The sequence below is a fragment of the Paenibacillus baimaensis genome, from assembly GCF_025567575.1.
The window spans coordinates 115,344-230,686 of sequence record NZ_JAOQIO010000107.1; the positions used below are offsets into that span (position 1 = coordinate 115,344).

Sequence of the window (115,343 nt, forward strand, 5' to 3'; positions counted from 1 at the left end):
GCGATTGGACCCACGCAGGTGAATAATAGGACAACGTCGATAACAACGAGGTTGCTATAAGCAGAAGTGCACACGATACGAGCAATATATTACGGTAAGGCAATTTACTAATAAAACGTCCCCCGAATACGCTGCTGACGACAACACCCAGCATCATCGGAGTCAGCACTTGTCCAGCACTGGAAGCCGAGCCTTGATAAACGCCCTGAATGAACAGAGGAATATAAGAAGCGGCAGACATCAGAATCGCTCCATAGAACAAACTGGCTCCCATACTCGCTGTAAACAATTTATTGCGGAACAATTTAAGCGGTACGACGGGATCAGATACTTGGGTCTCGATCCAGAGAAATAACGCCAGCAGAATGACAAAACCGCAGAATAAGCTATAGCTCTGCAGAGAGTTCCAGGCGAACTCCTTGCCTCCAAGCTCTAACCCGAACATCAGACACAACACGGAAGCAGCAAAAGTAATCGTCCCCCACCAGTCGATCTTTTGATTCGGATTATTAGGCAGTGTCGCGTGATAAAATAAAGTGATCAGCAAAAGAGAGACTACACCAAGCGGCAAGTTAATGAAAAATATCCATTTCCAATTCACATAATCCGTAAAATAAGCACCAGCCAGCGGCCCCAACACACTCGAAATACCAAAAACGGCGCCGAACAAGCCCTGCATTTTACCCCGTTTCTCAGGAGGAAACAGATCAAATACGATAGTGAATGTAATCGGCAGCAGAGCGCCACCGCCTATGCCCTGAATCGCTCGATAAACGATCAATTGGAACATACTCGTTGAAGTCCCGCATAAGGCAGAGCCGATCATGAACACGACCAAGCCAAGCAGGAAAAATTTCTTGCGCCCATACATATCGGACAATTTACCGAAAATCGGCATCGATACGACATTGGCAATCAAATATGCGGAGAATACCCACACAAACTTGTCCAAGCCACCAAACTCACCGACAATCGTTGGCATCGCCGTGGAGACGATCGTTTGGTCTAGTGAAGCCAGGAGCAATCCCAGCATTAATCCGACGATCGTCAGACGGACGTTAGATTTTTTGTTAACCATCATTTCACCCTCATTTTTGCTTTTGTACTTACGTTAATTATTATATTCAAATTTGAGTAATTAACAAGTGATTAATCAAAAATTAACAAGGAATATCGGCTCATTTTTTAGAAATTCCCTTATTTAGGTTTGCTCCTCGCTGCCATGTGTCATATAATGTCTATATTGAGAAATTGTATTTATATTATTGGGTAAATCGATAAAATTTATCTATTTTTCAAATCGGTTTGTATACCCACCTAAGGCACAACTTTTTAGAGAGGAGGGTCTGATCAAGTGAATTTGAACCAACTCGAAACGTTAATTACGATTTCCAAAACCATGAGCTTCCGCAAGGCGGGCGAGTTGCTCAATCTCACACAGCCAGCTGTATCCGCCCAGATTAAAAGTCTGGAGGATGAGTTCAAGACCGTACTTATTGACCGTAACCAGCCAGTAACCCTGACCGATAGCGGACGAATATTTCTCGAACATGCAGAATTAATTTTGCATACGGTTGAGGATATGAAGGAACGATTGAACGATTTGAACCATACGCCGCAAGGCCATATCCATCTGGGGACAACTACCTCCATTGCCATTCAGATTTTACCGCGTGTGCTGTCCTATTTTCAAAATCAATTTCCATTGATCAAAACGACGATACACTCGATGACAACCTCACAAATCATGCATAGCGTCGAAAATGGTACCATTGATATTGGCATTACGTACTTATTTGAAAAACAGCCTTCACTCGAAAGCTCGGTGCTGTACTACGATACTTTCGAATTGGTCGTATCACCTAATCATCCGCTCAGCCGCTACGCTCACGTACCTATAGAGAGGCTGCATGACATTTCGTTAATTATGCTTTCGCCTGAAACAGCAGGCCGCAGGTTTGTCGATCAAATTTTCAAGCAGCTTAACATCACCCCGCAAATCGTTATGGAACTGTCCAGCAGCGAAGAGGTAAAACGAATGGTCGAGTTGAATTTAGGAGCTGCGATTATTTCGAAGATGTCGATTGCTAACGAGCTTCGTTTGGGTACCCTAAAGATGGTTAAAGTTCATGAGCTCGAAATCAGCCACCCTGTCGGCGTTATATATAAATCCGGACGCTATTTAAGCTCGGCGCTGCATCAATTCTTACTGGATTTAAAAGGCATGCAAGAAATACAATTTATCGGATCGGAGTGAATTTAAATGAAATTCGATTTACACACACACCATGAACGCTGCGGCCATGCCGTGGGCACCATACGCGATTATGTCGAGGCGGGTATTCGTCACGGACTATCGGTAATCGGGATCTCTGACCATTCTCCCTATTTCGGGAGTACGAAGGAACGGGAACAGCCCGGTATAGCAATGGGCAAAAGCGAGTTCGCGATCTATATTGATGAAGTGTTGAAGCTCAAGCAGGAATACAGCGGTAAAATCGATGTGCTGCTGGGCGTGGAATCCGATTTTTTCCCTGAGCATGCAGAGCTGTATCGGCAAATATATGAGCAATACCCTTTTGACTACATTATCGGCTCCGTTCATTTGTCCGGGGGTACAAGTATTTTCAACAAAACCCGTTTCCAGGGACTAACCGATGCTCAGCTCGTTGAACAAAAAGACATTTATTACGGTCTGATTGAACAATCGGCTCGCAGCGGTATTTTTCAAATTCTTGGGCATATTGATGCGATGCGCGCTTACTTTGTTCCTTTCTCGGCGGTACCGACCGATTCCGTGGATCGTACCCTCCAGATCATTGGCGAGAACGATGTCGCAATCGAGATCAACACCTCCGGCAAAACCAAAGCCTGCGGCGGCTGGTATCCGGTTGATGAGGTTCTTGAACGGGCGCTTCATTACGGAGTCAGAGTTACCTTCGGATCGGATGCCCATGTGCCTGAGCGTGTAGGCGATGACTGGGACGAGGTCAGCAAGCGTTTGAAGGAGATCGGCTTTAAAGAATGGGTGTATTTCAAACAAAAGGAACGTCAAATCGTCCCTTTGTAAGTTCATATGAGGAAGATGTAAACCAGTCCGCATGGCGGGCTGGTTTCTTTGTTTGCTGTTAAAAGAAAATAAAAGATTAGACTGAAAATTATCAAGACCTAAACTTAAGAAAATCAAATAACATAAAGGGCTTCACATATTATGTATGACTAATATGTGGAGCCCTTTATGTTAAATTATCGTAACGAAAAAGGTGGCGATAGCGACGGCGATCTGATTCCTTGAAGCATTCAACTAACGTTCGCCGTTAGTTTACAACCGACCCCTTAATTAAGTTATTATCCTAAAATCTTTCCTTAGGTTTATCCCCAATTAAGCCCAACAAAAACATTTGAGAAAAAGCGTATCCTTTATACGTTTTCGATACACATGAAGGAATTGTCAGCTCAAGGTCCAAGTAGGTAGTTAGTATCCGCTGTGTGAATTCTTTTTGATTCGTTAAGGAATATTCCTGCAATTGTTTTGCAAACTCCTTGTTAACGTGTTCTCTCCCCCCAAGCGCTTCTTGCAATTGGTACCCTGCCCGATATAGTTCAGCAGCTACATCTTCATCGGCTTGCTGATGTTCAGCTATATAAGACAAAATCCAGTCACGCACTAAGGATGAGGTATCTTTATTATTTTCCTTAGCTATTTGTTGGAAACTCTCTTTTATGTCTTTTGAAATACGTATTTGTAAATTCGTATCCATTTAGTTGATACCTCCTTAATTTGAATAAGTAAATTGTAAGCTATTTGTAATGACAATGTCAATACTACGTCGTTACATAAAATAAAAAGTAACTTGCTTCATATGTTTAGATCATCCTCAATTCTGCCTGTTACTTTAATATACAAAACCAGGGAGCTGCCATGCGGCAAGCTCCTCCACTATCGTTCTGTGTTAGTCTAGAATTTTCACCAACTGAACTGTTCCACTCTGCCATAGCTCAGTGTATTCTTTTTCGATTTTAAATCCATGCTTTTCATAGAATTGAACAGTTTGCTGATATAATGGCTTCGAACTTGGCGGCACCGTTAAAACAACACTTTTATTAAAGCCCATCTTCTTTACGTGTTCAAACAAATGCAATAACAGTTTGGAACCGATACCCTTGCGATGGTATCTCGGATCAGTACCCATTAATGAGATAGAAATTGATCCTTCTGAACTAGTAAAGACTAAAAAAGATGTAACTTGTCCATCACTCTCAGCGCACAGTAAATCTTGAAACATTAAATCTTTACATGTGTCTTCAGCAACGTCTTCTGTAAACCAAATACCAGTCAATGAATTTATTAATTGATTGATCTTTTGTGTAATGGGGTCACCAAATCTATTAGGTATCTCATAAAGATTTATTGAAAGGTCCATCTTTTACGATCCCCTCTTCTCACATACCAAGAATCGATTCATTGCGTTAAACTGCCCGTAGTTGAATAATTGTAGCTGAATCTTTTTAATTTATCAAAAAGCTCTGGAGACATTTCCGGAGCTTGTTTTATTGCATAAAGCTAGTACTTATGTTGTGTTTGTGAAGAAAAACGGATCATCTAAGTTTTTGGGATTTCGACAACTTATTATGAGGGAGAACAGATACCTGGCTAAAAAAAAATGAACATACTTAGGAATAAGTTGCTTCCTAAGTACGTCCATTGCACTATCGTTCGCCGTTAGCGTAACTGGCATAAGCCCTCTCATTATCCTACATATCGGTCTCTAGATGTCCTTGATGGATGCCGCTTGCGAAATTCTTTCGCGAATGGCTTCTTCAGTTCGTGGGACAAGAAAATCTACCATCATTTCCGCGTTTGCTTGCACTTCCTCGATGAAAGGACGGAAACTTTTATTATATTCTTGGAACGCAAGTTCAAAATTCCCATGGTTTTTTTGGAAAGCATCAGCCAAGGCTGCCGCCCCATCTATTGCCAGTGATCCACCCATGCCAGCAGCCGGAGAGGCGCAGTATCCAGCATCACCGACTAGCGCTACCCTGCCTTTTGTCCACGACGGCATTTTCATTTGACACAGCTTGTCAAAGTAAAAAGTTTTCGAGTTTTTCACTTCTTCCAGCAATTCCGGCGTTCGCCAGCCTAGTCCGGAAAATTGATTCAAAATTATATTCCTCTGCTGTTCTTCGTTTCGGTAGTCGTAAGGAATTTCCTTCTCCGAAGAAAAGCAGAGGACGATATCGGTTTTATTATTGTAGGTGTTCAGCATGACCGCCTTGCCCGGCTCATTGTACATCTGTGTCGTATTCTCCCGGATCAACAACTTATCCACGATCGTGATAGAGAAATAAGTTTTAAGAAAATGCGAAAAATCCGTCTCCTCGCCGAACCACAATTTTCTGACGACCGAATGAATACCATCACAGCCGAATAGCAGGTCATACGAGCGCTTTTGTCCCCCTTTAAAAGTTACCTCGACGCCATTACTTTCTTCCTTCAACGATGTTATGCTGTCGCCGAAAATAAACTCGACATCATCTTTGACAGCTTCGAACATGATATTCAACAATACATCTCGCTCGATTTCATATTCATCTTCTACGAGCTCCTCGCGGAATTCCAATCTTTCAGTGACATCATCGGAATTTTTGTATTCCATCAATCCCATGAATATTTTGTTCGACTGGATTTGATCGAGCAGCCCCATGCGTTTCACAATGTCGACGGTATTTTCGCGGATATTTACAGGCGTGCCGCCTTTTTTTAGACCATTGGCGATCTCAACAACGGTAACATTGTAGCCCAGTTTCTTCATCCAGTAGGCTGTTGAGAGTCCGGCGAAACTTGCCCCGCTAACTAGGATATCTTTTCTCATATATTCGTTCCTCCCATGATCCACAATATTTTTATTAACATTGAAACAGTATAAGATAGTTTTATAAACTGAATATAAATAGCTCGTGCAGAGCCGGAGCGGCTGTTGTTAATAGATAATAAAGTATTTATACGAAAAATTATTACTTCTACACTTTAAAGTAGCACAGTTTAAAAAACTAAAAAATTCTCTAGCGGTTAGTATATGGTATATTATGGATTAGGCTAGTGCTTCTGTGAGTTGGATTTGCTGCTCCAGATTCTCAATTTCTTTTCCAAGTAGTGAAAGTGATCCAAATGCTGCTTGATCATCTGACGATGGTGTAATCGAAGGCGTCCATTTAAAGCCTCGATTAACTGAGGGACTTTGTTCTTCAATTGGGTCTTGACCATCTTACGAACGTCTTCGGCTTCTAACACTTCACCGTTGACAATGGACTCTAATAAAGCCCGCCCTGATACACCGAATACGTCGGATACGAATGTTGTCAATTTGATATTCGCATCCTGTAGGATCTTGTGTGTACGATTTCTCTCCTGTGTGCCCATGTTGCATGAGTTTCCGACGATAACGGGTCAAGTCGCGCAAGTCACGAATTTCTTCTTCGGGAACAAAGCTTCCTTCGATGAGTCCGCATCAATGCAACTGAGCGATCCACACGGCATCCTTGACGTCGATTTTCTTTCCCGGCATATCCTTGATCTTTGCGGGGTTGGCCAGGGTGAGTCGACAAGTATCCTCGAGGATGCTCCATATCGGTTTCCAGTACACGCCAGTGCTTTCCATGGTGACTTCGACACACTCACGCTCGCTCAACCAGTCTTGCAGCTGAAGTAATTCTGTTGTAGTGGTGCCGAATGTCTTTACTTCCGGTTTCGGTTTCTTATCCAAGGAACCTTTCAATATACAAGCCACAACTGTTTCTTGATGAACATCAAGACCAGCGCATGTTTCTAAGATAGCATCCATAGATGTGTCACAACCTTTGCGTGTAGTTCGCAGATCATGCAACCTGTAATCAGGAAATTTTTTTATACGCGTGCTCAAGGCAACAATCGGCGATCCTCGAGGTTGCAATTGGCAAGATTAGACTTCGGGTTCAAACACCAATATACTTTCGACCTCTGATCTGCTTACTTTCATTACTGCAAAAGTATTGTGAAATTGCAGCCCCATTTTCATCCATGGTGGTGGCCGTAAGGCCATGTTAGATTAGACTGAAAATATAGTATTAGACTAGGAAAATAAAGTTGTAGATTGAGAAAATAATAGTATTAGACTGGGAACGGCATTAAGCTATACCAGCTGATAGCTTGTCAACATTTCCAGCAAGACTAAATAAATTCATATGGCATGTGATATATAGACATGCCAAATAACCTTCCAACCTAGAAGTTGATGGAAGGTTATACCAATTCGGGACAATCATACAATGCGAAAAGGTTGTTGGCTTTTCAGGTTGCGTACACCCAATGGACCATTTTATTACCGCAAGCTACCAGGGCTACTTTATGTATTATGTGGCTTTCCTTCAGCCTCTTTTTCGTTCGTAAATTCCCTTCAATTTTGTGTTTCGGGAACGAATCAACCCGCATTGAACCGACATAATTAATGCATTCCGACGCTGGCGAGCCCCACGCTTTGTAATTACGATTCTGGGTTGCTGTAAACTTGCCGGATAAAAAGACGCTAGGATCAATTCCATCCACCTCGAATGTGGATAAAAATGATTGTATCTTATTCTCGGTTCTCCATGTCTACTTTTTTCAAAGGCTTAGTAGTCTTAGTACGACTATGAGAGGTTGATAGATATGTTTAAAGGCAGTAAATGGATGAATGGACGGCGCTTTATAAAAGCGTAAGCAGGGAACTGGGTTGGTATAAGATTTCTGATAGGCCACTCTTGAGGATAGTCTTTTTTCTGTTAAATATTGGAATTATATGTCGATAGATGATATATTTTAGGGAAAAAATGTATAGGAGGATTCTACCAGTATGTTGAAGCGCATTTTTTCGTCATTAACTGTTTTGAGTTTGTTAGTTACTTTGATTTTGCCAACTGGATCACATGCAGAAAAAGATCCAATTAAAGTCTTCATTGATGGAATTATGATTAATTTTGATGAAAATCCAATTATTGAAGATGGAACGACACTTGTTCAATTTAGACCGATATTTGAGAGGCTTGGATTAAAAATTGGGTGGGATAGTATATCACAGACAGTTACAGGAAGTAAATCCGATATAAGCATACAGTTGGTAATCGGTAGTGATGTAGCAAAAGTTAATGGTAAAGAAATAATCTTATCGGCCGCCCCAAGAATAATACAGGGGAATACTCTGATTCCCTTAAGGTTTATTGGTGAATCAATTGGTGCTGGAGTTACATGGAGTTCAAAGTATAATACCATAGATATTTTTTTAGACCCTGTATTAAACTTGCATAATGCATCATTTTCCAATGATACCGATAGAGTTAGGAAATTATTAAGTAGTGGTGTTTCTGTTGAAATAATGAAGGGTTATAGAACACCGTTAATGAGTGCCGTATCGGCGGATGCTGTTGATACTGTGAAGTTATTAATCGCTTCTGGAGCAAACGTTAATGCAAAAATTGACGAAGAGTTAGTGAAAAATTTCCTAACGGTTACTTGGAATCCTTTAGGTTTGTCAAAGAAAAATGCTGAAATCACAAAGATATTATTGAACGCTGGTGCAGACCCTAATATTTCCTTGAGAGATGGACAAACAGTTTTACTGGATGCTTGTGGAGATCCAGTTGAAGGTTCAGATGGTCATCCTGATGTTATAAAACTACTGCTAGATGCAGGTGCACAAGTAAATGTGCATGATAATAGAGGTTGGACGCCACTTTTAAGGGCTTCATATTATGGTCATTGGGAAGTAGTGAAAGAATTGCTGGATGCTGGTGCCGATCCTCATTCACAAACCGTTGCTGTTAATGATGACTTAAAGAAGGCACAGGCAGCATTAAGTAATTATGTTACTGGTAATAACAGTGGAAAGCAATTGCAATCGACGTTCGCTTCAAAAGCAGAGCTTCAGGATTATTTGGACAAAACTTACAATAGTCAGTCGCCATTAAAAACAGCAGCAACTAATATTAAATTTAAAATCGACATTTACGATAATACTAAATTAGGATACGATTATTTAGTTTCATTTGGTTATAATCTAGCCTTATTAGATATAGCACTTGTCGAAGTCGAAAATAAAAGTGCCAACGGAAAAGAAATCGCAAATCAAACAAGAAAACAAATAAAAGAATTCATTGAAAAAATGGCTAGAGATATTATTTCTAGAGCACCCGATAAAAAGTTTAAAGGTGAAACAAATAATAGTGGGTATAAATATAAATATATACAAGTTGATTGGCAGATCAATGTAGAAAATATATGGGCTAATTATGATTTTAAACAAGGAATCCCTTCGATTGCTGCAAGGTATGATTCTCCATTCACGCACTATGACGAGACAGTTCTTTCAACATTTAGATGGGCACCACCAATACGATAAAAGGGTCTGTAACATAAAATGTGTAACCTCTTAAGTCGGAGAAAAATGGAATACTACAACGACGCCTAATAATAGACAAAATACCCCTTACTCCGCTGAAATCGTGGAATAAGGGGTATTTGCCATTGCTATTGAATCTGCGTATGATGAGTCACTTCATATTGAGGCTGCTGGGTTGTCGACCTGGAGTTTCCTCTCACCCATCTAACCAGTAAATAAATAATCGGTGTGCCTACAATAGACATCATGATCTTGACGCCGAACTCCGTACCTGTAGCCGCCACCATGTCGGGAATCGGCATAATTCCGATAAACCCAATCACGAAAAACACCGAAGTATCGAGCAGCTGACACGTAATCGTCGCCACATTGCTGCGCAGCCAAAGATGCTTACCATTGGTTTTCTCTCTCAAACGAGTGAATAGATACACATCAATATTTTGGCTGATCGAATAGGCCACTAAGGATGCAAGCACAATTCTTGGAACACCGCCCAGAATCGTTGCCAGCTCGGCCTGATTTTCGAAAAACACTGCCGAAGGCATATGAATGACGAGTGTGAACGCTCCAACCATGCAGGCATTCATAAACAACCCGATCCAGATCGCCTGCCGCGCAACCTTTCTCCCCCATATTTCCGATATGGTATCGGCAATAATAAACGTAATCGGGTAGAAGAAAATACCGGCTGTGACATCGGCAAAGCCGACATCGACAATTTTAATCGCCACAATGTTGGCAATCATCAACGACGAAATAAAAACTGCCATCAATAAAATCAGCTTTTTTGTCGTCCCATCTATCGGCAGATAAGGGATTGCCCCTCCTTTTGATAGATCACTTGCTGTACGACTTGATTTGTTCATGCGCTTACCTCCATAGTTTTGTTTATAGACAGGATGGTCGCGAACTGTCTTGGTACACTATACAATAAACCTTTCATTTGAACAATCTTAAATATCGATCAAACCCTAATCCCCAGCTTTATCTTGGTGCCCGCCTACCCATAAGCAAGGCCAACAGGAATCCGTACATAGCGTGGCCCACAAGCCAGACCGTGATCGCGCTCACATCATAAATGGCTGGTGTTTTGGAAGATAACATGGTAGTCAGATACAGCACAGCACCGACGATTACGCTCCACAGAACAAAGGTTTGCACAATTCGCTTGGCATAGTCTTTAAGTCGAATGAGTTTGTAAAAAACGAGAGCTGCAACGGCCGAAATGATCATATGTATAGAAAATTCAGTCGCTTCAGTCAAGGTCAAATCTCGCAGTACAGGTACATAATCCACATTCAGCAAAAGTGTATATACCCTTATTTTCCATTCGAATTCCACGATTCTAAAAAAAATTCCAATGAATAAACCGGCTCCAATGCCAGCCCAAATCGCTCTTTGCATAATAACTTCCTCCCCCTGCCTTATGAATATATTTTACCGCGTAGAGGGCTGTGATAGCAAAATTAGTACTTTCCAGTATTTACACATGCCAGAATCCTGCCAAATGAACTTTTCCCTCCGAATAGAGTTAGTACAACTTCACTTAAGAGGGGAAGAACAGCATGAAAAAATCAGCTTCGTACATAGCGCTTGGACTTGTTGTTTTTGTGGGAGGACTCGGTTCAGGAATTTCGTTGGCTTCTGGGAAAATACAGCAGGTAACCGCCGATTTGTCCCCATTTTATTGGAAGGCGGGAGATACCCGTTATTCAGCGCAGGATGGATATAACGATGGGACTGAGCAGCTTCCGGGAAGCATGAACTATAAAGGCACCACCTACATCCCTATCCGCCTGGCAGCCGAAACGCTTGGGTACGAGGTGGGATGGGACGACTCCTCGAAAACAGCCACCTTCATCGATCCGGCTCAAAGCGATGATCCTGGTCTGGACCTGCCTGCGCCATCCCAGACGGATTATGCGCCTAATACGGCGCTGCTCAAATCCTCTTCCGTCATGCTGGAGAAAGCAGATAAAAATGCAGCCGTTGTGCAGACGATACCAGCGAGTGCCAAAGTAACCGTCACGGCGGAGGTCAATCGGGAATGGCTCGCGATTACCGTTAACGGCCGACAAGGCTATGTATCTGCCGCAGCGACGGATTATCGATTCAAGACGGACCGGCCCGCATGGGAGCAAAAGGCCGATGCGGTGATTGCCACTGGCTTAAAGTATATGGGCACACCTTATCAGTTCGGCGCATCCCCCAAGCAGACAGCTACGTTCGATTGTTCGTCATTCACACGGTATGTCTTTGGTGAAAACGGCGTGACACTTCCACGGGTTTCCAGGGAGCAAAGCCAGATTGGACAAGATGTAGATATAACCAAAATTCGCAAAGGCGATCTGATTTTTTTCACGACACCACAACGAAAAAATGAATCAGGACTCCAGCGGATCGGACATGTAGCCATCTATCTCGGAGACAATAAAGTTCTGCATACGTACCGGGTAGGTATTGGCGTCATTGTGACGGATCTGGACGATACATGGAAGGGACGCATCATTTCGGCTAAGAGAGTCGTAACTTGAACACCGAGACTTATTCGTTTAAACTGCTCCTCGAGGCGGTTTACATGAATAAGTCTTTTTATTTATATTGATTTTAATTTAAGAATTGTTATCATATAGTAGAATGATCTTCATTAATTTAACATAAGAGGTGATTTTATTTGACTACAGACCATAACCATCTAACGACCAGCTGGGGCGCCCCGGTCGGAGACAATCAGCATTCAATGACAGCCGGGTCACGCGGTCCCACACTCATTCAAGACGTACACCTTTTGGAAAAATTGGCTCATTTTAATCGAGAACGCGTTCCTGAGCGTGTTGTTCATGCCAAAGGTGCCGGTGCACATGGATATTTCGAAGTAACTCACGACTTGTCCTCCTATACCAAGCTGAACTTTTTATCAGAAGTCGGCAAGCGCACACCGATGTTCATTCGTTTCTCTACGGTTGCCGGCGAGCTGGGTTCTGCTGATACGGTTCGTGATCCACGTGGGTTTGCCGTTAAGTTCTACACCGAAGAAGGAAATTATGATCTGGTTGGCAACAATACGCCGGTATTTTTTATTCGAGACGCCATTAAATTTCCTGACTTTATACATACACAAAAGCGCCATCCGCAAACACATTTGAAAAACCCTGATGCGGTGTGGGACTTCTGGTCTCTTTCTCCGGAATCGTTGCATCAGGTGACCATTCTTATGTCCGATCGGGGTATTCCAGCCACGCTTAGACATATGCATGGTTTTGGCAGCCATACCTTCAAATGGGTGAATGCCGAAGGGCAGGCCGTATGGGTGAAATACCACTTCAAAACGGAACAGGGCATCAAGAATCTTGATGTCAATCTTGCTGCCAAGCTTGCCGGTGATAATCCCGATTATCATACCGCGGATTTATTTAACGCCATTGAACAGGGCGATTTCCCGGCTTGGAAGCTGTATGTACAAATAATGCCGCTGGCGGATGCCGATACGTACCGTTATGATCCGTTTGATGTGACGAAGGTATGGTCGCAAAAGGACTATCCCCTGATCGAAGTTGGCCGAATGGTATTGGATCGCAATCCAGAAAACTATTTTGCCGAGGTTGAGCAAGCTACGTTCTCACCTGGCTCTTTTGTTCCAGGAGTTGAAGCTTCACCGGATAAAATGCTGCAGGGTCGCCTGTTCGCCTATGCAGATGCTCATCGTTATCGAGTTGGTACGAACCATAATACTTTGCCGATCAACCGTCCCCACACAGAAGTGAATCATTATCAGCGTGATGGTCAAATGACTTCTACCAGCAATGGCGGTAAATCCGTGTACTACGAACCGAACAGCTATGGCGGTCCGAAGGAATCTGCGGAAGCCAAACCCACTGCTTTCGCGGTATCCGGTCTTGCGAACAGTGTAGCTTATGACCATGATGATCACTATACACAAGCGGGCGACTTATACCGTCTTTTGAGTGATGAAGAGCGTATACGATTGGTTAACAATATTGTTGGCGCCATGAAGCCTGTTGATAACAATGAAATAAAATTGCGCCAGATCGGGCACTTCTATAAGGCTGACCCCGAATATGGGGAACGTGTCGCAGCAGGGCTGGGCTTAACCATTGAGTAAGTAGACCATCTGCAATTATCCATATATTTGAATTTGAATAACAAGAGAGGCCTCCCTTAAAAATCAAGGGTAAGCCTCTTTTTTATTTAACGAGATATTTAACCATAGGAATTGTTCAGAAATTGTCCAGAAGGCTTTGATATACTAGGGACACGTCCAACAAGGAGCATCGTCGACTCCTATAATGTCAGATGATGCAGTCCAGTTAAATCGAAATAGGAGTGAATGTGGATGAAACTATCTTTAAGTGAGGCCAGGTCCGTGAACAAGATTGAGATATCCAGGAAAAGCATCAGTACCTATTGTGTCAAGATTCACGGAGTCCCTGTAAATCGAACTCATGAGGAGGAAATTAGTTATACTTGGAGCAGTAAGCAAGAAGCATTAATATGTGCAAGAGGCATCGGCAAAATGTTCAATCTACCTTCAGAGCTTATCCTCATTGACTCGGGTATTTAATAACGCCATACAGCAGCAAACAGGACCTAAGCTCATACCGCCTCAGGTCCTTTTTTGCCATTTATTCATCAACCGTTCTAATTATCTGCTTTGCAACTGATACCCTACGGCTCGCTTCCAGCCTGCAACTGCCGCCTCGCGTTTCACTTCATCCATACCCGGCTCGTATGCTCGGTCAAAGCCCTTGAGCTGCTCCAGCTCGGATACATCCTGCCACACGCCAACCGCAAGGCCTGCGAGAAATGCAGCTCCGAGCGCAGTGGTTTCTATCACCTTGGGACGTGTTACCGTCACGCCAAGCAAATCAGCCTGAAACTGCATCAAAAACTCATTGCGGACTGCACCGCCGTCCACACGTAGCTCGCGCAGATGTATGCCTGACTCAGCTTCCATAATCTGCAGCACATCCTGACTCTGGAAGGCAATCGATTCCAGTGCAGCCCTCACGATATGTGCTCTCTTCGAAGCACGCGTAAGCCCCGTTATCATTCCTCTTGCATCCGGCTCCCAATAAGGCGTACCAAGACCTGTGAATGCCGGCACAAAATATACGCCTTCCGTATGCTCTACAGATAACGCAATTGCCTCTGTCTCAGCAGCATCACCGATAATACCCAATCCATCACGCAGCCATTGGATAACCGTACCGGCATTAAAGACGCTGCCTTCGAGCGCGTAATAAACCTTGCCGTTCAGCTTCCAGGCGATTGTTGTAATCAAGCCGTTTAAGGACATAACGGGCTTCTCGCCGGTTTGCTTCAACACGAAACAGCCCGTACCATAGGTGTTCTTGGCCATGCCTTCAACAAAGCAGCCCTGTCCGAATAAAGCTGCCTGTTGATCTCCTGCCGCTCCGGCAATCGGAATACTGAAGCCATCGCCCAGAAGCTGCGTGTGCCCATATACTTCACTCGAGGACCTCACCTCCGGAAGCATCGCAAGCGGAATATTTAAATCTCTTAGGATGTCCTCATCCCACTGCACCGTATGAATATTCAGCAGCATCGTTCGCGAAGCGTTCGAGACGTCCGTCACATGCTGACGCCCTTCGGTCAGCTTCCAGATCAGCCACGAATCGATCGTGCCGAACAGGGCATCGCCACGCTCCGCTTTTTCACGAATATCCGCATTTGAATCCAGCAGCCACTTGAGCTTGGTACCGGAGAAATAGGCATCCAGCAGCAATCCCGTTTTACTGCGAATGGTTGGTTCCCAGCCTTTAAGTTTAAGCTCATCGCACATTGCACTTGTTCTGCGGCATTGCCATACGATGGCCCTATGAAGCGGCTTGCCTGTTATACGATCCCAAACAACCGTTGTTTCACGTTGATTCGTAATTCCTATCGCTGCAATATCTTCGATTGAAAGCGATCTCACTGACTCGCGAAGAACCTTAAGCTGTACTTGCCATATCTCTTCAGCGTCGTGCTCAACCCAACCGGATTGCGGAAAATATTGGGTAAATTCCTGTTGAGCTGTGCTGACTATCACACCCTGAGGATCAAATACAATCGCTCGACAGCTTGTTGTCCCTTGGTCAATTGCAACGACATAACGCGGTTTTGTCATCGTGTCTCTCCCCCATTTCAACCCTATTCACGCGCATATTAGTTTTCAAGAAGCAATCTACCACATCCCGTTTTTAACTGTCAACCTTAAGTTATGCCACGTTACTACCAGGCGACAATTGCAATCCCATTATTGATTAATCACCCGTCTCATGATATGATGACGGTAATATTCACACAAAAGACAAGTTAATAAGTGGTCAGAGACTAAGAGTGGACCGATACAACCTTTGGGGAGCCGTTTGGCATTTACCTCAGGGGGTGTGGCGGTCTTTTTTGTTGCTTTTTTCGCCAAAAATACTGTTATTGCGAAGGATGGGGTAGCTATGAGCTTGAATTTTTCCGGGGAGCAACGGTCCGCATTTCTGAAAGCATTGGGAACCGAGACATTGGATATTCTTGTTATCGGAGGTGGTATTACGGGAGCAGGAATTGCATTGGACGCCCGAACACGCGGGATGTCCACAGGACTTATTGAAATGCAGGATTATGCCGCAGGCACCTCCAGTCGTTCAACCAAGCTGATCCATGGCGGATTGCGTTACTTAAAGCAGCTTGAATTCAAGCTGGTCGCCGAGGTCGGTAAAGAAAGGGCTATCGTATACGAGAATGCGCCTCATGTCACAACACCTGAATGGATGCTGCTGCCGATTATCGAGGGCGGAACCTATGGGAAGCTGGCTACCTCTGTTGGCCTGCTCGTGTATGATTTTCTAGCGGGTGTTACCAAACAGGAGCGCCGGGTTATGCTCTCTCTCGACGCTACACTCAAGAAAGAACCTTTGCTGCGCAAGGATAAGCTGAAGGGCGGCGGCTACTATGTGGAATACCGTACCGATGATGCGAGACTGACGATTGAAGTCATGAAGGAAGCTGTACGGCGTGGAGTCAAAGCGGTCAATTATGCCAAAGCGAATGAGCTGCTTTACGATAATGGACGTTTGATCGGCGTGCGTGTTCAGGATCAGCTGAGTGGGGAAATCGTCGATATCAAAGCCAAAAAAATCGTGAATGCGGCTGGTCCTTGGGTGGACACGATTCGCGATATCGATGGTTCCAAGCAGGGCAAAAGATTGCATCTCACCAAAGGTGTCCATCTTGTTTTTGATCAGTCCCGCTTCCCGTTGAATCAGGCAATCTACTTCGACACACCGGACGGCCGAATGGTGTTCGCTATTCCCAGAGAAGGCAAAACCTATATCGGTACAACAGATACCAATTACACAGGGGATATCGTGCATCCCAGAATGACGATTGAAGACCGCGATTACATTATCCGCGCGGCCAACTTCATGTTCCCTACGCTCAATCTGACTCCTGCCGACATGGAATCCAGCTGGTCGGGATTGCGACCGCTCATTCACGAGGATGGCAAATCACCATCCGAGCTGTCGCGTAAGGATGAAATATTCATCGCTCCATCGGGTTTAATTACGATAGCAGGCGGCAAGCTGACAGGATATCGTAAAATGGCCGAGCGAATCGTTAATCTCGTTGCTACTCAATTACAAACAGAGGAAGGCCGCAGCACTTTCCCGGTTTGTACAACTGCAAGCATCGTGCTGTCCGGTGGTGACACTGGTGGTTCGCGCGGCTACAGCCAATTTGTTCAAGACAAGATTGCCTACGGAAAAAGTATCGGGCTTACAGGTGCTGCTGCTGACGTATTAGTCCGTCGCTACGGCTCCAATGTTGATCGGGTATTCGAACTATACAAGCTGCATGACAAGGAAGCCGAGCAATATGCCATTCCAGGCGAATGGTTCGCATCTCTTCTGTATAGCATTGAAGCCGAGATGGTGGCGACACCTCACGACTTTTTCATTCGCCGGACAGGTGCATTGTATTTCAACATTGAGGCCCTACAGCGCTGGAAGCAGCCTGTTACAGCTTATATGGCAGAACGATTTGGCTGGAGTGCATCCGAAACGGATACGCATGTTGAAACCTTGGAGCGTCACATCCGCGACGCCGTAGTTCCGTTGAGTGCTGAATCGAAGTAAACAGGGAGACATTATCGGTATTCACGCTCCATATGCGGTAATTTGAACTCGGGTTCAATAATGGCTCCAAATTTCTTTATGGGAGGTAGTGACAGCGACAGCTCCTGCCTGCAGGGCCAGCTCTACCTCCTCTACCGTACGAATCAAGCCACCAGCAAGTATAGGGATGCTGAGCTTTGCATGCATCTCTGCGATAATATGAGGCATGACGCCTGGCAGTACCTCAATAAAATCCGGTTGGTTTTTCTCTGTAATTTTATAGATCGTCTCAAGAGCCGTAGTATCCAGCAGAAAATGCCGCTGAATGGCAAGAACCTTGTGCTTTTTGGCGGTTACAACGGCTGAGCTTTTCGTCGAAATGATACCTGCCGGCTTCAGGGTCTGACATAAAAACTCAATTGCATACTCATCATTTTTCAATCCATGGATCAAATCGGCATGAATGAGCAGCTTCTTCCCATTACTACGGGCAAGCTGTGATACGCTTTGCAGTTGGGAAACATGGCTATCCAGCAGTACCAAATATTGAAATGGGCTTTTGATCAGCAGCTCCAAATCTCTCATTTTCCGGACGGCTGGAAGTACCCTCTGCCCCATGAAGTTCATAATAACACAGCTCCTTCATCATTCCTTCATTCATCCCAGCTTCACTGTAGCCTCGTACTACGTAAGCCTACGCACCCTATAATACTTGGAAATTCGCATTTCAACAACCTCTATGCTGCAAACCTGATCAAATCCCCAAATCAAACTACCATCTGTATATATTTCTATAAAATATGTTAAGATTGATAAGTTGTTTATGCATATAAATACTAAAAATAAAAAGGGAAGTGGTTGGAATTAAACGTTCTGCACGTTCAGGCTCATCTCTGTCCATTCGAATAAAATTGATACTCATATCGTTGTTAATTACCACCCTCACTTTTATAACCGTTGGTTACCATGAAATGAGAGCGATTGCAACTATCTTCCAAGGAGAAGCACTTGAAAAAGCAAAATCTGACTTGAATACCAGCTATGAGCTTATTGACAGGATGTATCCCGGGCCTTGGACTATTAAGGATCAACAACTGTTTAAAGGTGCTCAGTTAATAAACGGAAATACGGAGATCGTTGATTTAATTGGCAAGCTGACCAATGGAGATACGGCCACCCTCTTTCTGGGAGACACCCGTGTCACGACTAATGTTTTTAACGGAGAAAAGCGAGCTGTTGGCACTCAAGCATCAGCCATTGTTGTTGAAAAGGTATTGAAGGCAGGTGAGTATTATATCGGTACAGCTAACGTTGCAGGCCATACCTATCAGGCTGCCTACATGCCAATTAAGGATGAGAAAGGTGTCATTCTCGGCATGTGGTACGTAGGAGCACCCGATGCGAGTGAGCGAATCCAAGACTTGATCCAAACACGCACTTATGAGCTTCAACTTATCGCCATCATTGTCATTATCGCATCGATCATTCTCAATTTTGTATTGATTCGTCCTATTCTGCGCCGAATTGGAATTGCATCAAGAACACTTCAGCAAATCGCCGACAAAGATCTCACCCAGAATGATTTGAAAATAACGTCCCAGGATGAGAGCGGCAGACTAATGCAATCCGTCAATGGAATGGTACATAACCTACGTTCGATTTTGAGCCAGATTAATGATACCGCGGTTCAGTTGGCGGCTGCATCAGAGCAATTGCATGCGGGTGCTGAACAAAGCTCACAAGCTGCTGAACATATTGCAGTAGCCGCGCAGCGAGGAACGACAGGAGCTGAGCAGCAATTGAACAGTATCTATGAAGCATCAAACGCGATGAGTCAGTTCTCCACAAGTTTTCAGCAATTTACAGTAAACAGTGAAGAAGTTTCCAATCTGGCTGACAGCGCCTATCGTGCTTCTAACGAAGGTGTAGTTGCCGTAACTGCTCTTCTCGCTCAAATGGATGCAATAAGCAGCACTGTTCAAGAAACATCCGGTTTTATCAAAAGCCTCGGAGACCGCTCACAAGAAATCGAAGCCATAGTCACGATCATAACCACGATCGCCAACCAAACCAATTTACTTTCCCTAAATGCCGGAATCGAGGCTGCTCATGCAGGTGATATGGGTAAAGGCTTTGCCGTAGTCGCCAGTGAAGTACGAAAGCTTGCTGAACAATCCGGCAATTCCGCACAGCAGATTAAACAGCTTATCGATGAAATTCAGCTGGACATGGAGCGTGCCACTTCATCCATGCAGCAGGGCACCAGCAAAGTGGCAGAGGGAATGACGAAAACACTGCTGGCAAATAAAGCTTTCGATGTCATTCAGCAATCCGTATCGAATGTCAAAGTGAAGGTGCAAGAAGTAGCTTCCGATATCGGGCAGATGTCTGCTGGAAGCCAACAAATCGAGCAATCCATCGATACAATTCATTATACTGCACAGGAAGGCGCCAGTGTCAATCTGGAAACCTCATCTGCCAGTGAACAGCAGCTGGCATCGTTAGAAGAAATCACCGCATCCTCCCGGTCCTTGGCGGTACTGGCAGAGGAGCTGCATAGCGTCCTCGGTAAATTTAAGCTTCAGTAATCTCCAGAGCTTAGGGATAGGAGGCAGTTACTACTATGTAAAAAAACTATCACTGTACCCTCAACAGGGGTGGTTGTGATAGTTTTTTTAAAACGATCTCACTTCTTCTTACTTTTTCTCCCAAATAGCAAAGGAAATGCAAATTTCTTGGCTCCATCCTTTGTTTTTCCTTCCCGGTCAAAATGCAGGGTCGCATTCATTTCCCCGCCTAATATAATGAGAATACTCGATAAATACAACCATGTCAGCAGCACGATGATCCCGCCGATACTTCCATAGGTTTTCGTATAATTGCCAAAATTATTTACATAAAACGAAAACAAAATTGAAGTAACGACCCAACCGAGCGTAGCAAATACAGCTCCCGGAATGACCTCACGAAAGCGAAGCCGGAGATTAGGCGTATACTTATAGAGCAGCACAAAAGCACATACCATAGTAATCAGTGGAATCACGTATTGAGCAATTCCCCACAGCACTTCAAAATTACCAGGTAATTGCGTAACTCGATAAATGGTCTCACCGATGACTTTACCGAAAATCAGCAGGATCATACTTAGAAAAATCAATACCGCCAAAATTATTGTGAAAATAAACGATATGCCTCTTGCCTTCCAGAAAGGGCGATTCTCCTCAACATCGTAAGCCTTGTTTAATGCTTTGACTACAGCATTGATCCCATTGGAGGCCGACCACAAAGTTGCCAATAGACCAATGGAGAGCAGGGAGCCGTTGCGTGATTTCTGAAGCTCTGTGAATACATCCACAATCATCTGATCGGAAAGCTGCGGCAGCACGCTGCTTACATTTTTAATTGCATCGCTTACGCTAATATCCGAGTAGCTAAGGACGGCAAATACGAAAATAAGGAACGGAAAAAACGAAAGAATTAAATAATAGGTCAGCTGCGCTCCCATGGCAGGAACGTCGTCATCTTCAAATCGGCCGTATAAGCTTTGCGCAAAACTCATCAATGAAAAATGCTTTTTCCTAACGCCGGGCCCTTCGGAGGATTGTGGCAATTGGGAATGCTGTGTCCATTCGACAGGTGCTCGATTTTTTTTTGCAGGATCTACGGCTTTTGCCATACAACAGCCCTCCCCATCGTGATTGTTCCTCTTTCTTACCCCATTCAAGAGGAAATTGACACAGCCTGCAGGGATAAATTAGGTTTTGTATGCACTCAACTTATTATAGAAGCTTTACGAAACGTTAACATGAAAACGGTCTCTTTTTCATTGCTGGTAAAGGTAATGTCTCCTTCATTATTCAGCATGATCTGTTTGCATATGGCCAAGCCAAGACCTGTACCATTTTCCTTATCGGTCACAAACGGATTGAATATGGTGCTATACAGCTCCTCAGGTACTCGTGGCCCATTATTAGCTACTTGAATATAAGTGTTAAAGCTGTCCTCGACGATAGAGATGCTCATTTTTTTGTCGCTTCTCAGCTCGGATAAGGCGTCAATCCCGTTGTTTAATACATTGGAGAGCACTTGCTGAATCCCCATTTTTTGAACATAAAGCATCGCTCCCGGTGGAATGTCCAGCAACAGGTCAACATTTTCATTAATGAGTCGTGGATTTAACAGCGATAAAATATGATCAAGCACCTGCCTTACAGAAATATGTACCATTTCCTCATCCATGATCGGCTTTCTGGAAAAACTGAGAAATCCGGTCACCTGCATCAATATTTGATCGCATTCATCCTCAATAAAACCGAGGTAGCTGTCGGCCCGTTCATAGTTATTTTCATTAATATTATGTCGCAATAATTTCAAAAAGCCTTTGATCGAGGTCATGGGGTTACGAATTTCATGCGCCATACTAGCGGCCATCTTGCCTAACAACGAAATTCGGTCATCATGCTGCAGGTTGATCGCGGACGAGTTGTCCTGATCTGGTGACAAATCACTTTTCCAGTATTTAACAAAAATAAAAGATTCCAAATCATCAATTCTTGAATTCATTTGTTTATAGGCTGCCAATGTTAAGCTACTGTCCTCAACTTCATGCAATGTCTGCCGCCATAGCAGTACCGCCCAGAAAATGAAGGCGACGCCCTCTTCCTGCTTTTCAAATACAAGGAAGCCCTCCATCAAGCTACGCTGAAATGGATGGAAATCGGCAGCAATATGGTATTCAGTTATATAGTTGAAACCTGCTTCCCCAAGACTGTACAAGTAAGTCGCATCATAATGGTCTGGAAAACGTTTACTAAACAGCTTTGACCAATAGGAAATATAAGCATGCTTCATGCTTCGAACATCAGTTAAGAAATTAGGTTTATCCATGAAATTAACCTTCCTGTTTATCAAGATGTTGAAGAACTTATACGTAAAAAAACTGCCCGAGAGGACAGTTCTGTTTGTGTTCTGGAGGAAATAAACAGGCCTTGGTTATAGTCCCCAATATTATTGCTATATATTAGATTTTATCACATATTGGAAATGAAGAGTTACTTTATTTATCCTGATACGATCATAATATTAGCATAAGGAATGGTATCGCCTGTTCGGATTACTGCACGCGACTCCACGCAAATATCCTTGAATTGCTGGTGGGATACGATTCGAAAAGCTACGTCCGGCAGAGCTTCAGTCAGCTCACGATAGCGTTCAGGACTTGCCTTTCTCATCTCCTCCGTGACAATAACCGAATCAATCAAAAATTCACCATAGATGGCTCGGACCGTGTCCAATACAGTCGGAATCCCATCTGTCAAAGCCAGATCAAGCCGTTCGATCCCCATGGGTACCGGAAAACCACGATCACAGATGGTCAATAGATCGGTATGGCCTGTCTCAGCCAAAATACGATTCAAAGTCGGATTTAAAATACCTCCTCGTTTCATTCCGTTCCCTGCCTCTCTGTCAATGCCCGGTCCCGCTGCTCGGACGTAATTTGCTCTCTAATTGATGGGACAGGTCGCTTCAGATAAAAGGTAGCCCCTCTATCCGCTTCAAGTTCTGCTGATCCTGCTCCGGTAACACCAACCAGCTCCCAGCCCTGACGCCCCAGTACGTGCAGCTCATTAAAATCATTCGCCCGACAGTACTCCCACTTCGTCTTTATCAAATCTATTGCCCCTATTCTTATTGGGATAGTGCATCGTTAATATTACTTTATCAGCACGATTATTTTTCGTCAATAAAAAACACTGTGCGAAACCTTGATTTTCCAGCTGTATGTTATTGGTTAATCATAGCTACGCCCTGTGGAGCCTCAATGCATTGCAAATGACGGTTACAGAGCTGAGCGCCATAGCCGTACAGGCCATCCACGGCGCAAGATAGCCCATGATCGCAATCGGAATTGCCAGTACATTATATAATAGCGAAAAGGCCAGATTTTGACGAATGATTCTTATTGTTCTTTGACTGATGACAAGAGCACGGACAACTCCGCTTACATCATGCTTCAGAAGCACGATATCTGCAGCCGCTTTGGAAATGTCCGTTCCATTGGCGACTGCGATTCCGATATCTGCTGCGCTCAAGGCAGGTGCATCATTAACCCCATCGCCCACCATTGCCACTCGATGACCCTGTTCTCGCAAGCTTTGTACCAGATTCGCTTTATGCTCAGGCAGCATTCCCGCGTATACCTGACTGATTCCCGCTTGTTTGGCTGCATAATGTGCTGTTGATGCTCGATCGCCCGTCACCATTCTAACGTCTAATCCCATTGAAGTCAGCTGCTTGATCGCTTTGCGAGCAGTCGGTTTAACCGGGTCACTAAGTGCTATAGCCCCGACCCATCGCCCGTCTACCGCAATCCATATGACTGTGAACCCCTGCCGCTCCCATTGATCAGCCAGACCGGACTGTGGATGTCTCCGATTCTCTTGACTAGCCATTCCTACCTGCGGGAGGCCTGCTATGCCTTCAGCTTCCAGCCATTGACGTGTGCCTAACCATACGGCTCTGTCTTCTACCAATGCACGAATTCCACAACCTGGTATCGACTTGAAATTCTCACATTGAGGAAATGTGATTCCTCTGCGCAACGCCTCTTCCACAACAGCCCTGCCTAAGGGATGCTCGGAATGCTGCTCCGCACCCGCTGCCATACGCAGCATGAATGACTCGTTAGCGGCAGATCTGTCTTCCATAGACAGATAAGTGCTCCGGCTACGAGCATGCGCAGAACGTTTCTCAAACGGCAGAACACGAGCAGAACCGGGCCGGGTTAAGACATCAGCAGCCCACACATTGGTAACCCTGGGGTTCCCCCCTGTAATCGTCCCTGTTTTATCCAGCAAAATCACATTGGCTTGTGGCAATATTTCCATCATTTTACCCTCTTTAATTACGATACCGGACTGTGTCGCCCTGCTGGAGCCTACCAGAATCGAAATCGGTGTTGCCAAGCCAAGAGCACAAGGACAAGCTATCAGCAGAACGGCTATCGCCTTTTCCAAAGCACCTCCAAGCTGACCTGGCTCAAGCGCCATATACCAGGTAATAAATGCTGCTGCAGCTAATACCATAATAATCGGCACGAATATACTGGAAATTTGATCTGCCATTCTTTGAATGGGTGCTTTTGTGCTCTGCGCTTCCTCTACAAGTTTAATGATTCGCGCCAAAGTCGAATGCTTTCCTACTTCAGTCGTTCTGATACTCAGCATACCGTTACCATTTAACGTGCCAGCAGTAACCCGATCCCCAACAGCTTTGTCAACCGGCATACTTTCCCCTGTAAGCATCGATTCATTGACGTTCGAGTAACCTTCTATAACCTGACCATCTACTGGCAGACTTTCTCCTGGCCGGACGACAACAATGTCATTGATCACAACCTGGGACACAGGGATCCGCTGTTCTTGGCCTTCTCTCATGACGGAAGCCATCTCCGGCCTGAGACGGTGAAGCTGGTGTATGCCGCTTAGTGCTTGCCGCTTGGCCAAAGCTTCCAGCCATTTGCCCAACCAAACAATCGTAATAATCATCGCACTGGCATCAAAATATAACGGGACATGGCCTCCATGACCTCCGGTCATCACATTGCCATGACCAATCGTCGATACACCATGAAACAACAAATAATGGCTGTATATATAAGCAGCCGAGGTACTGATTACAATCAACACATCCATGTTGACACTGCCGCTTTTTATAGAACGATAAGCTCCCGTATAGAACGGAAGTCCGAGTATGAACTGAATCGGTGTCGCCAAAGCCAGCTGGAACCAAGGATGCAGCAGCAGCTCGGGTACCCAGACTGAGGCCGTCCACTCATGGTGTGCAGCCATTGCCCATAGAAAGGGAAGCGTAAGCAGCAGGGACATCCCGAACATCATTCCGCTGCTGATGCCGCTCGTTCGAGCATCGGCCCCGTTGTTCCCGTCTGAATGACGTTCCTTCGCTGTAAACCCCAGCTGTTCAATCCTCGTTTCAATTCGTTCTACACTGATTCGATCCGGGATGATGACGACAGAGGCGCGACTCAGGGCTACATTCACATGAATTTGTTCGATTCCATCCATTTTGGCTACTACTTTCTCGATCCTTGCCCCGCAAGCTGCACAGGTCATTCCGTCTACATCCAGCGTCACATGCTGAAGCTCAATGTGCCTGCTCATGGCTTCACCCCATTCTCCCCGAAATCGATGCTCATACCGTTGTTTCAATATATGGACTGGCCGCGAGGTTCATGCCAGGAGAACAACAAAAAATCCTTTATCCGGATTGTACAGGTAGTGACCAGCCCCTGTCATATCCGGGTAAAGGATTTATGAATTCCAGTGATTCGTCTTATGACTTTTGCAAGTCAACAGGAGCATCCGCATATTTCTTACGTCCCCACACAGCGGATAAGAAGAAACTTATGACGAGTACGATCGCACCGAATGCATAAGGAAGATTGAGATGAATCTCGTATAAGGTTCCGGCGACAGCAGGTCCGAAGATGTTGCCCAAGCTCATATAAGCATTGTTCATACCTGCCACATACCCTTGCTCTTCACCTGCCATTTTGGATAACAGCGTATTGATCGCCGGCCGCATGATGGAAGTTAAAGTGAAGAACAGCATTGTCACGATCAGGACGAACCAGAAGTTGCCTGACAGCAGCATCAGTACAAGACAGGCCGCCGATAACACGAACGTAACATGAATTAACAATTTCTCACCGAACAGTTGAATTAATTTACCGATCAGCAGAGCTTGCACCAAAGCACCGATTAAAGCGCCTATCGTAATCAGGATCGCGATATCCCTGACCGTATATCCATATTTGGCATCAACGAACAAAGGAAATATCGCTTCAAAATTAGCCAAACCAAAGGTCAATGCAAAAATTAACAACAGCAATATAAAGTAAGGCGCCTTAAAGGAAAGCACAAACTGCTTAAAAATACTTTCTCGCTTAACCCTAACCTGTCGCGTAGCTAGCTGCTTCTCTTTGGAAAGCGACTCCGGCAGGAAAATTAAGGAACCAATCAAGGCTAAGGCCGCAACTCCGGCAGATACGTAAAAGGGTGCCCGAATCCCAAATTCGGCAAGAAAACCTCCGATACCAGGACCGATTACAAAACCGAGCGACATGGCAGCTCCGAGAAGCCCCAAACCCTTACCTCTCTTCTCCACACTCGTTACATCGGCAATATAAGCCATCATGGAAGGAATCATGGCTGCCGCTCCGACACCGCCAATAAGTCTAGACAGGTACAGCAGCCATATTTGATCAGCCATAGCAAACACCAGATTCGATATCGTGAATAATCCCATACCGGTGACGATCATTATCTTGCGTCCGTATTTATCAGACCATTCCCCAGCAATTGGGGAAAATATAAATTGGGTCAAACCAAAGGCCGCTATCATATAGCCTGCAGCCTGACCACCAGCATTAAACGCCTTCAGGTATTCAGGCAATACAGGTATGATCAAGCCGATCCCGAGCATGGCGATAAAAATATTTATCATTAAAAAAACGAGCGGCATGGTTTTATTTTCAACTGCATTCATGGTTAAATCTCCTTTTTCTTATTTCGGTTTGAATGGCATAAGCCTGGTTGCAAATACTGCTGAAACCTTTCGAGAATCTCCTCATTGCTCAGCGGATCATGCTTCTCTCCCCATTTAAACAGCAGAGCTGTATACAGCTCGGTAATAAGAAATGCAGTAAACTCCACATCGCTCGGCTCCATGGCGCCCGTTTCCATCAGCTTGATAATAAGCTCCTTGAGCTGATCAAAAGCAGTGTTCTCGATCCGTGTAAGACCTTCCTTGACCTCATGCGTCTGAAACGCTTCCGCCTCCTGCTTGAGCTTGCAAAACAAGGGATGCTGCTGCTGGTAGCCAGACAGGTTACATATATAATGGTGCAGTGATTCAATGTTCAGACCGTACTTATTTATCGCTTCCTCAGCAAACCTGGCGAACTGCTTGAGCTCATCGTCTACGATACAAGTGAACACCTCTTCTTTAGTTTTGAAGGAAAGATAAAAGGTTCCCTTACCCATATTGGCGTATTTGGCTATATGATCGAGTGTTGTAGCCTTGTAGCCAAAGTTCTGGAATGCCTCACGGGCCGCTCTAATAATTTGCTCACGTCTTCCGCTCCTATCCATATATCTATCCTTTCCGAGTCTCATAAAGCTTTTCTGAATAGTTGACTACATCATTTTTTTGGTCAAGATTTATTGTAACCAAACCCGGGCCTGCATGCAACCTTAAGCCTCAAACATCCAGCAGTATGCTAAAACAGCAAAAAAGAGGCAGCCGCAGCTGCACTCTCGGTTATCGTTCAATTATGATTTTTGCAATGAGGCCATAAGACCCAAGGATCCTTGCTCCTCTTCAGCCGGTATCAGCCCGTCCTCTACCAATACCCGGAGGAAGGCATTGGCGACCATCGGGTCGAACTGTGTTCCACTATGTCTGCGCAGCTCCTCGGCAGCAGTCTCCATTGAAAGCTTTTGCCGGTAGGAACGATTGGTTGTCATCGCATCAAACGCGTCGCTCGCTGCCAAAATTCTGGCTCCAAACGGAATTTGATCACCCTTCAAGCCATGCGGATATCCCCGTCCATCCATGCGTTCATGATGATGCCTGACCATTGCTGTCGCACCGATTTCCTGTAATCTTTTAATATCCTTAATAATTTGGTAGCCATCCTCGGCATGCTTCTTCATTACATCATATTCTTCCTCTGTCAACCGGCTTTCCTTTTGCAAAATCGTTTCCGGAGTTCCAATCTTACCTATATCATGAATGAGTCCCGCCAAATGAACGGCTTCTATCTCCCGTGAGGACATGCCCAGCTCGGTAGCAATCTTTTTGGCATAATTGGCGACATTGTTGGAATGAAAGGCTGTATAGGGATCACGAGCATCAATGCTTTTGGAAAATGACAAAATCGTGTTCATAAACAACTCTTCAAATTCCATCTTTTGCACAAAATTACGCTGTGATACAACTGTAACTCTACGAATCAGCATAGAGATCAGCAGCAGGGCAGCAGCACCAATTACAGGAATCCAGCCTGTTTCGCTAAAGTACAGCCATATTCCCATTACAGCGGCAGCAAAAGTCGACACCAGGTATACGTTGGCTACATACAAAGCAACGATAACGACAGGAACCGCATATAAACCCAATAGCAATGGAGAAGAGTAATACATATGCAGCCAGACAGCAGCGCCTATAGATAGCACCATCAGTATCCAGAGTGACACTGTCGTCTTTTTACCGAGAGAAACCGGACAAAAATGATCGTTTCCTGTCAGGAGCACGTTGCGGACTTCCGTTTCAGTATCAAGACCCTGTAGTCCAAGCCCGTTCATCGACAGCTTATGCAAATTCAAGTCATTTTTCAATATACTCGCCTCCCATCGTTTCAATTATCCGCTTATGTAGGAATATTGACCTATGTATCTTTACCGTACACCTGTTTATGAAGCCTTGTCAATGCTCAATTTTGTGAATAAAAATAGCTCCCGGCACCCACTCGGGTGGATTCGGAAGCTATGCATGCATTAAAAATTGACACAGACTTTCATGAGCCCTTTTTTTCCAATTGCGAATTTAGCAAATCAAGACTTGATGCAATCTTATCAAGCTCGTCTGTATCAAGATCGCTAAGCACGGTATGAAAAAATTGTTCATGATAAAATTCAACCTTGTTCTTAATTTCTTCCATTTTCTCGGTCCTTTGGATCCAAATCACTCTGCGATCGGTCTTATCCCGTACTCTTTGAATCCATTCATCCCGTTCCAAACGGTCAATGATACCCGATACCGTACTGTATGAAAGCTGAACCGCTTCTGTAATTTGCCCAATGGTTTTCGGTTCCTTATAAATTTGACCTATGATTATACCCTGTGGCTTGGTCAGATTGAGCTCTTTCATGAATTTTTCAAGTGTTGCATTATATAAACGGGTCAGCTTGTGAATAGATTTGGAAATATGCATGGCTTGATTCATAGACAAAGCCCCCATTCTGGCATCATTTGTTGATAATTGTTCAAACTATATCATATTATTCGAATGTCGCCAAGAAGAGGGCCCGCTATTTCATCCAGCAGCTTCTTTCTACGATATCTATTACTGTGTCAAAGATGATAACAAACGTCTAGCTTCACCTATTGGCGTTGTAATCGTTTCATAGATTTTCAATTTAAGCGGTGATTCCATCTGATCAGAGCTGCCGTTAGTGAAGTAAATATTCTGGTTACCACTCATGATCCGGTCCGGGCCACTGAGCAATAAGGTTTTGAAGGCAATGCGTTCACCAGCAGGATTATCCAACTCAATTAGCAGCTTGGGATTGCTTTCTTCCGTCACGACATTATCTGTGGTGTTAATATCCATTAATGTCTTGAGTTTGTACGTATAATTATAATCTTTGGTGGAAGCATTTTGCGAAATAACCATCGATAAGGCCCATGAGTTCAACTTCACATTATAAGGATATAAATTTAACTCTGTATCGTTAGGCACTGTTTTCTGCACAGCTACATTCAATTGTGCAATCGAAGCCTTAAAGCCCGATTCACCCTGTAGCTCCTGCAGCTTGAAGTTAAAACTCTCTGCTTCCTCGGAAATCGGCATTGTGAAAGCATAGGCAACTGATACTCCCATACCCGGCAATACTTCTTTTATAGTGCTTGGCAGCACGTTCCCGGTATAGGCAGTTCCTGAACTATTCACCAGCTCGGTTCCAAGCGCAGGAATTGGCAATGGGCTATCACTATTGTTCATGTACTTCAAATTGGCAACGACTGTTTTATAGCTTTGTCCTTCGTTCTCATACCAATCTGCGCGTACCAAGGAGACAGCTAGCTTGGGATTCACGGCTTGACTAACGGCATCAATCGTTATTGGCGTGCCCATTTGATAAGCTGGCAAGCTGACTACATTCGCATCCTCAGTTGGCAGATGGAAGCCAATTCGTCCGGTATAATAGGATTGCGGTGTCGTTTGACCCTGCTTCAGAAAGCTTTCAGGTGTTAGTACATAGAAAGCCTCCGGCTTTATTCCGGCATCTGTTGAAATAGTGTAATACAGATATTGGCTTTCTCTAGGATTCACGCTGATCGGTTTTTGCTCGACGCGCTTACCAACAAACGATTGCCCGCTTACTTTGCCGCTCAAAGTAAAATCAGGCACGGTTTCTGTAAAGCTGCTCGAATTATTTACCTTTAGCTGAACCACATAGGTCGGTTTTTGCTCCGTAAATTGCGTCGACAGGCTTACCGCTGAATACGTAAGTGATGAAGTGATTTCAGGTAACGTGAAGGATTGTCCCCAGCTCAATAGCGAAGCATCATCAATAACAGCATCGCTGCCTTTCCAGACAATCGATCCGATACCTGCATCAGCAAGTACGGTCTCCTGCTTGGGGTATACATTCATATTGACATCTACCCATATCAGATCTGTCAAAGAAATCTCGTTTTTCGCATCAATCTCAGTCATATAGCTAAGCTCGACATTGCTTTGTGGTGAGATCGATTTGGCATTGGCTGCACTCGGCTGAAGCGTATAAGAAGTACCGTCGGCTGCCTTGGCGCGCAATTCAAAATCAGGAATACGTACAATTGCTCCGGAGCTATTTGACAGTTTAATGACGGAACCGATTCTCCAGCCTCCAGCGGTCTTTTCCAAAAGCACATTTTTCACTTGAGCCTGCGTCATATCTGTAATACTATAAGTCGGTGACGCGACCACAGTAGGCACAGGCACAGCTGCGTCCGCGAATGCAGGAGAGACAGCTAGCACAACCGACGAGGCAATCATCACCGTAGAGACGGCCTGTTTCCAATATAATTTCATTGTAAATCCTCCCAAAATCTGATTTAAGCTTTAATCTTTAAGCCTTCAATACGCCATCTTTTTCCAAGCTGATTGTAGCCGGAGGCTTAACCTCCGCTTCAGCAGGGGCAGGAGCAGCCTTCCGCTTGCTGGTCAGGAAGAACACAACCGGTATACACAAGAATGCTGGAATCGCAGATATATAGAACGTATCGGCAATACCTCGAACCAGAGCTTCCTTCTGGATCATCCCTGCAAGGTTCATAGCTGCAACCCCACTTGCAGTGGTCGTATCCACGCCCCATTGATAAATAGCTCCTGTCATTGCTGAGATCACATTGCTCGCTGCCAACGAATCTACAGGGACGCTTTCGGAAATATGCTGGTAGTGAACGAGTTGACGACTGCTCATGATGGAAGTAAACAAAGCAATACCCATCGATCCTGCTACTTGCCTAACAACATTGGATAGTGGAGACGCATTGCCGACTTGGCTGGTCGGAATGGACATCATACCCGCAGACGTTAAAGGCATCATCACAAGTCCAATACCAATAGCACGTATCGTCAAGACAACATTAAGCCAATGATTTGGCGTATCGGCCGTCAGCATATGAAGCTCCATCGTCGTAAAGCCAAGAGTGGCCAGTCCAACTATTCCAACGGGAATGATGCCAAACTTGTCTGTGAGTTTACCGCTGATCGGCATCATAAAGGCCATAGCAATGGACTGAGGCATCATGAGAAGCCCTGTATCCATGGCAGACATGGACTGTATATTTTGCAAGTAAAGAGGAGTCAGAAAGGTGCCTCCGAGCATTCCCATCATGACGAGACTACCGGCAATGGTACTCATCGTAAATTGCGGGTTTTTAAATATTTTCAGATCCAATAATGGATTCTTACTGCCGAGTTCAACCCAAATCAACAGCAGCAGACTGAAGAAGGATACAAATAGCAGGCTAACAATAAATAGCGATGTCCAGCCTTCGGACTGTCCTTTGGATAATGCGAGCATCAGGGTTCCAAAAAACAGAATGGAGAGCACTGCGCCAGCCGTATCGAACTTTATATCCAATTTTCTTGGTGAATCTTTTAGCAAAATTTTGCCCATAATAAAAGCGAACAACCCGATTGGTATGTTAACCAAGAACAACCAACGCCAGCTGTAATACTGGATCATATATCCACCAACGGTCGGTCCGAGCGCGGGTGCTACCATCGCCGCGACGCCCCATAATCCAATAGCTGTTCCTACTTTTTCTCGTGGAAATGTCGTGTAAATGATCGACATGCCGACTGGCATAATAAAGCCACCGGCAAGCCCTTGAATGATACGGAACATGATCAGGGTGGAATCGCTCCAGGCGATTCCACACAGAACAGAACCAATGGTAAAGCCAAGCACCGAGTAAATAAATACATTTTTGTTGCCGAACCGTGCTCCCAGAAAACCACTCATTGGAATAACTACAGCTGCAGCCAGCATGTAGCCGGTAATAACCCATTGAACGGTTGGCACATCAGAGCCGAATACGGCAACGAATTTCAGCAGTGCAACATTCATCAAGCTGCTGTTCAGAACGGAAACAAAGGTACCGAGCACGATGGCAAAGAGTCCAAACCACATGCTGCTGTCACTTTTGGAATCCGCCGATAATGTCGAAGCGTCAGCCATAATACTGCACCACCTATTCCACTTTCAATTTAGCGCCGTCAACGATGCTATCGCTGGGAGTCACTGCGATTTGCTGCTGCGCTTGCAGATTGGCATTCGCTTCTATATAGACCCAATCCTGATTTTTTTCTGTTGTCTTGACTTCGATCTTGTGAGCCGTTCCGTTGTCTACCTTGATGACATACTCTTTGTCATCCTTCTTGATGATCGACGATTTAGGAGCCTCAAGGCGAGCTTTGGCTGCATCCTTCAGATGCACCTCAGCGACAGTTCCGGCAAACAGCAGACCATCCTTATTGTCCACAGTAACTTTAACCGGGAACGTATTGCTGTTGGCATTGGAAACCGGGCTTACAAAGGAAATCGTACCCGGGAATGTTTTATCCGGTATATTAACCGCCTTCACGTCAACCGCAGTTCCTGCTTTGATGGAGCCAATTTGTGTGTCTGTTACACTTAGCTCTACCTGAACCTGATTCATATCCACAACAGAGAACAATGCAACACCCGGCTGCGCCATTTCGCCAGGCTGTATGCTGCGCTTGATGACAATGCCATCCGTTGGTGACGTAATGGTTGCATTGTTGACAGAATTACTCGCTAACTGAACAGCAGCGTTCAAACGATCCAGATCAGCTTGCAGGGCCATGATCGTGTTGCTTGTGGCTCCCGCCTGTGTCAACTCAAGCTTGGCTCTGGCAGCATCGACCTGTGCAGCCGCGGCCTGACTTGAGGCCTGAGCCTGCTCATAGCCTGTTCTGGCCTTCTCGTACTCCAGCTTTCCGCGATCGACGTCCTCTTTCGTTACGGCTGAAGAGCTGTCAAACTGATTGCGAAGCCTGTTGTACGTGTTCGTTGCCAGTTCAAAGCCTGCTTTGGCCTGCTCGACTGCTGCGACGGTCTGCCCTTGGGCCGCTTCAGCCGCGCGGACGGAGCTTTCAGCTGCTTTAATTTCTTGGGATCGTGCACCTGACTGCGTATCGGCAAGCTTGGCATTGGAAGCTACCACTCCCGATTCTGCCTGCTTCAGCTGCTGAACGAGATCATCGGTCTCAAGCTGTACCAGCACATCACCCTTTTTCACTGCAGCACCTTCATTTACATTTACAGTGGATACTTTTCCTGAGATTTTGCTGACAATTTTCACTTCTTGATCCGGATTAATTTTACCGCTCCAGCCGGAGTCTGTGAGTTGACCCAGCTTCATTACTTTGACGGGTGCTTCAGCTCCTGCACCATTAGCCTGGCCTCCTGTGACAGAAGAACCACAACCGGACAATGCGCTCACCAGTGCAAGCGACAGTACCGCCGGAACCCAAATTTGATGCCTTGTTTTCATCGTTTTGCTCCCCTTTATCAGTTAACCTTAATTATGGTTGCGTTCATTAATTTTTAACTCTGATCTTGATCACACTGCTAAGTCCCGGCGATAGTTCAAAGCCTTGTTGATTATCAATGGAAATTTTAATAGGAACTCGCTGCGTCACTTTTGTAAAATTACCACTTGTATTTGACGCAGGCAGCAGTGAAAAGGTAGATGCTGTTGCTTTGCTGATCTCTTGAACCTTTCCTGTCAAGGTCAAGCCCTTGAAGGTATCCACTGTGATTTCTACCGGTTGACCTACTTGAAGTCGATGAATTTCCGTCTCTTCGATGTTGGCAGATACATAAAGCTGACTTTGATCGACGACCATTGCCACCGTTTGGCCTGGAGAAGCAATCTCGCCTGTTTTGATTAATGATTTAATAACTGTTCCCTTAATCGGTGATCTTAACGTAGCCTGCTCCAAATTACTGATACTCAGGTTATTGCTATCCTGCTGACCGATAATTTGATCTGCCAGTACATGATCTCCTTCGTTCACCTGCATGGAAAGAACCTTTCCTGTTACCCGCGGCATCACCTTATAAATATCACCAGCAAGCCTTGCATCCTCAGATGATACAAAGTTTTGACCCTGATACCAGAACATACCACCAATACCACCACCGGCGATCACCAGTACCGTCAAAATAACAATTAACACCGCTTTTCGCTTCATGTTTCTCCTCAATCCTCTTTCCATCTCTAAAATGTCTGTATCCATTACATTATTTCGTATACGAAATAAATGAACATAAATAAAGGCCTAGCTCTTTTCTTCTTCAAGATTGTGCAAAAGATGAGTATACAGCTTATCTAAAATTTGTAGCTCCTCGGCAGGTATTCCCTGAAGCATTTTTTTAAAAAGCTCATTCTTTATTTGCTGACTTGCTATGCTGGCTTCAACGCCTTGCGGACTAATTTCCAGATACACGCTGCGGCGATCGCCTTCATCCCGATATCTTAGAATTAATCCCTTTTCTTCCAGCTTATCGCACAATAACGTAAGTCCTCCGGGTGTCATACATAATCTCTCAGCGAGGTCGGATACTCTTTGAATACCCTCTTTGCGAAGCATATGCAGCATATTCGCCTGAGGCAAGCTCAAATTCAGCGGACTCGGACTGACTGTGTTCCATTCAGATACAACTTTTTTATGAAGCTGCCGATGCAGACGCTCGATCTTCTCCATATCAAAATAATCAATCAAGGACGTTCACTCCTTTTACCAAACAAAATCATTTCCCCTTTAACATTTTCACGTCTTAATCATTATAACAAAAATATTTAGCACACGAAATAATATATCAGAAAAACAGATGTTTTTAAAACTCCAAAAATAGCCAATTAATCGCAAATATCGTAAAAGATCACGACTATCATCTGCTTTACTCTTCCGCATGAAGCCACACGTTATCATGTGGCTTGTAATCCGCATTATTACACGGCTTCTTGTGGCTCATTCTTATTGTCAGTGCCTTTACGATCCGACAGCTGCACCTTGCCTACAAACAGGCTTAGAATGGCACCCAGAATGACGAATACGAGACCAAACATAAACACCGTATGCAAGGAATCCACCAAGGCTGTTTTTAAAATCGGTACAATCTGAGCGGTTAACGCCTGCGGCATCTGGCTGAGCGCCTCAGGATTGAGCAGCACCGAATATAGTGATTGCGGGTCCGAACTGATTTTGGCAATCATATCGCTAATCAATGTGCTGCCTTGCTGTGGAATTTGCTTCAACACCGGAACGAGATTAACAGTCAGCAGATTACTGGAATGATGGTTCATAATCGCTCCTAGTATGGTCATCCCAAATGTACCACCAATTTGCCGGAAAAATTGACTTGAGGAGGTGACCACGCCAAGCTCTGACTTAGGAAAGCTTTCCTGCAAAGCTAATGTAAGCAGCGGCATTACCAGCCCCATGCCAAGACCTATAACCATCATAAAGCTGGAGGCCGTCAGCTTCGAGGTTGTCATGCTGAGTGTGGTCAGCAAAATAAATCCGACAGCCATAATGACCATCCCAATACCCATCTGCGTTCGTACACCGATCTTCTGAACCATCTGCCCGCCGAGAACACTCGCCGCAATCATCGTGATCATCATTGGCGTCATCACGGTACCGGACGCTGCCGGACTAATCCCGACAATTCCCTGCATGAACAACGGTACAAACATGATCGCACCGAACATGCCGACACTCATCAGAAAACCGACCCCGTTAATGATCGTGAACGTTTTATTGCGGAATAACGAGACAGGCAGTATGGCCTCCTTCGCTTTCGATTCGATGACAACAAAGCTAACCAAAGAAACGACCGCAAGTACAATCAATCCAATGACCTGCCAGGAAACCCAGGCAAAATTTTTCCCGCCGAACGTTAATGCCAGCAGCAAGCTTACGACACCCACAATCATCGTGGTCATACCAGCAATATCGAATTGAACCTTGTCTTTTCTTTGAAACTTGGGAAGGGCAATTGCAATCAATACAATAGCCAATACGCCAACAGGTAAATTGATATAAAACACCCAACGCCAGCTGGCAGCATCAACAATCCAGCCGCCGACCTGCGGACCAATAATGGAAGAAAGCCCAAACAAAGCACCGAATACCCCTTGCCATTTGGCACGCTGCTTACCTGTGAAAATATCACCTATAATAATCATCGCCATCGGCATCATGATCCCGCCGCCGATGCCCTGCAAGCCGCGGAACAAAATGAGCTCGGTCATATTTTGCGACAATCCGCACAGGGCGGATGCTATGATGAAAATGCTCAAGCCGGTTACATAAACAACTCTGCGACCCATCAAATCGGCCAGCTTCCCGGCAATCGGAACAATAACCGTAGACGTCAGCATATAGGCTGTCGTCAACCATGTCATCAAACCAAGTCCACCCAAATCACCAACAATTCTTGGCATCGCGGTTCCGACTATCGTTCCATCCAATGCACCGAACAGCATGGCGATGATTAATCCCGCAACCAGCAATCCTTTCCGATTGTTCGGATCGTGGGCTTCCAATGAGGAACCTTGGTCGTAAGCAGCCTCCTTTTCCTTAGATGAGCTCATTGCTTTCTCCATGCTTTTCACCTCACTATCATAGGTTTAATATTATACAAGATAATATTTAAGTTGTTTAAATATATAATAATGAAAACTCATTCTCTTTGCAAGAGATTTTTTTCATACGTACAACTCGCCTTCAATATTAGATTGTGAGATGTGCGGAGAATGGTCCTTATGCTGCTAAAAGCTACTTATATATAAGTTACCCAAAACAAAAAGCTTTCTATCCAGCTATTAGAACTGCGACCACAAATATAATTTGCAGCAATGAACGAATCCCGAGAGGAGGTGTAGGTTTTCCATTAATGGTCAAGCCCTGACGGGCAGCCTGAATATTTGCAGGGAACATCGCTATAAGCAGGATGACCAGACAAATCGAGGTCAATTGCGAAATGCCAGGTATCAGAATTCCTGCAGCAGCAGCCAGTTCAAGCCAACCGGTAATGGTTACGATCCTACCCGGCTCAGGAAGCCAGGAGGGAACCATCCGTATCAGATCGGGACGTCTTTTCCCGAAATGGGCTGAAGCTGTAAGTAGCAGCATGACGGCCACCGCGGCCTGGAGCGATGCATGCCAAGAAATAAAATATGACCAACCAAGCACCCCAAATAATCGAAATGATAATAACGATATAATAAGCGTATATAACGGAGCCATGTTCCTCCACCTCTCTCTTCCTAATTATAGGGTTCTCGTAATCATCAAATATAAAATAACGACCGGCAGTAGCGTCGACACTATGCCAAAAACAGCCCAATAGCGGGAAGCACGACGATATTCCTCCATAACCGCTTTTTGTTCAACGGAGTGAGCACTATGCCGAATCATGCTGCGCTGAAGCGGTATGAGCACTGCCAGCCACAAGATCCCTGAAATCGCAAACAGTATTAGTGAAACCGTAAGCCAGCTCAAACCTGACATCGGCATTCCTGAACGAACCGCCATGACTATGCCGGATACCGTAATAAGTGCGATACCTGGCAGCGTAAATACATAATCCGCAAGCATCACATTTTTGACTGCACTATGAATCACAACCGGATTATTTTGCAGATCCGCTCGTATTTTCCAGAACGCTGCTGTCACGATATTTCCGACTAACAGAACAACTCCGATAATATGGATCACTAACCAATAGCTCATTTGCACACACAACCTCTCCATTTTTTATCGCGGCTTTAACGTATCAGACAGAAAGCTGAAATAATCCTGTAAACTGAAAGTAGCAGGAGCAGAAGTTAAAGAAGAACGGATACGCAAGCCAAGTGAGATTAGCACAAACAATCCTGCTGTTTTGTCCGCATCAACCGTATTCGGAATGACACCATGCTGCTGACCCGTAATAATCCATTGTTTGGAAAAGCTGAGTGTCTGCTCGTAAAACTCTTCCAACACTTCCGCAACCTCGGGCTGATCCTCCTTGCCAATCAAATATTTCAAAACTTTGTTCGACACATCCGCGGGATCATCCAAATGATGAAGGGTTTCCGTTATTTTCCGTAAAGGCCCCTCAAAATCCTTATCTCCACGCTCGACCTCTCCCATGAAGCTGCGATTGATCATCTCATTTCTTTCCTTGAGCACCCAGGCATAAATCTCATCTTTGCTTTTTACATAATGAAAAATAGCTCCTTTGGACAAACCCGAATGATCCATAATATCTTTCATCGTCAAGGAATCGCAGCCCTTCTCGCGGATCAGCTCCTTGGTCGTGTCAAGTAGCTTTTGCTTCGTTTGCTGTCTTCGTTCTTCCTGTTTCAAGAAGTAACACCTCCGTAAAATGATTAGTTTTTTAGTTAATTTTATTATACATACCGACCATCGGTTTGTAAATAAAAACAGTTGATATTCGGTTTACAAGTATGCAAAAATTGAATCAAAACCTATTATCGGAGTGAGCATCATGTCTCGAAGCAAAAAGGTTACTATGCAGGAAATAGCCGATAAAGTAGGCGTATCCAAGTTCGCTGTATCCAAGGCCTTGTCTGGCAAATCAGGTATAAGTGAAGCAACCCGTGAAAAGATACATAGAGTCGCTGCCGAATACGGTTATAGCAATCAAAAAAACAGCAGCCCTGATCCGCAGCTTTCCACAGATCCTGATTACAAAATAATCGGTATTCTCATCCCCAACATTAGAAGTCAGAACAAGGAATCGGCCTATTGGGGCAAGATTCTTGAAGGAATTTCAGCCAATTTGGAGAAAAGAGGCATCGGTACGATTATCATCACTGATGATTCTCCACAAAATTTTAACCTTGTTATTAAACCTGAAGGTTTAAAAGGCGTAATCAGTGTGGGCCTTATTGCTCCCGAAATGCTTCTGGAACTTAGAAATTTATCGATCCCTTTCGTTCTGGTCGATCATGAGGATGAGTTGCTCGCTTCCGATAGCGTTTTTATGAACAGCTTTGATAGTTTACGAAGGTTAACCAATTATTTATTGGATACAGGCCATAACCGCATCCAGTTTGTCGGGGATATTCATTATTCGAGAAGTTTTTTTGACCGATGGTGCGGGTTTAAATCCGTGATGGATGAGAAAATGAATGATTATTCATACAACAGCAGCCTGCTTAGGATCAAGCCGTCTGTAGATGAAGACAATTACAATCGGCTTACATCCGAGCTTGTACAGCTCTCAGGGAGCACCTTCCCTACTGCTTTCGTATGTGCCAATGATCAAATTGCCCTACATGTCTTGAATGTGCTGAACGAGCTCGCCATTCAGGTGCCGGACGATTGCTCTATAACCGGCTTTGATAACAATGAAGACATCATCAAATTGTTCCCTGAATTGACAACCATCATAGCCGAGGAAGCGGCGCTTGGAGCCAAGGCCGTTGATTTATTGCTGTGGAGAATCGATAACCCTTTGATGCCGTATGAAAAAGTTTTACTGCAAAGTCAATTGATAGTCAGAGACAGCACCCGCGCTTTTCAAAAATAATGGCTTAACACACAGTAACCTAACAAATTATTTTGTTAGGTTTTATTTGTATGATGTATGCTTAACTTTTAAAAAATCTGCTTTAATTCTCTAAATTCTAATAAATTAGGTTGAAATCCCACCCTATTCATTGTACTATTATCATAAATTGGCAATGTAACCGATACCATTTTGTAAATACAGCATATTTTCGCTAACAACATAACAAATAACCTAACAAAAAGATTGTAATTCGGAAAACTTGGTTAGGAGTGAGTACATGTGTGAATATTCATATGTGAAAGAAAAGGAGCTTTATGATACTTTCAAATCAGCCGTAGATTCCTCTGAAGTCGAGCACGTGATAGACGTCTTTTACGAATTTTTGATCGAGAACGGTTCGAGTGAAATGCTGGTCTTGTACGAAACTACGGTTCGTTTGCTGGTCGGAATGGAAAAAAGAGTGTTAGCGGAGTTCGGGAATGATACCCGTCGCAACCAATTCGATGTAATCTCGGTGGTCACCAAGAGAAATCTCGAGGAAGTTAAAGCCTATGTACTTGAATGCTTCATGGAATTACGGGGTATTATTATGCAGAAGTTTAACTACAACCATACGAGTATTATTATGAAAACGATCCAGAACATGGAGAATGAATTTCAGCACGCCACGCTTGACAGCCTTGCCCAAAAAGTGTACATGACACCCTCCTACCTCAGCTTACTATTCAAAACGAATACTGGCAAAACCTTCATCGAGCAATTAACCGACATTCGCATCGACAAAGCCAAACACCTGTTAAGGAACACACATCTAAAAAATTATGAAGTCGCTGAATCGATTGGTTATCAGGACTCCCGTTACTTCAGCCAAATATTCAAAAAAAAGGTTGGATGCTCGCCGAGTGATTATCGGGAATCAGCCATCCACTAAGCTATGGGGGCAATAGGCGGAATCACCTGTTTTGCCCCTTTTTAATTTCATATTACAATCGAACCTGACCTGAATTTCCTTCTGTCTCTGTTCTCATAGCATCCTCCAGCTCCTGATCCCAGGTCAGATGACGGTATTCAGCCGACTCCTGTGTGCTATCCAACCATGCTGTGAAGTCATTCCAGATGGAAACTGTCCATGGCGAATCGATTTGAGCTGTTGTATAGATGTCTTCGCGCAATCGAACGAAGCCAAAAATATCGCGTACCTGCGACTTTTCTGCCTGAACGACTGTAAGCTCTGCCAGATGAGGCGGAATGAACAGCACACCTGACGGTGTTCCCAGCACCACATCACCCGGCAGACAGATCGCTTTACCGATTCGGCACGGGGAATTGATTCCTACCATTGTGACATCTGCTATCGCTGTCGGATCACTGCCACGATAAAACACGTTGATTCCTTCAATATCAACTATTTGCTGATTATCACGGATACCACCCCAGATCACAGCACCACCCCGCTTCGTTTTGGAAGCGATCGCCGTTGACAGGTTCCCACCCACAAAGGTCCCTTGATGTACTTTATCAAACAAATCAACCACTACAATATCGTCCTCCTGCAGCGTGTCGATGACCCATTGGTTGAAAAAACCTTTTCTGTCCTCCTGCTGATGGCCATAGCTTAGTAAAGTCTCATGCAGATCCGGACGTTTGGGAACTAATACGGATGTCACGGCACGCCCTACCATCACCTGATTCGGATGCACAATCTTAAGATCGCCTTCAAATTGAAAAGCATAGCCGTGATTCCACAAGGTACCCCATGCTTCCTCCAAAGTAATTTTCGCCATTCGGCGTAATACATCATCCGATACCCGGGGGCGGCCATTGGCAAATCTTTCGCCCTGCCACAGTGGCGTCAATTGAATAATGTCTTCGGGGTTATCATATTTCAAGTGCAACCCTTCCTTCTCACTGATTGTATTTTCACCTCTTATGTTAAGCAAATTCACAGATTTGTCGATGTGGTTTTTTTACGCATTTTTCGTACAGTAACTATAAATTTTTCATCGAATGGGTAAATTCTTATCATATTCCCCCTAACAACTGATGATATTCCCCTATATGAAATGACTAACCGTCTGTATATTGGAATAGAAAGGAGATGGTTATTTCCACTATTCAAGCTTTTTGAATGCGTTTACATGACATCCGTTTTTTATACTCCATGATTTACATTTATGGCCTCCAACTACCGCATTGATGGTTTTACATCATGTGTATTTCCCCCTGCAGCAAGCAAAATTCACCCTGATAAGACTGATTAAAAAATCAAACAATATCATAAAATCCTCACCTGTGCATGTTAAATTCGCTTTGCTACACTGTGAAAGTACAAGAATCATAGGATAAGGAAGTGACTCAATGGGGGTTAAGGAAATATCCAGTATGAACACGATAGCAGAAGTTCCCGTTCGCAAAAGTAAAAAAAACTTATTCAGCAACCACTTGGAAGGGTACATATTTATCTCGCCTTGGCTGCTCGGTTTTTTACTGCTAACCGTATGGCCAATAGGACGCTCCTTTTATTTGTCCTTCACGGAGTATTCGCTTCTTGAGCAGCCCGTGTGGGCGGGACTCGACAATTACACGGAAATCTTTTTCAAAGACAATCTGTTCACCAAATCGCTCGGAGTTACTTTTACGTTCGTGTTGTTTTCACTTCCACTCAAGTTATTTTTTTCATTGATGGTAGCGCTTCTCATTAACAAAAGTCTGAAAGGAATGAATATATACCGAACGGCGATCTACTTCCCTTCGCTAATCGGAAGCAGTGTAGCGGTATCGATCCTCTGGCGCAACCTGTTCGGTCTGGATGGCTATGTTAATCAGATCCTCTCGTGGTTTGGAGTTCAAGGTAAAGCCTGGATCGCCAACCCCGATACTTCGCTTGGTACAATCATTTTACTCAATGTATGGCAGTTCGGCTCCACGATGGTTATCTTTTTGGCTGGCTTACGGCAAATACCGAAGGATTTGTATGAATCTGCATCCGTTGATGGGGCAGGCAAGATACGTCAATTCTTTCACATTACTTTGCCCATGCTCTCTCCCGTTATGTTTTTCAATCTCATCCTTGGCATCATCGGCTCCTTTCAAACGTTTACTTCGGCATTTATCATTACGTCTGGTGGACCCGCAAACTCTACGTATATGTATGCTTTTTATCTTTATGAAAAGGCTTTCAAACATTATCAAATGGGATATGCCTCGGCGCTTGCCTGGATCCTGCTCGTGATTATAGCGATCATGACCGGCTTAAACTTCCTGGCATCCAAGTATTGGGTATTCTATGAGTCGGAAGGCGGGAATGACAAATGAACAGAGTCACCAAATTCGGCACGTTTCGCAGCCATTTGATCCTGATCCTATTTTCTTTGATCATGATTTATCCGATTTTCTGGTGGCTGGGCGCTTCGCTCAAAACGGTAACAGATATGAAATCGACATCAATCTGGCCGACCACCTTTATGTGGGAAAATTACTCCAAAGGCTGGGTATTTTCACCCAAATACAGCTTTACTACCTTTTATCTCAACACCTTGGTGATGGAATTCTGGAATGTGCTCGGTGCCGTATTGAGCAGCGCGGTCGTCGCCTTTGGTTTTGCCAGACTCAAATTCAAGCTTCGTTCCTTCTGGTTCTCGATTTTGCTGCTCACCCTGATGCTTCCCGGACAGGTTACCATCGTGCCTCAATACATCATGTTTAACAATTGGGGATTGGTAAACAGCTATATCCCGCTTATTCTCCCGCACTTTTTTGGAGGCGGCGCCTTCTTCGTATTTCTTGTCGTTCAATTTATACGCGGGATCCCAAGAGAGCTCGATGAGGCCGCCAAGATCGATGGAGCCTCGGTGTACAAAACATTTTCACATGTAATTTTTCCATTAATCAAACCAGCATTGGTATCCGTAGCGATTTTCACTTTTATATGGAGCTGGGACGATTTTTTTGCACAGGTTTTATATTTAAGCTCGGTTGATAACTATACGGTTGGCCTGGCGCTTCGCATGTTCATTGATCAGTTTGAAATTCAATGGGGACAGCTTCTCGCGATGTCCCTGCTATCGATCATTCCATCCGTCATTTTGTTCATCTCGGCACAAAAGCATTTTGTTGAAGGCATTGCTACAACCGGCATTAAAGGATAACTGTACCCCCAGCTTGTACTGAACGATCTGGGATGTTGGCCGCACCCGGATGACAGACTGGCAGTTGTAATCTTCAGAAACCAACTGCGTGAAGCGACAATGATGGATACGAGTCGGATAAACAGCCTGCAGGTTCATCGGCCTCACGGAAGGCATGCAATCCATTCATGAGCTAGCCATGTTATGGAAGCGTACGCTACGCTGTGCAGGCAGATCGATTAACGGGTGGAACCTGTACAACTATATGATCAAAGGGAGTGTTATGTATAATGAAAGCCAATAAAAAGACAAATATAATTGTAGCGGTGCTTGCTTTTTCATTGATTCTGACCGCTTGCTCCAAAACTGTTGAGACCACTGGCACCGGTACTCCGGCCAAGGATGCACCAGCTGCCGGCAAAAATGCCGACTTACGGATCATGTGGTGGGGACCGGATGACCGCCATCAAGCGACTCTGAAAGCTCTTGAAATGTATTCCGCGAAAAATCCAAATATTAAATTCACTTCCGAATATATGGCGTTTGATGCTTTTTGGACCAAGCTGCCTACACTCGCTGCCTCCAATTCCATGACCGACATCCTGCAAATGGACGGAGCTTATATTAACGAATATGCCAAAAAAGGCTTGCTTATGGATCTATCCGATGTCGATCTGAAGGGACTTGTCGATCCAAGAATCGTCAACAACGTCAAGATTGATGGCAAATTATATGGAATTCCGCTCAGTCATAACGGTGCGGGAGTCGCCTTCAACAAAGCGGAGCTGGAGGCGGCTGGCGTGAAGCTGCCACATAAGGATTGGACATGGGATGAATATTTCACTTACATGAAGGAAGCTCATGACAAGCTGCCTAAAGGTAAATATCCGTTTACCGATAATACAAGCGTATGGGATTGGTATCAGTTCTATCAGACGTCCAATGGCAAAGGACCGATCATGCAGGATGGAACCAAATTTAATCTGGATAAAGATCTCTGGTTCAAATTTCAACAAATGCATGAGCAATGGCGTGCTGACGGAACCCTTCCATCTGCAGAAGCCACCACGGCCTTTAAAGAAAACGATCCCAAAGCCGATGCGATGGTATCCGGTGTCATGGCAAGAGGCGTTACTGTCGGTTCTGTTGGCGTCATGGAGACACTCAACCCGGGTAAAATTTCGGTAGTAAACAATCCTGTAGGTCCAGCTGGAGGCGGATGGGCACAAGCCACAATCTTCTTCAGTTTAAGCAAATCCACCAAATATGCGGCTGAAGGCAAGAAATTTATTCAATGGTTTATCTCCGATCAGGAAGTAGGCAAAACACTCGGTTTGACTCGTGGCGTTCCGATCAACGATGCGATTTACAAAACCTTGGAGCCCACCTTAAGCAAAAAAGATTTGATGGGTAAGGATCTGTTAGGCAATGCACTGGATAAGGCACTTCCGTTCTATCCGGCTCCTCAAGGCTGGTCCGATTTCACAAGCTTGTATAAATCGGAAATGGAAGCGGTCATGTTCAAAAAACAAACGATTGAACAAGCTTATGACAAAATCGTAGCCAAAGGCAAGGAAACCGAAGCGAAGCTGAACAAAAAGTAAACCGTCCGGTGTATCCTTGTACCGTCCTGCTTCTTACAAAAGAACAGGGCGGTGTATGGTGAGACCATGCAGAACAAAGCACAGGTTTTCATTATAAGGAGGTCAGTCTATTCATGCTTCAATTAGCTGAATTTTTCCCCGGATATCCAAGCAGGCTTTGGCATCTTGCCAAGCAGATGGGTGTTAATTATGCGGTTGGTCCTCTACCCAAGGAAGATCACGGTATGAAACCATGGGATTATATGAATTTGGTGCAAATGAAACAAAGATTCGCTGATTTTGGACTCAATCTTCAAGTCATTGAATCGGCGCCCGAGACGAACCGCATCAAGCTTGGCCTGCCAGGACGAGATGAAGAGATTGATATCATGTGCCAGTTCATCACGAATATGGGGGCTGCTGGCATCTCTGTGCTCTGCTATAACTTTATGGCTCAATTCAATTGGTTTCGTACCTCAACCACGATCCGTACCCGTGGAGGTGCGCTGGTCTCCGGCTACGATCATGCCTTATTAGCCAATGCGCCGTTGACCGAAGCCGGTATCGTAAGTGAGGATCAATTATGGGAACATTTGAAATACTATCTGGAACGTATTGTACCTGTCGCGGAAAAAGCAAAGGTCAGGCTGGCCCTGCATCCCGATGACCCGCCGATCTCTCCGATTCGTGGGGTGTCACGAATTCTGCGAAGCTCAGATGCGCTGCAGAAAGCTATTGATCTGGTGCCGAGCGAATACAGCGGTATTACGTTATGCCAAGGAACACTAGCGACAGCAGGTGAGGATATACCGACTGTGATCCGCAAGTTTGCTGCACAGGACAAAATCTTTTTCGTCCATTTCCGTGATGTTCGCGGAACGCCAGAGAAGTTCGAGGAAACGTTTCATGATGACGGTAAAACGGATATGCTCGAAGCTATGAAGACCTATTACGAGGTTGGTTTTCAAGGTCCTGCTCGACCTGACCACGTCCCGACGATGGAGGGCGAGAATAATGATAATCCGGGCTATGAATTACTTGGTCGCTTGTACGGAGTTGGTTATATAAGAGGATTAATGGAGGCTGCAGCTGCGGGAGAGCGCGAACGGCAAATTCAGCTAGCCGAATTAAAGGTATAACTCAGGCCTCAATGAGGTGCGATTCATACAAAAAGACAGGATTCGAATGCGAATGACGGCTACGCCGATGGTTCGCTTTTCTGAATCCTGTCTTTATTTAGCTCCAGAGACGATCGTTGGACCACGAATGGTTCCATTCGTCCGTCGATTCCCACAAGCCCGGTATATTCGCATGCAAATGCTCGGCAATTACCTCGTCATTTAATGAATCGATACCAAGTCCCGGCGCATCCGGTACGGTTATAAAGCCATTTTGTATTAACGGTTTGGGCAGTGAACGCCCAATCACAATATCGTCCCACCAGGATATGTGATCGGAATGAAATTCAAGCGCAAGGAAATTTTCCGTAGCTGCTGCACAATGAACGGCAGCCAAGCATGCAATCGGGCTTTCAGCCATATGAATGGCCATTGCAACAGCGTAATCCTGCGCCATGTCGCCGATTTTTTTCGTTTCCAGTATACCGCCAGAAGTCAGAAGATCCGGATGTATCACCGCAACTCCACCGGATTCCAGCAGCGGTTTAAAATTTTCCTTCAAATAGATATCCTCCCCGGTACAAATCGGTGTCGTGACCGATCTCGCCAGTCTGGCATATAAATCTGTGTACTGCCATGGAATCATATCCTCCATCCAGGCCAAATTATATTTATCGATCCGGCGTCCCAGTTTAATACAGTCCTCCACGCCGATATGACCAAAGTGGTCAATCGCGAGCGGTACCTCATAGCCGATGACTGAGCGTACCTCGCTCACATACTGCTCCAGCATATCAAGCCCTTTTTCAGTTACATGAATGCCGGTAAAAGGATGTGCAACATTGTAGGCGTCATACATGCGGTTGCGGGCATGGATAATTTCCAATTCCGTCATTTCGGTATTTTTTCGATTTGCCCATACGTCCGACAGCTTTTTCATATCTTCAAAGAAGCCCAAAGGCGCGCTTAAGGTGCCCGGCTCCTGGATAATTTGATTAATGCCCAGATCCATTTTCAAAAACGTATAACCTTTTTCCATCCGTGATTTCAGCGCTTGCCCCATTGTCAGTCCGGTATCTCTGCCTTGCACATCGGTGTCACAATACATCCGGATTTTATCGCGGAACTTGCCTCCCAGCATTTGATAAATCGGGATACCGTACGCTTTTCCTGCCAAATCCCAAAGTGCGATTTCGATACCGCTCACCCCTCCACCTTGACGGGAATGGCCTCCGAATTGCTTGATACGACGAAACAGCTTGTCAATCTGGCATGGATTCTCACCAAGCAAACGGGATTTCAATAGTAATGCATAGTTCTTGTCCGCCGCATCCCTCACTTCGCCAAAACCGATTAATCCTTGATTGGTGTATACCTGAATTAAACTGCAGTGCATCGGGGAACCCTCGATATCGGCAAATCGAATATCGGTGATTTTTAATTCGGAAGGAATCGAATACGTATTCACATAAGCGGTTGTGCTGTCATAGGTTTCTTTGGTTAGCATGATTATCAGCTCCTTTCCCTCATTATATAAAGGGTTCTGACCAATTGGCATGCTGTAAAATTATCATTTTGTTTGTTTTTTTAGATCTTTTTCTTATAATGGGTATAGGCTATTATTCTTATCATTTCAGGAGGAAAATATGAACAATCAAGCACAGGCTCATGAAGGCATGTATCAAGAAGAACCGGCTGTATGGCTGCGTGCAGCGAATTATGAAGCTGCTGTTTTGCCGGGTGTGGGCGCCAATCTGATTGCCTTTCGCGATACAGCCAACCAGTACCGCTTCCTGCACGAACCGGAGCAGAATGAGATGGAAGCCTTCAAAGCCAATCCGATCATTCATGGCATTCCGGTACTGTTTCCACCGAATCGTTATGAAGACGGCGACTTTCATTGGAATGGTAGCGTGTATCGTTTTCCTGTCAATGAACCAAAGACTGGCAATCATCTTCACGGCTTTGTTCATAATATTCCATGGAAGGTGGATGGTTTGGGGGCTGATGAAGCACAGAGCTGGGTAACCTTAAGCCTGACGGTAACAGAGGGACATTCTGTATATACATATATCCCGCATGCGTTTACGATTCAGCTTCGTTATTCCTTGAGCAGCAATGGATTATCGCAGCACGTGCTGATTCGGAATGACGGCGACACGCCGATGCCTCGTCTGCTTGCCTTCCATACCTCAATCAATGCACCATTCGCTTCGGACAGCTCGGCTTCCGATTATCGCTTCAATATGACGATTGGCGAACGCTGGGAGCTGGATCAACGGATGCTGCCGACGGGTCAGTTTCAAGCACTTACAGCAGATGAGGAAAACATGAAGGCTGGTGGGCTCTCCCCATTCTTTGAATCGATGGATAATCATTATACAGCTGTTCCGCAAAATGGAAGAAACCGAATGGAGCTTACCGATACGCGCAATAAGCTGACTCTCGTCTATGACGTCGGTACCAGCTATAAGCAGTGGATGATTTGGAACAACGGAGCAACGGAAGGTTTCTTTTGTCCAGAGCCGCAAATCAATCTGGTGAACGCACCGAATATCAAGCAGGAGCTTGACCCCGAACTGATCGGATTGTTCGGTCTGGAGCCGGGTGAGATCTGGGAAGAAACCAGCAGACTGTATGTAAAAAAGTTTAATATTTGAAGAAATGGAAGCCTCCAGATCGACGAGTAAAGTCGATCTGGAGGCTTCCTCAATTCCCAGCTGCAAGTCTGTCGCAATAAATATGCATCGCCTCTCTGAGAAATGCAGCCAAACCAGTTCCGTGCTTATCAATATTGGCAGTGAAGCGCTCATCCATTACGTACAAATCACCTAGTCCACGAAAAATTTCCGGTGTACAGTCATAATAGTAATTCGTAATATGCTGTCTTAAGTCACCCACGGCCACCTGCACCTCGGGGTCATCCGGACCGCGATGCATAGCTGCAGCGATCCGGGTATGGATCTTGTCGTTCTCCTCTGTGATGTTCGCCCAATCCTCTTTCGTGTAGCCGTCTGTCCGCTTCTCAACCGCTTCAACCGCTGCATGACCATATCTTTGTCTCGCCTCAGCTGCATACTTCTTTTTGTGCTGCTCGATAGCACTTTGATCAAAGCCCTCAAACTTGTCTTTATTACTCATCTCCATGCCTCCTTGTGCCGATTGTATACTTTGATTCACCGTATCGATGATGCGCTCCAGCCGCTTCTTTTTTTCCAACAGCAGCTCCTTATGAGCTAACAATGCCTGGGTACGATCGAATCCAGGATCATCCAGTATGGCCTTGATTTCCTGCAGAGAAAAACCGATTTCCCGGAAAAACAAGATCTGTTGAAGCCTTTCCAGCTCTCTATCCGTGTACAACCGATAACCTGCCTGATTGATGGACCCGGGTGCAAGCAAGCCGATTTCATCATAATGATGCAGAGTCCGTACACTGATATTCACAAGCTCTGCAACTTCCTTTACCCTGTAAGCCATACCCTCGCTTCACCTCCTGAGATGATCATAAGCTATCACGTTACGTTAGGGTCAATAGTAAAAATTGGCTGGTCTATAAACGTGCCAATTGGTTGTTTTCATCTGTTCATTTCGTGGTAAAATAAGAAAATACACGTGATTATTGATCCTATCACCAACCAATTGATCACCATTGGAGTGCTATCTATGAATATTATTATTTCACGAGAGCTTTCCATACCGATCTATATGCAAATTACGCAGCAAATACGTGAAGCTATATTCAATGGTGAGCTGCCAGCCGGCTACCGTCTCCCACCCGAGCGAAAGCTGGCCGAGCAATTAGGTGTGAATCGCAGTACCGTATTGAACGCATATGTTGAATTGAAGTCCGAAGGTTTGATCGAATCCTTTGTTGGTAAAGGAACCGTCGTGCTGCCCTTGAACCCTGCGGATACAACTGCTGCCTCCACCCAGCTTCCCGGCTATAGTACGCCTCCATGGCGGCAGTTATTCAGTGAACGATCGTTCTCAGCAGGTGACCCGTTAATTCGTGATCTGCTGTCTCTGTCCAAGCGCAATGACTCCATTTCCTTCAGTGTTGCGCTGCCAGACCCTGGGCCCAAACTGACGGTCAAGCTCAGAGAGCAGCTGCAATTGCTCATGCAGGAGAAAAGTGATTCGTTATGGAAGCATACCGCTACGGAAGGTATTCATTCACTGCGTGAGGCGATATGTATGTGGATGGAGAAGCGTGGGATTCACGCCGCTGCCGAGGAAGTGCTCATACTGTCCGGCTCTCAGCAAGGTATTGATTTGCTTACCCGGGTATTCATCGATCCAGGTGATATCATATTTGTTGAAGAACCCAGTTATTTCAGCGCTATGCAATCGTTTCGTTCAGCCGGAGCAAGATTAATGGGAATACCTGCAGATACCGACGGACAGATGAGACTCGATATTCTGGAGTCCATGTTAGCCAAGTATCATCCGAAGCTGATCTATGTCCTGCCTACCTTCCAGAATCCATCGGGTTTGGTGATGAATCAGGATGTCAGGGAACGCCTGCTTGAGCTGGCTTATCGCTACAAGACAATCATCGTCGAGGATGACCCTTATTGTGATCTGCGTTATTCCGGCCATCATGTTCCACCTATCCATGCCATGGACCGCCATGATCATGTCATCTATCTCAGTACCTTTTCCAAGCTTATAGGCTCTGGATTACGTATGGGGTGGCTAAGTGCTCCCAAGTCTGTCATTCGTCAACTGGCTATTGCCAAGCAAATGGCTGATCTGCATACGAGCACACTCTCACAGTTTCTGATGGAGAGAATGATTCGCAGCGGGCTGCTGGAGGAGCATCTGAACGATATGCGAAATCGTTATCATCGGCGTAAGCAGCTTATGGTCGCAGCACTTCATAAATATGAGGTACCAGGTATGACTTGGCAGGAGCCTGAAGGCGGCGTATTCATCTGGTGCCGGATGCCAGCCGGACTGAATGCCAATGAGTTGATGCTTCGTGCAGCCGATCGTGGTGTCGATTATTTGCCAGGCAACCCGTTCTTTGCCCAAGTGCCGCAGACGGCCTATGTACGCCTTAACTTTTCATGTGCCGAGGAGGACTCGATCGATGAAGGCATTCGCCGATTTGTCTTAGCCGTGCACGACACGATGGATGCTCGTCGATACCATCAAACAGGCAACCGAACAGAAGGATTAGATCCTATTATTTAACACCTATTCCAAGGAGGATGGACCCCATGGCCTTTTCAAGATTCGCTAAACGTATGGACCAATTAAAAGCATCAGAAATCAGAGAGATATTAAAACTGACAGAAAGACCTGAGGTCATTTCGTTTGCCGGAGGCCTTCCAGATCCTGAGTTATTTCCGATTAGAGAGCTGCAGCTGATCGCCGTAAAAGTATTGGAGGAGCACGGTAAAGAAGCGCTGCAATATGCGACCACTGAAGGCTATCGACCTTTACGGGACAAAATCGCACTGCGGATGAACCGTACATTGGGTACGGCTTGGACGGCTGACAATATTCTCATTACTAGCGGCTCCCAGCAAGGAATCGATCTGGCAGGAAAAGCCTTCCTCGACGAAGGCGATGTCATTTTCTGTGAAAGCCCCTCTTACCTTGGAGCTATTCAGGCCTTTCGTGCTTATGGTCCTGAATTCGTCGAGGTTCCTACTGATCACGAAGGCATGGATATCGTTCAATTAAGGGAGCTTCTACAGACTACACAGCGGGCCAAGCTTATTTATGTCATTCCGGATTTTCAAAATCCGACTGGCCGGTCCTGGACACTAGCCAGAAGACAAGAACTCATCAAGCTTGCCAATGAATTCGATCTGGTAATTATTGAGGATAATCCATATGGAGAGCTACGTTTTGAGGGCGAACCTATCCCTTCCCTGCAATCATTGGATACCGAAGGTCGTGTTCTTCACTTGGGGACCTTCTCCAAAACCTTCTGCCCGGGCCTGCGCATGGGCTGGACAGCAGCTGATTCCGCTATTATACCCAAATTAGTGCTGCTGAAGCAGGGAGCCGACCTTCAAGCGTCAACGATTAGCCAACGGCAGCTCGATGCCTATCTGGAAACGTACGATCTGGGTGAACAAATCGTCAAAATCGTAGAGGTTTACCGCAAGCGTCGTGACACGATGATGGAAGCACTTCGTCGTGAAATGCCTGCCGATGTCCGTTTCAATATTCCTTCCGGTGGCTTATTCACCTGGCTGGAGCTGGCACCTGAGCTAAACGCTCGTGACTTGCTCGTACGCTGCCTGGATCACAATGTTGCATTCGTACCTGGAGGCAGCTTCTACCCGAATGGTGGCCATGAGAATACGCTGCGCCTCAATTATTCCAACATGACGGAGGAACGGATCATCGAGGGAATAGCAAGGCTTGGTAAAGTGCTGCGGGAATACACAGCAGAATTACAGGCAAGTCCTTTATCCATTTAACAACGGTCTGCTGGGGGGCCAGTCTCAGATTTTACTTTGAGACTAAGCCCCATAGCAGAACCCTATATAATCTAAAAAAGCAACATGGTATTACGATAAAAAACAACCCTCCATCTCACAATAAAGTGATGACAGAGGGTTATTTTCTCGCACTATGAAACTGCTGGATCAGCAGTTTATATGTAAATATAAAAGTATAGGCCCGGTGGGACTCGAACCCACGACCAGATGATTAAGAGTCAACTGCTCTACCAACTGAGCTACGGACCTGCAACGCTCACTTATAATAGCATATAGATTTATAAAATGCAAATCATATTTACAATTATTTAAAAACAGCTTTTTTGTTTAATAATAACTATGAGGGAGGTGTTCAGCATGAATGCAGAAATCAATCCGAACCAACCACCAGAGATTAATCCGAAACCCATTCCGGATATAACACCAAAAACTCCACCCGAAATTAAACCGGATTTGATCCCGGAGATACCATCAACACCACAGCCAGCTCCTGAAATCAGTCCCAAAGTCATCCCGGAAATACCCGAGAAGCAGCAATAGGAATTTGCAAAGGCAGTCCCTTGGTCAGATGAATGACCTGAGGGACTGCCTCTTTTTCACAATATTATCGAAACCTTACTTCTTAGTTTTCTTTGCATCATAGGCAGCTTGATAAATTTCCAGGTACCGCTTCAACTTCATATTATCCAGATTTTTCAGGTAACCGTCCCAGTCTTTATCCAATTTGGCATCTCCGATAATGAATCGCGCGATCATTTCTTTGACATGATCATTGATGGTCTTATCCAAATCAGCTAGCTCTGTTGCCTGCTCATTGGTAAAGAAAAGCTGTGGAAGAACGGTATCATCTTTTTGCTTATAAGGTTCATACTTGGTTTTCGTTTCATTGTAAAGAATAGATTCCTGCGGGAGTTTCGGGTCAGGGACCAGGCCCAAACGGAAATCATTCGTACGCAAAGATGGACCGGTTTGCGACCATTTCACATTTTGTACCGTCGACAGCTTCACATCCGTATACTTCCAAATAGCCGGTTTCCCGTTGATTCCAACCTCTCCCGGATCCGCTAATTTCCATTCAACATTCGGGCGACCTTCCGTATTACGCAGTGTCATTTCCTGATCGTACATCAAGTCCGCCCAGCGGAAAGCAGCTTCGGGATTTTTACTTGCTTTGGTTATAACTAGTCTACCTTGGTTCACACTGTTGTTTAATGGAGCTACCTGAACGCCTTTTGGCCCTTTTAACGCTGGAACGGCAACATAGTCTAACCATCTTCCCACATTACCCTTGCTTGAATCGGTAAATATACCATCATGCTGGGCTACAGCCGCCCCTAATATCACGGTTCCCGGATTCTCGCCCATTTGCTTCGCTTGATCTCGGTCCTGGGTGAACGATTGCGGAGCAATCAGTCCCTCTGCATACAGCTTGTGCAGGTACTCCAAGCCGTCTTTAAATTCCGGTTTGTCAAATGCTACTGTGACTTTTCCATTATTGATAAACAACCGTTTTTCACTACCGTTAATGATACTTGGGTTAAGGATGAAAGCATTCATAATAAAAGAATCAATATTAACATTCGGACCTACAGCCGCACCTGCCAGCGGAATTTCATCTGCTTTTCCGTTCCCGTTCGGGTCCTGGGTTTTGAACGCCTTAAGCACATTGTAGAATTCGTCCGTCGTAGTCGGTACCTGCAGCCCTAATTTGTCTAGCCAAGGCTTGTAAATCCACGTTTTTTGTGACATGGAGCAGTGGAAACATTCATTCACCTGCGGCAGTCCAAAGATTTTACCGCCCGGCGCCGTAATAGCTTCTTTCACATAAGGAAGCTTCTCGAACATTTTCTTCGTTTCTGTACCATATTGATCGATATATTTGGTCAAATCAAGAAATTCCCCAGTATTTCCGTATATCAACTGCTGTGTGGGGCTAATATCAAAGCCCATGATCACATCAGGCAAATCTCCGCTGCCCAGCACCAAATTCAACTTTTCTATCGCTGACTTCTCAGGTGCTATATCCCATTCGATGTGAATGTTGGTCTTCTCTTCGAGAAACTTCGTATATTCATTGGTTGCAAAATCCTCAACGAACGAACTGCCTTTAACCAGCACCTTAAGTGTTGTTTTTTCTTTCATGATCGGGAATTGTCCTGCCGGATTTATTTTCGCTGCAGTTGCCGCATTGTCTTGTTGGGGCCCTGCAGCCTTATCTGTACATCCGCTTAACACAGCAACTGCTGCGATTGCCAAGCTCAAACTACCTATCCATAACTTTTTCATTGTAGTGCCTCCCTTTTTTTGTATGAACCCAAACCCCTTTATTCTATTCCAGTTAGGTAATCAACCTACCCCTTAAGTGATCCAATCATGACCCCTTTTACGAAATGCTTTTGCACAAAGGGATAAGCGATCATCAGAGGCAGTGAAGATACGACAATCAGCGAATATTTGAGCAAGGTTCGCAAGCCTTCGCGGTTTGCTTCGTCGGCCAAATTGGACATCATGCTTGCATCGACTTCATTTTGTACGAGGATTTCCCTGAGCACGAGCTGCAGCGGAAACAACGCAGGCGACTTCAAATAAATCAACGCATTAAAATATTGATTCCAATAGCCAACAGCCGAATACAGGGTGATAACCGCTATAATTGGTCCCGATAACGGAATAACAATTTTCCAGACAAATTTAAAATCATTACAGCCATCCAACTGCGCGGCTTCCAGCACTTCATCAGGAATCGTTGTCCTGAAGTAAGTACGGGCAATAATCACATTAAATACGCCCATAGCTGTAGGTAAAATCATCGCCCACATCGTATTCAACATATTCAGGTCCTTAACGAGCAGGTAGTTTGGAATCAAGCCACCGCTAAACATCGTCGTGAATACGAGCAGCAGCATGATCACATTTTTCCCATACAAATCCCGTCTGGCTAACGGGTACGCTGCCATAATCGTCAAGGATACATTAATCAAGGTTCCTACTACTGTGTAAATGACAGAATTACGAAATGAGCTCCAGATCAGCTTGTGCTTGAATACGGCTGCATAGCCATCCAAAGTCGGATCTACCGGCCATAACCATACTTTTCCGGCAATTACGGCACCTGGACTGCTAAAGGATGCGCTTACAATGAATACTAACGGGTATAAAACCGTAATTAAAAACAGCGATAGAATGACATAATTGCCGATGTTAAACCATCGATCCGTATTCGTTTCCCTGATATTCGTAGTTTCCACAGTTGTTACCTCCTCTCGCTGCCCTTACCATAGGCTTTCCTGCTTGGCTTTCTTGGCAATTTGGTTGACCGTGATGAGTAGAACGAGACCGATGACAGACTTGAACAGGTTGATCGCCGTGGAATACGAATAATTCATAGCTTGCGAGGCAAGCCCCACCTTATACACGTAAGTATCGATAACCTCGGAGGTCCGCGCATTCAGCGCATTTTGCATCAACAGCACCTTTTCAAAGCCCAAATCCAGAATATGCCCTGTGTTCAAAATTAACAAAATGATCATCACCGGAAGAATGCTGGGCAGATCAATATGCAGCATCCGTTTGAATTTGTTAGCCCCATCCATAACCGCCGCTTCATGCAGCGAAGGATCTACACCTGACAAGGCCGCCAAATAAATGATGCAGGAGAAACCAACATTTTGCCATAGACCAGACCATACATAGATCGAGCTGAAGTATTCGGGCTTGGCAATAAAATGGACCGATTCAAAGCCAAGCGTTCGTAGCATCACATTCACGAGTCCATTCCGGGGATCGAGCAACTCCAGAATAATTCCTACCATAACCACGATTGAAATAAAATGAGGTGCATAAGTGATCATTTGGACCGATTTTTTGAAAAACTGGTTCTTCACATAATTAAGCGACAAGGCCAGAATGATCGGAAAAGGGATTCCCGCAATCAGGCTGTACAAGCTAATAATTAATGTGTTGGTCATGAGCTTGCCAAATTCATACGAATTGAAGAACCGGATGAAGTGCTTGAAGCCCACCCATTCACTACCATTAATTCCTTTGAAAGCTGTGTAATCCTTAAATGCAATCGTCGCTCCGTACATCGGATAATACCTGAATACCAAAATGTAAATCAACGGAAGCGCCAGTAGTACATACAATTGCCAGCATTTCTGTATGCGCCTCCGAGCGGACAGTGGCTCTATCTTCGCTTGTGCTCTCGTCTTGGTAGCGGCTGCCACTTTCATGATCGTTGTTCCCCCTTTCATTATTCGTAATTCCAACATAAGGTTCAGGAGAACAAATGTATATCCGAAAACGCTTTCTTTTTGTGCGATAGTTAAGAATAGCAATGTGCATTGCTATTCCTGGTGTGCAATATTTTAGAAAACGCTTGTATAACCCCGTATTTTAGCCGGTTTGCGATTTCTTATAAGCGGTAGCGCTGACACCATGAAGACGTTTGAAAGCCCTGCAAAATGTATTGGACGAGCTGTATCCGACATTCGCAGCAATATCGTTAATGGTCAATCTGGATTCAAGCAGCAACGTCTTGGCATGATCCATTCGCACGCTCTCCAGGTAATCGGAAAAATTGATACCGGTTTGCTCTTTAAAAAACTGTGATAAATATACCTTGGAAATCGGTATTCGATCCGCAACTACATCCAGACTCAGATCATCCTGCATATAGTCCTGGTTCAGGATCGTGATAATATGCTCGACCAGCTGTATATTTTGGCTTTTCTTATGCGCATTCACGCTATCGCAGATCCACTCATAAGTGGATATAACAGAGGCATAATTGTTCTTCATATGCTCGTAAGAAGGCGTCTCGCTGCTCAATGGCTTCATCTGATGAAAAACCTGTTCCTGAGCCAGCTCCATTTGCGGCAGAAGCTTCACGATGCTCCCCCAGACTTCATATAAAAACAGCTGCATGACCGAAAAGGAAAGACGCCGGATTTCAAAATTTTCTCGATACAAATCCTCCAGTATACGCTTGACCTCCACCCTGTCACCGGCCTTGGCCAAATTCATTAACCGGCCCTCCAAATCGGATGGAAAATAATAATTGTTGCGATCATCCGGCAATTCGTCGAACCATAAAATCCCTTCGCGATTTTGCCATAGTTGAAAACTGAGTGCTTGCCTTGCTTGCTCGTACGATCTGGATACGCCTGTAAGGCTGTTATGAATCGCCCCAATCCCATAGATGGGGACATATTTCAACAGATCACCAACCGCTTCATCCGCTTCCAGAAGATTGCTCTCAATATGCTCCTTAACCCGCAGCGACTGGGATTGATTGCAACAAAACAGCACAGCAAGCTGGTCCTCAGCCACATCATAGACAAAACCGTTATGCTCCATTGTCTTGCGCAGCATTTCTTTGGTCAAAACACGCTTCATATCCAGCTCTTCCAGAAGATCTCCGCTGTAGCCGTTGTCCAGCCCCCGCAAATGCAGGATGGCAACTACATAGCTCATCCCCGTTACATCCATTCCTACATGCTTCAGAAGCGCATTCGCATCATGTACCGACAGAAACTCCCCGTTCAGCAGTCTTTGAAAATACGCCGCGCGAAGCAGCGGGGCCTGCTGCTCGATTTCCGATTTCAGCCTGTGATTATTGTTGATCAAGCCCGATACCGTTTCTCCGATCAAGCCATAGGCATCCCTATGCTGGGGACTGACGTCCGCCTTTTCCATGATCATATTGACAATATTACGAAGCGGCTTACTGTTCCGATACGCCAGCAAATAAGCGATAATGACCCCGATGACTAGAAACAGAAACGTCAGGGAAAATGTAATTTTCTGAATATAACGAACCTTCTCCAGCACGATATGCGTGGGCTGCCCCACCAGATACGTCCATCCATTTGAGGCTGATTTCACGTAAGTGATCATCATCGGTTTCTTGTCTATCGTTTGCTCTACGACGCCCCGAGAGCCTGACAGTTTGGCGATATCGACTGGGAGTGGAACGGCATCCGCAGACAATGAGCTGATTAATTGCCCCTGATCGTCGACTATATAAGCCCAACCGTCGCCGGAGATATCCAGGCCGTGGAACAGCTTTTGCAGCTCCCTGTTATCGATCATCACAGCGATTGCACCCTGCGGGTTTCCCGGATAGCCCAGCGATTGGATGTACGTCAGCATCGTATAGGGGGTATTGTTCACCATAACCTCCTGGGAAGGAATATATTTACGTGTAAAATATTGATCGAACATCAGCTTGTTCCAGTTTGTGTAATCAAGTCGGCTGTACTTTGCTATATTCTCATAAAACTCCTTGATCGAATAGCTTGAGCCCGGGGTCAGTACAAGACCACTGTTTTTAAACAGAACGTAGTAATTAAAAATAAAATTGTTGGACAGCTTATAGTTATACAAGCTTTTGTTGGTATCCAGAACACGATAAGTATTAGTTCCCTCGAACGGATCGATCACCGGCTGAAATTGGATGATGCGAGTATCTACCGACAACTGTTGGGCGATGGAGGAAATTTCCTCCAGTCTTCGCTCCAGTATATCCTTGCTCTGCTCAAGCACATTCATATGATTGGCAGTAACTTCCTTTTCCATCGTTTCAATCGTCTTTTGATAGATGATCCAGCCGACGATCATAGGCAATATTAAAAAGAGAATATACGGAATAAGCAAGCGTATAAATACACGATGTCTGCCCTTTCCATCACTCAGCCATTGTCCTTTAAGCATGGTAGACCGATCCTCCTTCTCCCAAACTGACTTTGCAACCGATTACATACACTATTAAGTTAACCACATTATAGGTTTCTTGTGAACAGCCAACTTGTGTCGGCTGAACAACAAATAATCCCCATGAATCCATGGAGATAGTTGGCTTACCTGTATGCAATTGTGGTCGATGTATGCATAACTCCGATATTAATTCGCATATTGCTGCTTGAATTCGGAAGGCGTCATCCCTGTATGCTTTTTGAATAGCTCACTGAAATAGGGTCGATCCTCATATCCGAGCGCCTGGGCAATTTCCTGAACCTGCCTGCCTTCCAGCAATAAAGCCTTGGCCCGCTCCATTCGCTCTGTCGTAACAAATTGCCCAACCGTCATCCCTCTGACCTTCTTGAATAGATTGGCAAAGTAGCTTCCGCTTAAGTATACCAATTTGGCGTAATCATTCACTGTCAGGTTCACATCCAGATGCTGTCTAATATGAGCGATTACTTGCTCGACCACCTGATTGGCTTCTTCTTTCTGCCTTTGCTGGATGACCTCACAGCCGATTCTGCACAGCTCGTTGATGCCTCCCTTAAGCTCTGTCAGCTTGTAGGAATGCAAATTCTTAATATGCAGCAGATGCGCCTCCAGCGGCTTCATTTCTTCAGTCGTCAGCTTTTCTGCAAATACCCGATTCATCATAAAGGCAAGCTCGTCGTACATGACCTTTACAGCTTCTGGAGCATAAGGCACAGGCACAGATACGGTTTCATCGAACAATTCGTCTACAAGCTCCTGCGCTTTGTGCAGATTGCCCGAACGCAGGCAATAGAACAGCTCCTTTTCCTTTTCCGTTGAAAAGCGCGGTGCCGTTTGATGATCCACATGCTGGTAGCCATATACACTGTTGCCACCGGTATAAAAATTATAGGATAGTGCGGTCATTGCCTGCGTATACGAATAAGAAATTTCATGAATATGCTGTACGTTTTCCCCCAGACCGAGAGATACCGTATATCTGGAATAGCTTTCGATATTTTCACGGCACTGCTCGGCCAGCTTCTCGGCACTCCCGGAATCAGGCGAATTGAACACAGCAACAAACCGGTGCGAATGATCCCGAAACACAAATCCTTTCGTTACATTGCCAATCGTCTCCTCCAGAATATTGTGCAGGGTGAACCGAATCAGCTCGACCTCCTGCACAGGAAGCTTATGAGTCAGCTCGGCAAACTGGTCAATTTCCGTAAGCATGACAACGAATTGCTCACGTTCGAGTGCAATATTGAGAAAATCCCAACGCTTGGCGGCCTGTTCCGGCGTAGTGGGAAACTGCAGCAGAAGCTGAAAATATTCCTGCCGCAAATAAGGCAGACTCTCCCGAAGCTTGCGCTCCATCTCATGAAACCGCTGCTGGCTTCCAAGTTCCTCTTCGATCGACGCTTTGGCTTTGAGAACGGCATCAATAATTTTTTGCGGTGTAAAAGGCTTCAATATATAATCAAAAGCGCCAAGCTGAATGGCCTGCTGCGCATAATCAAAATCGGTATATCCACTTAGGAAAACAATTTTGGTACGGGGAAATTCGCTTAATACCCAACGTGTCATATCCAGCCCATTCATTCGCGGCATGCGGATATCCGTCAGCACGATATGAGGCTTTGTTTCACGTATGAGCTCAATACCCTTCTCGCCGTTGCTGGCCGAGCCTACCACACGAATCCCATGCAGACTCCAGGGAATTTGATTGGCGATACCATCAACAACTGTCTTGATGTCATCTATCACACACATTCTAAGCTCACTGTTCACTTTTGATCGTCACTCACTTTCCAATGGAATCGTTAAGGTAATTACGGTTGAATGGTACGGAATGCTCGATAATTCAATATCGGCTCTGCTATCGTATTGCAGTCGCAGACGTCCAAATACATTGCGCAGCGCGTAGCCCTTCTTAACCGTCTGCTCCTGCCGCATGTCCTCGTCAACTTGCCGGGCATCCATGCCAGAACCATTGTCCTCCACTCGCAGCTCGAGCCAATTTGAATCCAGACGTCGGATCGTAATCATAATTTGTCCATCAACGTCCATTTCCTGAAAGCCATGCAGGATCGAATTCTCCACCAGCGGCTGCAAAATGATTTTCAATATCGGTATATCAAGCAGCGAATCATCCTCAAGCACGATGTTATAATCAAACAAGCCTTCGTAGCACTTTTGCTGCAGGCTTAAATATTGCCGTACATGGTCGATCTCCTTCGCTAAGGTCGTCATCTCGTTGCCCCCATTAAGACCAAGCTGGAATAGCAAGGAGAGGGAAACAATCATATCGGTAACATCCTTATTCTGCGCTGTTTCCGATTTCCAGACGATTGTATTGAGCGTATTGTACAAGAAATGCGGATCAATCTGCGCCTGCAGCGCTTTAATCTCCATCTTTCTTTTCTCGTTCTCGGCATCCTTCACATCGTCAATCAGCTTCGATATTTGCTCCAGCATGCGGTTGAATTTCAACCCGACCTGTGTAACCTCATCCTCGTACTTACTCTCAAAGCGAACATCAAGCTGGTTATGCTCGACCTTCTTCATAAGACCTTGAAGCTTATGCAGCGGCTTCAGCAAGAAGCATGACATCAGATTGGAGAGCAGCAGGGCCAGCACCGCACAGCAGGCCATGATGAACAGCGTGGCTATTTTGATGCGATTCACTTGATACAGCAAATCCGATTGCTTTTGCACACTGACCAGCAGCCAATCCTGCGTAAGCGTCAGACGCGCATAATTGACCAAATAAGGCTCGTTTCCTTTGGAATATTTGAAAAAGCCCCGTTCCTGCTCCTGCATGGGCTTCATAAATTCCGGGTCATTCTGAAACGTTTCCATTGTGGATGCCATCGGCAGTACCTTACCGCCGCTGCGCGAAACGAGAAAATAATTGTCCGAATGGTCAAGCAAATCATCGGTAATCGCTTTGCGGATGGCATCTTCCTTTAAATTAACGACAATAAAAACGTCCTGTACATTAACTTCGGAGATCGATTTCATCAATAAGGAGATCACTCTTTTATTACCGAGAAATAAAGGATCTTCATGTCCTTCGATCCACAAGGCGCGATCCGTGCTTTCCAAATACTTCGAAAATATTGTGCTCTTAAAAGGGACCTGGCTATTGCGAAGGTCATTCGTCGCGAACAGATCACCCATCGGCGTATAGATTAAAATCGATTGAATCGATGGCTCACTCAACTTCATTTGCGCAAGCGGTATCTGTAGGGAAGACAACTGTCTATAGTAGGCCGATGTTCGGTGATCGTACACATCATTCATCGCCTGCTTGAATTCATCGCTGAGCATCATGGAGGAGGTCGCTACAATCGTATGACGCAGCTTTTCATCGAGCACACGCGCCGATTTATTCAATGTGTTCTGGCTGGAGAGGAAGGCTTCCTTTTCTGTTGAGCTGTAAGCAATCCAGTAGGACATCAGTCCGGTCAAGGCGATAGATATTAAAGTCAGCAGTAAAAAGGCTATCCATAGCCGACGTCTGAGCGAAAGCCTATAAAACCAGTGTTTCACGTCTGTTCCTCCTCCATACCCAATATAAGAAAAGCTGCTGATCGAAGCCTATTCGAGGAAGATACATCCGTGTTTTACATGTAGCTTTTCTTGCAATAACAGAATATTCAGCTCCGCTGAAAACTTATAAATTCTGATATTATGAAAAAACGCGCCGCTTTCTGCTGCGCGTCCATCATTATGATAATCAACTACAGTTATAACCAGATCCATCCAGCATTACTTGGCTAAAGTGCCTTGCAGCTTGCCTGGATCAAAGCTTGGATTCGCTTTGCTCTTCGTATCGCCGGAAGCACGTGCTTTCTCCAGAGCGGCGTTATAACGAGTTGTCAGGTCCGTCAGCATTTTATCGACATCTCCGCCTTCAAGCATATACTTCGTAATCGCATTGCCTGTCTTGACACCCTCAACCTTAGCTTCCGTTACGGAAAGCGGAGTTGGTGAATACAGTGCATCATATTTGCTCGGCAGGAATCCATCGATGCCCGGAATAGTCGGTTTGTTAGCAGTGGCATTGACATCAGGAACGACAGAGATACCAAAGCCCTTTTCATGATATTCCTTTTGGAAATTGATATTAGCAAGGTACTCCATGAACTTCCACGCTTTTTCCTTGTTCGGAGTGTCTTTACTTATACCAACGTAGTTGCCGGCAATAACCGAAACGGTTCCTGATTGCTTGCCGTCTAGGGTTGGAGGCAGAGCAGCAGCCCAGCGTATTTTGGTCGGGAATTGGTTCTGGAATACACCCGGCTCGCCAGAGTGATTGAAGTACATACCAATTTTCCCGGCTGCAAATTGCGCACGCAGTGGATCAATATCCAACGATTCCACGCCCGGCAGCAAGCTTCCATCCTTTTTCATTTGATAGAGCGCTTCAGCAATGGGCTTGTACACGGAGAAATCGAACTGTCCGGTTTTATAGTTATAGCCATCCACAATTGAAGTGCCACTAAAGGAGCTTATTGGATTTGAAATTCGCGCGAATGCGGAGCTTGCGCTCTTGAAGTTTTCAGCAAAGCCGTACGCCCCTACATCCTTATTCGCTTCTGTAATCTTCTTAGCAGCATCAACCATTTCCGCTACTGTTTTTGGCGGTTCCTTAATCCCTGCTTTTTCGAACAAATCTACATTATATATTAATCTCCAAAACTGTCCGGTATTCGGCAGCGAATATATTTTGCCTTCAACCATGTTCGATTCCTCGACCATCAGATTGGCATATCGCTTTTTCAAATCATCGTTCATCAAATCATTAATCGGCAGCAAATAGCCTTTTTTCACAAAACCGAGAAAATCGTTCGTACGCAGTACGTCAGGAGCCTGCTTGCTGGCATACGCGATATCCACAGCCTGATTGAAGTTATCAGCCAAAACCGTCATTTCCACTTCAATGTCGGGGTTCGCATCATTAAATTTCTTGATAACCTCTTTCATATAATCCGCATCATGGCGATCAATCGTCCAATAAGAGATCTTGGTTTTTCCACCTGTCGCTGTACCTGTACCCGAGGTCCCTCCAGCTTGCGTCCCGCTGTCCTGTCCAGCTCCACATGCTGCCAGAGAGGAAGCGACCAAAGCTACGCCCAGCACGGTACCTATCGTTTTTTTCATCATTTTGATAAAACCCTCCTTTTTAATTATAAACCATTCGTGAATAGGTTCCTAATCGGAAATCATGTAACTGCTTTCAGCATAACGGCTGAGTTTGTCGAACCGTGAAGGACAATCCGACTTTTATAGAGGGGAAAACTACTTTCCGTCTCCCGCCTCTACCTCCGACCAGCTTTTTAACCTTTGACAGCACCTGCGGTAACCTGCATGAACGACTTGTTCGCTATCATATAGACCACGAGAATCGGCAGGAACGATAGACAAGCACCGGCCATCATCAGTTGAGTCTCTGCAGCTGCACCAATACCATAACGAAGATTCGCGAGACCTACCGTCAGTGTCTGCAGCTTCGGCGAGGTCATGGTGAATACGAGCGGCAAAATATATTCATTCCAGGCACCGCGAAACGTGAACAAGGCCGTAACTGCAAGCGCCGGACGCAGCAGCGGAAGAATGATTTTCCAGAAAACGCTATAAAAGTTACAGCCGTCAATGTAAGCAGCCTCGTCCAAATCGCGGGGAATCGCCTTGAAAAAACCGATCAACATAAAATAAACCGTAGCATGGGAGCTGATCAGGATGATAATGACACCCCACAGCGATTTGTTCAAGCCGAGCATGACCATCAAATCAAATTGCGGTCTGAGTACGACAGCACCAATGGAAATAAACATCGTACTTGCCTGCAGCGCGACATACAGTTTTTTGCCTGGAAACTTCGTACGGTCTATCGCGTAGGCGGCCATCGAAGCGATCAGCAGCGTTGCAATTGTGACCATGGTGCTAATAAAGAAGCTGTTCCAGGTAAATAGCGCAAAATTGGCCTGCTTCCAGGCAGTAGCATAATTCGAGAACTGCCATACGGTTGGCAGAAAAGTAGCTCCCGTGGTTAATTCGGCATTCGTTTTGAGTGAACCCAGAACAGCCATAATTAGCGGGTACAGCGTGACAAAAGCTATACTGATTAAAAATGCCCATTTTACAATATGCCCCAACCAATAGCTTGCCCTAATTCCATTGTGATTCAAGTTTGTATCCATCTCACTTACACCCCGCTTTCCTTAATCCTGATTCAGCCGTTTGGACATGTAAAAATAAATGATCGTAATGAAACCGACAATCAAAGCTGTTGTAAATCCAACCGCGCTGCCGTAGCCGATTTGCTGTACAGTGGCCGTTGACGCCGACACCGGGAAAAACTGCTTGTATACATACAGGTACATGACCTCTGTTTTGCCGAACGGTCCCCCCTCGGTTAATACCATGATGCTCTCATAGCCTTTCAATGCCGTGATGATGGCCAGCATAATAATCATTTGCAGTACGGTACCGAGCATTGGAAGCGTGATATACCAGAACTTTTGCGCTGCATTCGCTCCATCGAGTGATGCACTCTCATATACATCCTCTGGTATGCCCTGCAAGCCGGCAATAAACAGCAGCATGTAATTACCGATCCCGCCCCATACCGCAGTAATGATAACCGTAAGCATCGCATATTGCGGACCGAGCCAATCTATTGATTGGGAAATAACCCCATACTTGATCAGAAATTGATTAAGCACACCGTTATATGAATTGAAAATAGTAAAAAATACGATCGACATGACCGATGCACTGATAATAGTAGGCATAAAATAAATCGCTCTGAACAATCCTTTACCTTTCAAGCCGCGGTTTAAAATGACCGCAAGCAATAGCGAAATCGGCAGTACCAGAATGATTTTACCGCCCGCATAGACAAATGTATTGTACACGGAATGCCAAAACTCCTGATCCCGCAGCAGTCTGGAAAAATTATCAAGACCTATAAATCGGGGTATCCCAAAGCCTTGATAATCGTAAAACATATAGCGTAGCGCCCAGACGATGGGATAGATGCCAAGCGCCAGTGTCAGGAACAGACTTGGAAAAATGAAAATATATGAGTTGAACAGAGATACACGTTTACGCATCGTCTATCAGCTCCTCCCGTTCGTTTTTTTATAGCATATTACATGCGAGCCAGAGGGCGGGAGCGGTAATTCAACTGGCACCATAGGACAAAGCAACTTAATTTGAATTTGAACGGAGTCGAACTCATCTACAGTCCATAACAAAAACCCCATCGCGGCACGACGGGGTTTGCTCTTGATCGGATTATTATTTTCAGCAGCTACTAATATTTAATCTGCCCATACATCCTTCATGAGCCTCTTGATGCGGCTCTCTCTTTCTTTGGTAGCTGCAGCGTCAGTTACCCAAATTCCCTTCTGCTGCTCGACCGCATGTCCCGCCTTCACTCCAGCTGCAACCTGACTCCGTGGAACATCGGTCATCACGCCCGCAATTTCAATGACGTAGTATTTACCTTCAATACGATCTACAATTCCTTTCAAGCTACTTCTCCTTCCTTTCCGTAGCAATCGTGACGTTCTTTCCATCCGATATGACGGACACCGTCCCCTGCAAATCATTGCGATAGACGCTGGCTCCTGCTTTTTTCAGGCGGGATAAAATCGTCTTGTCCGGGTGACCATAATTGTTGTCTTTGCCCGATTGAATAATCGCATACTGGGGCTTCACCTTGTTCAGGAAGGTTAAGGAGGTTGAAGACTTCGATCCATGATGCCCTACCCCCAACACGGTCGACGACAGATCCACACCCGATTTAATCATATCCTTCTCACTTGCCGCCTCTGCATCACCGGTTAACAGCAGCGTAGTCGTACCATAAGTAATTTTCACGACAGCACTCATGTTGTTTGCATTGTCATATACAGCAGCCGGGGCGATCATCTCCACTTGAACCTCTTTGTCCCAGTCCAACGTTAAACCGGCTTTGGCCGTTTGGACCTTGAGCTTTTTATTGCTGATCGATTCCAATAACGATTCAAAGGTACGGGTATTCGAAGATATTTTGGGCATATATATTTTGTCTACAATCGTTTGATCAATGACCTTATCCAAGCCTCCGATATGATCCGCATCCGGGTGTGTCCCGATTACGATATCGAGCTTTGTGATTTGATATTGCTTGAGATAATCCAGCATGACTTGTTCTTTGTCGTTATTACCTGCATCAATAAGCATCGTTTTGCCAGATGGACTGATCAGCAGCTGACTTGCCCCTTGCCCGACATCCAAAAATAACACCTGAAGCTTTCCATCGGCTCGCAAAATAGTCGTAGATCCCACAGATTCATTATGTACAGTTAGAGGTGAACAGCCCGATAATACAACCAGGACGAGACCCATAATCCAAACTTTCCATTGTGCCATACTTCTGTTAGCTCTCCTCATGATGATAGTAGGACATTGGAATAAATAAAAGCCCCTAAGCTAGTTTATAACTCGGAGCCGTTCTTTTCAATGTTTTCCATGCAATAAGTGTTCATCGTATGCAGGCTTCAAGCTTGTTGATATCATACTGGCCTTGCTGATCATCTCTCTAAAGCTCGAAGAAGCGTAATTGTGATCGAAACCGTTAATATAACCTACTGCTGCCGATAATGTAATATTCATCACATGCATCGGCTCCGTCAGCTGCTGAATCAGCTTCTCTACTTCCTGTAATTTCCTTGTTGAAATAATGACGAACTCGTCGCCGCCATATCTGCATATGTAGTCCTGTTCATTCGTTATGTTTTTAAGCAGGGTTGAAAAATGAATAAGCACATCATCACCAACTGGATGTCCGTGCTTTTTATTAATAAGGCCAAAATCATTCAGATCTATAAACAAAATATGAAACATCCGATTCAGAGCAACAAAATGATTAAACACATATTCCATATATGCGGATCGATACAAGCCTGTTAGCAGATCCTCATATTTGCCAAGTGTTGTTTTTAGCACCTCTCTGGTTACAATGCCCTCTGCATGATTGCCATCTTTGACAATTAAGCGTTTGACTTGATGCTGCTCCATGATGGAAATAGCATCTCCAATAAAGGTTGACTTGGGAATACAGATCGGATTCCCCGTCATCGCATCTGCGACGATCCGGTTGGGATGAACCGAACGTATATCCTTGGAAGTCAGAATACCGGTAATCTGACCTTGATCATTCACCACAAGTGAATTGACACCGAGTTCATCCATCAGCCTGGCTGCGTATTGAACACTTTTGCCAGAAGTGATATATTGCAGCTCTTCCGATATCAAGTCCTCCACCTTCAATTTAATTCTACCTCCCGCTCAACGAACATCGTAAATTTCAACTCGGCTCGCAATACCATGCATTCATTCACCATACAATCGGCTTCCTCCATAATAATTTCCAGTAGTAGCTGCTGATCCATCATTTCCAATAAGGAGCGACGAATTAATATTCCCTCCACCTTGGGGTGATCAATCTTTAATACTGTAAATTGTTCTGGGGAGAGCGCTTCCGCCATGCGCATAACAGCTTCGGGTCCCACTGGAGCCTGCTTGCCGATGATTAATAAATCCTGCATGGGGGGTAGTTCGAATTCACTGATAACCATGGACAAATTAGCTTTTCGGGAATAAGAAGACTTATTTCTCATCAATAACATCCTTAAACTATTTTGACTTGGGGGAACTTTCATAAATATGTATTAAATATACATGAAAGTGCTACCAAAATCCACTATTAATCGACAATGATTACCATTTATTAGGCCTTATTTACCACTTTTATTATGATCCTCCGTTTAATAATACCAGGATGAAAGTATGATATGCAAAGCAGCTTCAATTAAAAACAAAAAAGGCGCTCATCACTTGGTGGGATGTTTGTCCGTAACACCACCCCCAAAGATAGGACCACCTTTTATAAAGTTTACTTCGATAACACGGATAATAACGATTCCCCAAACGAATCCTGATCTACATAAAGTGTACAACTGGGATGTGTACGAAGAATAGTAGACGGATTGGCTGTCGTTATCGGCATGTTTAATGTACGGTGAACGGCCTCCCGTTTAGTCAGGCCAGGGACCATGCAAAACAGCTCAGACGCAGACATCAGGGCAGGAATCGTTAAAGTAAGCGCATGCGTAGGCACTGATTGCAATTCCGGGAAACATCCGTCATTCACCTGCTGCTGTCGGCATGCATCCTCCAGTACAATAGGTTTGATGATAGCCAGATCTGCAAAGTCCGCTACCGGCGGATCGTTAAAGGCGATATGTCCATTCTCTCCGATACCGAGAAAGACAAAATCGATCGGTGCCTCCTGCAACAGCTCGGCGTATCTGTGACATTCCATCTCTGCGTCTAAGCTGCCATCAATGAGATGCACAACACCTGGGTTCACTTTATCGAAAATGCTACTTTTCAGAAACTCCGCAAAGCGCTGAGGCGATCCTTGCGGCAGCCCTATGTACTCATCCATATGAAATGCAGTGATTCGCTCCCAGTCGAGACCCTCCTCTCGGCTTAACTGTTCCAGAAACTCATTCTGAGAAGGGGCTGCTGCAAATACGATACGTACACGCTCCTGCTCCGCAAGTCGTTTGCGTACGGCCTGTGCCGCCTGTCGTCCAGCCGCTGCGCCTAATTCGCGTCTTCCTCTATATACGTTCACCTGCAAATTTTCAACCTTCAGACTTTGATGCGGTTTATCCAACACGACTTCACTCTGCCTGTTAGAAGATTCATAGGTACCCAGAATGATTTCAAGCGCATGAATACCTTCTTCCCCTGGGATAATCGGTGCGCGATGTTCCTGAACAGCCAGAGCCATATCGCGAAGTTGCAGACGGTGTCCGTCAGGGATAACCTGGAACGGCTCAAAGGCAGGGATCTCCAGCTCTTCACCATTCACCTTTAGCAGCTCAATGTCGTCTTCCTTGTAAATGAGGGTTCCCCGTTCCCCATGGATCTCCAGCCGTTGGCCTAAGTCAGGATATACCGTTGTGGTGATTTCCATGACACCCATGGCGCCATTATGGAAGCTGAGCAGGGAAACGGCGGTATCCTCTACCTCAATTTGTCTTAACATCGTGTTTGCTCGTCCATAGATGGATTTGACCGGACCCACCAGCCATTGCAGCAGGTCAACCGTGTGAATCCCCTGATTCATCATGGAACCGCCCCCGTCAATCGCCCATGTCCCCCTCCAGCCGGCACTGTCATAATACTGCTGGCTGCGGTATATTTTCACATAGGCATCACACAGACTTAATTTTCCCAGTCCGCCATCAGCGATAAACTGCTTAACAAATTGGGCGGCGGGAGACATTCTTCTTGGAAAAATCGTCGCAAGCAGAACACCCTGCTCCTTGCATTCCCGAATCATCCGATACGCATCTTCCATATGGATCGCCATGGGCTTCTCCACCACCACATGTTTGCCCGCTCTTGCGGCTAGCAGTGTCTGCTCAGCGTGGTATCCGCTTGGTGTACAAATGCAAACAACCTCGATCTCATCATTCTGCAGCATATCCTCGAGCTGTACGTACAGCTGACCTCCATGCTTTTCTGCAAATTGCTTTCCTTTCTCCTCATTCTTTTCACATATGGCAACCAGTTCCGCCTCTTCGATCTCGTGGATGGCATTTGCATGAATCTCGGCAATGACACCACATCCCAGAATGCCAAATTTGGTCTTCTTTACTGTGCTCATACCTGTCGCTTCCTTTCCTGCGTATTTAAATGGATAACAAGATCATCCGCCGTGATGGTCGCTTCGGACGTCTTGAGAATGTCATCCTGAGACACAGTAGCATTTTCTCCTTGAATACGCCGTATAAAGTCGCTTGTAATGGAATGCTTCGGCTGTTCAAGTGGAACCAATCCCATAGGCGATTGATTCGTCAATTGGATCATAACGGTATCCTTCTGCAACAGAGGATCGCCTTGCAGACGGAGCTCGGCACAACCTTCGGTACCTGTTACGAAGATACGGCCATCCCCCCAAGTCCAGCTCTGGCTTGGCGTGTGCCAATCCGTATATAGCTGGGCAGTGATACATTCCTTCATGACGACCTGTACGCTGGCCGTGTTATAGAAAGTCGGGTATTCAGGCAAAATCGTTTTGCTGACATACCCGTTAATCGTTTCTATTTCTTTACCGGTCAACCATCGCAAAAGATCGAAATCGTGCACCAGCAGATCAATCAGGATACCGCCAGACTGCTGTTTGGAGAAGAACCACGCGGGTCTTTTCGCTGCATCCAGTCGATGAGGCTTGCGCATGCCGATCGAGACGATATCGCCCAGTACCCCTTGATCAATCTGTTTCTTTAAGGTGTAGATTGCGGGATGAAATCGTTCGGTAAGCAGCATCCCGACTTGAATTCTCCCCCGTTCGATCACTGCCTTCAGCCGCTCAAGCCCTTCTGTGCTCGTAACAGCCGGTTTATCGATCATGATAGGTTTGTCATGGCTTTCACATAACTCAATCACATTAATCTTTTGATCATTAATCGATGCACAGCCGACAATCGATACCGACTCACCCAGCAGGCTTTCTTTCTCTTTCACAAGAGGGATTCCGAATTTATCTGCAAAGCTTTGTGCCAACTCCACATTCTCATCCTCGTAGATTCCGGCACATGTATATCCGAGCTCAAGCATCTCACTGATAAATATTCCGATATGCGCATGCTGACAACCAATAATTGAAAACTGACGAGCATTCATCATTGTAAATCCCCATTTCACCCAAATATAATAGCAGAACAGGATAGAAGCCCATCGTTAGACAGTCTTCTAGATGTAAAATTATTCCATTAATTGTTTTTCTCGAAGATTTTGTCGGCTTCTTTACGGAAATCAGCGACCGCCTCATCAATGGTCACTTTACCAAATTGCTGCTTTTGCACTGTTTGTTCAAACAGCTTGGTCACTTCACCCGTGCCTTTTGGTCCACCATCATACATCGAAGGTTTATCGCTGGTCACATGCTGCAGCATTTTCACCATTTTCTTATCACGCTCATTGAATTTCGCGGTCAGGTACTCCAGCATTTTTTTATTTTCCGGCATGCCTCTTTCCGTTTCCAATATATCTGCCGCTTCCTTCGAATTCAGGAAAAAATCAAGGAACATTGCTGCTTCCTTCGGATACTTCGTTTTGGCCGAAGCGGAAAGGAACATCGCCGGTAAAATCGCACTGCCGGATTGTTTATCCTTCGGATAAGAAACCATATCGATTTTATCCTTCATCACATTCTCATATGCCGGGAACGTAGCTGTAAATTGAGGTCCCATGATGGGAACAATCCCTTTCATTAACCCATCCTTATTAGGATCAGCATTACCGATTGGCAGGAACGAAGCGGTCATGGTAGCTGGCGGTACAATGCCTTCCTTACGGGCATCATCCCACATTTTCAGCCAGTTTGTGAACGTCGGGTCCGTGTAGCCGAGTCGGTTATCCTTATAAAGCTGCTCACCGACAGAAAACACATAATACATGTAGGCTTCCAAGGATGTCGACATATCGAATGCACCGTATATTTTATCTCCAAGCTTGGACTTCACTTCGCGTGCCTTATCAAAATATTCCTTCCAGGTCATGTCGAGCTTCGGAGGCTCAACCCCTGCCTGTTGGTACATTTCTTTATTGTAGATTAAGACGGAGGCATTATCGGAAACCGGCAATCCGGTCAGCTTGCCTTTAACCGTTCCTTGATTCTTCACCACATCCGCATTCAAATCATCAATTTTGAGCTCCTTGCCCACTTGAGGAGTGAGGTCGGCGAGCACACCACGATCCGAATATTCCTTAATGTAGAGAATACTCATCTGCATGATATCAGGAACATTGTTGCCGGCCACCTGGGTGGACAGCTTCTCCCAGTACCCATCAAAGCTCGTATACTCTGGTTTAATTTTGATATTCGGATGGAGCTGTTGGAACTTGTCAATGACCTTCAGCGTTCTGTCGTGCCGTCCTTGACTTCCCCACCAGGCAAATCTCAGCTCCACGTTCTGCTGGGCTTGTGTTTGTTTGGGATCGACTTTCTCTGTAGTGGTTGCTTGATTCTTCTCCGTAGGAACACATCCGGCCATAAGGCCCCCTAATAAGGTTAAACTTAGTAACGAGCTGAAAAATGTGCGGCTCCTTGCATGATGACTAGCCATTGTTGATACACCCCTTATCCATTTACTTGCTTACCTAACTATTATAAAATTTGTGGATTTTAATAGAATAAGAGAAATCTACAAAATATATTGAAAATATACGGACTGTTATTAATGATTAAACTCGGAAGGATTTAATCCCGTATGTTTTTTGAATAATTGGCTGAAATAGGCATGGTTCTTATAACCGACCAATTCAGAAATTTCAAAGATCTTATAGTTGCCGCTGAGCATAAGCTCCTTGGCTTTGCCCATACGGATTCGCGTCATATAGCTGTTGTAGTTTTCTCCGGTTTCCTGCTTAAAAATCTGACTCAAGTAATTCCGGGTCAAATAAACCTTATCCGCCAAAACATCGAGAGTGATGTCTTCGGCATAATGATCCTGCACATAGCGCATGATGAAATCAATCGTTTTGCGATGCTTCTGGCTGCTCCTTCGATTCATAACCTCACAGATCGGGAGCAGCAGCTCACGCAGCCAGGCGGCAAAATCAGGAATGCTGTACAGAAGCTCAAGTTCCTTGTACATGTTGAAGCCGGCATGAATATCCTCGATCTGCAAGCCGTGATCATACAGAGCCAATGCCAGGATGCCAACGATATCGACGGAAAATTCCCTTAGCACGCTAATGCTCGGCACGTCGCCCTTATGCAGCGATTTGGTCAGCTCTGTAATTCGTTCCTCTACCAAATCCTCTTGGCCTGATATAACGGCATCGATGATAACCTGATAGCTTTCCATGGGACGGCGCGTAACCGTTTTGGACAAATCCTTAACATCCTCGGCGACGATAAGCTGCTTATTCCGCATTTCTTCCCGCTCCGCCAACAAATCAACAGCAGCCGAATAAGATTTAGGAATGTCGGAAATATGATCCCCGATGAAGCCAACAGAAGCCCATACCTGCAGCTTTAAGTACTTTTGTATTTTTTCTAAAAATTCGTGCGCTATTTCCTTAACCTGCAGCTTCACATGGTCCTTTTTCACATGCGACGGCGTCGAGACAATAACCGTAATTAAATTACGCTGAATGTCGGCCACGTACACGCCCTTCTTGCTTTGAGACAGCTCATCCACAATATTACTGATAGCATATGCAAACAGGGATACATCGCTCGGTTTAAAGCTCCGCTCCCGATTCATGAAAAATTCAATTAATAAAACGGTGAAATATTGTCCGGACAAATCGATCTTCAAATATTCGGACACTTTGCGATAAAATGGCGTATGGCAAAATTCCGGTTCAAGCAGCCCTTTAAACATCTGCTTTCTCGTGATCGGCAGGTTGTATTCCAGAAGCTCTCGCAGCTCCTTGTCTTCCCTCTCGGAAGCCGCCCTTTTCTCAATTTTAAGTGCCGTTTCCTGAAGCACACGTTCAATTTCATCGAGTGTCGCCGGTTTGGATAAGTAATCGTTAACCTTCAGCTTTACTGCAGATTGAGCGTATTTAAAATCCTCATATCCGCTCAGGATAATAACTTCCACCATATTTCCATTTTCGCGTACAGCTTTAAGCATTTCGATTCCATCCATCACAGGCATAAAAATATCGGTCAATATAAGTTCTGGTCGGTGAACCCGGATCTTCTCCAATCCATCTCTGCCGTTCCTGGCGGTTGCCACCACCTCAATCCCGAATTCGTTCCAACGCACATTACGAGTAAGACCCTGAATCGTGGTGATGTCATCATCGATAATTACCGCTTTGATCATGAAACTTCTCCTTCGTAAGGTCTGGGTGCCTCTGTAAGCATTTTGGGCAAGGACAAGACAACCTTGGTTCCCACATCGATTTGACTATACAAGTGCACCCCAAAGTTTGCGCCAAAATACAGCTGAATGCGTTCATGTACATTACGTATGCCATTATGCTCTCTGCTTGGGTCAGCACCACCCACATCCATCCCAATTCCGTTGTCTTCAATGGCCAAATATATACTCCGTTCGTCTTCCCACCCAGTAATCTTAATCATACCCTCACCACGGGAATGAAGCCCATGAATCAGGGCATTTTCTACAAATGGCTGGATGATCAGTTTAGGCGTGTAGTATGTTTTTAACGAATCCGGTACCGAGATATCGAACTGAATCTTGTGTTTATGCCTGATTCTTTGCAGCTCCACATAACAATGCAGATGCTCAAGCTCCCTCTTCACCGTAATGAAGGTAGCTCCGCTGGATAGACCGATACGCAGCATCTTGCCAAGTAGAGCCAACATTTGGCTGATTTCCTTGCTGCCTGATTCAATCGCATGCCAATTAATCATATCTAAAGTATTGTACAAAAAGTGCGGGTTAATCTGCTCCTGCAGGATTTGGATCTCTGCTTCTCTTTTTTTCAGATGCTGCTCTTCCACCTGAACGATCAGCCGATCTATACGCTCCGTCATTTGATTGAAGTTCGCATTCAAATGTCCGAACTCATTCTCATAATCATTATCGATCTGAACGTTCAGCTTGCCAATTTTCATTAGGTTCATAGAATGAGTCAGTTTTCGAATGGGCGCAGCGAATTGTCGGGATAATAAGAACGCCATAATAATAGCGAGCAGAATACACAGGACAGATGCAATTAAAATAACGGTTTCTATCCTGCGGCTTCCTTTGGTAATATCCTCCCAGGGAATAACGTCCATCGTTATCCACAGCGTTCGATCCTGCTTATTCCAGATGATTAATTCCTTCTTCTCCAGCTTCGCTATTGCAAATTGCTCCGATTCCGATTGTGCCAATATAGCAGCCAGCTCGTTCCTATGACTCTCATAGGTAACGGCTTCTCCAGACGCATCGTTAAATTCCGCAATCAGCCGGGAATGTGTATCGAGCACAAATCGGCTTACATGGGTGCCGCTGCTCGAAACAATCTTTTGCACAAAAGGCATTTTTAAATTCACAACAAGGATACCGATCTCCTTGCCTGAGGGGGACAGCACTTTGCGGGCAAAGCTGACAACAAGCCGATCTTCGGGAGCATAGCTGCCTACCTCAACGGGGTGTGTGCCTATCCAGCAGTAGTCGGCATCCTTGATCTCGTTATACCAGGAGCTTCTTTCGATGATTTGATAATCGTACACGCCGCTGCCTGCAATGTGCTTGTCTACGCTGGTATCTTTGGCATACAGCTGTAAGGAGTGAATGCCTTCTTTGACATAGCTGGGTCGGCTCAGCATATCCACAATGTCTGAATTTTGCCCAATCCGCTCGAAGGATTGCTCGCTGAGCTGCAAATAATGGATCAGCTTCGGGTTACTGGCGAGGACAAGTGAATCATATTCGACGGATTGCAGCTGAATATCCAGCTGTTTATTGATTTCGTTCAATAAAAGTTTTCTTGAAGAGATCGTTTGCTCCACGACTTCCTGATTCGTAATATAATAGCTTGTAATACCGAGAAGCATGATCAATAATGCTGAAATGATAATGAAGGAAGCAAAGAAAGTTACCTGGAATGAAAAGGTTTTAAATGGATTCTTCATGATATAGATCACCTACTGTCCAGCCATTTAGCACTAGCATAAGGCCCGTGAACTCCTTTTGTAAACCCTTATCCTTTAATCCCCGTAGTGGTTATGCCTTCCACAAAATATTTTTGGGCAAGGATAAAAATGATAAAGCAAGGGATCACCGACAATAGCGACATTGCATACATCGGTCCCCATGTAACAGCCGATGAGTTGTCCAGAAATAAACGCAAAGCGAGCGGCACCGTGTACTTCGCAGTATCTGTCAAATAAATCATCTGCCCCAAGAAATCATCCCAGGTCCAGATAAAGCTGAATATCGCTGTCGTGATGAAAGCTGGTGAACAGAGCGGAAGTACAATTTTAAAAGCGATCCCCGGTGTAGAGCAGCCGTCTATCTTGGCGGATTCGTCCAAATCTCGTGGAATCCCACGAATGAACTGAATAATAAGGAACACAAAAAACGGGCTTACCGCCAAAAAATGCGGAACAATCAGCGGCAGTGTCGTCCCTACCCAATCAAAATATTTAAACAAAATATATTGCGGCACTAAAGTAACCTGTGCAGGAAGCATTAATGTCAGCATCAAAATCGCGAACCACATTTTCTTCAATGGGAAGTTCAGTCTTGCAAAACCAAAAGCAACAAATGCGCTCGATATTAATGTCCCAATCACGGAAAGGACTGCGATGAAAAAGGAGTTATAAAAAAAATGCGCAAAGCTGAAGCCAGGAATCGCTGTCCAGCCATTGGAGAAATTGTCCCAATGAAACTCACTTGGAATCAAATTCGCTTTAGGGATATCCTCATTTGATTTCAGAGAACTCCCCACCAACCAGAAGACAGGGTAAATCATCACGATACTGCACAAGGTCAAGAAAATATACTGAACTAGATTTTGTCGTTTCACCCTAATCCCCATCCGATCCATATAATTAAATGTTTGTTAAGTCTCATAGTGAACCCATCGTTTGGCCGACCAGAAAATCAATGCTGTAAATACGGCAATAATCATAAGCAGGATCCATGCTAAGGCACTGGCATAACCCATGTTAAAGTAAGCAAATGCTTTCTGGTATACGTACAAAGCATATACCAATGTCGAATTGATCGGCCCGCCTTTAGTGACGATGAACGCTTGCGTGAACATTTGAAAACTGCCAATAATTTGCATAACCAGATTAAATAAAATGATGGGGGTCAGCATGGGAAGCGTAATCGCAAAAAACGAACGAATCTTGGAAGCTCCATCCACAGAAGCAGATTCGTAAAGATCCCGAGGAATTTGCTTCAGTCCAGCCAAAAAGATAACCATCGAGGATCCAAACTGCCATACGGCCAACAAAACTAACGTGTATAGCGCCGTCCCCGGTGTATTAATCCAGTCGATACCTTGTATTCCCACAATGCTCAATGACTTGTTGAGGAAACCATCAGCACCAAACAGGTTTCGCCATATCGCAGATATCGCTACGCTGCCTCCGATCAGAGAAGGCAAATAAAATATCGCCCGGAACACGGACATGCCGCGTATCGCACGAAATAAAAGCATAGCTACCATTAAAGCAAAAAATAATTTCAGCGGCACAGAAAGCACTACATACGTGAAGGTTACCTGCATCGCCTTCCAAAAATCTTTATCATCAGTAAAAATTTCATGATAATTCCCAAAACCGATCCAGGTTGGCAGCTCCAGCAGGTTGTACGCTGTCAACGATAAATAAAAGGATTGGGACATCGGTCCAATCGTGAGGACGAATAGTCCCAGCAGCCAGGGAGAAATGAATACATAACCCCATATGGGTTCAATAAATCTGTTGAATTTTGCCACTCCAGTTCACTCCCTATCATTTGATCTAGTAGTTTTATAATCAAATGTTAGCTTGATTAGCGGTATTAATAAATGAGGGAAATCTATAAATAATAATAAAAATATACAGTGTTTTGGGGTTAATCCCCCATTGATAGAGGAACAACTGATCTGCTATCAGTAGAATTTGTCGAATATTTATATAATATTACCTATTTTTATAAAATATGTATTTTGCTATTATTATATTAAACTATGGAAAGGAGGCGATGGAATGATGAGGAAAAAGAACCTGGTTACTCTTTTTGCTGCTTTGACTTTATTTATGGTAGCGCTTACACCAGCTTGGGCAGATGGTCGATACAATTGTCCTACTTGCACCTGCAATCAATACAAATTTTTTGCGGATATCGATCTTGTCAACAGCAGCGGAACACATGCAATAACAACACTAGGACCCTACAGCACCTTCACACAAGCACAAACAGCTGCTGATAATTACGTCTCCATGTACCCGGAATATTCTTCTTATGTGTATGAAGCTGAATATTGTTCTCCCTGATTCAGCCTGGCTAGACATAACATGTTCATAGAAAGTACAAATAGACTGTTCCTTGGCTGCATGCAGCTGCGGGAACAGTCTATTCATTCGGTCACTCGCGCATTATTCACCTGACTTCTAATCCAGATCTACTTTATATATGCATGGAATCCCTTCCATATCGGATGTGAATATAATAAATGTGCCATCCGGTGAAAAAGCGGGGTGTGGATGCGCATCCTGCGTATTTCCATAGCTTTTCCAGCTGGTTCCATGAGAGCACAGCTTGTATTCCTTGCGCTCCTGAACATCAACAAGATAAATAAAATGCTGTTCGGGAAGCTGCCCGTCCCCGACAATTTTGGAATGATCATGATTGGATATAAAATGACAATATTTGGATGAATCCATCCATATTTCCTCTTCCAACGTATCCGGGTCCATAAAACGAATACTTTCGTGCCATTCATAATCTTCATGCCGATATACAAATGCGAATTTGGAGCCATCTGCGAGCCAGTATTCATGAGTGATCAATTCCTCATGGGTTTGCTCCTTGGCACAGCGCAGATTCGTACCATCCGCCTGAATCAGCCACAGCCTCGCATCAATCCGGTGACCGGGCCCCTCATGGCAAAATAATATCGTCGATGGATCATGGGGGCGAATTTGTGGGTGTCCCAGCCAGCAGTTCAGCTCTTCATGGACAATTCGACTCGTCTTTTGCTCGATATCGATATACATGATTCGGCAGTGCGGCTGCTTCGCCCACTGTAATTCAAAGGTGGACCAATCCCCCTTGCTGGCAATCACATCGCGATCATTGATTTCGACAAGCACCAGATAACGATCGTCCGAGCTTAAGCCCGGATTTGCATTTGGTGTCCAGCCCGCTTCGGTTTCGTAAAAAACCTCCTCTTCCAATGTAGCCATATCCATGCGGATGATTTGATGCTGACGGCAATAAATGAGATAACGATCATCGCTGGTAAGACTGCAGCCGAAGTCATGAACACCTGCCCCTTCTGTTAACTGAAGTGCAGAGCCATCCTGCAAATCCATCCGATACAGGTTGCGCTGTCCATTCCTTTCGCTGGCATATATGAGATAGCGATTGTCATTCGTTATCATCTTGTAATAGAAATAGGGATGATGATTCACTTGCTCAGGTGCGGTAAGCCGGGTCAAGGTTTGACCCGTGTATGAATCGGTGATGCCGTGAAATTCATTGTGAATGATAGTGCCTTTGGCCATGCCAATACCTCCCTGCCCATGATATGAGCTCACAAGATTTACTAGGATCGCAGCATCTGCTGCTTCTCAGTCGGCTTAACCGGCAGCCGCAGCTGCAGCACAGCACCACCAGTCGATTGATACTCGGCGTGAACCTCCCGACTAGCGCCCTCTTCAGAACCATCATCCTTATGCTCCGCATATTCAGCTGTTGCATCCAGCTCGCCAATGTTTCCTTCGGTTAAGCGAAATGCAAACATAAGCAGCGCTTGCTGGATTTGGATAAACGAGAATCGCTTGCTTTCCCCCGCATAGATGACGTAGTCCAGACACAGCTTATTTGGTTCACTAACCAGTTTCCATGCCGGCTGCTCCCCATCAAACGCTGCAAACAATAACTTCACACGCATTGTCTGATCCTCAATTCGAACGGACACAGACTCTGCATCGGCAGAAAAATCTTCGACTTCAATACCCTCCAGGCTTCCGCCAATTTCAAATCGAAGTCGCAGGTCGGCTGCTTCAATCGTTCCATCAATGGGATCCAGACCAATGTGGGTATCCCCGCCATTCGTGCAGAAGCCGATACCGAACAGCACATCGCCCTGCTCCTGCACACTGGTGTACACCGCAGATGAATAGTCGTAGCCATCATGCAGCAACCGCAGATGCATATAGCTGAAGCTATCGCCGTTCCTCACATAGCCAAGCAGGTTGCGACGCTGGTTCCACATCACATCCTTGCTAAATGTGCCCACACTGACAGCACCACTCATATAAGTGGTGGCAATATTCAAGGCATGGCCTGCCTCATCCTTTTGAATAACCTGCCGATTCGTTGTCGTTTCGGTATGCTCGAATGCAGATAAATACGCCTTGGGGCAATGAATTTCATTTCCATACCAATCCAGATTGTAGATGATGTCCTCATTAGGTCTCAATGAGAGCGTGCCACCGCTTGCCATTTGCAAAAATGACAGCACCTCTGGTGTCATTACCGTACTGTAGCTGCGACTGTGCGGTCCCGACCATTGGCGGCTTGGAGCATGAAAATGCTCGGCAGTCATACGCCATGCCACATCCAGCATATCGGCACTTAGCTGCCTGGCTTCCTCATTAACCGTTGCCGTGTGTATGCTCGCCAGCTCCTGTATCGCGACAATCGTATAGGTCGGACTGTTGAACTCCTGAAAGGTGCCCAAAGCCTTCGTATAATCACTGAATTTGCGCAGCCGCTCAAGTCCATAATCTGCATACGGCTTATGTCCGTACAGCTCTCCGGCAATTAGAGTTACAAATGCTCCCATAATCGCGATATTCGTATAGCCGGGGCCTACATTGCGCTTAATAATCGCATCGCAGGCGCAGCATACAGCTTGCTTAATCTGCTCCCTCAGCGAAGGGCTGAGCAGGTCGGCATGACGCTGCTCAGCTAATACAAGTCGTTTTCCGCAAAAGTCAGCCCAGTTCCAATCCGGTGGAGCCATCATCTCAAGCGGCTCCTCCATAAACCACGACCATATGCCATAAGTAGAGTTCTCCGGGTTCTGATCCTGTAGACCGATCACCTTACTAATGATCCCGGATGCACGCTCTGTATATTCAGCCTGCCTGCTGTCAAGCAGTCCCAACGCGTATACCAGAGCGGCAAGTGTAGGATGGGTATACTCGACATTTTTCAGGGTGCTGTGGTAGCCAGGGGTATGGAACGGCTTGCGCACCATCTGCACCTCTGGGTTATATTGTCCGTTCCATACATCCAATTGTTTAAGCAGCATTTGTTTTTGATCCATTACCATGATCCCTTTGCACAACTCCCTTATTCAAATAATCAAGCTTACTTGCCTTTTAAATTTTTCTCGTACCATTGCTGGGCTAGCTTATCGACATTGTCACCGCCAAGACGTTTCCATTCCTTGCGCAGCTGTTCAATCCCCCAACTGGCATTATATTGATTGCCACCTGTGATGACCTTGGTTTCGATTTCCTCAGCCAGTGGTGTGAACGCTGTCGCCGTCTCACTGAGCTCAGGGAACGTAGGGTTAAACGGGATATCCCTTCTAAACTTATTTTTCATAGCAACCTTTAATGATTCACCCTGAATTTTGGCGTATTCCTGTGATATGGCATCCTGTGCGGCCATCACGGCAAAGTCCTCCGGCTTCGGACTGTATTGGTCCAATACCGCATATTCAGGTGCGTACAGCAGCTCTTTTTTATTTTTCTCGGCATCAATCGCTTGCGGCACACCATTAACCAGCTTGTAGTGAACACCCTCTTGACCAAATCTGACGTCGAACCAATTTTTATCAATCATCCAATCCAACAGCTTCACGGCTGCTTCCGGGTCCTTCATATTTTTGTTAAATACGATCAGCTTGTTCGCAGGCGGCTCCTGAAACAGTCCGAATTTACCGTACTTTGTGGACACGGGCTCCAAAGGAACCAGCTTGGCATCCGGCACATTTTGCTTGAGCTCACGATATTCGGCGGCAATATTCCAGCTGGAAAAGTAGACACCCGCTTTCCCTGTCACTAACAGCTGTCTTTCCTTCTGGTAATTCTTATCGGTAATATATTCCTTATCGACCAAGCTTTCATCAAACATCGTTTTCAGCAGTGACAACACATCTGTATACCGATCGGTAAAGTTTCCTTTAACCATCTTGTCATTTTCCAAATACCACAGTCCGCTGTGCGCAGCAAACATCGCCTGAACAATGCCGTTGTAATTAAAATTAAAGGCGGCGCCGAGCGTATCATTTTTTCCGTTGCCATCGGGGTCCTTATCCTTAAACGCCCGCATCACCGTCATCAGCTCATCCATCGTTGTTGGAGTTTTTAAGCCGAGCTTGTCAAGCCAGTCCTGACGAATCCACATCGCATGGTTAGCTATCGCATCGACACCCCGCGCACTGGTAGCGATATAGGTTTTACCGTCAAACATCGTATACGGCTTCAATTCCGGGTGCGCTTTCAAATAATTTTTGTAGGAGGTACTGTATTTTTCAATATAATCGTCGATTGGCTGAATAGCTCCCTGATCCTTCAGCGTCGACATATAGTCACGGCCAAATTCCCACATCAGGTCCGGCGCCTCGCCTGCAGCGATTAACGTATTCATCTTTTGCGTGGATTGCGTTCGTACGACAGGCACCCATTTGACATTGATACCTGATTTTTCATTGATGTACTTGGTGACACGATTACTTTCATACGTTCCTTCATCGCTGGCCACCTGTCCTCGATCCAGGATCGTAATGCTGACCTCCTGCTTTTTCTTTTTATCAGTCCCGTTCGCTGCCGTATCCGTCTTCTTGTTGTCTCCTCCATCTGTACTGCATGCAGCGATTGGCACGATAGCCAAAGCGCCTGCCAGCATAAGAGCCATGTGTTTCTTGTGTAACATCATGATTTCGCCTCCGTTTGTTGTATGTTTGAGCCTTGCATGACTACCCTGCTGGGAACTGGATCAGCCTTTAATCGATCCGATCAATACCCCTTTGACAAAATACTTTTGTAAAAACGGATAAATACACAAAATCGGAGTAACGGATATAACGATGGCTGCCGCACGTATGCCCTCAGGTGTAACGAGATTTTGCATCGTCGCTCCCTCGCCACCGCTTGTAGCGTTCGCATTGAGCAGATTCTGGCTGGTCGTATCAATCATTTGCAGCAGCTTGACCATCAGGGACAGCTTGCCCGAGCTCGTAATAAACATCAGTACGTTCATATACGAATTCCACCAGCTCACCGCATAAAATAACGTCAGTGCTGCAATGATAGGCATCGATAGCGGAAGAATGATTTTCCAAATAATGAACAGATCATTAGCACCATCGATCGCTGCCGACTCTTCCAATTCCGCAGGCAAATTTTCAAAAAACGTTTTCATTACGAAGAAATTGTACGTACTCAACAGTCCTGGAAGCCATAATGCCCAATACGTATTCATAATCCCCAATGTCTTGATCAAAATATAGTTGGGAATCAGCCCACCACCAAACAGCATCGTGAAGGTAATCAACATCAGAATCAAATTCCGCCCCTTCAACCGTTTCCTGCTTAGCGGATAAGCAGCAATAATCGTTGCAATAATATTAAATAGCGTTCCGAGCACTGTAATGACTACTGTATTTTGCATCGCCTTGAACAGCTGACCATCATCAATCAAATTCGAAAAAGAGGAAAAATTGATTTCTTTCGGCCATAAAAACACTTCACCGGACATCACAGCGCGCGAACCGCTCATCGAGGTAGCCAGCACGTGGATGAATGGAAACAAAGTCAACATAGCCAGCAGGCCCATTAGCGTATACAACGTGCCGTAGAGGATTCTTACCTTAATTGACTGTCTGCCTATCACCTTATTTCCCCCTTTACCACAGCCCGTTTTCACCCATGGCTTTAATAAATTTGTTCACGCTTACAATCAAGATCAACCCGATAATCGATTGAAACAGTCCAAGAGCCGTCGTATAGCTGTACTGCATACCTTCAAGTCCTGCGTGGTACACATACGTGCTGATGACATTGGATACCTCATATACGGCTTTATTTTGCAAAATATAAATGTGCTCGAAGCCGACATCCATCATTTGTCCCACGCGCAAAATCAGCAGAATGGCAATCGTACTACGGATTCCAGGCAGCGTTACGTGCCAAATTCGTCTCAGCTTGTTCGCTCCATCGATTTTGGCCGCTTCATACAGCTGAGGATCGATACCCGCCATGGCCGCCAAATACAGAATCGTTCCCCACCCTGCATTTTGCCAAATTCCTGACAAAATGAACGTGATCGGCCACCAAAAGTTGCTTGCCATAAAGTAAATCGGCTCAATCCCGAGCAGCTTGACCAGCGCAATGTTGACGACACCTGTAGAAGGGGACAACAGCGCAATTACGATACCTCCCAGCACAACCCACGAAATAAAATGCGGGATGTACAGCAGGTTCTGGATGGTCCGCTTATACCACTCAACACGGACCTCATTCAAGATAATGGCCAGTACAATAGGCACCGGAAAAGCAAACACAATGCTGTACACATTCAGCAGCAGCGTATTTTTCAGTACATTAAAGAAATCCGGACTCGTAAACAACCGCTCAAAATGCTTGAGCCCTACCCACTGGCTGCCCCAGATTCCATCGGCAAACCGATAGTTTTTGAATGCAATGATCTCTCCGAACATCGGCGCGTACTTAAAAGTAAAATAGTAAGCCAATATCGGAAGCAGCAGCAGGTACAAATATTTATCCCGCTTGAGATATTTCCATGCCAGCTTCATTCGAGTCGGCTGCGCCGATTGATGTAGACCCGCTTCTGCGGGCGCCCCGCCGATTTGTGTTTTCAAAGCTGCACCTCCTTTCTGTTCTCCAAGATTACACCCTCATCGTAACGGTTGATGATCCATTTGAAAATGTTCACTTTTTATCCTCTGCACCTTTTTTATGGTTTTCCCTGAATTCTCCTGGTGTTTGCCCCGTATATTTCTTGAAAATCCGGATATAGCTGTGGGTGCTGTTGTACCCAACACTCTCTGCTATCGTATTGACTTTCCGCTTCGGATCCATCAGCAGCTCCTTCGATTTTTCCATCCGGATTTGAATCAAACTGTCCATAAAATTCGTTTCGGTCGTTTCCTTGAACAGCTTGCTTAAATAAGGAACACTCAGCCCAAATTGGGAAGCTAGCAAATTAAGCGACAAATCGCTGTCCATATAATGCTGCTCCAGATACTCCTGTACCTGCTTGATGGTATCATTGGTACCTCTGCTTGAGCGCTTCTCCTCAGTGTGGACAATCAGCTGCTGCAGGAACGCAGCGATATAGCTCTTGATATCGTCAACGCTTACGCAGGACTCAATCCGGTTATAAATATTTTCTTTCGGATCGAGAAATTCCTTGACCTCCATCCCTTTATCCGAGATCACCTTGATCGATTTCATAATCAATTGGATACACATCTGCCTGATCATTTCTGGCGGTACGTTGCTGGCGATAATTTCGTCAAATATTTTCTCCACCTGCAAGCCTACCTTCACCTTATCCGTTTCCTGAATAAAGTTAACGACGGCATCACTCATACCGGAAATCCGATAATATTTGTCGTTGAGATTGTTGCCTGCAATATCGTCGATCGATATAACCGTATTATCCCCCATAATGAGCTTATATTTTAGCGCGCTTAACGCTTCCTGATAGGAAGCATGGATACCATCCAGATACAGATGAGGACGACCGATGCCAATCGTAACGGTCTGCTTGAAATGGCCTTCTACATAATCCTTCACCAGATCGGCTACCTGCAGCGCCTGAATCTGATTGCCTTGGCCATCATCCTCTTCGAAGCTCATAATGACAGCAACCCTGCCGTCCGTTAATTCCACCGATACACCCTTGCATACGCCGTCTACCAACTCCTCAGCCACATTGCTGATGGCATAGGTGAACAAATACACATCACGAGACGAGGCAATATCCTGGATACGATCCAGCTCAATAGTCATCACGACAAAATGGACAGGGCTCAGTTCAATACCAAGTGTGTCAAAATACGGCTTCATCCGGTTGTAGTTCGTCTTGTCTCCCATCAGCAAGCTCATAATCAATCGCCATTTCAAGGCTGGCAGGCTCTCATGCATCTGCTTTTGCAAGGATTCATTGTCAGAAATAACCTGCTTGAAAAATTTCTCCATATACGTCAAATCACCAGCTTGACCCAGCTTCTTCTCCGTAAATGAACGGAAAAAGCGCTCCAAGGGACGGAACGTATAATTGCTTACAGCAAATACAATCACGATCGCCAGCACAAACATGCCTACCGCGACAGCCAACAGCAAATTACGAATGATTTCCAGCGGACGGTTCATCTCCGGATTCGGAATGATACTTACATATTTCCAGCCGTTGTAGGCAGACGTCAAATAAAAGGTCGTGTAGCTCCCGTTGTCCGTATTATGAGTCACGTAGCCGCTGCCCGATAATTCACTCAGTGAAGGAGCCCACTTGATACTGCTCACATGCTGGAACAATTGCTCCTTGTTTTGTGAGGAAATAATGATTCCCTGCTCATTCATGACCAAGGTTTGCCCGACCCGCTGCTTATCCACATCCTGTATCAGATTGGAGATCGTGCTCTCCTCGATATTGACGATAATTGCCCCTTTACGAAATTGCGGCATACCGATCAACGGAAATGAACGAACCAAGGTAATCACATTTTTTTCAAGCAGCAGTCCGGTGTTAATCTCCGCGATTTTTCTCGTATCCAGCCACTGCTGGTACCCCTTCATCGACATAAAAGCATCCTTCCACTTCATGTCATAAAAATCCGCTTCATCCGAGAACATAGTTCCGGTCAGCAAGCTTTTGCTTTCCATCGAGTACAAATAGAACGAGGAAATATTACTGTTAGCAAACATCAGCGTCTTAAACCGGTCATTCAACACCCGAAAATGATTAAAGCGCAGCTCATCATTCAAATAACGGCCATTCAGAAAAAAAACAACCTCCGGCTCCTGAATAAAATTAATCGTGTTCGTATCAATTTCCCTCAGCATCATTTCAATTTTTTGTTGGGTCAGGTTCAGCAGTGCAATATTCGTGTTGCGCAGTTGTTCCTCCAAACTGCCCTTGGAGCTCAAATAGGACAGCCAGACGGTCGATGAAATGATCAATAAAAAAAACAGTCCGTAAATAACCTTGAATCTTGCAGAAATACTTCCTTGTAACAAGCGCATGCGGTCGGCTCTCCTTAGAATAAAGTGGGATTGAAATCGAATGGACAACATGTACTCACACCTACGAAATGCCTCTAGACAAATTTTACCTTGTACTAATAATAGCATTGACATTTCCTACAAACCATAGTTGGATTTTCACGTGTCCTTCAATATTTCTACTCTCACGACAATTCACGCGACACCCCATGGCTATGCTTCATTCTATTCGCTTTATATATGGTGTAGTAGGCTGCAGCCGAAAAAGCAGTTAAACCGATATCAACAGCTATAAGCAAATCATAATTGTTAAATAAATCGTAGTTAACACCACCCAAATACCCAGAGAAAACGCCACCCAGATGATGGACAAGGATCAACACGCCCGTCTGAAGTCCCATCGATTTATGGGACGTCTTCATAGCTTCCGTTGCTACAAGAATACCTCCAGGAATAGCTCCCAAATAGCTTGCGCCAAACAGCAGAGAAAACAGGATCGGCGACAATTCAAAATGCATCATTAAAAATCCAAATGCAATAATTCGAGTGAAATATAAAATCGATAAGGCTAACAATCTGTTGATACGATCAATCAGGAATGAGAAAAATAATCCTCCTGCGATTTCCAGCAAGCCAAGCAAGCTCAGTGAAGACGCAAAAACGGTCTCATGTACATGGGCAACCTGCTGAATGGCAATAAAATGCCTCTCAACCGTTCCCATATTAAAGCCGCACGTAAACAAAGCAATCATGACGACGACAAGGGTAGGATTTTTGCAATACTGAATGAAATTAGGAATCCATCTTTTTGCATTCTCCAACAGTTTGAGCTCTTTGGGAACTGTCTTATCCTGATGATGCTCGGCCTCGGCACCCTGCTCAACACGATTCGTACGGACAAAAAAGAGGATAAACACAATCGATCCCCAACCGATAACAAATAAGATCCAGTACAATTTCGTCCAGCTTAACCATTCCTCATAGTAAACAAAAATAGGGGTTAATACGGCAAGTCCCAGAGAGCTTGCACTGCTTGCAATCATTAAAGCCTTGGCACGATGATTTTTAAACCAGTCAGCTACCAGAACATAAATCGAAGATGCATTCATACCTCCCAATCCTGACAGGACGCCGAAGCCGATAAAATAACCTACCGGGGTATTTGCATATAACACGGTTAGTATGGCAATGTTGCCTATAAGTCCTGTGAGCAGCATGATCTTTTTGTATCCGTATTTATCTACCAACAAACCGCCGATAGGTGCGCATAATGCCGAAATCAATATGTTTACAGACCATGTTAAGCCAAGAAAAGCTCTTCCTACACTTAAATATTCAGAAATATCATTCTGGTAATAGGACTGGACAAACCGACCAATAGATCCAAAAAAACTGAACAACCACAGTAAAGCAATCAGCATCCACGCATAATTTTTTTCCTTCAACATGTTGGACTCCCCCTAATTGGCTTCAGTTCTTAACAGGTATTTCGAAGTAGAGCACTTTGCCTTCGGGACATAATTTGACCCATATAGACATTTTACGTCCCACAATAACAAAAAAATATTGAAGTCCGGCTGCTTATGCGTGTTTCTCTAATATGAACAATACCTTAAATTGGGAATAGTTACAATATAAAAATAAGCTGTCGGCAGCCTTTTTTTCACTTCCAGACAAAAAAAGAGAGCCGCCAACGGGGCGACTCTTCAAGTGTTTATATTAAAAAGGGGGTCTTGTTTATTATAATACACGACGAAGATGTTAAAACCATAACAAATATATTTCAGTTGTGTAACAATTTTGAAAGCGCTTATTAATCATGTTAAGTAACGAAATGAAATTCGAATGTTTTGCCATATTGAATTAGTAAATTTGAAGTATTTGATAGTAAAACAGAGTAAATCAATGATAAAACTTCTCAAATCAGTGATAATTACTATCAAAACGCTGATAAACAGTATCAATTAAAATATTTGCCAAAATTCAGACCTTGACGTATAATCCATCCATAGGTTTATTTAATCGTTAAGGAGGCGAGCTTCATGTATGACTACCATCACCTGGGCCATGTCAAAGAACAATCCAAATCCAAAAAAACATTGTGGCTTACACTTATATTAACGCTTTTTTTCACTATAGTCGAAATCATTGGAGGTCTGCTGTCCAATTCCTTAGCCCTGTTATCTGACTCTGCTCATATGATCTCTGACGTATTGGCGCTCGGACTCAGCATGATTGCGATCTATTTGGCCACACATCCACCCAATGCCAGATTTACATTTGGCTATTTGCGTTTTGAGATTGTGGCTTCTTTCCTGAATGGGCTCGCTCTGGCGATTATCTCCGTCGGGATATTTGTTGAGGGCATCACTCGCTTTATTAATCCCCAACCGATTGACTTCAAGCTGATGCTTGTGATTTCTTCCATCGGTCTGGTTGTTAATATTGTACTGACGGTCATACTGAGCCGCAGCATGAAGGAAGAGAACAACTTGAACATCCAGAGCGCGTTATGGCATTTTATCGGCGACTTACTGAGCTCGGTTGGTGTTATTGTGTCTGCCATACTTATTTATTTCACTCAGCTGCAGTGGTTTGATCCTTTAATCAGTATTTGTATCGGCGCTATTATTTTCATGGGCGGTTTGAAGATCATTAAAGCTTCTTATTTAATCCTGATGGAGTCTGTACCAACGCAATTTAATCTGGATGAAGTCCGTGCAGCGATCGGACAGGTGGAAGGGGTTGAGGACGTGCATGAGATGCATTTATGGGCGATTTCATCGGATCATTACTCTTTGACCGCTCATGTATTCATCAACGAGAACATTCAGCCATTCTGTATCATTCTGGCCATTAACGAAACCTTGAAGGAGCAGTATGGTATCACGCATTCAACGATTCAAATGGAGAATGCCAATATTCATCCTCACGGAGAGTATGGCAAGCAATTTTTACTGCATCGTGAAGAGGACAAGGAACCTTCAAACCCACTATTATAGTGGAGCTGAAGGTTCCTTTTTACCCAACAACCATTTTTACTTATCTATCGTACCAATAGCCCTTGATGCCCTTTTCCAACCGAACCAGCGCTTCCAGGTAATAATAGTCTCCCCAGATCACATGATCATCCGGCGCATTGCCGCCGCGAACGCTGTAGGAGCCATGATCCAGCAGACCCTCTGCATCCGGTTGTCCAATCGTAGCATAGCTGTTGACCAGACCTTTCATCGAACGCTGGAGTCCATCCTCAAGGAATGCGCGATCCGGATCGTCTGCTTCCAAATGCGTCAGCAATTCAAGGATACCTGCTGAGGTAATCGCCGAGGCGGAGCTGTCTCGCTTCGTATCTGCATGAATCGGAGCATCGAAGTCCCAGTATACAACATCATCCTCCGGTAAACGTTCCAGAAAGTACCTTGCCAATCGTTTGGACGTTTCCAGATATAACGGATCTTTCGTATAGTGATACGATAAGGCAAAGCCGTAAATGCCCCAGGCTTGTCCGCGAGTCCAGGTAGAGCTGTCTTTATAACCCTGATGTGTGCCGCCTCGCAAGGATTCGCCATCCTCCGGGTCAAAATAAAACGTATGGTACGAGGAATCATCGCCACGAACCAGAAAACGACGCGATTTGTCAGCATGAATAACAGCAATCTCCTTGTACTTCTCATCACCCGTTTGCTCATAAGCCCAATACAGAAGCGGTAAATTCAGCAGGCAATCGATAATGATCCGACCACCATTCTCCGGATCGCCTTCCGGTCCCCAGGCCTGGATGTATTGTCCCTTGGGTCTCCAACGTGCCAGCAGCACATCCGCTGCCTGAATCGTCAATTGCTTCGCGGCTTCATCACGTTCAATAATCCATTGCGCTTTGGAAGACAGCGAATAGAGAAAACCGATATCATGATGATCGAGCTTCGTGTTCGATTCCAGACGACTGCGGAAGCTCTCTACCGTTCTAAGAGCAGCTTCTTTAAATACAGGATCACCGGAATACTCATAGCACAACCACAAAATACCGGACCAGAATCCGTCCGTCCACTCATCGTTCGCGTTCAGCTCGTATTTCCCATTATTGCTGACATGCGGGAATAAATCGCCAAACCGATTAATATTAGCTCTCGTTTTATCCAATACATCTTCAATTGCTTTCTTCCACATGCACAATCACGCTCCTAATTCGATTAGTTTTATAGATAGGTACAACGGATGATCCAGCTTTTAACTTGAAGTCGACAGACGCGGCAGCATCGTCAACGGAATACGCAGCTCATGCTCAGTTGAATCGGGAAGCGTGGGAACCCCTTTATCCGTGTCCGGCTCCTCGCCCAATTGACGAAGCATCAGCGTAATTGCGTATTGGGCCTGCTGGCTATACGGAATATCGAGTGTTGAGATAGGCGGATAACAAGCACTGGAAACAGGATCATTATTGATTCCAAAAATTTTGTACTGTTCGGGTACCCGATAGCCTTGCTCCTGAACGGCTGACATGAAACGAAGAGCTGTGAGATCGTCAAATGCCAAAATACCGATGGGTCCCTTTCCCCCACTGATTTCCTGAGTTTGCTTCACCAGCTCTGCCATCGGTTTGCCTCCCAGGTCTACAATTCCAGATGCCACAGACGCTTTATGCAGCTCAGCCAATCCTTGCCTAAAGCCCTTTAACCGCTGCTCATTCGTTGCCTTGGATCGTATGGAGCTGAGATAGATCAGAGCTTCGCAGCCTTGCTCGACCAAATGATGGACAGCCTGCACGCATCCATCCGCAAAATTAAGATTAACGGCATGAATGGCTATATCCTGCGGCCAATCCCAGGCATTGAACAGCACGAGCGGTGTTCCGTCGCCGACAATTTGACGCGTCGTTTCGGGAGTCATTGCAAGCCCGTGACAAAATAACCCATCAACCCTGCGCTGCAATAGCACTTCCAGATGACGTTTCTCCATATCGGGATCGTAGCCACCGGCAGAGAAAACGGACATATGATAACCAAAGCGATGCGCGGTCCGCTCCATTTCTTCAGCAAAACGGCCATAATAAGCATCATAGTTCGGTATCATCAGCCCAAGCTCGAAGGATTTCCTGCGGCTCAGGTTAGCGGCCATTACGTTTCGGCGATATCCAAGCTCTTCGGCAATCTTCTCAACCTTACGAATGGTCCCCTCCGACATCGGAACCTTGCGACGGTTAAGCACATTGGATACGGTTGCAATAGAGACTCCAGCCGCTTCCGCAATATCGACAATGGTAATCTGACGATTTTTGCTCAATGAACCACCCCTACAACCTATAATTTAAACGTTTAAATAAATTGTAATCATAAAAAGCCCATTCGTCAATATGTAAGTATCGTAAAAAAGACCCCTTCATACGGATGAAGGAGTCGGTCTACGCATAATCTTTATAGTCCCAACCACTTGGCAAACAAATGTTTGGTTGTATCTTTGTTCATAGCAGCGATAGAAGTTGTGAGTGGAATTCCCTTCGGACAAGAACGCACGCAGTTCTGCGAGTTACCGCAGCCCTCAATACCGCCATCCTCCATCAAAGTATCCAGACGCTCTTCAGCATTCATCTCTCCTGTTGGATGTGCGTTAAACAAACGAACCTGGGAAATGGCAGCAGGTCCGATAAAGGACGTTTTGTCATTGACGTTCGGGCAAGATTCCAGACATACCCCACAGGTCATGCATTTGGACAGCTCATAAGCCCATTGACGTTTGGATTCAGCCATCCGTGGTCCTGGTCCGAGATCATACGTACCATCAATCGGAATCCATGCTTTTACTCTCTTGAGTGCATTGAACATCCGCTCGCGGTTAATAACCAAGTCACGAACAACTGGGAACGTACTCATCGGTGCGATCCGTACCGGCTGCTCCAGCTTATCCACCAATGCTGTACATGCTTGACGAGGCTTACCGTTGATGACCATCGAGCAAGCTCCGCATACTTCCTCCAGGCAGTTCGATTCCCAGCATACCGGTGTCGTTTTGTCACCCTTGGCATTCGTAGGATTACGCTGCACTTCCATCAAGGCACTGATGACGTTCATATTAGGACGATATGGAATTTCGAACTCCTCGGTATAAGAGCTGCTTTCCGGAGAATCCTGACGGGTTACAATGAATTTCACCTTTTTGTTAGCTGTATTCGTCTCAGCCATGATTAGTGTCCTCCCTTCTTCTTATCCGTCGAATAGTCGCGTTTACGTGGCTCGATCAAGGATACGTCAACATCTTCATATTCAATGGTTGGGCCGTTTGGAGTCCATTTGGCTTTTGTTGTTTTCAGGAAACGTTCGTCATCACGCTCGGTGAATTCCGGTTTGTAGTGAGCGCCTCGGCTCTCATCACGCATTAAAGCTCCCAATGTCATCGCATGCGATAATTCCATCATGTTCCACAATTGACGGGTAAAAGCTACACCCTGATTGTTCCAGCGCGCTGTATCGGTCATGCTGATATTTTGATAACGCTGTTTCAATTCATTGATCTTGTCCAAGGTTTCCTGCAGCTTTTTGTTGTAACGAACAACCGTCATGTTGTTGGTCATCCATTCGCCTAATTCCTTGTGAAGCACGTAGGCATTTTCGGTTCCGTCCATTTTTAACAAGCTTTCATACTTGTCCTTTTGTCTTGCCAGATCCTGATCAAACAGGCTGGTCGATATATCTTCGGTATGCTTATCCAAGCCCTTAATATATTCGATGGCCTTCGGACCTGTAATCATCCCGCCATAAATAGCAGACAACAGCGAGTTTGCACCGAGGCGATTGGCACCATGATACTGATACTCGCACTCGCCACAGGCGAATAAGCCAGGAACGTTAGTCATTTGATTGAAATCGACCCACATGCCGCCCATGGAATAATGAACCGCAGGGAAGATTTTCATCGGGATTTTACGAGGATCATCGCCCATGAATTTTTCATAAATTTCAATAATTCCACCAAGCTTAACATCCAGTTCCTTTGGATCCTTATGGGAAAGGTCAAGGTATACCATGTTTTCGCCGTTGATGCCAAGCTTGTCGTCGACGCACACTGCGAAGATTTCGCGGGTTGCAATATCACGAGGAACCAGGTTACCATAGGCTGGATATTTTTCTTCCAGGAAGTACCAAGGCTTGCCGTCTTTGTAGGTCCAAATCCGACCGCCTTCACCACGTGCAGACTCCGACATCAGGCGCAGCTTGTCATCGCCCGGAATCGCTGTAGGGTGAATCTGGATAAACTCGCCGTTCGCGTAATAAACACCTTGCTGATACACCGCACTAGCCGCTGTACCTGTATTAATAACCGAATTCGTCGATTTACCGAAAATAATACCAGGACCACCTGATGCTAGAATAACCGCATCTGCAGGGAAGGACAATACTTCCATACTGCGTAGATCCTGTGCAGTAATACCGCGGCATACGCCATCGTCATCGATAATAGCTCCCAGAAACTCATAATGCTCATACTTCGTTACGAGACCCGCAGTCTCCCAACGACGAACCTGCTCATCCAATGCATAGAGCAATTGTTGCCCAGTAGTAGCTCCGGCAAATGCCGTACGGTGGTATTGGGTTCCTCCAAAACGGCGAAAGTCCAATAAGCCCTCAGGTGTACGATTGAACATAACGCCCATACGATCCATGAGATGGATAATACCAGGTGCAGCATCACACATCGCCTTAACAGGCGGTTGATTGGCGAGGAAGTCTCCTCCGTATACGGTATCATCAAAATGCTCCCAGGTGGAATCGCCTTCGCCTTTTGTATTAACGGCGCCATTGATACCACCTTGCGCACAGACGGAATGTGAACGTTTAACAGGAACCAGTGAAAACAGGCTAACGTGAACACCTGCCTCAGCGGCTTTAATTGTGGCCATTAAACCAGCCAAACCCCCGCCAACTACGATTACTTTTGAATTAGCCATTGTTGTGTATTCCCTCCTTAACCTTTAACCGGCATCGGCAGATTTTGGAACTCAGGACTTAAAAATGCGGTCAAAGACATGATGAACATAATCGTCATCACTACAAATACGCCCATCCATACAAATGTGGAAACCTTTTGCGCCCGCGGTCCGACAGTGACTCCCCAGCTAACCAGGAATGACCACATACCGTTGCTAAAGTGGAACACCGCAGCCACAATCCCGATACAGTAAAACACAAAATTGATCGGATTCGTTGCAATATGATGCATTTGCACGCCAATCTGTTCCTGCGGCAAGCCCAGCGTAATTTGAAAACGGGTTTCAAAGAAATGCCATGCCACGAACAAGAACGTTATTACCCCTGTCACGCGCTGCATAAAAAACATTTGATTGCGGAAATATCCATAATTAGATACGTTATTCCGCGCCGTAAAAGCAACATACAAGCCGTAAATGGCATGATACAGCAGCGGAATCCAGATCCCTACAATTTCCAGTGCAAGCGTTATAGGCAGACTATGAAGAAAATCCACGCTCTCCAGAAATGCCACATGTCCGCCTTTAGAAGCGGAGTAGTTGGTGATTAGGTGCTCGACCAGGAAAAATCCGACCGGAATCACACCAAGTAATGAATGCAGCTTACGATTTAAATACGAATTTCGAAACATTAGAATGCGTTCCCCCCTTAAGTAGTAAATAGCCGTGTTCACACGATTGTCAAAACCATATTTCATTGTACCCCCGCAAGAAACAAGCGTCAACAAGTTCGCTACGCCTATTTTCCATGATTCGACAACGTTTTATGCAGTTATAGACAAATTTTGTGAAGATTACGTGACCTATACATCGTACTCCTTTAGTGCTTATAATGGAAGTGCCGATTTTTTATAATCACTTATGCGTTTTGCACATAACAGAAAGTAGGTTATTGGATGTTTGAGAATATCGATATCTTCGCCATTGTCGTCGAAATGGAAAGCTTGAATAAGGCTTCCCAAACGTTAAATATTTCACAGCCGGCCTTATCCAGAAAAATTATGCGTCTGGAGGAGGAGCTTGGAATCCAGCTGTTTCACCGCAAAGGCAAACGACTGGAGATTACCCGTGCCGGACAAATCTGCTACGAGTATGCCTTGGAGCAGCGCGCTATGGGGCGCAAGCTGCAGCGTTCTCTGGAGGTATTCAAAACGACCGATAAGCCATCCAGTATTATCATCGGGGCCAGCCTCACCACACTGCAGTCCACCTTGCCTGATCTGATTACGATTTATGCCAAGGACTACCCTCATACCGACATTAAGGCCATTACCGGAAAAACCCATGAGATCGTCCCGATGGTCAAGGAGCGCAAGGTGGACATAGGTCTGGTGGCCTCGAAGATTGAGCACCCCGGGCTGCAGTGCATTCCGCTTTTCGACGACCGTCTATGTATTGTGCTGCCGGATAATCATCCTTTTGTGGATAAAGCTGCTATACAAATCGAAGACCTGCACGAGCTTCCGATGATCCTATTTTCACGGGGCACCTGGTACCGGATTCTGATGGACGAGCTGTTCCAGCGTTATTCTTTACATCCCGATGTCAAAATGGAAATCGATTCATTCGAGGCCATCATCCGTCTGGTTTCCACATGTAAAACTGCTACCCTGCTGCCCGAGTCTTATCTTCGTCGTCATTTTCTGGAGGAAAACGAGCTGGTCGTCCGTTTCATTCCTGCTCTAGATCAAACAACAAGAACGACCTCCCTGCTGTTCACAGAGGAAGCCGTTCATCATCCATCGGCACAACGTTTTATTGAAAAGGCCAAGAGCCACTTTAACCGGAGCGATTGAGCTCCTCCGTATCTTTAGCTGTATCGGTTTCAGTGACACCCAGCTTTCGGGCCACATAGGCCGTCGTACCTGCCTGCAGCAGGATCGTGAACAACACCGCGAGGAAAGTTACCGATGCCATGACGTCCGCATACTTCACACCAAGTCCAACCACCATGCCGGATAAGGCCGCAGGAATGACTCCTGTTTCACGAACCCAGAACATGAATACAAGCTCTCTCCAGGTCCAGCGTGCCTTGCGGTCCGGCAGTGCCGAAGCCAGCACAGTTAACGGACGTGCAATGAATATGAAAACAGCGATGACCCCAAGACTCGGCCACAGGTTAGCCCAAATCACGCCAAAATTAACTTGACTGCCAAGCATAATAAAAATCAACATCCGCATGATAACGGTTATATTTTCGCTAAAATGACCCATCTCTTGATGCTTGTCCTGTAAATCCAGCTTGAATATATGCACATTACCCCAAATGAGCCCTGCTGTAAATGTAGCCATAAACCCGCTGACATGTATCGTTTCACCCAGCAAATAAGTGGTAATAGCTGTAACCACCATCGCTATGGTGGCGTAATCCCGCATCCAGCCGAGCTTGCTATGCGCCGTGATATAGACCAATATGAAACCTATTACAGCCCCAACCAGAATTCCACCAAGCGCGGTAACCAGAAACTGCATAACACTTGCGGATACGGAAATCGCCTGTCCTCCGGTGATTACAGCCAGCACGGAAAACGTCAGTATCGACCCTGTCGCATCATTGAATGCCGATTCGCTCTCAACCGTTTCTCTCAACTTGGTACGAATCCGCACCTGCTTGAACACGGGTATCAGAGTTGCCGGATCTGTCGATGAAATGATAGCCCCAAGCAGCACTGCGTACAATAAGGGCATGCCCAGCAACCAATGTGCCGTCACAGCGACAACCCCACAGGTGATCAACACACCGGGGACGCTTAGCAGTGTCAAGGTGAGCCATACTTTTCGAAGACCGGACAACCGGATATTGCGACCGCCATCAAATAATATCAAGACTGAACCCAAGGTTAATATAAACTGATTCGTAAACGAGCTGCTTGTCTCCGTTACCAGATGCAGTCCCTGGCCCACGACCATCCCTGCAATCAAAAATAAAGCGACATCCGGAAGCTTCAACCAGGCGGCTAATTTACCTGACAACATACCCATACCCAATATAAATATCAATAAGAACAATACATGGTAAACCAGCTCACTGACCTCGTTATTCAACTCAACACACTCCGAATCTGATTAACAAGGATATCCGCATGTCCATACAACCGATCACTTCACGACTTCATTCTCAAAAGATTCGATCTGCGAATTCGTGCCTATGATCACCAAAATATCCCGTTCTTCCAATAAATCATTAGCCGTAGGCGCAATAATGACGCCTTCTTTCTTATTAATAGCAACGACACTACAGCCATATTTAACTCGTAAGTTCAGATCCTTCAGCGTTCTCCCCGACATTCGCTTCGGTACTGACAGCTCAGCTATCGTATAATCCCTGGACAGCTCGATAAAATCCAATAGATTCGGTGATACTAATTGATGCGCTACACGGATTCCCATATCGCGCTCCGGGAATATGACCCGATCAACGCCGATTTTATTCAGCACCTTGCCGTGCAGCTCGGATAACGCTTTGGTGACAACCAACGGCACTCCTATATCCTTAAGCAAAATAGCCGTTAATATACTCGATTGAATATCGCTTCCAATCGCCACGATCACGCAATCAAAGTTACGTATACCAAGTGAGCGCAGCACCTCTTCATCCGTGGAGTCTGCGACGACGACATGGGTCAATACCTCGCTCATTTCATCAACGGCTTCTTCGTCCTGATCAATGCCAAGAACCTCATGTCCTAACTTGGTCAGCTCTCTGGCCAAACTTGACCCGAATCTCCCCAATCCAATTACTGCATACTGCGTGCGCTTCATCCTGCTTTTCCCCTATCCGATTGTAATTTTCCCCTCAGGGTATCTGTATAATTCTTTTTCGGTTTTTGGTCCCAGCGCATACGCCAAGGTTATTGGCCCCAAACGGCCAGCAAACATCGTCAGTGAAATCAAAATTTTACCGACTACTGTCAAATCCGTCGTTAATCCCATCGTCAGGCCTACCGTGCCAAAAGCCGAGGTGACTTCAAAGAGTATCATCAGAAATGGATGACTCTCTGTGGTGGATAATATCATGGCCACGAAAATCACAAGAAATAGTGCAATCATCGTTAACGTAATCGCCTTAAGGATACGATCCTTACCCAAGCGGTAATGGAACAATACAATGTCCTCCTTGCCGCGAATCATCGCCACAATAGCACCGATCAGCGTCATAAAGGTCGTGGTCTTGATCCCTCCGCCTGTCGAGCCTGGTGAAGCACCTATAAACATCAGAATAATCATGAAAAATTGGGAAGCCTGGCGCATAGCTCCGATATCCACCGTATTGGCCCCTGCTGTTCGCGGTGTTACCGATTGAAAGAGCGAGGCCCATATTTTCCCTGACCAGTCCAGTGATCCTAATGTTTTGGTATTGCTGAATTCAAAAGCATACATCACCACAGCACCTGTGAGGATCAACACCCCCGTTGTACTTAACACCACCTTGGAATGCAGCGACAACCGTTTTACTTTTCTATATTCGAGCAGATCCGACATGACGATAAAACCAATACCGCCCAACACAATAAGTCCCATTGAAACGATGTTGATAACCGGGTCGGCCGCATACGAGGTCAGACTGCTGAATGGGCCGCTCACCGAGCCGAACAAATCGAACCCTGCATTATTAAAAAATGAAACCGCATGCCAGATTCCGAAATAAATGCCTTTGGCTGGACCAAGATCTATGGACCAGCGGATGGAAAAAATGATCGCAGCTATCAGCTCTATCGTAAGCGAGTAGCGAATTACTTTACGAATCAGGCGCACAATGCCTTCCATACTCCCTTGGTTCATCGCTTCCTGAAGAATGAGGCGTTCCTTCAAAGAAATTCGTTTCTTCAATGCAAAGGCAAATAAGGTCGCCATCGTCATAAAGCCGAGTCCGCCAATCTGAATCAACGTGACAATAACGATTTGACCAAACATGGAGAAGTACGTACCTGTATCCACAACAACAAGCCCAGTCACACAAGTGGCAGATGTCGCTGTAAACAAGGCATTAATAAAGGATAATCGTTCCCCCGTCGCCGATGAGACTGGAAGCGTAAGCACCAGTGCTCCAATTAAAATAATCGCGGCAAAACCCAATACCAGAATTTGCGGAGGCGTTAATTGGATTTGTTTCAACGTTAATTTCATTTCTCACCTCACAAATATTTGAAAAACAGCAAAAAAAAGACACCGGAAACCCAATGTCAACTAAACAGGTTCCTGCGATAAAGCCTACGAGGTTAGCTGACGGATTCGGGTTTACAGGTACCCTATCAATTCCACTCTCATGAATGGAATCGAATTCACCCCTTACTACTACAAATGGTTCCCCCGTTTTCGGAAAGAAATTCGGCTTCTGTATTCAATTGATATGAATTATAAGGCTATTCTTCCATAAGTACAAAGTCGTAATAACTCGAAAAGCAGGGATATTCCGATTCTTATTATAGCTGGCAGGCATCAAACTGAGGATTCGCTTTGGTTTTCAACGTTTATCCCCGTTATGCTTGGTAATGCATTGGATTTGATCAGACATGTATGCTAAGTTTATGGAATACAATAATCAAGCCTTCCCATTTCTTCATTCCAAGGAGACTAATATGATCAATCGTTCATTGGATAGACCACTTCAGCTGCTGGCAGTTGTCGGTATTATCCTTTATTTTACCGTCATTCTCATATCCTCGTATTTGTCTGGGCCTCCTCCATCCAATGAAGAAGCAGATGGACTACCAACTATTACCCAGCAGGCAGCCGCTGACACGGCAGTCGTATTTGCCAGGCAGCATTTCGCATTATCAGACAATCATAAAACGAGCACGTTATACCAAACTCATTCCGAACGAAGCGGGTACTTGCAAAAGGAGCACTTATTCAATTCTTATACGGAGCGATATACCCAGCTACCGCTGGACTACTACGAGGTTGAAATTAACGACCTTGCCAGCTCTAAAACTTATTACATCGATATCAATTACTCGAATCAGAAGGTGCTTGGCTGGAAAACATATGTGTCGCCATCGTCCAAAGCAGATACGGTATCTGCGTCAGGAGTGGACCCTCAGCTGTTAGCCGAGCAGACGATCAAGGAACAGGGTTACTCGCCAACCAATTTCACTTTGCTGGACACCGTTCCCGACCTGAACAAAAAAAATAATGCTGCCACCCCATCGGGACGTGTGCTTGTTTATGAGAGCAGAATCGATCTGATCGGACAGGCAAAACTACAGCTTACACTCAACGTCTCGAAGGGTCAGGTCGTTTCCTTCCAGCCAGATTTCAAGATCCCGGCTGCGTTTGGGGAATGGAAGGAGATACAAAATAGCAGTGCCTCCCTGATGACCAACATCAGTATGGGTGTATCGTTAATTATGGCAGCAGCAGCTCTGTTCATCATCATACGTTATCGGCGTCAAATCACATTTCGCCGCGGCCTGTGGCTGACCTTGATTTTTCTAATTATTTACATTGGAAACAACTTCAATATGCTGCCGGCTTTCCGAACCTCACATACGGCGGGTCCATCCCAGTTCGAAGCGCTCTTTTACTTGTGGTTTCTCAATATTATTATTGCGATGATGGCTGTTAGCGTCTACCTCTCCGTCCTTGCCGGCAGACAGATGTGGTCCCGTTACAGCTGGAATCCGCTGCCGGAATGGCAGGACCCCGCTTTTGGGAGCCAGGTATGGGTGGCCATGACTCGCGGCTACCTGCTCTGTTTCTTTATTCTCGGCGTCCAGCAAGTGCTGTTCTTTATAGCGGAGCGTGCTTTTGACGTATGGTCGGTGAATGATGCAGCAGATTCTGTGCTGAACATGACGTTCCCTGCACTATTTCCGCTCATGGCCTGGGCAGCGGCTATCTCCGAAGAAACCGTATACCGACTGTTCGGCATTGCCTTCTTTCTGAAAATTGTCCGCATTCGGTTTCTGGCTGTACTGCTCCCGAGCATCATCTGGGCGATGAGCCATACCCAATATCCGATTTATCCGGTCTATACACGACTTGTTGAGGTTACCATTATCGGTGTCATTTTTGGATATGCCTTTCTTAAATACGGGTTTATGACTGTACTGTTTGCCCACGCCTCGATGGATAGTATTTTGATGGGACTCTCCTTGTATGGTCTCGGGGATTGGATGCATATCGTGGTCGGCAGTTTTTATCTGATATTCCCAGGTCTTGTCGGCTGGGTGCTGTATCGACTGCATGGCAACAAAAAAAGACGGGCACTATCTATGCCTCGTCTTGATCCTGATTAAGTGATTGTAATATTTGTGTGGCCAGCTTTTCCCCGATACCCAGAAGCCGGAAATCTTCAATACTGGCTTCTTTTATTTTTTTCATGGAGCCAAAATGCTTCAACATCGCCTTACGCCGCTTCTCACCAATTCCCGGAATCGAATCCAGCTGGGAGACGATCATCGATTTGGCGCGCGTTTCGCGGTGGAACGTAATAGCAAAGCGATGGACCTCGTCCTGAATACGCTGGAGCAGGTAAAACTCCTGACTATCACGCGGCAGTGGAACGATTTCTGCTGGGTCTCCCATAATCAGCTGTGCGGTTTTGTGACGGTCATCCTTGGCGAGTCCACAAACCGGAATATAAAGACCCAGTTCATTTTCCAGTACATCGATAGCCGCGGAGATTTGCCCTTTTCCTCCATCGATGACGACCAGATCCGGTAATGGCAAGCCTTCCTTCAAAACACGCTCATAACGACGTCTTATGACCTCACGCATCGTACCGTAATCATCAGGACCTATGACTGTCCGGATTTTGTACTTACGGTATTCCTTGCGATCCGGCTTGCCATCCGTAAATACAACCATTGCCGAAACCGGGTCAGAGCCTTGAATATTCGAGTTATCGAATGCCTCAATACGGCGAATGACGCCAGTCCCGAGCCAATCTCCGAGATTCTCGACAGCCATTACCGTACGCTGCTCATCGCGGGCAATTAACCGGAACTTCTCATCCAGACTAACACGGGCATTATCACCGGCCATCGCAACCATATTTTTCTTCGAGCCTCTGCGTGGATAATGCACCTTTACCTTGAGCCAGCTCTCCAGCGCTTCCTTGACATCCTTCTTGGCTACCTCGATCTCGGGTCCTGCCTCCGATTCTTCGGTCTCCGCTTGTTCAGAGCTCGACTCCGGACTTAGATCAGACTGAGAGCTAGTAGTCTCAGCTGGTTCCGTCTTAGCCGTCAACGCAGCCGTAGGCAGCACCGTTACAGCCTCCAGCGGCAAAAATATTTCCTTCGGAAGTGCCGGATTCTCACTGTAGTACTGCGTAATAAAGGTTACAAAATCATCATATTCATCACCATAATAAGGAAACATCGAAGCATGCCGTTCAATCAGCTTGCCCTGACGCATATATAATATTTGGACGCACATCCAGCCTTTATCTACCGCATAGCCGAATATGTCGCGATCCATCGCATCTGTTGTCGTAATATTTTGTTTTTGCATGACCTGATCAATATGAAGTACATGATCACGCAGCTCCTTGGCCCGTTCAAAATTCAGCTCCTCGGACGCTTCCTGCATCTTGCGCGTCAAATCCTTCTTGATCTCATCATGACCGCCGTTTAGAAAACGCGAAATTTCCTGTACCATCTGCTCATACGTTTCTTGATCTACCTCGTACTCACAGGGAGCTATGCATTGACCCAGATGATAGTACAGACAAACCCGGTCCGGCAGTTTTTTGCATTTGCGCAGTGGATACAGCCGATCCAACAGCTTCTTCGTCTGTTGAGCGGCGAACGCATTCGGATACGGGCCAAAATATTTTCCTTTATCCTTCAGCACGCGGCGAGTAACCTCCAGCCGCGGATGGGTTTCATGCGTTATTTTGATATAGGGAAAGGACTTGTCGTCCTTCAATAGTACATTATAACGAGGATGATGCTTCTTGATCAGGTTGCATTCCAGAATTAACGCCTCGACATTACTAGCCGTGACGATATATTCAAAGTCGGCAATTTCATTAACAAGCGCATAGGTTTTGGCATTATGACTTCCGGTAAAATACGAGCGTACCCGATTGCGCAGCACCTTCGCTTTGCCGATATAGATGATCGTGCCTTCCTTGTTTTTCATCAGATAGCAGCCTGGCTTCTCTGGCAGCAGCGCCAGCTTACTGCGAATTTGCTCTGCCCTCTGCTTACGTTCCTGCTCCTCTTCATGTGTAGACATCACATTTCCACTCCTTTAAGCACGAAAAAAGCTCTTTTCCAGCATAGCAGAAAAAGAGCTTTTACTCCATGAGTTTTGCATAGCAAAACTGACTTGGCACATTACTGATGCTTCGATACAACGTTCTTCAAAGCATCCTTCGATTGAAAGCCTACCACTTTATCAACAGGTTGGCCATCTTTGAAAACGATAAGAGTCGGGATGCTCATTACGCCAAAACGGGAAGCTGATTCCGGATTGTCATCCACATTAACCTTAGCAATTTTCAAGCTTCCAAGATCTTTATCCAGCTCTTCCAAAACAGGAGCGATCATTTTACAAGGTCCACACCATGGAGCCCAAAAATCAACCAAAACCGTGCCAGATCCTTCAACTTCATTCTTAAAGGATTGATCTGTAACATTTACGATAGCCATAAAAAGTTCTCCTTTATCCGATAAAATAGGTTGTCAACATGTAAAGTATACCACAATAGACCCTATTTTCAACCGCAAACCCGCTTGGCTAACTGTTTCCAGTGCATTCCGCCTTCATCTTGTCACAATCAATAAATGTGGCGTACAATTTTCACTTCCCCATGCTTTACATTTATCTGTGAAGTTGGGTATACTGAATATAATTCTTCAACCATCGGTTTTACTCAATCCAAGGAGGAATTATGGCTATGAACGATGTAAATCACCCCGAGCTTCATATTAACGAAGAGCCGAGTAATGATTTTCTGGACACGGCGATTGGTTTCGGTGCATTTTTCGCCTTTTTGCTGCTCATGGGCGTTGCCGCAACAGTTATTACGCTGCTAATGAAGTAGGCGTCGAGCTTGTTTCAAGCCGATGATACGTCAGTAAAGTCTGTTCCTTCAGGGAGCAGGCTTTTTTTGTGTCGATACCACTAGAAAAAGCCCGCTCTCCTACAGAGACGGACTTTGACAGTTCCTATTATTGCAGTTTACTTGCCACGCTTATTGTAGCCGTTCACCATAATGACCTCAACAAAAGGACGAATTCGGTCCATAATTCTTCTTCCTTTGAACTCTTCATCGCCATCCTTGCTGGTGAAGCTAAAATGCTGCTCCAATGCATCCAAATCATGATTTGACGTGAAAAAGGTTGGCTTGCGGTTCATTCGGTAATTCAGTATTGCACCCATTACATGATCGCGCAGCCATGGGTTTAAATTCTCCGCTCCCATATCGTCGAATACGAGCAAGTCCGTATCTTTGAGCGCATCGATGGTTTCCTTCAGCTTCTGCGGATCCTGGAACATCGCCTTTAAATCTTCGGCAAAATCGGGCATGTACACAATGGCACCGGAGTAGCCGCTCTTCGCCAGCTCGTGAAGCAGATAACACATCAGGAAGGTTTTGCCGGTGCCGAGGCTTCCAGCCAAATAGAGACCCGAGCTTTGCAAGCCTTCATCACGGGTTTTCATAATGTAACGAATAAGACTATCCACAGCTTCCTCACGCGCAGGGTCCTTATCGAAAATTTCCATCGACGAGTAGCCCTGTGACAGTGCCCGCTCATCCACATAAAAGCTGCGGATCCGGCTGCGGATAGCCTCCTGATTTTGTCTCGCGATCTGCTTCTTACAGGCTACCTTGGTATCATACAAATGAGCTTTGCCGGCTTCCGTCTCGACCGATAGCAGCGTATAATGTCCTTCAAAATCATTCGGACACAAATCCAGACCCGGACAGTTGGAGCAGTTCCGATGCTCGCTCACATATTGATACAGCCGATTCATGTTGATTTTCATTGTATATTCATCAAGCGTCGGATATTTGGCACGCAGCTTCACCACTAATGGATCAGCCAATATTTGTCTCACCTTTTCCTCGGCCTGCTGACGAAATTTGGAGTTGGGCAGCGACTTTAACGCATCCGCGAGCGATTCCATAGGTTCTTACACTCCTTCCCGTTATTAAATGTTTAAAGAAGTCCTACCTAATTACTAGACTTTACCATCAAGCATTTGCGCTCTTCTACGCATAGCTTCACGCTCTTCTGCACTCCGTGAGGCCGCTGCTGTGCTTGGCTTGTCCTCCACCGTAGGAAGCAGCGGTTTCTGTCTCACTCCACCACGTGCTGTACCCGTACTACGTCCGCCCGCAGCTCCACCTGTACCAGTTCGGCTGCCTGTGCGAGGGGCCGTCTTGCTCTCCTGATACTTGGACTGCTCGCGTATATATTGCACAGCCTGCTCGAAAGAGTTCACCTGCTTGGCCAGCATATCCGTAACGCTGAACTCTATCGATGCCTTGGACCATGAGCGTTTGTTCATATATAAGTAATGGATCATGACATTGATAACTTCCTCTTTCAAGCCATAATTCAAATCGACCTTCGCCAGTGTATCCAGCAGTCCGTCTGGTACGGTGCCTTTGGAAAAGATTTTCTCCAATAAAAAGATATAGGGCTCATTCCGTAAAATATAGTTGTACTGATGCTGATTGCATTCGCCCTGGAAAATATCCGGTACCTGCAAATAAAACTCCATTTCAACTGTCTTGTCACTAGCGATGTCTGCACCGTTCTCCTGATTAGATGACGCTGCTCCACGTGTCTGTTGATCGACCTTAGCCAAATAACGCCCGCGTTCCTCACCACGCTTCTTATCCTGTCGAAAGACCATGTTCGCCTTGTGCTGCAGCAGTTCAAGCATCAACTCGCCCTGCGGATCAAACACACCATCCTCGTCCAGCAGTCGGCAAATGTCCGTTAGATACAAGCCGTACTTCTTGGCAACATAATTAATTTGTCCCATCTGCTCCGGCTCGTACTTCAATTGCTCCACGAACACACGATTGCCCGATTCCCGCGGAAAATGCATAATGATATCCGAATACTGAAAGCCTTTATTTGCACTCTCAGGCTTGGTTTCCGAAGGTTTGGACACTGCCGTTTCAAAAAATGCCTGCTCCATTTCCAGATCAATGACCTGCGAATTCAAATGAAACAGCTCGTAGAAAGGAACCGACAAATTTTCCTCATTGGCACCCTTCAGCTCGTCTGATTCCGGCAGCACCAGCTCATCACGCAGCGAATAGATCATATATTTGCCAACCTTGTCCCTGAGCAGCAGGGTCAAATGCTGGTTTTTAAAAAATTCATTCGGTGACAATGGGGCTGACAGCGTGTAGACATACACATAATCATCCGAAACTTCGGCGAACTTCCGCGTCGTTTTCAGTAGTCCCACAGCCTCCAGCTTTGCTGTCTGTTCAATAAAATATTTGCGTCCACGCTCCCCCGTCTCCAACTCCAGCGATAAGAACAGCCTACGCTGCTGCTCGGTAGCCGAGTATCCAACCTTATCGATTGGTAGCTGCAGAAACAGCGTATGATACAGGCTGACGGCATACGCTCCGATCATAGGCTGATAGATTGTAGAGAGCATTTTCATATCCAAACCACTTAATGAAAAATCACGCGCCACATAAAAACGGTGATATTCCGAGAAATGATGCATATTCGTAATTCGCATTAACTCAAATCCCATCCATGAATTGTTACTAGTCTAGTAAACTACATTTTAACATAGATTTCGACAGGATGTTATCGCCTGATTTCAATCCGTCTTTCCCCACTTGACCGCCCACTTGTCCATCTCCTTCAGTGCGGTCTGAAAATCCGCCCCTTTTTCTGTCAATGAATATTCTACCGCGACGGGTACAGAAGGAAATACAACACGTAAAACAATCCCATTTTTCTCCAGGTGCCGCAGCACATCGGTTAAAGATTGTGTCTTGATAATCGCTAAGTCCCTATGCAGCTGCTTGAAGCGCTTAGGCCCTTTGGACAGCTCGGCGATCACCAGAAAAGCCCATTTGGCCCCGAGTATTTGCAGCACAGAACAAATGCTGGTGAATTCCTGCTTCTCTTCATCCACTATTTCCAAACCATATCACCTACTTACTTAAAATTAGTAAGTCCATTTATTTGGATAATGTCCAAATAGTTTGCCTTCTTACATTTATATTGTAACCTCATTATAATTCAATCAAATGATCTCGCAAAGGCCTAATAACGAACATCCATAAGCTGGTTATAGGTGATCAGACGGTACTGCGAGTTACAGAAAGGATTGAATGTAATGAATCGACTCCCTATTTATCTGCTAGCTCTTGGAGTGTTCTTCACCGCAACCTCCGAACTGGTCGTCTCTGGAATCTTACAGGTCATTGCCGATGATTTGAGTATTTCCATCTCTCTTGCCGGACAATTGATTACAGCTTATTCGCTATCGTTTGCGATTGGAACTCCCATCCTGATTTCACTCACTGCCCGTATGGGACGCAGACAAGTGTTGGTGGGCTCACTCACCGTATTTATCCTCGGTTGTCTGATATCCTTTGCAAGTGGACATATCGCGATGCTGATGATATCCCGAATCATACTTGGAGTCAGCTCAGGTGTTTACCTTGTCACTGCATTAAGTACCGCTGCGAGGATTGTTCCCCCCGAGAAGCTGGGCAGCGCAATCGGTACGATCATTCTCGGTTTTAGCAGCGCGATGATCCTTGGTGTCCCAATAGGGATAGCTATTACCAACTGGCTGAGCTGGCAGGCGATTTTTATTGTATTAGCGTTATTCAGTGTATGGATTACATTCGTGATATACCGCCTTCTTCCCAATATCGAAGGGGATGCTCCTGTTCCGTTCCAGCAGCAATTCAAAGTGCTGGGCAGTATGGTCATCGTGAGTGGTTTGTTGTTCACCTTTTTTAGAGAATCCGGGAATTCCATCCTGTTCACTTACTTAACTCCATTTATTCAGGACATTTATCATGTGAAATTTACCAGTATCAGCATCATTATGCTTGTGTTTGGTCTGTTTGGCGCATTCGGCTCCCGTTTTGGAGGGTATGGCGTTGACAGGTGGGGGGCGGCTCGTATGGTAACTTTGAGTGTGGTCATTCATGTGGCTGTACTGGCTCTGCTTCCGCTTTTTGCCGATTCGCTTATGATAGGGTTAGTGCTGCTCACCGTCATGGTGGTGTCTATGTTCATGCCCGGTCCGGCTATCCAAACGTATTTTATTCAACAAGCGCCTCAGTCGTCAGGTCTCGTTCTCAGTATAAATACATCGATTGTTCATTTGGGATTAGCGGCGGGTGCTGGAGCAGGTGGGGTGTTGATCAGCACGTCTTCAACAGTCCTTTACAATCCATGGCTGGCTAGCTCTATTGTAACACTTGGGCTGGTTGCTGTACTCATCAGTTTTTGGTCAGGAAAACAACGATCGATTAAGCTTAGAGGGAAAACAGCAAAGCTGTGATTGCGCTTTCTTCTATTAGAATATGCGACATGATCAGGTCAGACGCACTCCGTATTGAAAAAGCTCCCGTAAGCTTTGTCGTAACAAACCCTTCGGGAGCTTTCCTTTTCAGTCTGTAATAATTTCCTTGACTCTGCCCACTGTTCCATCCACGAGCCGGACCTTGATCCCATGCGGGTGGTTTGGTGAATTTGTCAGAATATCCTTGACCACACCTGCGGTCAGCTTGCCACTCCTCTGGTCTTGCTTTTGAACTACCTGTACCTTGCGTCCTGGCACTACATCAATTCGTTGCTGGCCATTCATTATAGCTCACACCTGCTTTCCTCTTACGCTGCACGTTGGACTTTATGTACAGGTCGCTAAAACATTTGATAACCTTTATCACGTAAAGCCTTAATGGTCCAGCCGCTGAGTGCCGCTCCCAATAATCCGCCGACAGCCGGCACATAATCCACAAATGAATACTCCGAAATATTGGATGCGAGAGAGCCTGTCCCCCAACCCCAATAAATGATTAATCCGATAACCAGCACAATATAACCATAAATCGGAAACCATGTCGTTTTCATCAGCATGTTCAATATAAAACCGAGACCGAAGAACAACACAAGCAACAGCACGGTAACAATCATCAGTTGCAGCACAATCCCCAACTCCTTCAATCGAATGCATCACTATATATTCTATAGAAATTTTAGCTCCGGGTAAAGTGAACGCTTCATGAACGCTTCATATTTGATATATGTACCTTGAGCATCTAACCATTTGCCCTTTGCTGTCGATTTCGTTACAATAATACAGGCGAGATCGTTTTGCCTAACCGTCTCTTATTCGTAAGAAGTATGTAACATGCATATAAGTAATATCCCTATTCATACATAGAAGGAGTGTTCTTAATGAGCGAAGCGATGCAAACCCTTGAGGGCTGGTACGTTTTAAATGATTTCCGTGCAATTGACTGGACGGCATGGAAAAGCTTAAGCAAGCAAGAAAGAGGCCGCGCGGAGGACGAGCTGTACAGCTTATTAGCCCAATATCAGGCTACTGAGGATCAGCGTGAAGGCAGTACGGCCTTCTATTCTATCGTTGGGCAAAAAGCTGATTTTATGTTCATGCATCTACGGGAAACGCTTGAAGAGCTGAACGAGTTGGAAACGGCGTTTAACAAAACCTTGTTTGCACAAGTAACCATTCCGACATTCTCTTACGTATCTGTAGTTGAGCTGGGCAGCTATATGGCCAAACCGGGTACAGACCCGATGGAAGATCCTGATATTGTTGCGCGCCTGAAGCCAACATTACCTAAAGCACGCCATGTCTGCTTCTACCCTATGAACAAACGCCGCGAAGGAAACGACAATTGGTATATGCTGTCCGTAGACGAGCGCCGTGGATTTATGCGTGCACATGGCATGATCGGACGCAGTTATGCCGGTAAAATCAAGCAAATTATCGCGGGCTCGATCGGCCTTGATGATTGGGAATGGGGCGTTACCTTATTTGCAGAAGATGCCCTGCAGTTCAAAAAAATCGTTCATGAAATGCGGTTTGATGAAACAAGCGCACGCTTTGGTGAATTTGGTGAATTCTACGTGGGTAATTTGCTTAATCGCGACAAAATGGAAACTATGCTCAAGCTGTAGCATCATTAAAAGCCTTGCAACTACCGATTTCGGCTGCTGCAAGGCTTTTTCACACATTATTTGTCGTCTTCGTCCTCATCATCGAATCTGTCATCCCGATTGGCCTCAGCCTTTTGCGCCAGATAAGCTTCGGTGTCCCGATCACGCTGACGCGACTTTTCCTTTAAGCGCTCGATAGCGGGTAGAATAAGAATGTCGATTTCTTTTTGCACCGTATAAACCAGATCATAACGGGTCTGGGATTCCAGAAAATGTCCCACATCAATCAGTGCATTATAGCGATCCAGCTCTTCCCTCGTCAATAACCCGCGTACCTGTACGCTGCAGTGCCGCATATCTAGAAACGGCCTTTCTTCAGCACTAGTGGAATGCCGCCAATAATGTACAGGTACCGCATATCGATAACCTTTTTCATAATAGCTGCCATACCGCCTTTGACTTTACGTGAACCCACAATTCCGATGGCTTCGCCGCGTCCAAGTGAAGCTACTGTACCTTTGCTTTCATAGGTAAAGCTCTTAAGCTGCTCACCGCGAATCGATGCAACCAGATTGTGTGCACAGATATCCGCCTGCTGAATCGAAATTTGGGCAGTTGGTGGATATGGGCGACCTTCCGGGCTGAATACAAGCGAGCAATCGCCTAGTACATACACATTATCATGACCAGGAGCACGCAGGTTTTCATCAACCTTGATTCTTCCACGCATCGTTTCAAAGCCCGCATCATCGAGCATATGGTTGCCGCGAATACCGCCGGTCCAAACCACTGTAGCTGCTTTGATTTCTTCTCCGGTTGCCAGAATGACCCCATCTGGTGTGCATTCTTTGATCGCTGTGGCAATTTTGAAGGTTACCCCTTTGTTTTGCAGCACATTCATCGCATATTCAACAAGCTCCGGGTCAAAACCAGGCAGTGCTGTTGGCGCAGCTTCAACGTTATATACTTTCACAAGGGAAGGATCGACATCATATTCTTTGCACAGCTTCGGAATGCGGTCTGTGATCTCTCCAATAAATTCGATTCCTGTAAATCCGGCTCCGCCTACGATAAAAGTCAAGTAATCCAGACGGTTCGGCTCCCGTTTAAACCGGGCAAATTGATACTCGATGTGCTCACGAATAAAGCGAACACTGTTAATGCTGCGAATGCTCAGCGCATATTCCTTCAAGCCAGGAATACCAAAGGTTTCAGGCTCTCCGCCCAATCCCACAACCAAATAATCGTAAGAAAGTGTACCTTCTTCCAGTATAACCTTCTTCTCTTGTGGCCGAATTTGTACAACTGTCGATTTAACAAAATCAATTTTGAATTCATCAATTAGCTTAAGAATATTGACACGCGCATTCTCGGGATTATCCGTTCCTGCAGCCGGCATGTGTAAATGTGTAGTAATATAGTGGTAGTCATGTTTGTTAACAAGTGTTACATCAGCTTCGTTATAGTTCAATTCCTTTTGCAAGCGAATAGCCGTAACAATACCGCCATATCCTGCTCCCAAAATGACTATTCGAGGTATTCGACTCATGGTTAATCCCTTCCATCCGTTAGTTTCTTTTTCTTTTTATCATTCATTGTAATTGTTCACAAAATCATTTGTGAAAATTTACACAAAGTACATCGCGGGTCATTTTCTAACGAATAGTTTGATCCAATTGAAATAAAAATATGACCGTTCACGTGTCAGAAATCACATCTGTGTAAACAAGTTCTCAAGACATAGTATACTGTAAAGTGACAAATAGCAAGTTTTGTTTTGGTTAATATACAGGTAAAAAACGTAAACTAACAAGAGTATT

Annotated in this window: 99 protein-coding genes, 1 tRNA gene, 1 pseudogene and 1 riboswitch (1 of these 102 only partly in view); of the genes and pseudogenes, 24 read left to right on the forward strand and 77 right to left on the reverse strand. The window is 45.3% G+C overall.

The genetic code is table 11. The features are described from left to right. A protein-coding gene (locus tag OB236_RS31340) for an MDR family MFS transporter (protein ID WP_262687518.1) crosses the window boundary here: on the reverse strand, positions 1–1,078 show its 5' portion. Its footprint begins 485 nt before the window's first position; the window shows 1,078 of its 1,563 coding nt (coding positions 1–1,078); the start codon lies at positions 1,076–1,078; the stop codon falls past the left edge of the window. Between the two features lie 276 nt (positions 1,079–1,354). Between OB236_RS31340 and OB236_RS31345 the strand changes: the two genes are divergently transcribed. Both OB236_RS31345 and OB236_RS31350 read left to right on the forward strand, forming a co-directional pair. Beyond that, complete coding sequence (locus tag OB236_RS31345) at positions 1,355–2,257, forward strand: LysR family transcriptional regulator (protein ID WP_076232196.1); 903 nt, start codon at positions 1,355–1,357, stop codon at positions 2,255–2,257. Between the two features lie 6 nt (positions 2,258–2,263). Then, a complete protein-coding gene (locus OB236_RS31350; RefSeq protein WP_262687521.1) occupies positions 2,264–3,070 on the forward strand; it encodes a histidinol-phosphatase in 807 nt (268 codons plus the stop codon). A 283-nt stretch (positions 3,071–3,353) separates the two neighbouring features. Here the strand turns inward: OB236_RS31350 and OB236_RS31355 are convergent, their stop codons facing one another. From OB236_RS31355 to OB236_RS40210, 6 genes and pseudogenes are all read right to left on the reverse strand, one after another. Beyond that, positions 3,354–3,761 (reverse strand): hypothetical protein, encoded by a 408-nt coding sequence (locus tag OB236_RS31355; protein WP_262687522.1) that lies wholly within the window; start codon positions 3,759–3,761, stop codon positions 3,354–3,356. A gap of 192 nt (positions 3,762–3,953) precedes the next feature. Continuing rightward, entirely contained in the window at positions 3,954–4,424 is a 471-nt protein-coding gene (locus tag OB236_RS31360) for a GNAT family N-acetyltransferase (protein WP_262687524.1), read from the reverse strand. Between the two features lie 345 nt (positions 4,425–4,769). After that, the gene (locus tag OB236_RS31365) at positions 4,770–5,876 is read right to left on the reverse strand and encodes an FAD-dependent monooxygenase (RefSeq protein WP_262687525.1); all 1,107 of its coding nucleotides are present in this window, start codon (positions 5,874–5,876) and stop codon (positions 4,770–4,772) included. Positions 5,877–6,100: 224 nt separating this feature from the next. Further along, on the reverse strand, positions 6,101–6,367 hold the full coding sequence (locus OB236_RS31370; protein ID WP_262687526.1) for a hypothetical protein: 267 nt from the start codon (positions 6,365–6,367) through the stop codon (positions 6,101–6,103). Positions 6,368–6,512: 145 nt separating this feature from the next. Beyond that, a complete protein-coding gene (locus OB236_RS31375; RefSeq protein ID WP_262687528.1) occupies positions 6,513–6,845 on the reverse strand; it encodes an IS110 family transposase in 333 nt (110 codons plus the stop codon). A gap of 456 nt (positions 6,846–7,301) precedes the next feature. After that, positions 7,302–7,579: pseudogene (locus OB236_RS40210) on the reverse strand (transposase); the annotation flags it as partial. Between the two features lie 292 nt (positions 7,580–7,871). Between OB236_RS40210 and OB236_RS31380 the strand changes: the two are divergent. Further along, positions 7,872–9,413 (forward strand): stalk domain-containing protein, encoded by a 1,542-nt coding sequence (locus OB236_RS31380; RefSeq protein ID WP_262687529.1) that lies wholly within the window; start codon positions 7,872–7,874, stop codon positions 9,411–9,413. Positions 9,414–9,541: 128 nt separating this feature from the next. Here OB236_RS31380 and OB236_RS31385 read toward each other — a convergent pair whose 3' ends face one another. Together OB236_RS31385 and OB236_RS31390 are read right to left on the reverse strand one after the other, a co-directional pair. Next, positions 9,542–10,279, reverse strand: a complete 738-nt coding sequence (locus OB236_RS31385; protein ID WP_262687530.1) for a queuosine precursor transporter — start codon at positions 10,277–10,279, stop codon at positions 9,542–9,544. A gap of 118 nt (positions 10,280–10,397) precedes the next feature. Then, entirely contained in the window at positions 10,398–10,817 is a 420-nt protein-coding gene (locus OB236_RS31390; RefSeq protein WP_262687531.1) for a hypothetical protein, read from the reverse strand. Between the two features lie 161 nt (positions 10,818–10,978). Here OB236_RS31390 and OB236_RS31395 point away from each other — a divergent pair, with 161 nt between their 5' ends. Together OB236_RS31395 and katA are read left to right on the forward strand one after the other, a co-directional pair. Then, a complete protein-coding gene (locus OB236_RS31395; RefSeq protein WP_262687532.1) occupies positions 10,979–11,947 on the forward strand; it encodes a C40 family peptidase in 969 nt (322 codons plus the stop codon). Positions 11,948–12,087: 140 nt separating this feature from the next. Beyond that, on the forward strand, positions 12,088–13,536 hold the full coding sequence (gene katA / locus OB236_RS31400) for a catalase KatA (RefSeq protein ID WP_262687533.1): 1,449 nt from the start codon (positions 12,088–12,090) through the stop codon (positions 13,534–13,536). A gap of 540 nt (positions 13,537–14,076) precedes the next feature. On the opposite strand, the gene glpK is transcribed toward katA, so the two are convergent. Beyond that, entirely contained in the window at positions 14,077–15,564 is a 1,488-nt protein-coding gene (gene glpK, locus OB236_RS31405) for a glycerol kinase GlpK (protein ID WP_262687534.1), read from the reverse strand. Positions 15,565–15,889: 325 nt separating this feature from the next. Here glpK and OB236_RS31410 point away from each other — a divergent pair, with 325 nt between their 5' ends. Further along, positions 15,890–17,566 carry a glycerol-3-phosphate dehydrogenase/oxidase gene (locus OB236_RS31410; RefSeq protein WP_262687535.1) on the forward strand — a complete coding sequence of 559 codons (1,677 nt, stop codon included), beginning with the start codon at positions 15,890–15,892 and terminating at the stop codon, positions 17,564–17,566. 54 nt (positions 17,567–17,620) lie between these two features. Here the strand turns inward: OB236_RS31410 and OB236_RS31415 are convergent, their stop codons facing one another. Continuing rightward, a complete protein-coding gene (locus tag OB236_RS31415) occupies positions 17,621–18,172 on the reverse strand; it encodes a glycerol-3-phosphate responsive antiterminator (RefSeq protein WP_076232220.1) in 552 nt (183 codons plus the stop codon). 344 nt (positions 18,173–18,516) lie between these two features. Between OB236_RS31415 and OB236_RS31420 the strand changes: the two genes are divergently transcribed. Next, entirely contained in the window at positions 18,517–20,133 is a 1,617-nt protein-coding gene (locus OB236_RS31420) for a methyl-accepting chemotaxis protein (RefSeq protein WP_262687536.1), read from the forward strand. Between the two features lie 98 nt (positions 20,134–20,231). On the opposite strand, the gene OB236_RS31425 is transcribed toward OB236_RS31420, so the two are convergent. From OB236_RS31425 to OB236_RS31510, 18 genes are all read right to left on the reverse strand, one after another. Beyond that, a complete protein-coding gene (locus tag OB236_RS31425; RefSeq protein WP_262687537.1) occupies positions 20,232–21,221 on the reverse strand; it encodes a YihY/virulence factor BrkB family protein in 990 nt (329 codons plus the stop codon). A gap of 95 nt (positions 21,222–21,316) precedes the next feature. Continuing rightward, positions 21,317–22,432, reverse strand: a complete 1,116-nt coding sequence (locus tag OB236_RS31430) for a sensor histidine kinase (RefSeq protein ID WP_262687538.1) — start codon at positions 22,430–22,432, stop codon at positions 21,317–21,319. A 173-nt stretch (positions 22,433–22,605) separates the two neighbouring features. Beyond that, positions 22,606–22,992: a D-ribose pyranase gene (gene rbsD, locus OB236_RS31435; RefSeq protein WP_262687539.1), complete on the reverse strand. Its 387-nt coding sequence runs from the start codon at positions 22,990–22,992 to the stop codon at positions 22,606–22,608. Beyond that, positions 22,989–23,216 (reverse strand): hypothetical protein, encoded by a 228-nt coding sequence (locus OB236_RS31440; protein ID WP_262687540.1) that lies wholly within the window; start codon positions 23,214–23,216, stop codon positions 22,989–22,991. Before OB236_RS31440 ends, rbsD begins: the two co-directional genes overlap by 4 nt. A 130-nt stretch (positions 23,217–23,346) precedes the next feature. After that, on the reverse strand, positions 23,347–25,725 hold the full coding sequence (locus OB236_RS31445; protein WP_262687541.1) for a heavy metal translocating P-type ATPase: 2,379 nt from the start codon (positions 25,723–25,725) through the stop codon (positions 23,347–23,349). A gap of 172 nt (positions 25,726–25,897) precedes the next feature. Continuing rightward, complete coding sequence (locus tag OB236_RS31450) at positions 25,898–27,112, reverse strand: MFS transporter (RefSeq protein ID WP_076232231.1); 1,215 nt, start codon at positions 27,110–27,112, stop codon at positions 25,898–25,900. Between the two features lie 2 nt (positions 27,113–27,114). Next, entirely contained in the window at positions 27,115–27,717 is a 603-nt protein-coding gene (locus OB236_RS31455; protein WP_262687542.1) for a TetR/AcrR family transcriptional regulator, read from the reverse strand. Between the two features lie 180 nt (positions 27,718–27,897). Beyond that, positions 27,898–28,965 carry an HD-GYP domain-containing protein gene (locus tag OB236_RS31460; RefSeq protein ID WP_262687544.1) on the reverse strand — a complete coding sequence of 356 codons (1,068 nt, stop codon included), beginning with the start codon at positions 28,963–28,965 and terminating at the stop codon, positions 27,898–27,900. 179 nt (positions 28,966–29,144) lie between these two features. Beyond that, complete coding sequence (locus OB236_RS31465) at positions 29,145–29,573, reverse strand: MarR family winged helix-turn-helix transcriptional regulator (protein ID WP_076232235.1); 429 nt, start codon at positions 29,571–29,573, stop codon at positions 29,145–29,147. A gap of 120 nt (positions 29,574–29,693) precedes the next feature. After that, on the reverse strand, positions 29,694–31,424 hold the full coding sequence (locus tag OB236_RS31470) for a hypothetical protein (protein WP_262687545.1): 1,731 nt from the start codon (positions 31,422–31,424) through the stop codon (positions 29,694–29,696). Between the two features lie 37 nt (positions 31,425–31,461). Beyond that, entirely contained in the window at positions 31,462–33,081 is a 1,620-nt protein-coding gene (locus OB236_RS31475; protein ID WP_262687546.1) for a DHA2 family efflux MFS transporter permease subunit, read from the reverse strand. A 13-nt stretch (positions 33,082–33,094) separates the two neighbouring features. Beyond that, entirely contained in the window at positions 33,095–34,420 is a 1,326-nt protein-coding gene (locus tag OB236_RS31480; RefSeq protein ID WP_262687547.1) for an efflux RND transporter periplasmic adaptor subunit, read from the reverse strand. A 46-nt stretch (positions 34,421–34,466) separates the two neighbouring features. Continuing rightward, positions 34,467–35,123 (reverse strand): HlyD family secretion protein, encoded by a 657-nt coding sequence (locus tag OB236_RS31485; RefSeq protein ID WP_076232245.1) that lies wholly within the window; start codon positions 35,121–35,123, stop codon positions 34,467–34,469. 87 nt (positions 35,124–35,210) lie between these two features. After that, a complete protein-coding gene (locus tag OB236_RS31490; RefSeq protein ID WP_262687550.1) occupies positions 35,211–35,654 on the reverse strand; it encodes a MarR family winged helix-turn-helix transcriptional regulator in 444 nt (147 codons plus the stop codon). A gap of 230 nt (positions 35,655–35,884) precedes the next feature. Beyond that, on the reverse strand, positions 35,885–37,483 hold the full coding sequence (locus OB236_RS31495; RefSeq protein ID WP_408638538.1) for an MDR family MFS transporter: 1,599 nt from the start codon (positions 37,481–37,483) through the stop codon (positions 35,885–35,887). A 268-nt stretch (positions 37,484–37,751) separates the two neighbouring features. Beyond that, complete coding sequence (locus tag OB236_RS31500; RefSeq protein ID WP_262687552.1) at positions 37,752–38,186, reverse strand: DoxX family protein; 435 nt, start codon at positions 38,184–38,186, stop codon at positions 37,752–37,754. A 24-nt stretch (positions 38,187–38,210) separates the two neighbouring features. Then, a complete protein-coding gene (locus tag OB236_RS31505; protein ID WP_262687553.1) occupies positions 38,211–38,672 on the reverse strand; it encodes a DUF2269 domain-containing protein in 462 nt (153 codons plus the stop codon). Between the two features lie 24 nt (positions 38,673–38,696). Further along, a complete protein-coding gene (locus OB236_RS31510) occupies positions 38,697–39,290 on the reverse strand; it encodes a TetR/AcrR family transcriptional regulator (RefSeq protein WP_262687554.1) in 594 nt (197 codons plus the stop codon). A 142-nt stretch (positions 39,291–39,432) separates the two neighbouring features. On the opposite strand from OB236_RS31510, the gene OB236_RS31515 reads away from it, so the two are divergent. Together OB236_RS31515 and OB236_RS31520 are read left to right on the forward strand one after the other, a co-directional pair. Continuing rightward, on the forward strand, positions 39,433–40,479 hold the full coding sequence (locus OB236_RS31515) for a LacI family DNA-binding transcriptional regulator (protein WP_262687556.1): 1,047 nt from the start codon (positions 39,433–39,435) through the stop codon (positions 40,477–40,479). A gap of 259 nt (positions 40,480–40,738) precedes the next feature. Beyond that, positions 40,739–41,392 (forward strand): helix-turn-helix transcriptional regulator, encoded by a 654-nt coding sequence (locus tag OB236_RS31520; RefSeq protein WP_262687558.1) that lies wholly within the window; start codon positions 40,739–40,741, stop codon positions 41,390–41,392. Positions 41,393–41,444: 52 nt separating this feature from the next. On the opposite strand, the gene OB236_RS31525 is transcribed toward OB236_RS31520, so the two are convergent. After that, the gene (locus OB236_RS31525; protein ID WP_262687559.1) at positions 41,445–42,350 is read right to left on the reverse strand and encodes an RraA family protein; all 906 of its coding nucleotides are present in this window, start codon (positions 42,348–42,350) and stop codon (positions 41,445–41,447) included. 493 nt (positions 42,351–42,843) lie between these two features. On the opposite strand from OB236_RS31525, the gene OB236_RS31530 reads away from it, so the two are divergent. From OB236_RS31530 to OB236_RS31545, 4 genes are all read left to right on the forward strand, one after another. Further along, on the forward strand, positions 42,844–43,776 hold the full coding sequence (locus OB236_RS31530) for a carbohydrate ABC transporter permease (RefSeq protein WP_262687622.1): 933 nt from the start codon (positions 42,844–42,846) through the stop codon (positions 43,774–43,776). Next, positions 43,773–44,609 (forward strand): carbohydrate ABC transporter permease, encoded by an 837-nt coding sequence (locus tag OB236_RS31535; RefSeq protein ID WP_262687560.1) that lies wholly within the window; start codon positions 43,773–43,775, stop codon positions 44,607–44,609. Before OB236_RS31530 ends, OB236_RS31535 begins: the two co-directional genes overlap by 4 nt. Positions 44,610–44,878: 269 nt before the next feature. After that, complete coding sequence (locus OB236_RS31540) at positions 44,879–46,192, forward strand: ABC transporter substrate-binding protein (RefSeq protein WP_076232263.1); 1,314 nt, start codon at positions 44,879–44,881, stop codon at positions 46,190–46,192. A gap of 113 nt (positions 46,193–46,305) precedes the next feature. After that, the gene (locus tag OB236_RS31545; protein WP_262687561.1) at positions 46,306–47,310 is read left to right on the forward strand and encodes a mannonate dehydratase; all 1,005 of its coding nucleotides are present in this window, start codon (positions 46,306–46,308) and stop codon (positions 47,308–47,310) included. Between the two features lie 97 nt (positions 47,311–47,407). Here OB236_RS31545 and OB236_RS31550 read toward each other — a convergent pair whose 3' ends face one another. Continuing rightward, positions 47,408–48,796, reverse strand: a complete 1,389-nt coding sequence (locus OB236_RS31550) for a mandelate racemase/muconate lactonizing enzyme family protein (RefSeq protein WP_262687562.1) — start codon at positions 48,794–48,796, stop codon at positions 47,408–47,410. A 139-nt stretch (positions 48,797–48,935) separates the two neighbouring features. On the opposite strand from OB236_RS31550, the gene OB236_RS31555 reads away from it, so the two are divergent. Continuing rightward, positions 48,936–49,949: an aldose 1-epimerase gene (locus OB236_RS31555; RefSeq protein WP_262687563.1), complete on the forward strand. Its 1,014-nt coding sequence runs from the start codon at positions 48,936–48,938 to the stop codon at positions 49,947–49,949. Positions 49,950–49,998: 49 nt separating this feature from the next. Here OB236_RS31555 and OB236_RS31560 read toward each other — a convergent pair whose 3' ends face one another. Continuing rightward, positions 49,999–50,769: a MerR family transcriptional regulator gene (locus OB236_RS31560; protein WP_262687564.1), complete on the reverse strand. Its 771-nt coding sequence runs from the start codon at positions 50,767–50,769 to the stop codon at positions 49,999–50,001. A 186-nt stretch (positions 50,770–50,955) separates the two neighbouring features. Here OB236_RS31560 and pdxR point away from each other — a divergent pair, with 186 nt between their 5' ends. Further along, on the forward strand, positions 50,956–52,488 hold the full coding sequence (gene pdxR, locus OB236_RS31565) for a MocR-like pyridoxine biosynthesis transcription factor PdxR (RefSeq protein WP_262687565.1): 1,533 nt from the start codon (positions 50,956–50,958) through the stop codon (positions 52,486–52,488). Between the two features lie 26 nt (positions 52,489–52,514). Continuing rightward, complete coding sequence (locus OB236_RS31570) at positions 52,515–53,732, forward strand: aminotransferase-like domain-containing protein (RefSeq protein ID WP_262687566.1); 1,218 nt, start codon at positions 52,515–52,517, stop codon at positions 53,730–53,732. Between the two features lie 197 nt (positions 53,733–53,929). Here OB236_RS31570 and OB236_RS31575 read toward each other — a convergent pair. Then, positions 53,930–54,002, reverse strand: a tRNA-Lys gene (locus tag OB236_RS31575). Between the two features lie 108 nt (positions 54,003–54,110). Here OB236_RS31575 and OB236_RS31580 point away from each other — a divergent pair. Further along, positions 54,111–54,293: a hypothetical protein gene (locus OB236_RS31580; protein WP_083689374.1), complete on the forward strand. Its 183-nt coding sequence runs from the start codon at positions 54,111–54,113 to the stop codon at positions 54,291–54,293. 75 nt (positions 54,294–54,368) lie between these two features. Here OB236_RS31580 and OB236_RS31585 read toward each other — a convergent pair whose 3' ends face one another. The 20 genes from OB236_RS31585 to OB236_RS31685 form a co-directional block, all read right to left on the reverse strand. After that, positions 54,369–56,039, reverse strand: a complete 1,671-nt coding sequence (locus OB236_RS31585; RefSeq protein WP_076232280.1) for an ABC transporter substrate-binding protein — start codon at positions 56,037–56,039, stop codon at positions 54,369–54,371. Positions 56,040–56,104: 65 nt separating this feature from the next. Next, positions 56,105–57,001, reverse strand: a complete 897-nt coding sequence (locus tag OB236_RS31590; RefSeq protein WP_076232282.1) for a carbohydrate ABC transporter permease — start codon at positions 56,999–57,001, stop codon at positions 56,105–56,107. A gap of 24 nt (positions 57,002–57,025) precedes the next feature. Beyond that, complete coding sequence (locus OB236_RS31595; protein ID WP_083689375.1) at positions 57,026–57,985, reverse strand: ABC transporter permease; 960 nt, start codon at positions 57,983–57,985, stop codon at positions 57,026–57,028. Between the two features lie 163 nt (positions 57,986–58,148). Next, complete coding sequence (locus tag OB236_RS31600) at positions 58,149–60,467, reverse strand: helix-turn-helix domain-containing protein (RefSeq protein ID WP_262687567.1); 2,319 nt, start codon at positions 60,465–60,467, stop codon at positions 58,149–58,151. Between the two features lie 189 nt (positions 60,468–60,656). Next, positions 60,657–62,243 (reverse strand): response regulator transcription factor, encoded by a 1,587-nt coding sequence (locus tag OB236_RS31605; protein WP_262687568.1) that lies wholly within the window; start codon positions 62,241–62,243, stop codon positions 60,657–60,659. Positions 62,244–62,270: 27 nt separating this feature from the next. Next, positions 62,271–64,025 carry a sensor histidine kinase gene (locus tag OB236_RS31610; RefSeq protein WP_262687569.1) on the reverse strand — a complete coding sequence of 585 codons (1,755 nt, stop codon included), beginning with the start codon at positions 64,023–64,025 and terminating at the stop codon, positions 62,271–62,273. A 219-nt stretch (positions 64,026–64,244) separates the two neighbouring features. Continuing rightward, entirely contained in the window at positions 64,245–65,642 is a 1,398-nt protein-coding gene (locus tag OB236_RS31615; protein ID WP_240414633.1) for an ABC transporter substrate-binding protein, read from the reverse strand. A 173-nt stretch (positions 65,643–65,815) separates the two neighbouring features. Further along, on the reverse strand, positions 65,816–66,679 hold the full coding sequence (locus tag OB236_RS31620; protein WP_262687570.1) for a carbohydrate ABC transporter permease: 864 nt from the start codon (positions 66,677–66,679) through the stop codon (positions 65,816–65,818). 21 nt (positions 66,680–66,700) lie between these two features. Then, positions 66,701–67,594, reverse strand: coding sequence for a carbohydrate ABC transporter permease (locus OB236_RS31625; RefSeq protein ID WP_262687571.1), 894 nt, complete (start codon positions 67,592–67,594; stop codon positions 66,701–66,703). 210 nt (positions 67,595–67,804) lie between these two features. After that, a complete protein-coding gene (locus tag OB236_RS31630) occupies positions 67,805–68,017 on the reverse strand; it encodes a DUF3006 domain-containing protein (protein WP_076232295.1) in 213 nt (70 codons plus the stop codon). 1 nt (position 68,018) lies between these two features. After that, a complete protein-coding gene (locus tag OB236_RS31635) occupies positions 68,019–68,900 on the reverse strand; it encodes a ComEC/Rec2 family competence protein (RefSeq protein WP_262687572.1) in 882 nt (293 codons plus the stop codon). 87 nt (positions 68,901–68,987) lie between these two features. Beyond that, complete coding sequence (locus OB236_RS31640) at positions 68,988–69,794, reverse strand: GGDEF domain-containing protein (protein ID WP_262687623.1); 807 nt, start codon at positions 69,792–69,794, stop codon at positions 68,988–68,990. 2 nt (positions 69,795–69,796) lie between these two features. Beyond that, positions 69,797–70,150, reverse strand: a complete 354-nt coding sequence (locus OB236_RS31645) for a hypothetical protein (RefSeq protein ID WP_076232302.1) — start codon at positions 70,148–70,150, stop codon at positions 69,797–69,799. 275 nt (positions 70,151–70,425) lie between these two features. Then, complete coding sequence (locus OB236_RS39870) at positions 70,426–72,213, reverse strand: Gfo/Idh/MocA family oxidoreductase (protein WP_317259401.1); 1,788 nt, start codon at positions 72,211–72,213, stop codon at positions 70,426–70,428. Next, positions 72,210–73,235, reverse strand: a complete 1,026-nt coding sequence (locus OB236_RS31660) for a Gfo/Idh/MocA family protein (RefSeq protein ID WP_262687573.1) — start codon at positions 73,233–73,235, stop codon at positions 72,210–72,212. The genes OB236_RS39870 and OB236_RS31660 overlap by 4 nt, the downstream gene beginning before the upstream one ends. 86 nt (positions 73,236–73,321) lie before the next feature. Beyond that, complete coding sequence (locus OB236_RS31665; protein WP_262687574.1) at positions 73,322–74,677, reverse strand: ABC transporter substrate-binding protein; 1,356 nt, start codon at positions 74,675–74,677, stop codon at positions 73,322–73,324. 111 nt (positions 74,678–74,788) lie between these two features. Then, positions 74,789–76,393 (reverse strand): response regulator, encoded by a 1,605-nt coding sequence (locus tag OB236_RS31670; protein WP_262687575.1) that lies wholly within the window; start codon positions 76,391–76,393, stop codon positions 74,789–74,791. Beyond that, entirely contained in the window at positions 76,390–78,156 is a 1,767-nt protein-coding gene (locus tag OB236_RS31675; protein WP_076232311.1) for a cache domain-containing sensor histidine kinase, read from the reverse strand. The genes OB236_RS31670 and OB236_RS31675 overlap by 4 nt, the downstream gene beginning before the upstream one ends. 68 nt (positions 78,157–78,224) lie before the next feature. After that, complete coding sequence (locus OB236_RS31680; RefSeq protein WP_262687576.1) at positions 78,225–79,064, reverse strand: carbohydrate ABC transporter permease; 840 nt, start codon at positions 79,062–79,064, stop codon at positions 78,225–78,227. A gap of 24 nt (positions 79,065–79,088) precedes the next feature. Further along, complete coding sequence (locus OB236_RS31685) at positions 79,089–79,973, reverse strand: carbohydrate ABC transporter permease (RefSeq protein WP_076232313.1); 885 nt, start codon at positions 79,971–79,973, stop codon at positions 79,089–79,091. 253 nt (positions 79,974–80,226) lie between these two features. Between OB236_RS31685 and OB236_RS31690 the strand changes: the two genes are divergently transcribed. Then, entirely contained in the window at positions 80,227–80,514 is a 288-nt protein-coding gene (locus tag OB236_RS31690) for a hypothetical protein (protein WP_076232315.1), read from the forward strand. Positions 80,515–80,631: 117 nt separating this feature from the next. Here OB236_RS31690 and OB236_RS31695 read toward each other — a convergent pair whose 3' ends face one another. From OB236_RS31695 to OB236_RS31725, 7 genes are all read right to left on the reverse strand, one after another. Further along, entirely contained in the window at positions 80,632–81,747 is a 1,116-nt protein-coding gene (locus OB236_RS31695) for an oligogalacturonate lyase family protein (protein ID WP_262687577.1), read from the reverse strand. A 41-nt stretch (positions 81,748–81,788) separates the two neighbouring features. Further along, positions 81,789–83,519 (reverse strand): hypothetical protein, encoded by a 1,731-nt coding sequence (locus OB236_RS31700; protein WP_262687578.1) that lies wholly within the window; start codon positions 83,517–83,519, stop codon positions 81,789–81,791. Between the two features lie 44 nt (positions 83,520–83,563). Further along, positions 83,564–85,138 (reverse strand): extracellular solute-binding protein, encoded by a 1,575-nt coding sequence (locus OB236_RS31705; RefSeq protein ID WP_262687579.1) that lies wholly within the window; start codon positions 85,136–85,138, stop codon positions 83,564–83,566. Positions 85,139–85,198: 60 nt separating this feature from the next. Further along, positions 85,199–86,095, reverse strand: coding sequence for a carbohydrate ABC transporter permease (locus OB236_RS31710; RefSeq protein ID WP_262687580.1), 897 nt, complete (start codon positions 86,093–86,095; stop codon positions 85,199–85,201). Positions 86,096–86,108: 13 nt separating this feature from the next. Next, positions 86,109–87,083 carry an ABC transporter permease gene (locus OB236_RS31715; RefSeq protein ID WP_262687581.1) on the reverse strand — a complete coding sequence of 325 codons (975 nt, stop codon included), beginning with the start codon at positions 87,081–87,083 and terminating at the stop codon, positions 86,109–86,111. A 70-nt stretch (positions 87,084–87,153) separates the two neighbouring features. Further along, positions 87,154–89,472, reverse strand: a complete 2,319-nt coding sequence (locus OB236_RS31720) for a helix-turn-helix domain-containing protein (protein WP_262687582.1) — start codon at positions 89,470–89,472, stop codon at positions 87,154–87,156. A 164-nt stretch (positions 89,473–89,636) separates the two neighbouring features. Next, the gene (locus OB236_RS31725) at positions 89,637–90,899 is read right to left on the reverse strand and encodes an MFS transporter (RefSeq protein WP_262687583.1); all 1,263 of its coding nucleotides are present in this window, start codon (positions 90,897–90,899) and stop codon (positions 89,637–89,639) included. A 594-nt stretch (positions 90,900–91,493) separates the two neighbouring features. On the opposite strand from OB236_RS31725, the gene OB236_RS31730 reads away from it, so the two are divergent. After that, positions 91,494–92,453, forward strand: coding sequence for a cation diffusion facilitator family transporter (locus tag OB236_RS31730; protein ID WP_262687584.1), 960 nt, complete (start codon positions 91,494–91,496; stop codon positions 92,451–92,453). Between the two features lie 40 nt (positions 92,454–92,493). Here the strand turns inward: OB236_RS31730 and OB236_RS31735 are convergent, their stop codons facing one another. The 5 genes from OB236_RS31735 to OB236_RS31755 all read right to left on the reverse strand — a co-directional run bounded on the left by OB236_RS31735 (position 92,494) and on the right by OB236_RS31755 (position 98,061). Beyond that, entirely contained in the window at positions 92,494–93,618 is a 1,125-nt protein-coding gene (locus tag OB236_RS31735) for a glycoside hydrolase family 88 protein (protein WP_262687585.1), read from the reverse strand. 60 nt (positions 93,619–93,678) lie between these two features. Then, positions 93,679–94,731: a LacI family DNA-binding transcriptional regulator gene (locus OB236_RS31740; RefSeq protein WP_262687586.1), complete on the reverse strand. Its 1,053-nt coding sequence runs from the start codon at positions 94,729–94,731 to the stop codon at positions 93,679–93,681. 131 nt (positions 94,732–94,862) lie between these two features. Then, entirely contained in the window at positions 94,863–95,627 is a 765-nt protein-coding gene (gene sdhB, locus OB236_RS31745) for a succinate dehydrogenase iron-sulfur subunit (RefSeq protein WP_262687587.1), read from the reverse strand. A gap of 2 nt (positions 95,628–95,629) precedes the next feature. Beyond that, positions 95,630–97,390, reverse strand: a complete 1,761-nt coding sequence (gene sdhA, locus OB236_RS31750) for a succinate dehydrogenase flavoprotein subunit (protein ID WP_076232340.1) — start codon at positions 97,388–97,390, stop codon at positions 95,630–95,632. Between the two features lie 17 nt (positions 97,391–97,407). Then, the gene (locus tag OB236_RS31755; protein ID WP_262687588.1) at positions 97,408–98,061 is read right to left on the reverse strand and encodes a succinate dehydrogenase cytochrome b558 subunit; all 654 of its coding nucleotides are present in this window, start codon (positions 98,059–98,061) and stop codon (positions 97,408–97,410) included. 264 nt (positions 98,062–98,325) lie between these two features. Here OB236_RS31755 and OB236_RS31760 point away from each other — a divergent pair, with 264 nt between their 5' ends. Further along, the gene (locus OB236_RS31760; protein ID WP_262687589.1) at positions 98,326–99,225 is read left to right on the forward strand and encodes a LysR family transcriptional regulator; all 900 of its coding nucleotides are present in this window, start codon (positions 98,326–98,328) and stop codon (positions 99,223–99,225) included. Here OB236_RS31760 and OB236_RS31765 read toward each other — a convergent pair. From OB236_RS31765 to OB236_RS31775, 3 genes are read right to left on the reverse strand one after another with little or no spacing between them, the layout of a single operon-like run. After that, positions 99,209–100,474, reverse strand: a complete 1,266-nt coding sequence (locus OB236_RS31765; protein WP_262687590.1) for a cation:proton antiporter — start codon at positions 100,472–100,474, stop codon at positions 99,209–99,211. The genes OB236_RS31760 and OB236_RS31765 overlap by 17 nt on opposite strands. 54 nt (positions 100,475–100,528) lie before the next feature. Beyond that, entirely contained in the window at positions 100,529–101,191 is a 663-nt protein-coding gene (locus OB236_RS31770) for a potassium channel family protein (protein ID WP_076232347.1), read from the reverse strand. A 12-nt stretch (positions 101,192–101,203) separates the two neighbouring features. Continuing rightward, entirely contained in the window at positions 101,204–102,556 is a 1,353-nt protein-coding gene (locus tag OB236_RS31775; protein WP_076232349.1) for a TrkH family potassium uptake protein, read from the reverse strand. 66 nt (positions 102,557–102,622) lie between these two features. Next, positions 102,623–102,773, reverse strand: a riboswitch (cyclic di-AMP (ydaO/yuaA leader). A 235-nt stretch (positions 102,774–103,008) separates the two neighbouring features. Here OB236_RS31775 and OB236_RS31780 point away from each other — a divergent pair. Next, a complete protein-coding gene (locus tag OB236_RS31780; protein ID WP_262687591.1) occupies positions 103,009–104,670 on the forward strand; it encodes a CPBP family intramembrane glutamic endopeptidase in 1,662 nt (553 codons plus the stop codon). Here OB236_RS31780 and uvrC read toward each other — a convergent pair. Further along, on the reverse strand, positions 104,645–106,618 hold the full coding sequence (gene uvrC, locus OB236_RS31785; RefSeq protein ID WP_262687592.1) for an excinuclease ABC subunit UvrC: 1,974 nt from the start codon (positions 106,616–106,618) through the stop codon (positions 104,645–104,647). The two genes, OB236_RS31780 and uvrC, sit on opposite strands and share 26 nt — an antisense overlap. Before the next feature lie 101 nt (positions 106,619–106,719). After that, positions 106,720–107,034 (reverse strand): thioredoxin, encoded by a 315-nt coding sequence (trxA, locus tag OB236_RS31790; protein ID WP_262687593.1) that lies wholly within the window; start codon positions 107,032–107,034, stop codon positions 106,720–106,722. 248 nt (positions 107,035–107,282) lie between these two features. On the opposite strand from trxA, the gene OB236_RS31795 reads away from it, so the two are divergent. After that, positions 107,283–107,429: a YqzM family protein gene (locus OB236_RS31795; RefSeq protein WP_144026482.1), complete on the forward strand. Its 147-nt coding sequence runs from the start codon at positions 107,283–107,285 to the stop codon at positions 107,427–107,429. 137 nt (positions 107,430–107,566) lie between these two features. Here the strand turns inward: OB236_RS31795 and dnaI are convergent, their stop codons facing one another. The 3 genes from dnaI to OB236_RS31810 all read right to left on the reverse strand — a co-directional run bounded on the left by dnaI (position 107,567) and on the right by OB236_RS31810 (position 110,518). Further along, a complete protein-coding gene (gene dnaI, locus OB236_RS31800; protein ID WP_262687594.1) occupies positions 107,567–108,517 on the reverse strand; it encodes a primosomal protein DnaI in 951 nt (316 codons plus the stop codon). Between the two features lie 54 nt (positions 108,518–108,571). Then, positions 108,572–110,104 (reverse strand): replication initiation and membrane attachment family protein, encoded by a 1,533-nt coding sequence (locus tag OB236_RS31805; RefSeq protein ID WP_076232358.1) that lies wholly within the window; start codon positions 110,102–110,104, stop codon positions 108,572–108,574. A gap of 84 nt (positions 110,105–110,188) precedes the next feature. Further along, positions 110,189–110,518, reverse strand: a complete 330-nt coding sequence (locus OB236_RS31810) for a winged helix-turn-helix transcriptional regulator (protein WP_262687595.1) — start codon at positions 110,516–110,518, stop codon at positions 110,189–110,191. Between the two features lie 195 nt (positions 110,519–110,713). Between OB236_RS31810 and OB236_RS31815 the strand changes: the two genes are divergently transcribed. Then, a complete protein-coding gene (locus OB236_RS31815) occupies positions 110,714–111,898 on the forward strand; it encodes an MFS transporter (protein WP_262687596.1) in 1,185 nt (394 codons plus the stop codon). 108 nt (positions 111,899–112,006) lie between these two features. On the opposite strand, the gene OB236_RS31820 is transcribed toward OB236_RS31815, so the two are convergent. Together OB236_RS31820 and OB236_RS31825 are read right to left on the reverse strand one after the other, a co-directional pair. After that, positions 112,007–112,204 (reverse strand): YwbE family protein, encoded by a 198-nt coding sequence (locus OB236_RS31820; protein ID WP_262687597.1) that lies wholly within the window; start codon positions 112,202–112,204, stop codon positions 112,007–112,009. Positions 112,205–112,260: 56 nt separating this feature from the next. Beyond that, positions 112,261–112,545, reverse strand: coding sequence for a YuiB family protein (locus OB236_RS31825; RefSeq protein ID WP_262687598.1), 285 nt, complete (start codon positions 112,543–112,545; stop codon positions 112,261–112,263). 252 nt (positions 112,546–112,797) lie between these two features. On the opposite strand from OB236_RS31825, the gene hemQ reads away from it, so the two are divergent. Continuing rightward, positions 112,798–113,544 carry a hydrogen peroxide-dependent heme synthase gene (gene hemQ / locus OB236_RS31830; protein ID WP_076232365.1) on the forward strand — a complete coding sequence of 249 codons (747 nt, stop codon included), beginning with the start codon at positions 112,798–112,800 and terminating at the stop codon, positions 113,542–113,544. A gap of 56 nt (positions 113,545–113,600) precedes the next feature. Here hemQ and OB236_RS31835 read toward each other — a convergent pair whose 3' ends face one another. Further along, the gene (locus OB236_RS31835) at positions 113,601–113,879 is read right to left on the reverse strand and encodes a hypothetical protein (protein WP_262687599.1); all 279 of its coding nucleotides are present in this window, start codon (positions 113,877–113,879) and stop codon (positions 113,601–113,603) included. A gap of 2 nt (positions 113,880–113,881) precedes the next feature. Then, a complete protein-coding gene (locus OB236_RS31840; protein ID WP_076232368.1) occupies positions 113,882–115,072 on the reverse strand; it encodes an NAD(P)/FAD-dependent oxidoreductase in 1,191 nt (396 codons plus the stop codon). Between the last annotated feature and the right edge of the window lie 271 nt (positions 115,073–115,343).

Excerpts from the sequence above, each read along its gene's own strand:
- OB236_RS31350 (WP_262687521.1), top strand. The coding sequence starts at position 2,264 with ATGAAATTCGATTTACACACACACCATGAACGCTGCGGCCATGCCGTG.
- OB236_RS31355 (WP_262687522.1), bottom strand. The coding sequence starts at position 3,761 with ATGGATACGAATTTACAAATACGTATTTCAAAAGACATAAAAGAGAGT.
- OB236_RS31360 (WP_262687524.1), bottom strand. The coding sequence starts at position 4,424 with ATGGACCTTTCAATAAATCTTTATGAGATACCTAATAGATTTGGTGAC.
- OB236_RS31365 (WP_262687525.1), bottom strand. The coding sequence starts at position 5,876 with ATGAGAAAAGATATCCTAGTTAGCGGGGCAAGTTTCGCCGGACTCTCA.
- OB236_RS31375 (WP_262687528.1), bottom strand. The coding sequence starts at position 6,845 with ATGGATGCTATCTTAGAAACATGCGCTGGTCTTGATGTTCATCAAGAA.
- OB236_RS31380 (WP_262687529.1), top strand. The coding sequence starts at position 7,872 with ATGTTGAAGCGCATTTTTTCGTCATTAACTGTTTTGAGTTTGTTAGTT.
- OB236_RS31385 (WP_262687530.1), bottom strand. The coding sequence starts at position 10,279 with ATGAACAAATCAAGTCGTACAGCAAGTGATCTATCAAAAGGAGGGGCA.
- OB236_RS31390 (WP_262687531.1), bottom strand. The coding sequence starts at position 10,817 with ATGCAAAGAGCGATTTGGGCTGGCATTGGAGCCGGTTTATTCATTGGA.
- OB236_RS31395 (WP_262687532.1), top strand. The coding sequence starts at position 10,979 with ATGAAAAAATCAGCTTCGTACATAGCGCTTGGACTTGTTGTTTTTGTG.
- glpK (WP_262687534.1), bottom strand. The coding sequence starts at position 15,564 with ATGACAAAACCGCGTTATGTCGTTGCAATTGACCAAGGGACAACAAGC.
- OB236_RS31410 (WP_262687535.1), top strand. The coding sequence starts at position 15,890 with ATGAGCTTGAATTTTTCCGGGGAGCAACGGTCCGCATTTCTGAAAGCA.
- OB236_RS31415 (WP_076232220.1), bottom strand. The coding sequence starts at position 18,172 with ATGAACTTCATGGGGCAGAGGGTACTTCCAGCCGTCCGGAAAATGAGA.
- OB236_RS31420 (WP_262687536.1), top strand. The coding sequence starts at position 18,517 with ATGAGAGCGATTGCAACTATCTTCCAAGGAGAAGCACTTGAAAAAGCA.
- OB236_RS31425 (WP_262687537.1), bottom strand. The coding sequence starts at position 21,221 with ATGGCAAAAGCCGTAGATCCTGCAAAAAAAAATCGAGCACCTGTCGAA.
- OB236_RS31430 (WP_262687538.1), bottom strand. The coding sequence starts at position 22,432 with ATGGATAAACCTAATTTCTTAACTGATGTTCGAAGCATGAAGCATGCT.
- rbsD (WP_262687539.1), bottom strand. The coding sequence starts at position 22,992 with ATGAAACGAGGAGGTATTTTAAATCCGACTTTGAATCGTATTTTGGCT.
- OB236_RS31445 (WP_262687541.1), bottom strand. The coding sequence starts at position 25,725 with ATGAGCAGGCACATTGAGCTTCAGCATGTGACGCTGGATGTAGACGGA.
- OB236_RS31450 (WP_076232231.1), bottom strand. The coding sequence starts at position 27,112 with ATGAATGCAGTTGAAAATAAAACCATGCCGCTCGTTTTTTTAATGATA.
- OB236_RS31455 (WP_262687542.1), bottom strand. The coding sequence starts at position 27,717 with ATGGATAGGAGCGGAAGACGTGAGCAAATTATTAGAGCGGCCCGTGAG.
- OB236_RS31465 (WP_076232235.1), bottom strand. The coding sequence starts at position 29,573 with ATGAATCAAGCCATGCATATTTCCAAATCTATTCACAAGCTGACCCGT.
- OB236_RS31470 (WP_262687545.1), bottom strand. The coding sequence starts at position 31,424 with ATGAAATTATATTGGAAACAGGCCGTCTCTACGGTGATGATTGCCTCG.
- OB236_RS31475 (WP_262687546.1), bottom strand. The coding sequence starts at position 33,081 with ATGGCTGACGCTTCGACATTATCGGCGGATTCCAAAAGTGACAGCAGC.
- OB236_RS31480 (WP_262687547.1), bottom strand. The coding sequence starts at position 34,420 with ATGAAAACAAGGCATCAAATTTGGGTTCCGGCGGTACTGTCGCTTGCA.
- OB236_RS31485 (WP_076232245.1), bottom strand. The coding sequence starts at position 35,123 with ATGAAGCGAAAAGCGGTGTTAATTGTTATTTTGACGGTACTGGTGATC.
- OB236_RS31500 (WP_262687552.1), bottom strand. The coding sequence starts at position 38,186 with ATGGCTCCGTTATATACGCTTATTATATCGTTATTATCATTTCGATTA.
- OB236_RS31505 (WP_262687553.1), bottom strand. The coding sequence starts at position 38,672 with ATGAGCTATTGGTTAGTGATCCATATTATCGGAGTTGTTCTGTTAGTC.
- OB236_RS31515 (WP_262687556.1), top strand. The coding sequence starts at position 39,433 with ATGTCTCGAAGCAAAAAGGTTACTATGCAGGAAATAGCCGATAAAGTA.
- OB236_RS31520 (WP_262687558.1), top strand. The coding sequence starts at position 40,739 with ATGTGTGAATATTCATATGTGAAAGAAAAGGAGCTTTATGATACTTTC.
- OB236_RS31530 (WP_262687622.1), top strand. The coding sequence starts at position 42,844 with ATGAACACGATAGCAGAAGTTCCCGTTCGCAAAAGTAAAAAAAACTTA.
- OB236_RS31535 (WP_262687560.1), top strand. The coding sequence starts at position 43,773 with ATGAACAGAGTCACCAAATTCGGCACGTTTCGCAGCCATTTGATCCTG.
- OB236_RS31540 (WP_076232263.1), top strand. The coding sequence starts at position 44,879 with ATGAAAGCCAATAAAAAGACAAATATAATTGTAGCGGTGCTTGCTTTT.
- OB236_RS31545 (WP_262687561.1), top strand. The coding sequence starts at position 46,306 with ATGCTTCAATTAGCTGAATTTTTCCCCGGATATCCAAGCAGGCTTTGG.
- OB236_RS31550 (WP_262687562.1), bottom strand. The coding sequence starts at position 48,796 with ATGCTAACCAAAGAAACCTATGACAGCACAACCGCTTATGTGAATACG.
- OB236_RS31555 (WP_262687563.1), top strand. The coding sequence starts at position 48,936 with ATGAACAATCAAGCACAGGCTCATGAAGGCATGTATCAAGAAGAACCG.
- OB236_RS31560 (WP_262687564.1), bottom strand. The coding sequence starts at position 50,769 with ATGGCTTACAGGGTAAAGGAAGTTGCAGAGCTTGTGAATATCAGTGTA.
- pdxR (WP_262687565.1), top strand. The coding sequence starts at position 50,956 with ATGAATATTATTATTTCACGAGAGCTTTCCATACCGATCTATATGCAA.
- OB236_RS31570 (WP_262687566.1), top strand. The coding sequence starts at position 52,515 with ATGGCCTTTTCAAGATTCGCTAAACGTATGGACCAATTAAAAGCATCA.
- OB236_RS31580 (WP_083689374.1), top strand. The coding sequence starts at position 54,111 with ATGAATGCAGAAATCAATCCGAACCAACCACCAGAGATTAATCCGAAA.
- OB236_RS31585 (WP_076232280.1), bottom strand. The coding sequence starts at position 56,039 with ATGAAAAAGTTATGGATAGGTAGTTTGAGCTTGGCAATCGCAGCAGTT.
- OB236_RS31595 (WP_083689375.1), bottom strand. The coding sequence starts at position 57,985 with ATGAAAGTGGCAGCCGCTACCAAGACGAGAGCACAAGCGAAGATAGAG.
- OB236_RS31600 (WP_262687567.1), bottom strand. The coding sequence starts at position 60,467 with ATGCTTAAAGGACAATGGCTGAGTGATGGAAAGGGCAGACATCGTGTA.
- OB236_RS31605 (WP_262687568.1), bottom strand. The coding sequence starts at position 62,243 with ATGTGTGTGATAGATGACATCAAGACAGTTGTTGATGGTATCGCCAAT.
- OB236_RS31615 (WP_240414633.1), bottom strand. The coding sequence starts at position 65,642 with ATGATGAAAAAAACGATAGGTACCGTGCTGGGCGTAGCTTTGGTCGCT.
- OB236_RS31620 (WP_262687570.1), bottom strand. The coding sequence starts at position 66,679 with ATGGATACAAACTTGAATCACAATGGAATTAGGGCAAGCTATTGGTTG.
- OB236_RS31625 (WP_262687571.1), bottom strand. The coding sequence starts at position 67,594 with ATGCGTAAACGTGTATCTCTGTTCAACTCATATATTTTCATTTTTCCA.
- OB236_RS31635 (WP_262687572.1), bottom strand. The coding sequence starts at position 68,900 with ATGGCACAATGGAAAGTTTGGATTATGGGTCTCGTCCTGGTTGTATTA.
- OB236_RS31645 (WP_076232302.1), bottom strand. The coding sequence starts at position 70,150 with ATGAGAAATAAGTCTTCTTATTCCCGAAAAGCTAATTTGTCCATGGTT.
- OB236_RS39870 (WP_317259401.1), bottom strand. The coding sequence starts at position 72,213 with ATGAGCACAGTAAAGAAGACCAAATTTGGCATTCTGGGATGTGGTGTC.
- OB236_RS31660 (WP_262687573.1), bottom strand. The coding sequence starts at position 73,235 with ATGATGAATGCTCGTCAGTTTTCAATTATTGGTTGTCAGCATGCGCAT.
- OB236_RS31665 (WP_262687574.1), bottom strand. The coding sequence starts at position 74,677 with ATGGCTAGTCATCATGCAAGGAGCCGCACATTTTTCAGCTCGTTACTA.
- OB236_RS31670 (WP_262687575.1), bottom strand. The coding sequence starts at position 76,393 with ATGATCAAAGCGGTAATTATCGATGATGACATCACCACGATTCAGGGT.
- OB236_RS31675 (WP_076232311.1), bottom strand. The coding sequence starts at position 78,156 with ATGAAGAATCCATTTAAAACCTTTTCATTCCAGGTAACTTTCTTTGCT.
- OB236_RS31680 (WP_262687576.1), bottom strand. The coding sequence starts at position 79,064 with ATGGGGATTAGGGTGAAACGACAAAATCTAGTTCAGTATATTTTCTTG.
- OB236_RS31690 (WP_076232315.1), top strand. The coding sequence starts at position 80,227 with ATGATGAGGAAAAAGAACCTGGTTACTCTTTTTGCTGCTTTGACTTTA.
- OB236_RS31695 (WP_262687577.1), bottom strand. The coding sequence starts at position 81,747 with ATGGCCAAAGGCACTATCATTCACAATGAATTTCACGGCATCACCGAT.
- OB236_RS31700 (WP_262687578.1), bottom strand. The coding sequence starts at position 83,519 with ATGGATCAAAAACAAATGCTGCTTAAACAATTGGATGTATGGAACGGA.
- OB236_RS31705 (WP_262687579.1), bottom strand. The coding sequence starts at position 85,138 with ATGATGTTACACAAGAAACACATGGCTCTTATGCTGGCAGGCGCTTTG.
- OB236_RS31720 (WP_262687582.1), bottom strand. The coding sequence starts at position 89,472 with ATGCGCTTGTTACAAGGAAGTATTTCTGCAAGATTCAAGGTTATTTAC.
- OB236_RS31725 (WP_262687583.1), bottom strand. The coding sequence starts at position 90,899 with ATGTTGAAGGAAAAAAATTATGCGTGGATGCTGATTGCTTTACTGTGG.
- OB236_RS31730 (WP_262687584.1), top strand. The coding sequence starts at position 91,494 with ATGTATGACTACCATCACCTGGGCCATGTCAAAGAACAATCCAAATCC.
- OB236_RS31735 (WP_262687585.1), bottom strand. The coding sequence starts at position 93,618 with ATGTGGAAGAAAGCAATTGAAGATGTATTGGATAAAACGAGAGCTAAT.
- sdhB (WP_262687587.1), bottom strand. The coding sequence starts at position 95,627 with ATGGCTGAGACGAATACAGCTAACAAAAAGGTGAAATTCATTGTAACC.
- sdhA (WP_076232340.1), bottom strand. The coding sequence starts at position 97,390 with ATGGCTAATTCAAAAGTAATCGTAGTTGGCGGGGGTTTGGCTGGTTTA.
- OB236_RS31755 (WP_262687588.1), bottom strand. The coding sequence starts at position 98,061 with ATGTTTCGAAATTCGTATTTAAATCGTAAGCTGCATTCATTACTTGGT.
- OB236_RS31760 (WP_262687589.1), top strand. The coding sequence starts at position 98,326 with ATGTTTGAGAATATCGATATCTTCGCCATTGTCGTCGAAATGGAAAGC.
- OB236_RS31770 (WP_076232347.1), bottom strand. The coding sequence starts at position 101,191 with ATGAAGCGCACGCAGTATGCAGTAATTGGATTGGGGAGATTCGGGTCA.
- OB236_RS31775 (WP_076232349.1), bottom strand. The coding sequence starts at position 102,556 with ATGAAATTAACGTTGAAACAAATCCAATTAACGCCTCCGCAAATTCTG.
- OB236_RS31780 (WP_262687591.1), top strand. The coding sequence starts at position 103,009 with ATGATCAATCGTTCATTGGATAGACCACTTCAGCTGCTGGCAGTTGTC.
- uvrC (WP_262687592.1), bottom strand. The coding sequence starts at position 106,618 with ATGTCTACACATGAAGAGGAGCAGGAACGTAAGCAGAGGGCAGAGCAA.
- trxA (WP_262687593.1), bottom strand. The coding sequence starts at position 107,034 with ATGGCTATCGTAAATGTTACAGATCAATCCTTTAAGAATGAAGTTGAA.
- OB236_RS31795 (WP_144026482.1), top strand. The coding sequence starts at position 107,283 with ATGAACGATGTAAATCACCCCGAGCTTCATATTAACGAAGAGCCGAGT.
- dnaI (WP_262687594.1), bottom strand. The coding sequence starts at position 108,517 with ATGGAATCGCTCGCGGATGCGTTAAAGTCGCTGCCCAACTCCAAATTT.
- OB236_RS31805 (WP_076232358.1), bottom strand. The coding sequence starts at position 110,104 with ATGCGAATTACGAATATGCATCATTTCTCGGAATATCACCGTTTTTAT.
- OB236_RS31815 (WP_262687596.1), top strand. The coding sequence starts at position 110,714 with ATGAATCGACTCCCTATTTATCTGCTAGCTCTTGGAGTGTTCTTCACC.
- OB236_RS31820 (WP_262687597.1), bottom strand. The coding sequence starts at position 112,204 with ATGAATGGCCAGCAACGAATTGATGTAGTGCCAGGACGCAAGGTACAG.
- hemQ (WP_076232365.1), top strand. The coding sequence starts at position 112,798 with ATGAGCGAAGCGATGCAAACCCTTGAGGGCTGGTACGTTTTAAATGAT.
- OB236_RS31835 (WP_262687599.1), bottom strand. The coding sequence starts at position 113,879 with ATGCGGCACTGCAGCGTACAGGTACGCGGGTTATTGACGAGGGAAGAG.
- OB236_RS31840 (WP_076232368.1), bottom strand. The coding sequence starts at position 115,072 with ATGAGTCGAATACCTCGAATAGTCATTTTGGGAGCAGGATATGGCGGT.